This window comes from Pseudomonas sp. B20(2017) (assembly GCF_002113125.1).
Lineage (GTDB): Bacteria > Pseudomonadota > Gammaproteobacteria > Pseudomonadales > Pseudomonadaceae > Aquipseudomonas.
The window spans coordinates 57672-173014 of sequence record NZ_NEJP01000014.1; the positions used below are offsets into that span (position 1 = coordinate 57672).

Annotated in this window: 106 protein-coding genes, 2 tRNA genes and 1 pseudogene (2 of these 109 cut by a window edge); 60 read left to right on the top strand and 49 right to left on the bottom strand. The window is 59.4% G+C overall.

Annotated features, from left to right (window positions below; all coding sequences use genetic code 11):
- The 4 genes in view from CAF63_RS20315 to CAF63_RS20330 are tightly spaced (at most 15 nt apart) and all read left to right on the top strand, a layout consistent with a single transcriptional unit that may run on beyond the window.
- On the top strand, positions 1 to 465 hold the 3' portion of the coding sequence (locus CAF63_RS20315) for a non-ribosomal peptide synthetase (RefSeq protein ID WP_085688166.1). It extends 8634 nt beyond the left edge of the window; 465 of the gene's 9099 nt are visible here — the last part of the coding sequence; its start codon lies off the left edge, out of view; its stop codon occupies positions 463 to 465.
- Positions 462 to 1151, top strand: coding sequence for a hypothetical protein (locus CAF63_RS20320; RefSeq protein WP_085688168.1), 690 nt, complete (start codon positions 462 to 464; stop codon positions 1149 to 1151). Before CAF63_RS20315 ends, CAF63_RS20320 begins: the two co-directional genes overlap by 4 nt.
- Complete coding sequence (locus tag CAF63_RS20325; protein ID WP_011333696.1) at positions 1144 to 1350, top strand: MbtH family NRPS accessory protein; 207 nt, start codon at positions 1144 to 1146, stop codon at positions 1348 to 1350. The genes CAF63_RS20320 and CAF63_RS20325 overlap by 8 nt, the downstream gene beginning before the upstream one ends.
- A 15-nt stretch (positions 1351 to 1365) precedes the next feature.
- The gene (locus CAF63_RS20330) at positions 1366 to 2235 is read left to right on the top strand and encodes a TauD/TfdA family dioxygenase (protein WP_085688171.1); all 870 of its coding nucleotides are present in this window, start codon (positions 1366 to 1368) and stop codon (positions 2233 to 2235) included.
- Positions 2236 to 2280: 45 nt separating this feature from the next.
- Here the strand turns inward: CAF63_RS20330 and CAF63_RS20335 are convergent, their stop codons facing one another.
- The 6 genes from CAF63_RS20335 to CAF63_RS20360 form a co-directional block, all read right to left on the bottom strand.
- Positions 2281 to 2970 (bottom strand): hypothetical protein, encoded by a 690-nt coding sequence (locus CAF63_RS20335; RefSeq protein WP_256574537.1) that lies wholly within the window; start codon positions 2968 to 2970, stop codon positions 2281 to 2283.
- Complete coding sequence (locus tag CAF63_RS20340; protein ID WP_085688173.1) at positions 2939 to 3979, bottom strand: GSCFA domain-containing protein; 1041 nt, start codon at positions 3977 to 3979, stop codon at positions 2939 to 2941. Before CAF63_RS20340 ends, CAF63_RS20335 begins: the two co-directional genes overlap by 32 nt.
- 37 nt (positions 3980 to 4016) lie before the next feature.
- Positions 4017 to 4532 carry a GNAT family N-acetyltransferase gene (locus CAF63_RS20345; RefSeq protein WP_085688175.1) on the bottom strand — a complete coding sequence of 172 codons (516 nt, stop codon included), beginning with the start codon at positions 4530 to 4532 and terminating at the stop codon, positions 4017 to 4019.
- 236 nt (positions 4533 to 4768) lie between these two features.
- Positions 4769 to 5818, bottom strand: coding sequence for an NAD(P)-dependent alcohol dehydrogenase (locus CAF63_RS20350; protein WP_085688177.1), 1050 nt, complete (start codon positions 5816 to 5818; stop codon positions 4769 to 4771).
- Positions 5819 to 5969: 151 nt separating this feature from the next.
- Positions 5970 to 6839, bottom strand: a complete 870-nt coding sequence (locus tag CAF63_RS20355; RefSeq protein ID WP_085688180.1) for a GyrI-like domain-containing protein — start codon at positions 6837 to 6839, stop codon at positions 5970 to 5972.
- 147 nt (positions 6840 to 6986) lie between these two features.
- The gene (locus tag CAF63_RS20360) at positions 6987 to 8954 is read right to left on the bottom strand and encodes an alkyl/aryl-sulfatase (RefSeq protein ID WP_085688182.1); all 1968 of its coding nucleotides are present in this window, start codon (positions 8952 to 8954) and stop codon (positions 6987 to 6989) included.
- 105 nt (positions 8955 to 9059) lie between these two features.
- On the opposite strand from CAF63_RS20360, the gene CAF63_RS20365 reads away from it, so the two are divergent.
- The 9 genes and pseudogenes from CAF63_RS20365 to CAF63_RS20410 all read left to right on the top strand — a co-directional run bounded on the left by CAF63_RS20365 (position 9060) and on the right by CAF63_RS20410 (position 19352).
- Entirely contained in the window at positions 9060 to 9983 is a 924-nt protein-coding gene (locus tag CAF63_RS20365) for a LysR family transcriptional regulator (protein WP_085688184.1), read from the top strand.
- A gap of 91 nt (positions 9984 to 10074) precedes the next feature.
- A complete protein-coding gene (locus CAF63_RS20370; RefSeq protein ID WP_085688186.1) occupies positions 10075 to 11286 on the top strand; it encodes a colicin E3/pyocin S6 family cytotoxin in 1212 nt (403 codons plus the stop codon).
- Positions 11283 to 11513, top strand: coding sequence for a hypothetical protein (locus CAF63_RS20375; protein WP_085688188.1), 231 nt, complete (start codon positions 11283 to 11285; stop codon positions 11511 to 11513). Before CAF63_RS20370 ends, CAF63_RS20375 begins: the two co-directional genes overlap by 4 nt.
- 71 nt (positions 11514 to 11584) lie before the next feature.
- Positions 11585 to 11836 carry a pyocin S6 family toxin immunity protein gene (locus tag CAF63_RS20380; protein WP_085688190.1) on the top strand — a complete coding sequence of 84 codons (252 nt, stop codon included), beginning with the start codon at positions 11585 to 11587 and terminating at the stop codon, positions 11834 to 11836.
- Positions 11837 to 11905: 69 nt separating this feature from the next.
- On the top strand, positions 11906 to 12151 hold the full coding sequence (locus CAF63_RS20385) for a colicin E3-like toxin immunity protein (protein WP_085688192.1): 246 nt from the start codon (positions 11906 to 11908) through the stop codon (positions 12149 to 12151).
- Between the two features lie 140 nt (positions 12152 to 12291).
- Positions 12292 to 13472 (top strand): annotated as a pseudogene (gene solA / locus CAF63_RS20390) (N-methyl-L-tryptophan oxidase).
- Between the two features lie 510 nt (positions 13473 to 13982).
- Positions 13983 to 14900 (top strand): radical SAM protein, encoded by a 918-nt coding sequence (locus CAF63_RS20400; RefSeq protein ID WP_085688196.1) that lies wholly within the window; start codon positions 13983 to 13985, stop codon positions 14898 to 14900.
- The gene (locus CAF63_RS20405) at positions 14897 to 15304 is read left to right on the top strand and encodes a DUF6375 family protein (protein ID WP_085688198.1); all 408 of its coding nucleotides are present in this window, start codon (positions 14897 to 14899) and stop codon (positions 15302 to 15304) included. The genes CAF63_RS20400 and CAF63_RS20405 overlap by 4 nt, the downstream gene beginning before the upstream one ends.
- 13 nt (positions 15305 to 15317) lie before the next feature.
- The gene (locus CAF63_RS20410; RefSeq protein WP_085688200.1) at positions 15318 to 19352 is read left to right on the top strand and encodes a hypothetical protein; all 4035 of its coding nucleotides are present in this window, start codon (positions 15318 to 15320) and stop codon (positions 19350 to 19352) included.
- Between the two features lie 305 nt (positions 19353 to 19657).
- Here the strand turns inward: CAF63_RS20410 and CAF63_RS20415 are convergent, their stop codons facing one another.
- Positions 19658 to 20020 carry a DUF6124 family protein gene (locus CAF63_RS20415; protein ID WP_074690741.1) on the bottom strand — a complete coding sequence of 121 codons (363 nt, stop codon included), beginning with the start codon at positions 20018 to 20020 and terminating at the stop codon, positions 19658 to 19660.
- Between the two features lie 572 nt (positions 20021 to 20592).
- On the opposite strand from CAF63_RS20415, the gene CAF63_RS20420 reads away from it, so the two are divergent.
- Positions 20593 to 21807, top strand: coding sequence for an aldose 1-epimerase family protein (locus CAF63_RS20420; RefSeq protein WP_085688202.1), 1215 nt, complete (start codon positions 20593 to 20595; stop codon positions 21805 to 21807).
- A gap of 13 nt (positions 21808 to 21820) precedes the next feature.
- On the opposite strand, the gene alaE is transcribed toward CAF63_RS20420, so the two are convergent.
- Positions 21821 to 22282 (bottom strand): L-alanine exporter AlaE, encoded by a 462-nt coding sequence (gene alaE, locus CAF63_RS20425; RefSeq protein ID WP_085688204.1) that lies wholly within the window; start codon positions 22280 to 22282, stop codon positions 21821 to 21823.
- A gap of 20 nt (positions 22283 to 22302) precedes the next feature.
- Positions 22303 to 23226, bottom strand: coding sequence for a LysR family transcriptional regulator (locus tag CAF63_RS20430; RefSeq protein ID WP_085688206.1), 924 nt, complete (start codon positions 23224 to 23226; stop codon positions 22303 to 22305).
- A 177-nt stretch (positions 23227 to 23403) separates the two neighbouring features.
- On the opposite strand from CAF63_RS20430, the gene CAF63_RS20435 reads away from it, so the two are divergent.
- From CAF63_RS20435 to CAF63_RS20445, 3 genes are all read left to right on the top strand, one after another.
- Positions 23404 to 24051, top strand: a complete 648-nt coding sequence (locus tag CAF63_RS20435) for a hydrolase (protein WP_085688208.1) — start codon at positions 23404 to 23406, stop codon at positions 24049 to 24051.
- Between the two features lie 315 nt (positions 24052 to 24366).
- Positions 24367 to 25773 (top strand): GABA permease, encoded by a 1407-nt coding sequence (gene gabP / locus CAF63_RS20440; protein ID WP_085688210.1) that lies wholly within the window; start codon positions 24367 to 24369, stop codon positions 25771 to 25773.
- A 65-nt stretch (positions 25774 to 25838) separates the two neighbouring features.
- Positions 25839 to 26285 carry a GNAT family N-acetyltransferase gene (locus CAF63_RS20445; protein ID WP_085688212.1) on the top strand — a complete coding sequence of 149 codons (447 nt, stop codon included), beginning with the start codon at positions 25839 to 25841 and terminating at the stop codon, positions 26283 to 26285.
- 45 nt (positions 26286 to 26330) lie between these two features.
- Here CAF63_RS20445 and msrA read toward each other — a convergent pair whose 3' ends face one another.
- The 3 genes from msrA to CAF63_RS20460 all read right to left on the bottom strand — a co-directional run bounded on the left by msrA (position 26331) and on the right by CAF63_RS20460 (position 29366).
- Positions 26331 to 26837: a peptide-methionine (S)-S-oxide reductase MsrA gene (msrA, locus tag CAF63_RS20450; protein WP_085688214.1), complete on the bottom strand. Its 507-nt coding sequence runs from the start codon at positions 26835 to 26837 to the stop codon at positions 26331 to 26333.
- Between the two features lie 204 nt (positions 26838 to 27041).
- Positions 27042 to 27377 (bottom strand): hypothetical protein, encoded by a 336-nt coding sequence (locus CAF63_RS28765; protein ID WP_158090789.1) that lies wholly within the window; start codon positions 27375 to 27377, stop codon positions 27042 to 27044.
- 387 nt (positions 27378 to 27764) lie between these two features.
- A complete protein-coding gene (locus CAF63_RS20460; RefSeq protein ID WP_085688218.1) occupies positions 27765 to 29366 on the bottom strand; it encodes a sensor domain-containing diguanylate cyclase in 1602 nt (533 codons plus the stop codon).
- Between the two features lie 226 nt (positions 29367 to 29592).
- Here CAF63_RS20460 and ycaC point away from each other — a divergent pair, with 226 nt between their 5' ends.
- A complete protein-coding gene (ycaC, locus tag CAF63_RS20465; RefSeq protein ID WP_007958138.1) occupies positions 29593 to 30225 on the top strand; it encodes an isochorismate family cysteine hydrolase YcaC in 633 nt (210 codons plus the stop codon).
- 162 nt (positions 30226 to 30387) lie between these two features.
- Here the strand turns inward: ycaC and CAF63_RS20470 are convergent, their stop codons facing one another.
- From CAF63_RS20470 to CAF63_RS20495, 6 genes are all read right to left on the bottom strand, one after another.
- Entirely contained in the window at positions 30388 to 31590 is a 1203-nt protein-coding gene (locus CAF63_RS20470; protein WP_085688220.1) for an NAD(P)/FAD-dependent oxidoreductase, read from the bottom strand.
- Positions 31591 to 31743: 153 nt separating this feature from the next.
- Positions 31744 to 32109 carry a response regulator transcription factor gene (locus tag CAF63_RS20475; RefSeq protein ID WP_085688222.1) on the bottom strand — a complete coding sequence of 122 codons (366 nt, stop codon included), beginning with the start codon at positions 32107 to 32109 and terminating at the stop codon, positions 31744 to 31746.
- A gap of 115 nt (positions 32110 to 32224) precedes the next feature.
- Complete coding sequence (locus CAF63_RS20480; protein ID WP_085688224.1) at positions 32225 to 32842, bottom strand: response regulator transcription factor; 618 nt, start codon at positions 32840 to 32842, stop codon at positions 32225 to 32227.
- Positions 32839 to 34368: an ATP-binding protein gene (locus tag CAF63_RS20485; RefSeq protein WP_256574538.1), complete on the bottom strand. Its 1530-nt coding sequence runs from the start codon at positions 34366 to 34368 to the stop codon at positions 32839 to 32841. Before CAF63_RS20485 ends, CAF63_RS20480 begins: the two co-directional genes overlap by 4 nt.
- 154 nt (positions 34369 to 34522) lie before the next feature.
- Positions 34523 to 35440: an MBL fold metallo-hydrolase gene (locus tag CAF63_RS20490; RefSeq protein ID WP_371807420.1), complete on the bottom strand. Its 918-nt coding sequence runs from the start codon at positions 35438 to 35440 to the stop codon at positions 34523 to 34525.
- 280 nt (positions 35441 to 35720) lie between these two features.
- On the bottom strand, positions 35721 to 36710 hold the full coding sequence (locus tag CAF63_RS20495; protein WP_085688230.1) for a zinc-dependent alcohol dehydrogenase family protein: 990 nt from the start codon (positions 36708 to 36710) through the stop codon (positions 35721 to 35723).
- Positions 36711 to 36836: 126 nt separating this feature from the next.
- Here CAF63_RS20495 and CAF63_RS20500 point away from each other — a divergent pair, with 126 nt between their 5' ends.
- The 3 genes from CAF63_RS20500 (at position 36837) to CAF63_RS20510 (ending at position 40201) form a co-directional block, all read left to right on the top strand.
- A complete protein-coding gene (locus CAF63_RS20500; RefSeq protein WP_085688232.1) occupies positions 36837 to 37730 on the top strand; it encodes a LysR family transcriptional regulator in 894 nt (297 codons plus the stop codon).
- Positions 37731 to 37825: 95 nt separating this feature from the next.
- A tRNA-Arg gene (locus tag CAF63_RS20505) sits at positions 37826 to 37900 on the top strand.
- A gap of 24 nt (positions 37901 to 37924) precedes the next feature.
- Positions 37925 to 40201 carry a hypothetical protein gene (locus CAF63_RS20510; RefSeq protein ID WP_085688234.1) on the top strand — a complete coding sequence of 759 codons (2277 nt, stop codon included), beginning with the start codon at positions 37925 to 37927 and terminating at the stop codon, positions 40199 to 40201.
- 77 nt (positions 40202 to 40278) lie between these two features.
- Here CAF63_RS20510 and CAF63_RS20515 read toward each other — a convergent pair whose 3' ends face one another.
- The 4 genes from CAF63_RS20515 to xylA form a co-directional block, all read right to left on the bottom strand.
- On the bottom strand, positions 40279 to 41415 hold the full coding sequence (locus CAF63_RS20515) for a sugar ABC transporter permease (protein ID WP_085688236.1): 1137 nt from the start codon (positions 41413 to 41415) through the stop codon (positions 40279 to 40281).
- Positions 41416 to 42972: a D-xylose ABC transporter ATP-binding protein gene (gene xylG, locus CAF63_RS20520; protein WP_085688414.1), complete on the bottom strand. Its 1557-nt coding sequence runs from the start codon at positions 42970 to 42972 to the stop codon at positions 41416 to 41418.
- A 166-nt stretch (positions 42973 to 43138) separates the two neighbouring features.
- Positions 43139 to 44140, bottom strand: a complete 1002-nt coding sequence (gene xylF / locus CAF63_RS20525) for a D-xylose ABC transporter substrate-binding protein (protein ID WP_085688238.1) — start codon at positions 44138 to 44140, stop codon at positions 43139 to 43141.
- Positions 44141 to 44282: 142 nt separating this feature from the next.
- On the bottom strand, positions 44283 to 45599 hold the full coding sequence (xylA, locus tag CAF63_RS20530; RefSeq protein WP_085688240.1) for a xylose isomerase: 1317 nt from the start codon (positions 45597 to 45599) through the stop codon (positions 44283 to 44285).
- A gap of 188 nt (positions 45600 to 45787) precedes the next feature.
- Between xylA and CAF63_RS20535 the strand changes: the two genes are divergently transcribed.
- Positions 45788 to 46963: a XylR family transcriptional regulator gene (locus CAF63_RS20535; protein WP_085688242.1), complete on the top strand. Its 1176-nt coding sequence runs from the start codon at positions 45788 to 45790 to the stop codon at positions 46961 to 46963.
- A 52-nt stretch (positions 46964 to 47015) separates the two neighbouring features.
- On the opposite strand, the gene CAF63_RS20540 is transcribed toward CAF63_RS20535, so the two are convergent.
- The 7 genes from CAF63_RS20540 to CAF63_RS20570 all read right to left on the bottom strand — a co-directional run bounded on the left by CAF63_RS20540 (position 47016) and on the right by CAF63_RS20570 (position 55597).
- Complete coding sequence (locus tag CAF63_RS20540) at positions 47016 to 47939, bottom strand: putative phage abortive infection protein (protein ID WP_143492477.1); 924 nt, start codon at positions 47937 to 47939, stop codon at positions 47016 to 47018.
- Between the two features lie 241 nt (positions 47940 to 48180).
- Positions 48181 to 48867 (bottom strand): EcsC family protein, encoded by a 687-nt coding sequence (locus CAF63_RS20545; protein ID WP_085688246.1) that lies wholly within the window; start codon positions 48865 to 48867, stop codon positions 48181 to 48183.
- Positions 48868 to 49088: 221 nt separating this feature from the next.
- Positions 49089 to 50351: an FAD-binding oxidoreductase gene (locus tag CAF63_RS20550; protein WP_085688249.1), complete on the bottom strand. Its 1263-nt coding sequence runs from the start codon at positions 50349 to 50351 to the stop codon at positions 49089 to 49091.
- Positions 50341 to 51933, bottom strand: a complete 1593-nt coding sequence (locus tag CAF63_RS20555; RefSeq protein ID WP_085688251.1) for an aldehyde dehydrogenase (NADP(+)) — start codon at positions 51931 to 51933, stop codon at positions 50341 to 50343. Before CAF63_RS20555 ends, CAF63_RS20550 begins: the two co-directional genes overlap by 11 nt.
- Positions 51934 to 52013: 80 nt before the next feature.
- On the bottom strand, positions 52014 to 52961 hold the full coding sequence (locus CAF63_RS20560; RefSeq protein WP_085688253.1) for a dihydrodipicolinate synthase family protein: 948 nt from the start codon (positions 52959 to 52961) through the stop codon (positions 52014 to 52016).
- A gap of 55 nt (positions 52962 to 53016) precedes the next feature.
- Positions 53017 to 53943 carry a 4-hydroxyproline epimerase gene (locus CAF63_RS20565; protein WP_085688255.1) on the bottom strand — a complete coding sequence of 309 codons (927 nt, stop codon included), beginning with the start codon at positions 53941 to 53943 and terminating at the stop codon, positions 53017 to 53019.
- Positions 53944 to 53965: 22 nt separating this feature from the next.
- Positions 53966 to 55597 (bottom strand): APC family permease, encoded by a 1632-nt coding sequence (locus CAF63_RS20570; RefSeq protein ID WP_085688257.1) that lies wholly within the window; start codon positions 55595 to 55597, stop codon positions 53966 to 53968.
- Between the two features lie 240 nt (positions 55598 to 55837).
- Between CAF63_RS20570 and CAF63_RS20575 the strand changes: the two genes are divergently transcribed.
- Positions 55838 to 56608 (top strand): AraC family transcriptional regulator, encoded by a 771-nt coding sequence (locus CAF63_RS20575; RefSeq protein ID WP_085688259.1) that lies wholly within the window; start codon positions 55838 to 55840, stop codon positions 56606 to 56608.
- Positions 56609 to 56667: 59 nt separating this feature from the next.
- Positions 56668 to 56949, top strand: coding sequence for a hypothetical protein (locus CAF63_RS20580; RefSeq protein WP_085688261.1), 282 nt, complete (start codon positions 56668 to 56670; stop codon positions 56947 to 56949).
- Positions 56950 to 57004: 55 nt separating this feature from the next.
- Here the strand turns inward: CAF63_RS20580 and CAF63_RS20585 are convergent, their stop codons facing one another.
- On the bottom strand, positions 57005 to 57433 hold the full coding sequence (locus CAF63_RS20585) for a hypothetical protein (RefSeq protein ID WP_085688263.1): 429 nt from the start codon (positions 57431 to 57433) through the stop codon (positions 57005 to 57007).
- A gap of 144 nt (positions 57434 to 57577) precedes the next feature.
- Between CAF63_RS20585 and CAF63_RS20590 the strand changes: the two genes are divergently transcribed.
- From CAF63_RS20590 to CAF63_RS20710, 25 genes are all read left to right on the top strand, one after another.
- The gene (locus CAF63_RS20590; RefSeq protein ID WP_085688265.1) at positions 57578 to 59704 is read left to right on the top strand and encodes a TonB-dependent receptor domain-containing protein; all 2127 of its coding nucleotides are present in this window, start codon (positions 57578 to 57580) and stop codon (positions 59702 to 59704) included.
- A gap of 350 nt (positions 59705 to 60054) precedes the next feature.
- Positions 60055 to 61995 (top strand): ATP-dependent endonuclease, encoded by a 1941-nt coding sequence (locus CAF63_RS20595; protein ID WP_085688267.1) that lies wholly within the window; start codon positions 60055 to 60057, stop codon positions 61993 to 61995.
- Positions 61996 to 62184: 189 nt separating this feature from the next.
- A complete protein-coding gene (locus tag CAF63_RS20600; RefSeq protein ID WP_085688269.1) occupies positions 62185 to 63141 on the top strand; it encodes an AraC family transcriptional regulator in 957 nt (318 codons plus the stop codon).
- Between the two features lie 141 nt (positions 63142 to 63282).
- A complete protein-coding gene (gene benA / locus CAF63_RS20605) occupies positions 63283 to 64638 on the top strand; it encodes a benzoate 1,2-dioxygenase large subunit (protein WP_085688271.1) in 1356 nt (451 codons plus the stop codon).
- On the top strand, positions 64638 to 65126 hold the full coding sequence (gene benB / locus CAF63_RS20610) for a benzoate 1,2-dioxygenase small subunit (RefSeq protein WP_011333747.1): 489 nt from the start codon (positions 64638 to 64640) through the stop codon (positions 65124 to 65126). Before benA ends, benB begins: the two co-directional genes overlap by 1 nt.
- A gap of 46 nt (positions 65127 to 65172) precedes the next feature.
- Positions 65173 to 66180, top strand: coding sequence for a benzoate 1,2-dioxygenase electron transfer component BenC (gene benC, locus CAF63_RS20615; RefSeq protein WP_085688273.1), 1008 nt, complete (start codon positions 65173 to 65175; stop codon positions 66178 to 66180).
- Between the two features lie 27 nt (positions 66181 to 66207).
- Positions 66208 to 66969, top strand: coding sequence for a 1,6-dihydroxycyclohexa-2,4-diene-1-carboxylate dehydrogenase (locus CAF63_RS20620; RefSeq protein ID WP_085688275.1), 762 nt, complete (start codon positions 66208 to 66210; stop codon positions 66967 to 66969).
- A 22-nt stretch (positions 66970 to 66991) separates the two neighbouring features.
- Positions 66992 to 68113: a muconate cycloisomerase family protein gene (locus CAF63_RS20625; protein WP_085688277.1), complete on the top strand. Its 1122-nt coding sequence runs from the start codon at positions 66992 to 66994 to the stop codon at positions 68111 to 68113.
- Between the two features lie 18 nt (positions 68114 to 68131).
- A complete protein-coding gene (gene catC / locus CAF63_RS20630; protein ID WP_085688279.1) occupies positions 68132 to 68422 on the top strand; it encodes a muconolactone Delta-isomerase in 291 nt (96 codons plus the stop codon).
- Between the two features lie 40 nt (positions 68423 to 68462).
- On the top strand, positions 68463 to 69377 hold the full coding sequence (gene catA / locus CAF63_RS20635) for a catechol 1,2-dioxygenase (protein WP_085688281.1): 915 nt from the start codon (positions 68463 to 68465) through the stop codon (positions 69375 to 69377).
- A 321-nt stretch (positions 69378 to 69698) separates the two neighbouring features.
- A complete protein-coding gene (locus CAF63_RS20640) occupies positions 69699 to 70214 on the top strand; it encodes an Hcp family type VI secretion system effector (protein ID WP_011333753.1) in 516 nt (171 codons plus the stop codon).
- A 128-nt stretch (positions 70215 to 70342) separates the two neighbouring features.
- Positions 70343 to 73249: a type VI secretion system tip protein VgrG gene (locus tag CAF63_RS20645; protein WP_085688283.1), complete on the top strand. Its 2907-nt coding sequence runs from the start codon at positions 70343 to 70345 to the stop codon at positions 73247 to 73249.
- Positions 73246 to 77970 carry an RHS repeat-associated core domain-containing protein gene (locus CAF63_RS20650; RefSeq protein ID WP_085688285.1) on the top strand — a complete coding sequence of 1575 codons (4725 nt, stop codon included), beginning with the start codon at positions 73246 to 73248 and terminating at the stop codon, positions 77968 to 77970. The genes CAF63_RS20645 and CAF63_RS20650 overlap by 4 nt, the downstream gene beginning before the upstream one ends.
- A gap of 5 nt (positions 77971 to 77975) precedes the next feature.
- Positions 77976 to 78383, top strand: a complete 408-nt coding sequence (locus CAF63_RS20655; protein WP_085688287.1) for an Imm1 family immunity protein — start codon at positions 77976 to 77978, stop codon at positions 78381 to 78383.
- A gap of 121 nt (positions 78384 to 78504) precedes the next feature.
- The gene (locus tag CAF63_RS20660) at positions 78505 to 78768 is read left to right on the top strand and encodes a PAAR domain-containing protein (protein ID WP_085688289.1); all 264 of its coding nucleotides are present in this window, start codon (positions 78505 to 78507) and stop codon (positions 78766 to 78768) included.
- A 182-nt stretch (positions 78769 to 78950) separates the two neighbouring features.
- The gene (locus CAF63_RS20665; RefSeq protein WP_085688291.1) at positions 78951 to 80003 is read left to right on the top strand and encodes an isopenicillin N synthase family oxygenase; all 1053 of its coding nucleotides are present in this window, start codon (positions 78951 to 78953) and stop codon (positions 80001 to 80003) included.
- A 26-nt stretch (positions 80004 to 80029) separates the two neighbouring features.
- Positions 80030 to 80839: a MetQ/NlpA family ABC transporter substrate-binding protein gene (locus CAF63_RS20670; RefSeq protein ID WP_085688293.1), complete on the top strand. Its 810-nt coding sequence runs from the start codon at positions 80030 to 80032 to the stop codon at positions 80837 to 80839.
- Positions 80836 to 81636, top strand: a complete 801-nt coding sequence (locus tag CAF63_RS20675) for a methionine ABC transporter ATP-binding protein (RefSeq protein ID WP_085688295.1) — start codon at positions 80836 to 80838, stop codon at positions 81634 to 81636. The genes CAF63_RS20670 and CAF63_RS20675 overlap by 4 nt, the downstream gene beginning before the upstream one ends.
- The gene (locus CAF63_RS20680) at positions 81633 to 82304 is read left to right on the top strand and encodes a methionine ABC transporter permease (protein ID WP_085688297.1); all 672 of its coding nucleotides are present in this window, start codon (positions 81633 to 81635) and stop codon (positions 82302 to 82304) included. Before CAF63_RS20675 ends, CAF63_RS20680 begins: the two co-directional genes overlap by 4 nt.
- A gap of 8 nt (positions 82305 to 82312) precedes the next feature.
- A complete protein-coding gene (locus CAF63_RS20685) occupies positions 82313 to 83869 on the top strand; it encodes a sugar ABC transporter ATP-binding protein (RefSeq protein ID WP_085688299.1) in 1557 nt (518 codons plus the stop codon).
- On the top strand, positions 83862 to 84887 hold the full coding sequence (locus CAF63_RS20690) for an ABC transporter permease (protein ID WP_085688301.1): 1026 nt from the start codon (positions 83862 to 83864) through the stop codon (positions 84885 to 84887). The genes CAF63_RS20685 and CAF63_RS20690 overlap by 8 nt, the downstream gene beginning before the upstream one ends.
- 23 nt (positions 84888 to 84910) lie before the next feature.
- Positions 84911 to 85966: a substrate-binding domain-containing protein gene (locus CAF63_RS20695; protein ID WP_085688303.1), complete on the top strand. Its 1056-nt coding sequence runs from the start codon at positions 84911 to 84913 to the stop codon at positions 85964 to 85966.
- Between the two features lie 143 nt (positions 85967 to 86109).
- The gene (locus CAF63_RS20700) at positions 86110 to 86775 is read left to right on the top strand and encodes a sulfite oxidase-like oxidoreductase (RefSeq protein ID WP_085688305.1); all 666 of its coding nucleotides are present in this window, start codon (positions 86110 to 86112) and stop codon (positions 86773 to 86775) included.
- Between the two features lie 387 nt (positions 86776 to 87162).
- Positions 87163 to 89550: a TonB-dependent siderophore receptor gene (locus CAF63_RS20705; protein ID WP_085688307.1), complete on the top strand. Its 2388-nt coding sequence runs from the start codon at positions 87163 to 87165 to the stop codon at positions 89548 to 89550.
- Positions 89551 to 89591: 41 nt separating this feature from the next.
- Positions 89592 to 90956, top strand: coding sequence for an APC family permease (locus CAF63_RS20710; protein ID WP_085688309.1), 1365 nt, complete (start codon positions 89592 to 89594; stop codon positions 90954 to 90956).
- On the opposite strand, the gene CAF63_RS20715 is transcribed toward CAF63_RS20710, so the two are convergent.
- The gene (locus tag CAF63_RS20715) at positions 90953 to 91414 is read right to left on the bottom strand and encodes a DUF3574 domain-containing protein (RefSeq protein ID WP_085688311.1); all 462 of its coding nucleotides are present in this window, start codon (positions 91412 to 91414) and stop codon (positions 90953 to 90955) included. The genes CAF63_RS20710 and CAF63_RS20715 overlap by 4 nt on opposite strands.
- A 390-nt stretch (positions 91415 to 91804) precedes the next feature.
- Here CAF63_RS20715 and CAF63_RS29055 point away from each other — a divergent pair, with 390 nt between their 5' ends.
- Complete coding sequence (locus CAF63_RS29055) at positions 91805 to 92314, top strand: hypothetical protein (RefSeq protein WP_007955499.1); 510 nt, start codon at positions 91805 to 91807, stop codon at positions 92312 to 92314.
- Between the two features lie 65 nt (positions 92315 to 92379).
- On the opposite strand, the gene CAF63_RS20725 is transcribed toward CAF63_RS29055, so the two are convergent.
- The 8 genes from CAF63_RS20725 to CAF63_RS20755 all read right to left on the bottom strand — a co-directional run bounded on the left by CAF63_RS20725 (position 92380) and on the right by CAF63_RS20755 (position 98438).
- Positions 92380 to 92970, bottom strand: coding sequence for a helix-turn-helix domain-containing protein (locus CAF63_RS20725; RefSeq protein WP_178081312.1), 591 nt, complete (start codon positions 92968 to 92970; stop codon positions 92380 to 92382).
- Positions 92971 to 93023: 53 nt separating this feature from the next.
- Positions 93024 to 93185: a hypothetical protein gene (locus CAF63_RS28865; RefSeq protein WP_178081311.1), complete on the bottom strand. Its 162-nt coding sequence runs from the start codon at positions 93183 to 93185 to the stop codon at positions 93024 to 93026.
- A gap of 223 nt (positions 93186 to 93408) precedes the next feature.
- On the bottom strand, positions 93409 to 93996 hold the full coding sequence (locus CAF63_RS20730; protein ID WP_085688315.1) for a hypothetical protein: 588 nt from the start codon (positions 93994 to 93996) through the stop codon (positions 93409 to 93411).
- On the bottom strand, positions 93986 to 94681 hold the full coding sequence (locus CAF63_RS20735; protein WP_085688317.1) for a hypothetical protein: 696 nt from the start codon (positions 94679 to 94681) through the stop codon (positions 93986 to 93988). Before CAF63_RS20735 ends, CAF63_RS20730 begins: the two co-directional genes overlap by 11 nt.
- A gap of 94 nt (positions 94682 to 94775) precedes the next feature.
- Positions 94776 to 95663 carry a LysR family transcriptional regulator gene (locus CAF63_RS20740; RefSeq protein ID WP_085688320.1) on the bottom strand — a complete coding sequence of 296 codons (888 nt, stop codon included), beginning with the start codon at positions 95661 to 95663 and terminating at the stop codon, positions 94776 to 94778.
- Positions 95664 to 95767: 104 nt separating this feature from the next.
- Positions 95768 to 96955 carry an MFS transporter gene (locus CAF63_RS20745; protein WP_085688322.1) on the bottom strand — a complete coding sequence of 396 codons (1188 nt, stop codon included), beginning with the start codon at positions 96953 to 96955 and terminating at the stop codon, positions 95768 to 95770.
- A gap of 154 nt (positions 96956 to 97109) precedes the next feature.
- Positions 97110 to 98141 carry an NAD(P)-dependent alcohol dehydrogenase gene (locus CAF63_RS20750; protein ID WP_085688324.1) on the bottom strand — a complete coding sequence of 344 codons (1032 nt, stop codon included), beginning with the start codon at positions 98139 to 98141 and terminating at the stop codon, positions 97110 to 97112.
- Positions 98142 to 98192: 51 nt separating this feature from the next.
- Positions 98193 to 98438 carry a hypothetical protein gene (locus tag CAF63_RS20755; protein ID WP_085688326.1) on the bottom strand — a complete coding sequence of 82 codons (246 nt, stop codon included), beginning with the start codon at positions 98436 to 98438 and terminating at the stop codon, positions 98193 to 98195.
- A gap of 163 nt (positions 98439 to 98601) precedes the next feature.
- On the opposite strand from CAF63_RS20755, the gene CAF63_RS20760 reads away from it, so the two are divergent.
- The 3 genes from CAF63_RS20760 (at position 98602) to CAF63_RS20770 (ending at position 100217) form a co-directional block, all read left to right on the top strand.
- Positions 98602 to 99249 (top strand): ATPase, encoded by a 648-nt coding sequence (locus tag CAF63_RS20760; RefSeq protein WP_085688328.1) that lies wholly within the window; start codon positions 98602 to 98604, stop codon positions 99247 to 99249.
- 86 nt (positions 99250 to 99335) lie between these two features.
- Positions 99336 to 99677, top strand: coding sequence for a hypothetical protein (locus tag CAF63_RS20765; protein ID WP_085688330.1), 342 nt, complete (start codon positions 99336 to 99338; stop codon positions 99675 to 99677).
- Between the two features lie 147 nt (positions 99678 to 99824).
- Positions 99825 to 100217 (top strand): DUF1801 domain-containing protein, encoded by a 393-nt coding sequence (locus CAF63_RS20770; RefSeq protein WP_085688332.1) that lies wholly within the window; start codon positions 99825 to 99827, stop codon positions 100215 to 100217.
- 51 nt (positions 100218 to 100268) lie between these two features.
- On the opposite strand, the gene CAF63_RS20775 is transcribed toward CAF63_RS20770, so the two are convergent.
- The 6 genes from CAF63_RS20775 to CAF63_RS20800 form a co-directional block, all read right to left on the bottom strand.
- A tRNA-Gln gene (locus CAF63_RS20775) sits at positions 100269 to 100343 on the bottom strand.
- A gap of 229 nt (positions 100344 to 100572) precedes the next feature.
- The gene (locus CAF63_RS20780) at positions 100573 to 100779 is read right to left on the bottom strand and encodes a hypothetical protein (RefSeq protein WP_085688334.1); all 207 of its coding nucleotides are present in this window, start codon (positions 100777 to 100779) and stop codon (positions 100573 to 100575) included.
- 96 nt (positions 100780 to 100875) lie between these two features.
- Positions 100876 to 102339, bottom strand: coding sequence for a GDL motif peptide-associated radical SAM/SPASM maturase (locus CAF63_RS20785; RefSeq protein ID WP_085688336.1), 1464 nt, complete (start codon positions 102337 to 102339; stop codon positions 100876 to 100878).
- Positions 102340 to 102442: 103 nt separating this feature from the next.
- The gene (locus CAF63_RS20790) at positions 102443 to 103021 is read right to left on the bottom strand and encodes a DUF1842 domain-containing protein (RefSeq protein WP_085688338.1); all 579 of its coding nucleotides are present in this window, start codon (positions 103019 to 103021) and stop codon (positions 102443 to 102445) included.
- A 40-nt stretch (positions 103022 to 103061) separates the two neighbouring features.
- The gene (locus CAF63_RS20795; RefSeq protein ID WP_085688340.1) at positions 103062 to 103688 is read right to left on the bottom strand and encodes a DUF1842 domain-containing protein; all 627 of its coding nucleotides are present in this window, start codon (positions 103686 to 103688) and stop codon (positions 103062 to 103064) included.
- Between the two features lie 34 nt (positions 103689 to 103722).
- The gene (locus CAF63_RS20800; RefSeq protein WP_085688342.1) at positions 103723 to 103908 is read right to left on the bottom strand and encodes a DUF1843 domain-containing protein; all 186 of its coding nucleotides are present in this window, start codon (positions 103906 to 103908) and stop codon (positions 103723 to 103725) included.
- Between the two features lie 698 nt (positions 103909 to 104606).
- Here CAF63_RS20800 and CAF63_RS20805 point away from each other — a divergent pair.
- Together CAF63_RS20805 and CAF63_RS20810 are read left to right on the top strand one after the other, a co-directional pair.
- The gene (locus tag CAF63_RS20805; protein ID WP_085688344.1) at positions 104607 to 105314 is read left to right on the top strand and encodes a TetR/AcrR family transcriptional regulator; all 708 of its coding nucleotides are present in this window, start codon (positions 104607 to 104609) and stop codon (positions 105312 to 105314) included.
- Positions 105304 to 106080, top strand: a complete 777-nt coding sequence (locus CAF63_RS20810) for a pyrroline-5-carboxylate reductase (RefSeq protein ID WP_085688346.1) — start codon at positions 105304 to 105306, stop codon at positions 106078 to 106080. The genes CAF63_RS20805 and CAF63_RS20810 overlap by 11 nt, the downstream gene beginning before the upstream one ends.
- A 48-nt stretch (positions 106081 to 106128) precedes the next feature.
- On the opposite strand, the gene CAF63_RS20815 is transcribed toward CAF63_RS20810, so the two are convergent.
- Complete coding sequence (locus tag CAF63_RS20815; RefSeq protein ID WP_085688348.1) at positions 106129 to 108165, bottom strand: NADH:flavin oxidoreductase; 2037 nt, start codon at positions 108163 to 108165, stop codon at positions 106129 to 106131.
- Between the two features lie 206 nt (positions 108166 to 108371).
- On the opposite strand from CAF63_RS20815, the gene CAF63_RS20820 reads away from it, so the two are divergent.
- The 3 genes from CAF63_RS20820 to CAF63_RS20830 all read left to right on the top strand — a co-directional run bounded on the left by CAF63_RS20820 (position 108372) and on the right by CAF63_RS20830 (position 110652).
- Complete coding sequence (locus CAF63_RS20820; RefSeq protein WP_085688350.1) at positions 108372 to 109268, top strand: glycine betaine ABC transporter substrate-binding protein; 897 nt, start codon at positions 108372 to 108374, stop codon at positions 109266 to 109268.
- Positions 109269 to 109377: 109 nt separating this feature from the next.
- On the top strand, positions 109378 to 109716 hold the full coding sequence (locus CAF63_RS20825; RefSeq protein WP_085688416.1) for a VOC family protein: 339 nt from the start codon (positions 109378 to 109380) through the stop codon (positions 109714 to 109716).
- A gap of 24 nt (positions 109717 to 109740) precedes the next feature.
- A complete protein-coding gene (locus CAF63_RS20830; RefSeq protein WP_085688352.1) occupies positions 109741 to 110652 on the top strand; it encodes a LysR substrate-binding domain-containing protein in 912 nt (303 codons plus the stop codon).
- A gap of 38 nt (positions 110653 to 110690) precedes the next feature.
- On the opposite strand, the gene leuD is transcribed toward CAF63_RS20830, so the two are convergent.
- From leuD to CAF63_RS20845, 3 genes are all read right to left on the bottom strand, one after another.
- Positions 110691 to 111299 carry a 3-isopropylmalate dehydratase small subunit gene (gene leuD, locus CAF63_RS20835; protein ID WP_085688354.1) on the bottom strand — a complete coding sequence of 203 codons (609 nt, stop codon included), beginning with the start codon at positions 111297 to 111299 and terminating at the stop codon, positions 110691 to 110693.
- Positions 111300 to 111302: 3 nt separating this feature from the next.
- Positions 111303 to 112724, bottom strand: a complete 1422-nt coding sequence (gene leuC / locus CAF63_RS20840; RefSeq protein ID WP_085688356.1) for a 3-isopropylmalate dehydratase large subunit — start codon at positions 112722 to 112724, stop codon at positions 111303 to 111305.
- A 116-nt stretch (positions 112725 to 112840) separates the two neighbouring features.
- Complete coding sequence (locus CAF63_RS20845; RefSeq protein ID WP_085688358.1) at positions 112841 to 113770, bottom strand: LysR substrate-binding domain-containing protein; 930 nt, start codon at positions 113768 to 113770, stop codon at positions 112841 to 112843.
- Between the two features lie 150 nt (positions 113771 to 113920).
- Here CAF63_RS20845 and CAF63_RS20850 point away from each other — a divergent pair, with 150 nt between their 5' ends.
- Positions 113921 to 114844, top strand: a complete 924-nt coding sequence (locus CAF63_RS20850) for a LysR family transcriptional regulator (protein WP_085688360.1) — start codon at positions 113921 to 113923, stop codon at positions 114842 to 114844.
- Positions 114845 to 114959: 115 nt separating this feature from the next.
- Positions 114960 to 115343 carry the beginning of a GMC family oxidoreductase gene (locus CAF63_RS20855; protein ID WP_085688362.1) on the top strand. 1146 nt of this gene lie beyond the right edge of the window, so only the first 384 of its 1530 coding nucleotides appear in the window; the start codon lies at positions 114960 to 114962; its stop codon lies beyond the right edge, outside the window.

Consider the following 115343-nt stretch of genomic DNA (forward strand, 5'->3'; position numbering starts at 1 on the left):
GCCCAGGCTGATGGTTTCAGGCAACCGTTGTTGTACCTGATCGATCCGCCCGCGCCAGATGCCGGCGCGGAACTGGCCGGCATCGACGAGCAGACCATCGAGCAGGTGTTCCAGCGTGAGTTTGCCCAGCGCTGGCCGGCGATCGAAGGGCAGGGCATGGCCGAGGAGCGCCAGGCGTATCTGCAACGGTTGACGGTGTGCTGTCGCAATAACATGACCAGCATGATCGCCTTTCAGCCGCCGGCGCTGGCGACCACGGCGGTGCGGCTTTTCAGCGCCGGGCATGCCAATCCTTACGGGCTGGGCAGCGACTGGAATCCGGATGACCTGCAACGCAACTGGCAGGCCTTGCTGCCGCAGTTACGCAGCTGGCAAACCCTGGACACCGATCACTACGGCATCGTGGCGGGCCGCTGGGCGCGGTTGTTGGCCGAAGTTATCGGTACGGATGAGCCAGCGCCATGAACGAACCGACCTTGATGCCGCAATGGTGGCTGGCCCTGACCAAGGTGCTGTGTGAAGTCGAACCGGACGAGGCCTTGCGTCTGCGCTTGAGCCGAGTCCGGGGACAGGTGCCGTTTCAGCTGTTTCATCTCTGGCAGGCCAACGTGGTCATGCCGATGCTCGGCGAAGCCTTGCCGGAGCATCAGCAGGCGCTGCTCGCGTTGCAAAGCCTGCATCAGCGGGCGGCGCTCGGCGTGATCGGGCGTCAGGGCGAGTGGCGGGCCACGCTCAAACCGGTGTTGCTGACGCTGTATCGCAAGGCCTACGACTACGACGCCGCTTACGCCAAGGCCCACGCCAGTGCGCTGACTTACGGCCTCGCACCGGCCAACACTGCCATGATTGCCGAGCACTTCGGCGATGCCGAGGCGTTCGCCGAGTACTACGCGCAACTGAATACCGAGGCCGCCGCCATGGCGTTTGCCCAGGCCCATGCCAGCGCCAATGCGGAGGTGTCGGCTCGGGCCTTCGCGGACGACGACGCAGACACTTGCGCGGAGATTTGCGGGGCATCCGTGCGGGTTTACGTCGGGGCTTGCGCGCAAACCGATGAACAGCGAAATGCCGTATTGCATCAACTCGCCGCCGGGCTCGAGCAAAGCCTGGCCACGCTGCAACCCCGTTCAACAGGAGAACGACATGAATGACGCACAACTGCAATTCGATGTGGTGATCAACGCCCAGGGTCAGTATTCCCTGTGGCCGGCGGGCAAGCCGATGGCCAGCGGCTGGAGCGAAGCGGGGATGCGCGGTGAGCGCCAGGTCTGCCTGGATTACATCAACGAACACTGGATCGACATGCGCCCGCGTTCGCTGCGCGAGCAGTCATCGGTGTCGTTCCAATAAAAAAGGTGAGGGAACATGGATCAGTTGGCACTCAAGGCAATCGAGCGCATCGCCGCAGAACGGCGCGCGCCGTATCAGCACATCACGGTCGAGCGGATCACGCCGATCATCGGCGCCGAGATCGGCGGCGTCGATCTCTCGCAACCGCTGAGCGACGAGCAGTTCGCGGAAATCCGCCGGGCCTTTCTGGAAAACCACGTGGTGGTGTTCCGCGATCAGCACCTGACGGTGGACGAGCACAAGGCGTTTGGCCGGCTGTTCGGTGAACTGCGGGCGCTGCCGGTGGAAGACATCGACGGCGATGATCCGGAACTGGTGGTGATCCGCGCCAATGCGCAATCGCGCTACGTGGCCGGCGAAACCTGGCACACCGACGGCACCGCCGATCTGGCGCCGTCCATGGGTTCGATGCTGTACGTCAAGGAAACCCCGGCCATCGGCACGGGCGGCGATACGCTGTTCGCCAACATGCACCTGGCGCTGGAAATGCTCTCGCCGACGATGCAGCAGTTTCTCGGCGAACTGACCGCGATCCACGACGGCGCGATTCCGTGGAAGGGTTATGAGGCGCCGGCCAACCTGCCGAAAACCGAACACCCGGTGGTGGTTCGCCACCCGGAAACCGGGCGCAAAACGCTGTTCGTCAATTCCGGGTTCACGTCGCACATCGTCCAGTTGTCCGGCGGTGAAAGTCAGGTGCTGTTGAACATGTTGTTCGATCTGGTGGCGCGGGAGCCGGTCCTCAGCTGCCGCGTGCGCTGGGCGCCGAATACGCTGGTGTTCTGGGACAACCGTTGCACCCAGCACCATGCGGTCTGGGATTACTTCCCGTATTCGCGGTATGGCGAGCGGGTGACGATTCTGGGGGCGCAGCCGAAGGCGTGATGACCCCCTGTGGGAGCGAGCTTGCTCGCTCCCACAGGTCCGGGTCTAAATTCCTTGTTTGAGCAGTTGCTCGACGATCAACTCGCCGAACGCCAGATTCCCGTGCAGCGGATCATCCACTTCGCAGTACGCCGAACGCTGAAAACCCTGCTCATCGTTCGCCGCCTCGCGTACGTCTATCAGCTCGATACCGAGCCCTTGCAGTCGCTCGATCAGCAGCGCCTGCGTCGCCATGAATACTCGTGAGTCGGACAGTTCCGGCACCCGCTGCGGCGGCAGTACGGCGAACACCTTGAGGTTCATCGCCCGGGCCTGTTCATAGAACGCCAGCGCAGGTCGGGACAGGGTGTCGACGATGGATTCGAACAGGGGACCTGCGAGAAAACCTTCGTCGAACTCGCCGTCCGGCGTCTGGTAGCACGTCCAGTTTGGCGCGGTGGCGAGATAGTGCAGGCTCAGGCCAAGGGTACTCACCAGCGGCACCCCGACCTTCGCCAGTTGCGGCACTTCGAACGGCTCCAGGGCCTGGCGATACAGGCGCTCGATCTCTGCCTCCCGAAACACCACGTCATGGCGGGTCAGGCTGAAAAAATCCACCGCGAAATCCCGGCCGGTGCCCAGCGGACCGCCGCTGAACGGCAGCTCGCGGGCCTGCGCCGCCTTGCCGATGACCCCGGCATGGGAGTCGCCCAGCAGCAGAAACCTAGGCGTAGTAATCGAGCACGGCGTCTTCACAGACAAGCTCCTCGCTGGACACGCAGGTGGAGGGCACGCTGGCCGGCATCTGCACCGGTTGAACGGCATTGAGTCCGGCGAAAAACTGCTGCATGACGAACGCAACGCCGTCGGACGTGACTTCCCGTTGATTGGGTTGGTAGAACGCGCCCTTGAACGGTGCGCCGGTGATGATTTCGTAGGACGGAAAATAGTCGACGTCGTACAGGTCTTCGCACAGCTGCCCGGCGACGGCGCGCAGGACCGATTTGGAATAGGTGGTGGCGCTCAGCACATGCTCGCCCGTGGCGGTCGCCGTCAGGGGCACCGGTGACACGGTGAGCAGAAGGCGCAGTTGCGGGTTGATCGAGCGCATCAACTCCAGCGCCCGGACCATGTCGCCATAGGTGTCCATGAAGCCGAAGTTACAGAAGCGGTGCAGCTGCGGATCGAAGGTGCCGCGCACGGTGCCGGGGCATACGGGATACACCAGTCCGGTCTGACGGTTTTGCCAGGCTTCGGTCAGGCCGAGGGTGAACACAAACACTTTGGCCCGACGCAGGGCGGTGCGAATGGCGTCGAGGGTGGCTTCGCGCGATGCGAACAGCGCGTCCTCGCTGGCAAAGCCGTCGGGCTCCACGGCAGGGCGGAACGGATCAAAGAAACGTCCGTCATGGGCCCAGGTTTCGTCGGGCGGAAGGCTCATGCCCAGCGCCCATTCGAGCCATTGGCACAGCATCGCCGGGGTGTACAGATTGCCGGTACGAAACGAGAACACCCCATAGTTGTGGGCCTTCCAGTCAGTTTTGGGCAATTCGGACGGGGCCGGTTCCGCGTCCAGCCAGTTCATGCCGCGCTCGACCAGCGCGCGGCCGATGTGCTGGGCGAAACACGAGCCGGCGGTGACGATGGCGTCCTTGTTGCCGATCTCGAACTGCGGCGTCCACAGTTGATCGATGTGCAGCGCGGGCTTGTCAGCCACGGCGGTGCGCCAGAAAGCGCGGGGTGGCAGGCATTGATAAGGATTCACGACGAGGGCCTCCTTGGCGGTCGCTGATAAAACGGGTTCAGCTGATTTGATAGCGGTAGATCAGGTCGTCAAACCATTGATCTCCAATCTGATAGGCCTGCGGCACGCGGCGCTCGAATACAAAACCGCATTTCTCCAATACCTTGCAGGACGCGATATTACCGTCGGTCACGGTCGACTCCAACGAGTCAAGGCCGATGGCGGCGGCATAGTCGATGATCGCCTGCCGCGACTCGGTGCCAAAGCCTTTGCCCTGATGCTCGGGCAACAGCAGACAACCCACCTCGGCATGCCCCGGCGACAGGATACGGAAACCGGTCACACCCAGTTCCTGCCCGCTGGCCCTGTCGGTCACCACCAGACACAACCAGTGATCCGACTGCGGCCCCCAGGCCGGAAGCCGATGCTCGAAGCCTTTGCGCACCTGATCCTCGGCGATTTCACCGAACACGTACTGCATGGTTTGCGGCTCGGAATGCAGCCTGAGGAACAGCGGCCAGTCGGATTCGACCATCGTGCGCAGGTCCAGGCGTTGCGTGGTGAGCTCGAGCATCCGCTGCTCCTTGCGAAGGTGAAAAAGAGAGAGGGTTTTTTACTTGGTGCGCGGGGAAAGATCAATGACCGTATCGGGCGATTGCCATAGGGTGCGAGGGTTGCTCTTCCTGAGTGGGTGAGTGTCCTTACTCACCCGGAGTTCTGCGATGCATGGGGATGTGTATGAAAAAGCGTTCAATCAGCGTGTTGCATGAGCCGCAAAGGGCTGCGCACTGATTTCTCCAGACAACCCTTTCAGCCGGCCAGCGTCGCGTTATCGATCACGAACCGATATTTCACGTCGCCCTGCAGCATCCTTTCATAGGAAGCATTGATCTGATCCGCGCGAATCAGCTCGATGTCTGAAACGATGCCGTGTTCGGCACAGAAATCCAGCATCTCCTGAGTCTCCGGAATGCCGCCGATCATCGATCCGGCGATGGTTCGGCGCTTCATGATCAGGTTGAACACGTTCGGTGACTGATGCGGCGAGGCGGGGGCACCGACCAGCGTCAGGGCACCATCGCGCTTGAGCAGCACCAGAAACGCGTCGAGATCGTGAGGCGCGGCGACGGTGTTGAGGATGAAGTCGAAGCTCTTGGTGTGCGCGGCCATTTCCTCGGCGTTGCGCGACACCACAACCTCATCCGCGCCCAGTGCCTTGGCGGCTTCGCGCTTGGACTCGGAGGTGGTGAACGCCACGACATGCGCGCCCATCGCATGGGCCAGTTTGATGCCCATGTGGCCCAGGCCACCGATACCGACCACGCCAACCTTTTTGCCCGGCCCGGCGTTCCACTGGCGCAGTGGGGAGTACGTAGTGATGCCCGCACACAGCAGCGGCGCGACGGCGGCCAGTTGAGCTTCAGGGTGACGGATGCGCAGCACGTAGCGCTCATGCACCACGATGTTTTGCGAGTAGCCGCCGAGGGTCCAGCCGGGTGCGTCCGGGGTCGGGAAGTTGTAGGTGCCGATCATGCCGTCGCAGTAGTTTTCCAGACCGGTTTCGCAGTCGTCGCAGTGTTTGCAGCTGTCGACGATGCAGCCGACACCTACCAAATCGCCAACCTTGTACTCGGAAACGTGCGCGCCGACCGCCGAAACGCGGCCGACAATCTCGTGCCCGGGTACGCAGGGGAATTGGGTACCGGCCCATTCGGCGCGTACCTGGTGCAGGTCGGAGTGGCAGATGCCGCAGAAGGCGATGTCGATCTGCACATCATGGGCCGCCGGCGCGCGGCGATTGATTTGCATGGGCTCAAGGGGTTTGTCGCCCGCGTGGGCACCGTAGGCGTGTACAAGCATGGGAACGTCCTCGAAGGATCAGTCGGACAGTCATCTTCACGTTCGGTGTCCCCGTTCTGTTAGCGCATTTCTCTGGATTGCTTGCCCGATTCTGCTCGCAGTCGTGCGCATTGGCCCGACCTGCTGCAAGAGCAGGTCGGGCCTGAGCAGGCTAGCGCAGCGGCACGTAGATATCCGTTTGCCACTGATCTTTCGGGGTCTCGGGACTGATGCTCAAGTATTCGAAAAACAGAGGGTGATCACGCAGTTCTTCGCCGCTGGCCGGTAACCAGTCGCGGTAGATCGGGTAGATGGTTTCGCCGATGTGATCGGTGGAGCCCACATGCCGGACGACAGCGCAGCGACCGGCGGGAATGATCAGTTCGCCGACATTGAATGCATTGGGTGCCACGGTGTCGTGAATCTCGCCGCAAATCGCGAAATGAAAGTCTTGCGGTGGTGTCGTGTCGGGATTGCCATAGGGAATCCCGAACGTGCGGCTCGATGCCACCGGTGACTGGCCACTTTGCTGGCGCCACTGGATGAACGTTTGCACGCTTTGATTGAGAAGCCCCGGGGGGCCGCGGTGTTCAAGTGCGGCGACGCGAACTTCGGGGAAGTCGACAGTTCGTACCTGCATGGCAATGCTCCTTGAGAAATGAGGAATGGCAAAGACCGAATGCCAGACCTTCCAGTCCGGTGCCTTGCGAAAAGTCCCAGGCGAGAGACCAAGGGCTCGCTTGAATGCCCTCGAAAACGCCTCGGGACTATCGAAGCCCGTATCCAGCGCGGCGTCCATCACCGAGAGGTCAGGCAGGGCGACCAAACGGTGTGCCGCACGACGCAGGCGCATCAACTGCACATAACGAGAAACGGGCACGCCGACGAATACCGTAAATTGCCTGTGAAAGTGGAACTCGGAAAAGTTCGCAACCTGACTTAACGCCTTCACCGACAGGTCGCCATCAAGGTTGGCGTCGATGTAGGCGAGTACCGCTGTGAAGCGTCTCGCGTAGGCAATTTGAGTCGGAGTGTCGGGCACGGTGTGAAAGTCCTGGAAATTCGGTCGGCCTTAGAATCGACGATAGCGGCCTGTATGCGCCTAGCCGTATTTGCTCAAGGCAGAAAGTCGGTGCTGACACCCTGCACCGACTGGCCGAATCATTACACTCGCACGGTGCGTTGTGAATCAGTCGCGCGTCTGGGCAACAATCGCGAAATTCCCCGGCGCCTTTTCCAGCAACCCCAGAAACCTCACGAGATCGACCTTGCTGCCTTCCACCTTCAGATCATCAGAGGTGAGCGTTTCCTTCAGGCCGGCGGTGCCGCCCAGCAGCTGGACGAACAGGTCCTTGGTGACGGTCAGCGTTGCGTTGGCATTCGCCGCCGTCGGGCCTTTTCGATAGTGCAGCACGGCGTTCTCGATCCACAGCACGAACGATTCATTCGTATCGGTCAGCACCAGATTGAACGTCCAGTTCTTGCCATCCGCCGCCGGCCCGTCGAGGCTCGCGGCCATGGCTTCGAGGAAGCGTTCGGTGGGTGTCTGCTTCATCAGTTCGATCAGATCCGAGCGTTTGACGCCCTTGGCCGGCGGGCCGTTGCGCAGCTCCATGGCAGCGGTCAGGTAGCTGTTGCGCCAGGTCGCCGACTCCGCCTGATAGCCCATCTGTTCGTACGCGCGAGCCAGCAGTTCCTTGCCGGCCGTGTCGTCGGGTTTGGCGAGCACGGCCTGATCCAGCAGCTCGGCGACCCAGCGGTATTCACCCTTGTCATAGGCCACGCGGGCGGCTTCGACCACCTTGGCGTTGCCTCCCATCAATTCGACGTAGCGCTTGGCGGATTCTTTGGGCACCAGAGGATTCAAGTGTGCGGGGTTGCCATCGTAGGCGCCCAGGTACATCTGGTAGATCGCCTTGACGTTGTGGCGCAGGTCGCCGTAATAGCCACGGGTGCCGAAGTACGAGGCCAGCGAATCCGGCAGCTGGATCTTGTCGGCGATCTCGTTGGGGGTGTAGCCGGCGTTCATCAGGCGCACGGTCTGGTCGTGCAGGTATTTGTAGACGTCGCGGTGCTTGGTGATGAATTCGCGGATCCGCTCGTTGCCCCAGATCGGCCAGTTGTGCTGACCGAAATAGACCTCGGTGTCGCCCAACTCATCGAGGGCGATTTGCGTGTAGTCGGACCAGCGCAGTGCATCGCGCACCTTCGCGCCACGGATCGGCAGCAGGTTGTGCATGGTCTGCGCCAGCAGCTCCGCACCGCCGTAGGCCTTGAGCGCAGGGATAGAAAAGGTCAGCTCGGCCGGGGCTTCCGCGCCGGGCATGTTGTGAAAGACGAAGTTGACGCCGTCGAGCACCAGCGGCTGGATCGGCTGGTCGATGATCTGCGTCGGCGGCAGGATGCCCATGCTGCCGTAAGCGACGTTTTTGCCCAGCCCGGTGTCGACGATGCCGGTGACGCCCGGCGTCAGGTTCTTGCCGAACTGATACATCGAACGCCGCGCCATCGCCGGGCCTGCGAGAATGTTTTCGCTGGTGGCTTCTTCCATGAAGCCGGCCGGCGCGACGATGGGAATGTTGCGTTGGGCCACTTCGCTGGCCGAAGTGATGCCCAGCACACCGCCGAAATGGTCGGCATGGTCGTGGGTGAAAATGATCGCGGTGACGGGCTTGTTGCCCAGATGCTCGCGGGCGAAGGCCAGCGCTGCGGCGGCGGATTCACGGGAGGTCAGCGGGTCAACCACGATCCAGCCGGTTTGCCCATCGATCAGCGTCATGTTGGCGATGTCGAAACCGCGCAACTGGTAAATCCCATCGCGGACCTTGAACAGACCGATCTGCGCGTTGAGCATCGCGTGTCGCCACAGGCTAGGATTGACGGTGGCTGGCGCCTGGCCTTCGACGAAACGGTACGCATCGAAATCGATCAGGACATTGCCGTCAGCGCCGAGGATCTTGCCGGTGGGGCGAGCGATGAAACCGCGCCGGGCATCTTCCATGTCGCGGTTGTCGCTGAGGTCGAGGCCCTTGATCGACGCCTGGATCATCGCTGCCGTGGCGGGCGTGGCGTCGCCGGCTGCGACGCCGGGCTTGTTGTCGCAGCCGCCGAGGGACACCAGCGTCAGGGCGAGGATCGTGCAGAGGGTCGGTTTCATTCTTGTTGTTCTCCGAGGGTCGAATGCGCTCCAGCCTAGAGGCAGGGCGGTGATGTATCCAATGCATTGTTTACATCCGGATAATGCGTCGCTAGCATCGGGCGAATGGACCTTAAACGACTGTCACACCTTCTCGCGCTGGCCGATGAACGCCATTTCGGTCGCGCGGCCGAGCGCATGCACCTCAGCCAGCCGGCCCTGAGTCGCAGCATTCAGGCGCTGGAGAGTGAAACGGGGCAGCGCCTGTTCGACCGCGACACCGGCGACGTCCGCCCGACGCCGGCGGGAGAGTTTCTGATCGAGCGGGCGCGGCGACTGCTGTTCGATGCCCGCTCGCTGGAGCGGGACATGGCGCTCTATAGCGATCGCCAACTGGGTAGCCTCGCCTTTGGCGTCGGGCCTTTCCCGGCTGCGATGTTGATGCATCAAGTGGTGCCGCGACTGCGTCAGGATCACCCGGCGGTTACGCTGCGGGTGGAAGTGAACAACTGGCAGATTCTCGAAGCGCGGTTGCGCGCTGAAGCGATCGAATTTTTTGTGGCCGATATCCGCAACTTCACGGCGGAATCCGACCTGCTGATCCGTTCGCTGGGCCAGGTCTCGGCAGGCTTTTTCGTACGACCGGAGCACCCGCTGGCAGGGCGTAAAGTGCAGATGGGCGAACTGGAAGGTTACGGCATCGCCACGACGCGCCTGCCGGAAGTGGTGAAGCTTGAAACCGCCGGAACCCTCGGCATCTCCACCCGCCAGACGCTGCCCATCGTGCTGGAGTGTGATGATGTGGCGTTGCTCAAGACCGTCGCTGGTTCAACCGACACCATCCTTGGCGTCATCCATGGCGCCGTGGCTGAAGATATTCGGGTGGGGCGTTTGATCGAGCTTCATGTTGTCGACAGGCCGGGATTTCATTCTGAAATTGGTGTGGTGAGTTTGCAGGGTAGAAGCTTGTCGCCGACCGCGCTGTGTGTGATCGAGGCGGTCGTTGCCGAGATGCAATCCGTTCACGTCGAACAATCCCCACGTCTTTAGAGACGCGTCCTACAGCCACGATTTTCCTGCTTCGTTAACGTCGTGCAGCCTCTTGCGAGGGGCTGTCGATGCATGAACGAAAGGACAATCAGTGGCTGGTCAAAAGGACATTCCCCGGGTTCCCAACCCACCGGCGGGCGACGGGCATCACGTTACCTACCGCTATATGACGGCCACCGAACTGGCTGATCAGAACGACCGACAAAACAAGTACGACGCCATGCTGGCGCGGCAAGACGCCTTCGAACGCAGCCGTGAGATGGCGGCGAACAAGCCAGAGCCAGCGCGCGCCGGTTGCGTGTTTGCCAAGTCGTGCAAGCTGCCGGACGCGATTATCGATTACTCCAATCCTTCGGGGATGGTGCCGACTGACAGCCTGAAGGACTACGGCGAGCTGATTTTGCTGGGTGGCCGGGAAGCCGATGACAGCGGTGGGGTTGAACTCAAGAAAATCAGCGGCACCGCCATTCCTGCGGGGTTGGGCACTTTTGCCCTTGCCGGTGAGGCGTTCAAGGCATTGCCCGCGATGGCCTCTGCTGCCGTCATAACCCCGCTGGTCGGGCTGGTGGCGATGTTCATGCCCTCTAACCTGGGCGACAGCGCCCTCTACACGGAAGACCAGTTGCTCGCCCTCAAGCAGGCCCGAACCCGCGTGCGCCTGCGTGTTGAACAGCTGGCCGATGGCAGCCTGAAGGGATATGGCTTCTATACCGGCAAGAATCGCGATTGGGAGATGGTTGATGTCGTGCAGTTTGCTGCACGCGGTAGCCGGTTTGTTGCAGACCTTGGTGAAGGTGTTGAGCTGGTCTGGACGCCTGCGGTGGATGGTTCCGACATCCTCGGTATCCCGGCACTGGAGGCTGCTCCGCAGGCGCCGCATATCTGGGTATATCCGCCGACGAAAGCGGCGGACGGGATTCTGGTGAATCCGGTTTATCCGCCGGAGTATCGGGATTTTATTCTGGTTTTTCCGGCAGAGTCGGGGCTTAAGCCGCTTTACATTGTTGTCAGCACCCACGCGGGGGACCACGAGTACCATCCGGCTCCCGACATGCTCCCAGCCTTTCCTGATGCAAGAATCGTAGGCCGTAAAACGTCTGTACAAGGTGGTGGGGCGAAACGCAAAAGATGGAAAACTGCAAAGGGTTTGATTCTTGAATGGGACTCTATGCACGGTACAGTCGAAAAATATGATGCTAGAGGTAAACACCTTGGAGAGTTCGATCCGAACACAGGCGAGCCGACATCTACAAAAAAGAATAAAAAATCTAAAAAAGGTAAGAAAAGGAGCATTGAACCTTGAGATTTTTAGTAGAAGCTTTTGACATCGAGACAGACTTCCAGGCTTTCGTTATCGAATTGCCACAGGGATGTGATGAGCAAATCAAAGCCATCATGGGTTGGAAAGAAGAACCGCAGGGGTGGGAAGGCTATGATTTGAGCCAGCCACAAATGCAAGCAATCGAAGAGCTTGTCGGTAGGTCGATTGAGGATCGAAATTTCTATTTCCAACTGACATGCAATGTATAGACAGAAAAAGTAAAGGGGGCGGATCTATTCACGAGAATATATCCGGCCCTTTTTTCATGAAGGAACAAGCGATGCTCTTCCTTTCAATAACCGGCTTTTACCCCGATGACGCCCAAGACGGCACTCTGCAGTTTGAGCTGGATATCGACGGTAGCGAAATGAATGAAAAAGTTGCACAGCTCATTGAGTCCAAGCCCCTGAGCGAACTGGAACCAGGTGAGTTGTTACTGCGCGAGGATCAGGTAGCGGCACTGGGAGCCCTGCTGGATGTCAGCTTCCCGAGCGGTCTGGAGTATTTCATGGGCACCTGTGCGAAGTACTGATACTGCGGAGAGCAAAGGGTACCGGTCCACCGTCCCTTTTTTCGTCAAAAAGATATCTGTGGGGAGGAGATGGGACTGGAGCTGAGACTGGAGTGGTACGACACAGCAACCTTGGAACTCCAGGGTGAGGAGACGTCAAAAGATCTGGGGGATGATGAATCAGTATTGAATGACTTGGGCATTCCAGTAGAGGGCAACATTAATAATGGTAGCTTCAACGTCGTCGAGAAGTGGGTCGCGACTATTCAGCTGTACTTTCAACATCAGATCGCTCTGAGTACCAACGACTATCAAATCTCATTTGACTACAGCTAGCACCGCAAGACGGCTGATTGACAGTAAATGGCACGCCTATTAGCTCGCTTCCCGCGTTTTTGCCTGCGCTCGGCTTTCAGCGGATTGTTTTCCATCGCCTGATCCGCTTCACTGTGGCTCTTTTGCCTGAGCGGAAACCAATCATGGAACGATGCGAAGCACTGGTTATCGGCCTCGGCGCCATGGGCGCGGCCACGGTGTATCAACTCGCGAAGGCCGGGGTCAACGTGGTCGGCATCGACCGCCACCATCCACCGCACACATTCGGCTCCAGTCACGGCGACACCCGCATCACCCGGCTGTCCGTGGGCGAGGGCGCGCAATACGTGCCCATCGTGCGCAACTCCCACCGCATCTGGCGCGAACTGGAAGCGCTGTCGGGCGAGTCCCTGTTCGAACAGACCGGCCTGCTGGTGCTGACCTCCAGCCCGACTTCGATCCCGCCGACGAAACCGACTTCACCCTGCGCACCATCGCCCTGGCACAGACCTACGGCATCGAACACGAAGTCCTCAACGCTGCCCAGATCCGCCAGCGCTTCCCGCAGTTTGCCCAGGTGCGCGACGACGCCATTGGCTACTTCGAGCCCGAAGGCGGTTTTGTACGGCCCGAACGCTGCATCGACGTGCAACTCAGACTGGCCGAACAACACGGCGCCACGCTGTACAAGGGCGAGACCGTGACCCACATCAGCTCGGACGAACAGGGCGTCACCGTCACCACCGACCAGCGCACCGTGCGGGCGAACAAACTGGTGGTCACCGCCGGCAACTGGGCGGGCGGCTTGCTCGGCGCGCCGTTCGACAGACTGCTCAGCGTCTATCGGCGAAAACTGTTCTGGTTCGAAACCGAGCCAGACGCAGGACTGGTTGGCCATTCACCCACGTTCATCTTCACTCACGGCCCGGACGACGATTTCTATGGCTTTCCCGCGTTGCCGGGGGAGGGCAGTTTGAAAGTGGCGACGGCGCAGTATCACAGCGCATCCACGCCCGAGACTCTGGATCGCACAGTCTCGGCCGAGGAAGAACGCGAGATGTACGAGCAGCAGGTGCATGGGCGGATTGCCGGGCTGACGGATCGGGTCGTGAAGTCAGCGGTTTGCGCCTACACCGTCACGCCGGATCGGCATTTCATCATTGATGAGCATCCACGGTTGCAGCACACGTTGGTGGTGTCGGCGTGCTCCGGGCATGGGTTCAAACACTCGGCGGCGCTGGGGGAGGCTTTTGCGCAGTGGTGTTTGCGGGGGGAGAGTGAGCTGGATCTTTCGTTGTTTTCGGTGGGGCGGTTTGAGTGGGGTGACAGCGCTTTCGGGTGACTGCTTTCGGCTAATAGTGGTCTTTCACAATATCAAGCTATCACTCGCAGGGAGCCACGCCGTATCAAGGCGTATCTATCTAGACAGCATTAGTGGCACTGAGCTACCTTTCTACTCGACGGATGCCACGTCTCACTCTTTGTCGTAGGGAAACAGACATGATTGATGAGCTTCAGGCCAGCAAATTCTGCTACTTCTATTGCAAAAAAATTCCGATCACGACGACCTCAATCGCGGCTTTGTTCCGTGCCATCAGAGGGGGCAAACGTCCCCCTCAAACGACCTTTTCTCTTCCATACGACGACTCCGTAGGGCGCCAAATCTGGTCTGCTTTGTGCTTTCAATTCGACAAGACACCCGCGTTCCTACCCAATTCTGATGATGTGATCGTCCGGTAGCCGGTTATTTACTGATAGTCGAGTATCCTGATTATGTCGCTATTTAAAGTAAGAAGAAAAATGCTCATGTGTTATCAGAAGGGACTCTGGTTTCATTCAGTGTCAACGCATTATGAAATCTAGAATTAGCCCAAACGGGATCCATCTTTTTGATCGACTTTCTGGCCTCAATATCCTCGTAGACGAATTGCGTCCGAAAGAAGCGATTTGGTCGACGTCCCCCCGTCAGGTATCCGTTGCTCTCACTAATCTCTGCGACCTCCACTGCGCATACTGCTACGCACCGAAGCACAAGGCCTCGCTGCATATCGACCAGGTGTTCGGCTGGTTGAAAGAATTGGATAGTGAGGGGGGCCTTGGCGTCGGTTTTGGCGGCGGCGAGCCTACGCTGCATCCTGACTTCGTCGAAATATGCAAACGGGTTGCGGGTGAAACTCAGCTCGCGGTCACATTCACGACTCATGGTCATCGCCTGACGTCAAAGCTGGTAGAGCGCCTCAAGGGCTCGATCCACTTCGCACGTATTAGCGTCGACGGGGTCGGTCGTACCTATGAAGATCAGCGCGGCAAGCAGTTTTCCAGTCTACTTCGAGGCCTAGAGTCGATTGCGACCTTGTCGCCCTTTGGGCTCAACGTCGTCGTCAACGAACATACGGTTGCAGAACTTGACGCGATGAGTGAGCTAGCGCAAAAGGCTGGAGCTAGCGAACTGCTGTTGCTCCCTCAGCAAGCAACTGCCGCTGTCGCAAGCATGGATGGAGTGGTCGGCCTTGCGCTTCAGGACTGGGTCTCCAACTACAGAGGTAAGGTTCGTCTTGCGGTGAGTGAGGTGGGGGCGTCAGGATTGCCTACCTGCGACCCACTCCCTGATGAACGAGGTCTTCGGGCCTATGCGCACATTGATGCAACCGGCATGCTTCGCGCGAGTTCTTACTCGCATGTCGGCGCCAAGATTGGAGACGCAGGCGTTCTGTCAGCGCTTAAGCGACTCAGAAATACCTTCGAAATCCAAGGAGAGACGCAGCCATGAAGATTTGGAGCGGATACGGGTCTGAGCATTCGATGAACCTAGTTCTCATTGGGAAGTTTAAGCGAGCGCAAGATGCCGAGAAGGTCGAGAAGGATATTGACAAGCTCAGCGCTCAGGCATCTAAAGACGACAGCGACTCCATCCCTTTTGCTAAACCTGAAAATCAGAGATTTTCAGAAGACATGCTCTCATTACTGTGCAGCCTAAACGTCCATTCCTTGGCTCCGAGTGAACTCGGACAGCTGATATCTGACTTTGACCTCAAGCGTGAAGACGGTCGAATCACTGTAACGACTGACGAGTCGGACGTATCCGCGTTCGTGAAGCTCTTCATTGAGTCTGGGGCTAAGGTCGAAATCTTCTCGGTGCACGACTATCCCTCTGATTTCGTCGACGCCAGCTGACGGAGAAACGCTGATGCCTAAAGCAAATTGGAATGTATTCAGCGAGCTTCCCGGCGCTGCGGATGAAAACTTCGAGAGGTTGTGCCGCTCTTTGGTGCGCCGCCATTACGGGCGCTTTGGCCATTTCAAGCAACTTGCAAACCAGCCTGGCGTAGAGTTCCATCTTCAGTTGACGGCGTCTTGTGATCTTGGGGCGCCGCCACGCTGGATTGGCTGGCAATGCAAATGGTACGAGCTGGCAAATGGGCAAGACTTGGGAGCCGCGCGAAAAAAAAAGATCGTCGAGGGCATAGAAAAGACGCGCGAGCATGTTCCGGGTGTAACCGATTGGAAGCTTTGGACACACCATACACTGACCAAGGGAGATCAAGAGTGGTTCTTCGCACTTGAAAAAGACCGCTTCCCCCAATTGAAATTGGAGCTACTGACGGCAACGGATATCGAAGACCTTTTGGTAGGGCCAGGAGCATTACTTCGAGAAACCTACTTCGGTGAGCTCGTTCTGACTCCTGAGCTACTTGCTGAGCAGCATAGGCTCGCTGCAGCTCCTTTCAAGCGCCGATTCCAACAGGAAGTTCATGTTGTCGTTGGAGCCGAAGAGAAAGTACTCAGGCATCTAGGTGGTCAGAATGCATGGGACACACTGAAGAAGCTCTCAAGTGCCCTCAATACGAACTGCACCGGCATCGCGGCGCTTACGAAGCAAATCAAAGCCGAACTCAAGGCCGAAGTCGACTTGCTTCTGGATCGAGCCGCCGGATTAGCTAATTTGCTAGATGACCTGCTCACAGTACTCGGCAGGGGCGATTTTGATTCTGTACAGCAAATGCTGGCGGCGAATCTGCCGCAAACGGTGCGCTATGACAGGCTTCTCGCGAAGCTGCGTGGGGCGCGTTCAGGTGGAGCTCCGCTTGCTGCAAATCTGGTCGCGGATATCCACGCCGTTTCGTCAGCGCTGCTCAGTCTCGAGGGGGCGATCGGTGTTCGAGCTGTGGCCGTGCTTGCAGCTGCAGGCGAAGGAAAGTCGGAGCTTGCCGTAAAGGTGACGCAGCCAGACGGAGACTTCCCTGGTGGTGTCTTGCTGCTGGGCAAGAATCTTCATGCAGGCCGGGGACTTGACGATCTCGTTTCTGCCTTCAAGATTTCTGGCAGACCTGCAGATAGCTTTGACCGGCTGGTTGAGGCTGTTGATGCAGCGGGTCAGCGCGCGGGCAAGCGCATTCCCATCGTCATTGACGGTCTGAATGAGGCAGAAGACCCCAGAAACTGGAGGGATGAACTCGCACGAGCGAAAGAGCTTCTAGAGGACTTTCCGTACGTTCTGCTAGTTGTCACTCTGCGTAATGAGTTCGCGCAAATGTGCCTACCAGAGGACTTTCTTCAAGTTGAGCACAACGGATTCCAAGAGTCCCCGCAGACGGCCATCGACAAGTATTTTGAGTACTACAAGATCGACGCCACCGATGCGGATCTTCCAATCGAGTTCTTGCAGCACCCATTGACGCTGAGAATCTTCTGCGAGGTGGCGAACCCTAGGCGTCAGCACCTTGTCGGGGTGGAGGCGCTGCCCAGTTCGCTTACAAGCCTGTTCGAAGCGCACTTCGACAGGGTCGCAGCACGAATTGCCGAGCTTTCACCAACTGCGCATCGTATCTACCAGGAGGAGGTACAAGATGCGCTGCTGATGATCGCGGGGCTTTTTTGGGAGAGCAATGCGAGAAACGTGGAGTTTCAAGTTGCACGAGCCGCAGTTGGAGATGGGGGCCACTGGGACGCCAGCATCATTCGCGCTTTGGAGTCCGAAGGCATACTCGTTCGAACTACCTCTGGAGAAGGCGGCCAAGGAATCGCGTTTTCATACGACCTGATGGCCGGACATATCATGTCGCGCCATCTGCTCACTAACCCTGGCTTGGCGCAGTGGCTGCAAAGTAGCGAGGGACTCGCGCTCTTTCAATTCCGTGAGTCTGGAGCGCATACCTTTGCATATGACGTATTCCGAGCTCTGGCTGGGCTATATCCGCAATACCGTGACCGCCGCCAACTTTGGCAAGACTTGTTGGACGAGAGTCTTGTCATGAACGCCCTGTTGTTGACGGCACAGTCAGACCCACGACACATCAGCCGTGAAACGGTGGAGCGTTTTGCGTGCGCAATGCAGGAATCGAAACCGTTTGCACGATTAGCCTTCAAGAGACTTCGGAGTACCAGGGCAGCACGAGCGCATCCATTTGACATGGACTTCTTGCATGGCGTGCTCTTGGCCATGCCCAATACGCAGCGAGATCTTTTCTGGTCAGAGTGGGTTAGAGAGCGATCAGAGGAAATTGAAGACGACTTAAAATTCCTGTCGTCCAGATGGAAATCGAGTGATCTGGACGAGCGAGAGATTCGGCGGGCGCGCTGGGTGATGTGGACGCTGACGTCAACGATTAGAAGTCTGCGCGACGCGGCTACCAAGACTTTGTATGAATTCGCAGTCAAGCGGCCAAGGGAGTTTTTCCGTCTGGCTATAGAGTCAATTGTCGTTTCAGACCCATATGTCCCAGAGCGAATGTTCGCCGCAGCCTACGGTGCGGCGCTCTCCACCTGGTCGGATATCAATGCCGTAGAAATGCGTGAGGCACTGCCTCAAGTTGCTCGTGATATTTATGAAGCGATGTTCGCACCTGTCGCGTCGCATCCAACTTGGCATGCCCTGTATCAGCAGTACTGTCTGGGCACTATTAGCATTGCAAGGATGGTTGATTCGGCTTGTTTGTCTGAGGACGAGGCAGCATACCTACTACCACCTTTCAGCCATCTGCCCAGTCCGTTTGACGGTTTGCCGCAATACGAATCGGCGGTTATCGAACATGCAAAGGATGCAGCGATTAGAATGGACTTCGGCAATTACACAATAGGGAGGCTGATTCCAGGTCGCTGGAACTACGACGACAGCAACCCTCAATACCAGCAAGTGCTGCCGGCAATCGTCTCGCGTATGCTGGTGCTTGGATATGACCCCGAGCAGTTCGACGCAGCTGACCGGCAAATGCACTCCGGCCCTCGCATGGGGGGTGACAAGCAAAAGATCGACCGATACGGTAAGAAGTACGGCTGGATCGCTTACTTCGAGATGTGGGGTGTCCGGTATGCAAAGGGTTTACTTGCCGAGGAACGCAACGCTCGCCCATCAGATGCTGATATAGACCCGACGTTTCCACTTGAGGCTGCGAGCTTTGACCTGCCACTACCAGACGTGTTCAGCGGCCAGCCTACAGGTAATGGCGACTGGCTGGTGCATGGCCCGCAACCAGACTACAGCGGCATTCTCGAGATCGCAGAGACTGATGGCCAGATGGGGCCGTGGGTCTTACTGGACGGTTTCCTCGAACAAAATGCTCCCGCTGATGACAGACAGATATTCACCTTCCTCCGAGGCGTACTCGTAGACGAAGGAGAAGTCGACCGATTGTGCACGTTGTTCAAATGTCTCGAATATCCTGGCAATGACGCTATTCCGGAGGAGCCAGGTTATTACTACACCTATGCGGGTGAGATGCCTTTCTACTTGATTCCAGGACGGCCTGTCTCTGACGAGCAAGAGAGCGACCGCGCCGAGTACAGGGTGTCCGCTGATCGGTGGGCAGGCAATGGCGTCGCAGTCGACATCCCAGTGCAGAAGTACAACTGGGAGAGTTACCACAGCGTCATGAACCAAAACAGCGGTGTAAGCCTGCCCTCTAAACTGCTCTGTGAAGCCTTGAGTCTCAGGTACCGCGCTAACATTTGGGACTTACACGATGCTTCAGGTGTGGCGTCCTTGTACCGCGAAGTCGGTGAGTATGGATCGCAGGTCAGTGGCTCTCTCAGCTATCTGCGTCGTGACCTTCTTGATAGCTATTTGACTCAGTCAGGCAAGGTGCTGGTATGGCTCATGTGGGGAGAGCGTGGTTTTCATCACCGGTCAGCCGTGGCGCACAATCTGCACGAGTACTACGCAGACCACCAGCATATTCACAAGTGTGCTCACGTATATCAGCCTGTTTCGAGCATTCAATCGTAGGCTATCAAGAGAGTGGATTCCGTTACTTTTGGGGGCGGAAGATGTCATGTAGAGAAAAGAGCTGCGGAGAGTTCACTATTCGGTATGGTTTTGCTGCTCGGAAGCCTGACGGTGCCGAACCCGCCGCGCTAATTGCTTAGGGCAAAAGGTTAAAAGTACAGCGCAGTCAGAATTACAGCTCTTGGCCGAATGCAGCCAATTGCGAACGACCGGTTGAATCCACAGCCGATAGCTGCCATTCACTATGGCAGCTTCGGTTATTTGCTCAGATGTCCTACCAATCAGTAGTGAAAGAGGGCAAAGGTTTAGCTCTTCACCTCAACATGGTCCAACGCCTGATTCACCGCCAACTCACTCAACATCACCAACTGCGCAATCCCGATTGCGGTTTTGCGATGAGCAGGCTCCAGCGTGGCCGCAAAGTTGTTGAGCATTTCGCTGGCCGAGCCTAGTGATTCGCTGGCGTTGGCCAGGAGGGATTCAGTGTTGTAGGCCGGGTTGGCCATGTACATGGGGTCGTGTTTGTGGTGGCTGCCCATGATGCGTTGTTGCGGGGTGAGGTAATGGTCGAGCGCGCGTTCGGCCGCTTCGTTCAGGGTTCTTGAATCGGGGAATTTGTAGGGAGAAACCGGATCGGTTTCCGGTGGGTTTGGTGTTGGCTTGAACATAGATGCAACTCCAGGGTGAGAAAGTGGAGCCATCAGCCTCGCTACCAAACGAGGGTGGTGGCCATACGGAGGTTGGTAGACCGGTCACCTGGATACCCGGCGCGTCCGAAGACGCCCTACGCATGGCCACCATAAAACAGAGGGCGAAAGAGTCCCTGCAATCTGGTGTTGCGATGCGACAGGTAATCCGGGCTACCAAACCCGATCACTGTTTTTCAGTGACCCGGAAACGATAAAACCCGCACCCCAGACGCACAAGCCGGCGGATTCTGGCGTAGTCGTAGGCAATGACGCAAGACGCTGTAGCCGTGGGGAAGTAATGCCGGGCGTTTCTAAACACCATTCATAAAACGCTTAAACACGCTGCCTTCGCCATGTCGAAATCAGACGCCCATGCCGCTCCTGAAAAAAGCGGACTCCAGTCTGCGGGCTAACACGTTCATATCGATTTCAATTTTCCTGTCCATACCCATCCTTTCCTGGCACCTACCAGCGCACGTCACTTTTTAAGCTTGATGAAACGTTTCAGCAGGTTTATAAAAAAGGAACAACTCCAAGAAAAGGCTGCTCCCATGACCCCGCTCAAACTCGTTGTTGCCCTCAGCGCACTGTCCGCTGCCTCTCACGCCATGGCCTGGGATTACGTTCTGCTCGACACCGACAAAGCCGCTCAGAACTGGCAGATCACCAGCCAGCAACTCGGCCTGAAGACCGACAAACCTTTCAGCGTCAGCCTGCGCACTTTGCACGGCGGGCGGCAGGAAGGCGTCAGCATTGTCGACATCGATAACGGCACGATGAAACTCTCGGTGGTGCCGACGCGGGGCATGAACGTCTTGCAGGCCTCGGTCGGCAATGTGCGCATGGGCTGGGATTCGCCGGTCAAGGAAGTGGTCAATCCTTCCTTCATCGAACTCAATGGCCGCGGTGGTCTGGGCTGGCTGGAGGGTTTCAATGAGCTGGTGACCCGCTGCGGATACGAATGGGTCGGCCACCCCGGTGTCGACAACGGCGAGCTGCTGACCCTGCACGGTCGGGCCGCCAACATTCCTGCGAACAAAGTCACCCTGCACATCGATGAAACGCCACCGTACGCCATCACCCTGCGCGGTGAGCTGAAAGAGCAGGCGTTCAAGAAAGTCGACTTCTCCGTCGCCACCGAACTGGTCACCGAGCCCGGCAGCGTAGTTTTCGCGCTTAACGACACCCTGACCAACAACGGTGACTATCCGAAGGAATACCAGGCGCTGTACCACAGTAACTTCAGCACCCCATTCCTGGAGCAGGGCGCTCGTTTCGCCGCGCCGGTGAAACAGGTGTCGCCGTTCAACGACAAGGCCAAGGGCGATTTGGCTGAATGGCAAACCTATCGCGCACCGACCAAGGACTACGACGAAACGGTTTACAACGTCGTGCCGTATGCCGATGCCAAGGGCGATACGTTGACCGTGTTGCATAACAAGGCCGGCAGCCTGGGCGTTTCGGTTGGCTTCAATACGCAGACATTGCCGGTGTTTTCACTGTGGAAGAACACCGATACCCAAGGTCAGGGTTATGTCACCGGGCTGGAGCCGGGAACGAGTTTTTCCTACAACCGCCGTTATCAGCGCCCACTGAACCTGGTGCCCACCATCGGGCCGAAGGAACACAAACAGTTCCGCATCAGCTACAGCTTGTTGGCGGATAAGGCGGCCGTGGATAAGGCCTTGAAGCAGGTGAGCGACATTCAGGGCGGGCGGGAGACCGAGGTGCGGCAGGCACCGTTGGTTGATCTGACCAAGGGGTGAAGCCGGCGGTCGCTCAACTGTTCAGCGACATCGGCTTGTCGCCTCCCGGAGGCAAGCCGAACACCTTGCGCACACCATTAAGAAATGCCCCATAAGGTCGCCCCAGCGCCAGCATCATCAACGCCGCACCGAGCGTGCCGCGCATCAGCTCACCTCCCGACGCGCCGGTGGAGGCAATGATTGCTGCATAGATCGGTACCTGAAAACTGACAAGGGCGAAGCTGTCCCACAGCAATCTGGAAACCCGACGTTGACTGGCGCGCTTCATCACCCAGTCCCGCCACAGGCCGTAAGGTCTCGCGACGGGCACCATCAATACGGCGCCGAGAAGGCGCGCATGAAGAACCTGATCCCACGTCATGCCGGCAATGAATCGTTCATTGATGATGCCGGTGGTTGTGAAAAACAGGATCAGCGCCGTTGTGTCTGCGAAAAACGCAGTCCGACGCATTGACTGTTGCGAGTGTTGAAGCAAATCACATCTCCTGTCCTGGTTCAGGTATTAGCGAGCGCATCCTCCTGGTGTGACAGCGGCTGCACCGCCAGGTGCGGAGATTCGCCGAAGAACTCGATCAGCAGTTCAGTGAGCACGCGTATTTTCCGGGCGGGATGCGGACCCGGCGGGCGGAGGAGGTAGGCACCGGCCGGAGGTGGGGGATGATTGGTCATGATCTGCACCAGTGCGCCCGATGCCAGGTGCTCATGGGTGAGGCAGTCGGGCAGGTAGGCGACGCCGAGGCCTGCGACTGCGGCAGCGGCGAGAGCGGTGCCGTTGTCGGCCTTGAAGCGTCCTTGCGGACGAACCGTGATGATCTTGTCGCCGTCCATGAATTGCCAGGCTTCCGTGGCCTGCATGAGCGCCTGATGGTTGACCAGGTCGTCCGGTTTCTCAGGGCTGCCGTGCGCCTTTATGTAGTCCGGGCTCGCGACGAGCTTGGTGTAGACCGGGCCGATACGCCTTGCGATCAGGTTGGAGTCCTTCAGATAACCCACCCGAATGGCGCAATCGTAGCCCTCGGTGATGAGGTCAACGAAGCGATCGCTGTAGCAAGTCTGCATCTGCAACTGAGGGTGACGGCGCGCCATTTCCGCCAGTACCGGTGCGAAGTGAGTCGGGCCGAACGACAGCGGGACGGCCACGCGCAGGCGGCCGCGAAGGGCGCCGGTGGGCAGGATCGTTTCCTTGGCGACGTTGATTTCGGTGCAGACCCTGGCGGCGTAGTCGCGGAATATCGCACCGGCCTCCGTGAGTGCCGATCCGCGCGTCGAGCGTGCCAGCAGTTGCACGCCCAGTTCGGTTTCAAGCCGGGCCAGGCGACGACTGACGATCGACTTCGATACGCCAAGACGCAGTGCCGCCTGCGAAATACCCTCAGCATCAGCCACTTCCACGAAGGTCTGTAGTTCTTCGATATCCACGCTTGCGTTCCCCTTTGTGCGACACAGCACGTCGCGCAATGCTACTACTGCCTCGAACATGGGAACAGCACAATGGATTTCCGGGCACAACAGGCTTCTTGCGTGTCCTGGAATCGATTGTCCGCACGGGCTTCGGCCCTTTCACAAACGTGCGTCACCCATAAAAAGGATTTGCCCATGGCAAGCGAAACGCTCCGCAACGCCCACACCGATCAGTTGCTGACCCCGGAAAACTCGGCGCTGATCATCATCGATTATCAGCCTGTTCAGGTTTCCTCGATCCGCTCGATGCCGCGTGACGAACTCGTCTTCAACATCACCAGCGTCGCCAAGGCGGCGCTCAACTACGACCTTCCGATCATCCATTCGACCGTCAATGTCGCGACCGGCCGCAACAAGCCGCCGATTCAGGCGCTGCAACAGGTGCTCGGTCACCTGCCGACTTATGACCGCACCTCAATCAACAGCTGGGAGGACACGGAATTCAAACAAGCGGTCAAGGCGCTTGGCCGCAAGAAACTCATCATGACTGCGCTCTGGACCGAAGCCTGTCTGACCTTCCCGGTGCTCGACGCCATCCAGGAAGGTTATGAAGTGTATGTGCCGGTCGATGCGGTGGGCGGCACATCGCTCGCCGCACACGAAGCGGCGTTGCGCCGAATGGAACAGGCGGGCGCGAAGCTCATCAGTCGCGTGCAGATGTACTGCGAACTTCAGCGCGACTGGGCGCGGGAAGTGACCGTCCCGGGCTTTATGGGCGTGTTCGAGAACTTCGACGGGTTCAACGCTGAAAAGGCTATGGAGGAGGCTGGCAAAAAGGCCTGATGAGCGGCAATTGATGAAGGCAGCACTCGCGAAAACGGGTGCTGCCTTTGCTTTTTGCGCGAGGTAGATTTCTGTCGAACACCGCCCACCATGTCGAAATCAGACGCCCCCATGCCGTTCCCAGGCTATTTGCGATCAACTCCAGGCACGTAAGGTGACGCATCATTTCATCGCCCTGCGTCGTCGTCCGACCGATTTGTAACGCTGCAGCGCTTGAGGTGCGCCGCTCTGGAGCAGGGCAACAGGAAGAAATGATGATCGCCTGACACGTCGTCAGTACGCCCAAACGTCGATCACCAGAGAACAACAAAAACAATGAATAGCCTGAACTCGAAGGACTCGAACGGTCAGTTGGCGCAGGGTTTCAAGCCGCGTCATGTCACCATGCTTTCCATTGCCGGCATCATCGGTGCGGGGCTGTTTGTCGGCTCCGGCCACGCCATTGCCGCCGCCGGCCCGGCCGTCTTGCTTGCTTATCTCTTCTCCGGTCTGCTGGTCGTGCTGGTCATGCGCATGCTCGGTGAAATGGCCGTGGCCCATCCGGACACGGGATCGTTTTCCACCTATGCCGATCAGGCCATCGGGCGCTGGGCGGGGTTCACTATTGGTTGGTTGTATTGGTGGTTCTGGGTGCTGGTGATTCCGATTGAAGCGCTGGCCGCCGGGCATGTCTTGAATCAGTGGTTTCCTCAGATCGACGCGTGGTTGTTCGCGTTGCTGTCGATCATTTTGCTGGTGGTGACCAACTTGTTCAGCGTGTCCAAGTACGGCGAGTTCGAGTTCTGGTTCGCGATGGCCAAAGTTGTGGCGATCATCGGATTCATCGGGCTGGGTTTTGCGGTGTTGATGGGCTGGATTCCGGAGCGTGAGGCAAGCGGTTTAAGCCGCTTGATGGAAGAGCACGGCGGGTTCGCGCCGAATGGTTTGTCAGCGGTGGTCGGGGCTTTCATCACCATCATGTTCAGCTTTATCGGGACGGAAGCGGTGACCATCGCGGCCGCCGAATCGAGCAACCCGGCGCAGAACATCGCCAAGGCCACGCGTTCGGTGATCTGGCGCATCGGCGTGTTTTATCTGCTGTCGATTTTCGTGGTGATTTCCGTGGTGCCCTGGAACGATCCGCTGCTGGCGTCGGTCGGCTCTTACCAGCGCGCGCTGGAGCTGATGAACGTTCCCAACGCCAAGTTTCTGGTCGATGTGGTCGTGCTGATCGCGGTGGCCAGTTGCATGAATTCCTCGATCTACATTTCTTCGCGGATGCTGTTCTCGCTGGGTCGTCGTGGCGATGCTCCGCAGCCGCTGAAGGTGACCTCTGCGGCGGGCGTGCCGAGGGCGGCGGTGATTGCCAGCACCGTGATTGGCGCAGGGGTGACGCTGTTCAGCTATTTCATGCCGGCTGGGCTGTTCCAGTTTCTGCTCGCCAGCTCCGGCGCGATTGCGTTGCTGGTGTATCTGGTGATCGCGGTTTCGCAATTGCGCATGCGCCGGATGCTGCGCCGGCAGAACGTCGAGCTGACGTTTCGCATGTGGCTGTTTCCATGGCTGACGTGGCTGGTGATCGCGTTCATCTGCGCCGCGCTGGCGGTGATGATGGTGACGCCCGAGCATCGTCTGGAAGTGACGTCGACCATTGGCCTGGCGCTGGCGATTTCCTTTATCGGACTGGTGACCACGCGGCAGCATGGGCAGGCGAGGGCGGCGGTTACGGCGGGCGAGGCCTAGGTGTGTTGGGGCCTTGAACTGTGGGACTATCGCCGGCATGCCTGACATTCGACCGGAGCCCCATCGTGCAGACCATTCGCCGCGCTCAACCCCAGGATGTCGAGTGCATCACCGCACTCGTCACCGAGGCCTACACCCCGTACATCGCCAGAATCGGCAAAAAACCTGCGCCGATGCTGGAGGACTATCGGCAGGTGCTGCAGGACAATGAGACGTTTGTCCTGACCGACAACGGCGAGGTTGTCGGCGTGCTGGTGATGAACCCTGAAGAGACCGAGCTGCTGCTGGTCAACGTAGCCGTTTCAGCTCGGCACAAGGGCAAGGGTCTCGGAAAGGTGTTGATGGCGTTCTGTGAAGAACACGCACGTGCCAAAGGACTGGCGGCAGTGCGGTTGTACACCCACGAACGCATGATCGAAAACATCGAGATCTACAAAAAACTCGGCTATCTCGAAACCCGGCGCGCCACGGAAGACGGGTTTGCCCGCGTGTTTATGCGCAAGGCGCTTTGATCAAAAAAGAGGCCGTTGCGGATTACGCAACGGCCTCTTTTGGTTTTAACCGCGTTTCGGAAGCTTCCAGTTCGGGCGAATGAAATGGCAGGTGTAGCCATTCGGAATGCGCTCGAGGTAATCCTGATGCTCCGGTTCCGCTTCCCAGAACGGTCCCGCCGGTTCGATTTCGGTGACCACCCGGCCTGGCCACAGGCCCGATGCATCAACATCGGCGGCGGTGTCTTCGGCGATATCGCGTTGCTGCTCGTTCAGGTAATAGATCGCCGAACGATAGCTCGGACCGAGGTCGTTGCCCTGACGGTTGGGTGTGCTCGGGTCGTGGATCTGGAAGAAGAATTCGAGAATCTGCCGATAGCTGATCACGGCGGGGTCGAAGACGATTTCGATGGCTTCGGCGTGGTTGCCATGGTTGCGGTATGTAGCGTTCGGCACATCACCACCGGTGTAGCCGACCCGCGTATGCAGCACGCCGGGATAGCGCCGCAGCAAATCCTGCATGCCCCAGAAGCAGCCGCCGGCGAGAATGGCGGTTTCGGTTTGACTGGTCATGGCTTGTCCTTCCTCTCGAATGGGTCGCAGATGTTCCTTGATATGAGGGAGTGTGGGCCGATTCCAAGTTGAATCGGTAAATAAATCGTGGATCGGGGCTTACGGAGTTGCCCTGCTTTTTCTCCACGTCACTGCGCCCTGCGGGGGCAAGCCAATATCGAAGCGAAAAAAACCGCCAATCAGGCGGTTTTTTCAAAACGGGATTCAGGTTCTGCCACCAGCGAGCCAACCATCAGGCTCCATTTCTTTGCCACATGTTGCGGCTACTTTCAAAAAATGCCGCTGACTGGCGGAAACCCTGATGGGCAAACCGGGTTCTTCGGCACGAAGTCTGGAAGCAAGCGCTGGTTGGGCTTTTGGCTTCTTGTGTTTCATGGACACCTCTCGTGCCTGGTTGCTGGATTCGATCTTATGGGTGGTCCAGTGGAAAGACAAGGCGGTCAGTCGCGTCAAAATAAAATCCAAGCGTTTGATAGTAAGACATAGCACCTGAATCAGGTTCTTGTACTTCGATTTCGGTACAACCCAGCTTTCGGGCATAGAACTCTGTTGTCAGTAGTGCCATTGGTGCGATCCACTGATGATATGAATTGATTGCCAGGGTCGTGATCGGGTCGATCCTGAGCAAGTGAGCATTAATCCCGGCTGCCAGAGCGCCTGGATCCATGGAAAGTGTTTTAAGCGCAAGTTTGCGGGCTTCTGATTTGAACGTCTGGTTTCGGAGTTCGGTACCTTTGCCTTTTCTTCGCATCGTCTGTGTTCTGTATGGATCAGACAGCAGACAGTATCGAAGGCGAGGGTGCCCACGTAATCAGGCGTGAGGGACAGTTGCTGTAGGACGCTACTTATGTGCGTGAAGGACGCTGGAATGGGTTTGGGTTGAATGATCGATGCCAGATACGACGGGGGCTTTCCCGATAGATGCACTCAGCGATCCGTGCGCGGCATGGCATCGGCGAACTGGACTTGCTCGGATTTATCAGCCGAACACCAGCGATTCCTGCCTTGCTGTTTCGCCTGATAGAGACAAGTGTCGGCCGCTTTCAGCAGCGCGGCCGGCGTCACTGACTCGTCAACCGGGTAGCCTGTCGTGATCCCCGCACTGGCGGTTACGTATCCGAGCGGGTGCCCGGCATGATCCAGTTTCAGTGAACGAATGGTCTGCAGAATGTCTTCGGCCACCTGAATCGCCCCGGCGCTGTCGGTGTCGGGCAGCAACACGGTGAATTCCTCGCCGCCGTAGCGCACGGCCAGGTCCGAGGGCCGCTTGACCGCTTTGCGGATACCGTCGCCGACCGCGATCAGGCAGTCATCGCCGGCGGCGTGACCGTATTGGTCGTTGTAGCGCTTGAAGTAGTCGACATCGAGCATGATCAGCGACAGTGGGGTGCCCTGACGTCGGGCGAGGCGAATCTCGTCGGCGAGTGACGCATCCAGGCGCCGACGGTTGCCCAGACCGGTGAGGCTGTCCGTGAGCGCCATGTCACGCATGGTCTTGTGGGCCGAGCGAATCTCTCGCTCCATTGCCATGCGCTGGCGCAACTGGCTCAGCACGATCAGCCCGAAACAGGTCATCAGCAGAATCAGGAACACCAGCACGAAACCGTTTTTCAGCAGGTCCTGGCGCCAGGGCGCGATGATCGAATCCCGGGACAAACCGGCTTCCACGACCAACGGGTAGGTGCTCAGCGCGCGGTAGCCGTACAGACGCTCGGTGTCGTCGACCACGGCCCTGACTTGAGCGACGCCTTCGCTGGCGTTGGGCAGATAAGTCTTGAAGATCTCGCTGTTGGCCAGGCTCTTGCCGACCACTGCTGCAATGAACGGCCTTCGTACCAGGATCGTGCCGTCGCGCATGGCCAGCACCAGCGCGCCTTTGTCATCGATCCGGAAGTCACCGTAATAGTCGACGAAATAGCTGACCTTGACCGTGCCCAGCAGCACGCCGGCGAACGAGCCATCGGGATTGTTCAGGCGGCGGGAGATAGGAATGATCAGGTCGTGAGTGGAGCGGCTTTCCACCACCTGGCCGATGCGCACGTGACGATCATCATGGTCGCGGTGGTACTGGAAGTAATCGCGGTCGGCGTTATTGGCCGTCTCGGGCGTGACCTCTTTGTCGGTCACGATCCAGTGTCCGTCAGGGCCGTAGATGAACAGGCCATGCAACTGCGGCATGATTTTCGATTGTTGCACCAGCAATTTGTGAATGCGTGGTACGTCGAGATTTTGCAGGCCATCGCCTTCGACCCGTTCAGCCAGCCCTGCCGTGACGACATCGACCTGGCGAATGGTGTCTTCGGCATGCTGCGCGGTCGCACGGGCGAGATTGGTCACTGAATCGTGTGCGGACGAAAACACCGAACGGTAGTCGCGCCACGTGCGCCAGCTCTCGACCGCCAGAAACGCCACCACCACCATCAGCATGAAGCTCACGGTCAGCCGGAACGTCGAACCGGCCCTCACCGCTTTGATGGAAGGGCGCGTCGGCTCGTCTGTGGCAAGTGTTTGTGGAGAGCGTCCGGGCATCGACTGTTCCTTGAAAGCGTTGTGAATCTTTAGCTGGCGAACAGTATGACAAGGATCGGCAGCTAATCGGGGCCAGCACTGTCATCGATAGATTGGTTCTGGCCGATTGTCCTTTTCTGGTTGACGGTGAAACGCTTTTCAGACGGTTTATCGCTTTCGGGCGACTCAGTAATCTGTGCCCATCTTGAACGCAAACGAACTCACACAACTAAAAAGGGATTCACACATGAGCACTCCAACCTACAACCGCCTGAACAAAGACGACGCCGTGGTTCTGCTGGTCGACCACCAGACCGGTCTGATTTCTCTGGTTCAGGACTTCTCGCCAAACGAGTTCAAGAACAACGTGCTGGCGCTGGCCGATCTGGCCAAATTCTTCGAGTTGCCGACCATCCTCACCACCAGTTTCGAACAAGGCCCGAACGGCCCGCTGGTGCCGGAACTCAAGGAAATGTTCCCGGACGCGCCATACATCGCCCGCCCCGGCCAGATCAACGCCTGGGACAACGAAGACTTCGTCAAGGCAATCAAGGCCACCGGCCGCAAGCAGATCATCATCGCCGGTGTCGTGACCGACGTGTGCGTAGCGTTCCCGACCCTGTCGGCGCTGGCGGAAGGATTTGACGTGTTCGTGGTGACCGACGCCTCCGGCACCTTCAACACCACCGTGCAGCAAGCCGCGTGGAACCGCATGACCCAGGCCGGCGCACAAATGATGAACTGGTTCTCGGTGGCCTGCGAACTGCACCGTGACTGGCGCAACGACATCGAAGGCCTGGGCAATCTGCTGTCGCAGCGCATCCCCAACTATCGCAACCTGATGAATGGCTACGCGGCACTCACGGCTCATCAGAAATAATCTGACGCGTAAAAACGAAAGCCTGCCCTGAAAAGCAGGCTTTTGTTGTTTGCAGAAAACAAAAAAAACGCCCACCAAAATATCAAGGTGGGCGTCTGGGAAGATCCGGCGCAACAAGGAGGAGTTGGCCGGGCAGGGTATCGGAGCAGCGGTTTTGCGCTATCAGGCCACCGGGATCAGCGGGTCGGCCGCTGCCAGGGCGGTGGCGCGGTCAGCCGCAGGCGGGTAGATCCAGACGGAGTTGATCTGCTGTTTCAGTTCCTTGGCTTCCTGGCCCACCAGTTTCAACTGGCGATCCCAGCCTTCGGTGTACACCGCGCCCCAGGCGCCGAGATCCAGGCAGGTCACGTATTTGGGTTGGCTGTAGGTCATCGGCTCGACCCCGATCAGATCCGCTGCCACGTTGTTGCCGGCGTAACGGCCCAATGCGATAGCGTGCTGGCAGGACATCGCGGCGAAGTTGCCCAGATCGTCGGTGGCGGCATAGGCCACATCGCCCGTGGCGTAGATTCCGCTGCTGCCGAGCACTTTCAGATGGCCATCGACCGACAGGCGCCCCTGACGATCCCGGCTGCCGCTGATTTGCTCGGTCAGGGGGCTTGCCTTGAAGCCTACGGTCCAGATCACAGTGCTGGATTCGATGCGCTGGCCGCCGGCCAGGGTCACGCCGCCGGCATCGACCGAGGCGACGCTTGCGTCCACCACCCACTCAATGCCCAGATGCTCGGACGCTTCGATGATGGACGGACGAATGCCGTCGCCCATGGTCGCGGCAATGTCCTTGCTGCGATCCACCACGATCACCCGGATGTCGGCGTCGTCGCCCAGCACGGCACGCAGGCGGGCCGGCATTTCGGTGGCGGTTTCGATCCCGGTGAAGCCGCCGCCGGCCACCACAACGGTATTGCGCGCCGGGCTGTCCGGCAGATCCTTGAGAGAACGGATATGCGCTTCGAGGCGTGTAGCCGACTCGATTTCATCGACATCGAAGGCATGCTCGGCGAAACCGGGCATATCAGAACGCACCAGGCGACTGCCGGCCGCGAGCACCAGACGGTCGTAGTTGAGTGTGCCCTGAGTGCCCGACAGATCGTTGTAGATCACTTGCTGTTTGCCCGACTCGATACTCTCGGCCACGCCTTGCACGAACTTCACGCCGACCGCCGCAAACAGGTCGCCCAGCGGCGCCTTCATGGTGTGCACATCCGGTTCGTAGAAACGTGGGCGAATGCGCAGTTCAGCCTGCGGCGCCAGTACAGTGATCTGAACGTCATTGCGATCATGCTGGTCCAGCAGGCGGGCAGCGCTCAGTGCGCTCCAGACACCCGCGAACCCGGCGCCGATGATGAGAATTTGCTGTTTCATGAGTGTTCTCCAGCCTGCAGGAATGAATGGGTGGGTTGTAACAGGGCGAGGTTTGCGTCGCTGGAGAGGATGTTAATGAGGGCGAGGGGAGCGAACCATTCAACATGGGGTTAGTCTGGGCACCCATGGGTTTTAGAAAACTATACCGAAGTATTAAGAGCGGTCGCCGAGAAGGCGTTCGATGCACTTCAGCAATTCGCCGCAATGAAAGGGTTTCGGAAAAACGATCAGGGACCCGGCATCAGGACGATGGGGAATATTCGGGTTGCCCGTGATGAAAATGGTCGGGATTTTCGTGCCCGTTTCCAGCAGGAATTTGTGCAGTTGAATGCCCGACATCCCCGGCATCTGGATATCGGAAATCAGGCAGGACGCAACGTCCGGTCCATCGGACGCAAGGAATGCTTCGGCACTGGCGTAAGTGCGCACTGCATAACCGCTCGACCGCAACAGACCATCGAGAGCAGTGCGCACGGATTCATCGTCATCGACAATCGTAATGACAGCGGTAGAGGACATTTCAATACCTGCGTATTCGCACGGGGCAGGAATGAAGTCAGCCCCAGGTTGCAAAATACGCTGTAGAGAATCGCCGCACACCATACATGGGTATTAAGCCGTACTCATCGCCGGTTCATTTCAACGCCGCGTCCATTCGCACCAGATCGGCGAACGTTCGTGCTGCCATCTTGCGCATGGCCTGGCCACGATGAATCTTCACGGTGATCTCGCTCAAGCCGATTTCTGCCGCGATCTGTTTGTTCATCAGCCCCGACACGGCCAGCGACATGACGGTCTGCTCTCGAGGCGTCAGCGTTGCAAAGCGGTTACGCAAGTGTTCGTTGTCGCGCTCGGATTCGCGACGCGTCCTGTCCCGTGCATGGGCCATGGACACCGCATCGATCAGATCCTGCTCGCGAAACGGTTTGGCGAGAAAGTCCACGGCGCCGGACTTCATGGCCCGGACCGTCATGGCGATGTCGCCGTACCCGGTCATGAAAATGATCGGCAGGCTGACATTGGCCGCCACCAGTTCATTCTGAAAATCCAGTCCGCTGGTGCCTTGCAATCGCACGTCCAGTACCAGGCAGGACGGCAGGTCGGGACGCGGGTACTGCATGAATTCGGCGACCGAGCCGAACAGCGCCACCTGCAATCCGATCGAGCGCAACAGGCTGCCCAGCGCTTCGCGCAGCGGTGCGTCGTCATCGACGATGAATACGAATGGCTGGTTATTGATGATTTTGCTCATGACGTGGCGTCCTGCAACGGCAGCGCGAAGCGCAGTGAAGCACCCTGGCCGACGGTGTTGGTTGCCCAGATCCGCCCGCCATGAAAATCGATGATCGAGCGGCAGATCGATAGTCCCATGCCCAGTCCTTTTTCCTTGGTTGTGAAGAATGGATTGAATAACGACGGCAATACTTCGGCGCTGATGCCGGGTCCCTGATCCGCAACCTCCAGCACCACTTCATCGGCGCCGATCCAGGAGCGGACATGCAGAATTCGCTGGCCCACTTCAACGACCTCCATCGCATGGCAGGCATTGATGATCAGGTTGATGATCACCTGCTGCAGTTGAACCCGATCCACATTGACCAGCCCCGCGCCAGCAGCCAGTTCAACCTTGGGACTGATGCCGTGATGGCTGATTTCCTGCCTCACCAGACACAGCGATTCGCTGACGATGTCATCCAGCGACTGACGCTGACGCAAAGGATCGCACTTGCGGGACATTGTCCTGATCCGGCTGATGATGTCGCTGGCGCGACAGGCGCTCGCGATGATTCGATCGAGTGAGTCGAGCGCCTCCTTGAGATCCGGTTGCGGGCGCTCCAGCCAGCGGCGGCAGGCTTCGCCGCTGCTGGTGATGGCCGTCAGCGGCTGGTTGACTTCGTGGGCAATCGAGGCGGCCAGTTCACCCAGTGAGGTGACGCGGGTGACATGGGCCAGTTGCGTGCGGGCATGAAACAGCGCTTCTTCGGCCTGCTTGCTGGCTGTGACATCCATGAGTGCGCCGAGGTACTCGGTTCGCCCCTGATGCGAGGAGAGCGCCGTCGCAATCATGTGAATGTGTTTGATGCGTTCGTCCGGCATGCGCAGGCGCAGTTTGATTTCGATTTGCGGCTGATGGCGTGCTGCCTGGGCAAATACTGCGCGTGCCATGAACTGGTCATCGGGATGGATCCGGGCAAGGACCAGACTCACCGTTGGCGTTACGTGCAGCGGATACTCGAAGATCCTTGCCGACTCGTCAGACCAGGTCATCGCCTCGCTATCACCGTGAAAACCGACACTGCCGGTCTGGCTCAAACGTTGCGCGCCCAGCAGATACGCCTCGTTCTGCCGCAGACAGTCGGCCGCATGCTTGCTGCGTACAGCGAGAAAGGTGATGGCCGACAATGCCGTCAGACAACGGAAATAGCCGGTGGTCGAACTCCATTGGTGGTAGCCGCCGTTGTAGACATAAAGCGCGGTCAGCAGGCCGATACAGAACACGGCAACGGTGATCACTACGCTGATCGAAAACAGGTTGGCGGCCATCAGAAGGAGGGTGATGTAGAGGATGGTCGGCGCCCAGTCGGTGTGGGTCTCCGAGTTGATGACGAAGATGCCACACGCCACGATCACGCCCACGACCCAGCCCAGTGAGGTGAACACGGGGTTCTGGTGTGTACCGGGCGCAAATGTATTCGGCCGCAGGTGTTTGAAGAACAGCCTGCCGACGCCGAGCTGAAGACGCAGACGCCAGTTGTCCGTGTTGGCAGACCTGTTCATGTTCATGTCGGCCATGCCCTTCTTGTTTTTTCGGGTTCGAGACGATGCCGACCCACTCTAAAAACAATCGAGGCTGCCCGATAGGACAAATATCCCTGAAATCCTGCCAGACAGCCTGCGCCCGAAACAGACGCAGGCCGTTTTTAACGGGCTCTCAATAGTCCCAGAACGCAGCAATCCAGCGGAATGCATCACCGTTCAGCGCAACCCGGCCAACGGAGGGGAAGGGCAAATGCGTCGCGACGAACAGCTCACCGCTCGCGGCCGCTTCCTGCATCAGGCGGACCCGCACGCGCACCGATTCTTCGGGATCGTGTTCGAAACCGTTGTGCCAGTCCGGATGGTCGAAGGCGACCGGGAACAGGGCATCCCCGGCGAAGGTCAGTTTTTCGCCGTTGGAGGTCACGTAAACCACACTGTGCCCCGGCGTATGGCCACCGGTCATTTTGGCCACCACACCCGGCGCCACTTCATATTCGTCGTCGAAGGTCCGCACCCGGTCGCGGTAGTGCTCGATGAATTGTTGGGCCGTGACCCGCAGAACGTCTGGCACTGGCGAAGGCATGGCGGTGTGGGAGAAGTCCGGCGATGTCCAGAAATCGACTTCGGTCTTCGCCACATGGATGCGCACATCCGGGCGCAGACGGTTTTTCACTTCATCGACCAGCAGGCCGCCGACATGGTCCATGTGCATGTGGGTGATGATGATATCGGTCACCGACTCAAGGCTGATCCCGGCGGCGTCCAGGCGTTTGGGAAACTGACCGGCGCGGGGGAAACCGGGGAACTGGCCGCCCAGCCCGGCGTCGACCAGAATCACCTGCTCAGCGCTGCGCACCACCAGCACGTTGAGCGCCCAGTCGAACGCGTCCGGCCCTAGGTACATGTCCTTGAACCAGGCCGCGCGTGCCGCCGGGTCGGCATTGGTGGACATGGTTTCGGTCGGCAGCGGCAGCACACCATCGCTGACCACCAGCACGTCGATTTCACCGACACGCACCGCATAGCGCGACGGCACCAGATCCTCGGGTGCCGACTTGAGCGAGCCGGTGTTCGAGGAGTGCTGGCCCATCCATTGCTGGCCGGTTTCATCATTCTGGCTGAGAGCGTTCAGCTGCGTTGTCATGGTTGTTCTCCGAAAGCCTGGCGTAGAAATCACGGTTGAAAGGCGCATTCCCGGCAATAGGGAATGGGCGTTTCTGCCGGATCAGTGTCCATCGCAAGGCGTTCGCGAACCACCATACATGGGTATCCACGGGCATACTCAGGTATAGGGCAGGGCCAATGGAGCCGCGGTTTTTATCCATGAAGCAGCCAATGCCCGAAGCGTTGCTGGGCATTGTGCGGTCATCTCAGACTGTCACCACAACCTTGCCGACCTGCTGATTGGCTTCAAGAAAACGGTGCGCATCCTGGATGTCATCCAGGGCGAATGTCCGGGCAATGATCGGTTGCAAAGCACCGGATGCCAGCCCCTCGACAATGAACGTTTTGGCGCGTGCAAGGGTGGCCGCGTCCGCGACGATTTCGGCGTAGAGATAGCCTTTGAGCGTCAGGCTTTTACCCAGCACGGTGAACAACGGAAACGGTGTGGGTTCAGGACTCAGCGCGCCGTACTCGAGCAAGATGCCGCCTCGGGCCATGCTTTGGGTCAGCGGCTCGAACGAGGGGCCACCCACCGGATCGAACACCACTCGCACACCTTTGCCATCGGTCAATTTCATGACCGCAGCCACCATGTCCTCCTCGTCGCTGACGATCACATGCGCCGCACCGGCGTCCAGCAAGGCCTGTTTCTTGGCGCGGGTACGGGTCACGGCAATCGCGGTGGCGCCGACCATCCGGGCGATCTGAAACGCAGCCAGGCCGACACTGCTGGAGGCGGCGGTGACAAGCACGAAATCGCCTTTTTGCAGTTTCGCCTGTTCAACCAGAGCCCCCCATGCGGTGACGTACTGCATCCAGGACGCTGCCGCTTGTTCGAACGACAGGTTCTGCGGATGTTTGACGGTCAGGTGGGCGGGCACATTCGCCAGCTCGCCGTAGGTGCCCCAGCGCGCGATGTCCAGCGGCGGAATGACGCTGACGACATCGCCGACGTTGAATTGGCTGACGTTGGCGCCGACCGCGACCACCACACCGGCAGCTTCGTAGCCGAGACGGCTGGGAAATTCCGCTTCCTGTAGATAAGCGTGGTTGCGGAACATCACTTCGGCGCGATTCAGGCCAAAGGCTTTGACCTCGATCTGCACTTCGTCCGCAGCGGGCGCCGGGACGTCGACGTTTTCCAGTTTCAGGACGCTCGCGTCACCGTATTCATGAATCCTGACAATGCGTGCCATGTTTGCCTCCTCGCTTATCAATGAAATCCCACTTTGGTGGTTCAGTGGAGTGGGCTCCAATTTAGGCTTTGGCCGTGGTCGGATAAAGACCTAGGATGGCGCAACACTAGAAACAACGAGTTTCCAATGGATCGCCTTACACTGATGTCCACTTTCGTCAAAGCCGTGGAGCTGGGCTCCTTCAGCGCCGTGGCGGATGAACTCAACCTGTCCCCGCAGATGGTCGGCAAACAGGTGAAAATGCTCGAGCAACACCTGGGTGTTTCGCTGCTCAACCGCACCACCCGCAAGCAAAGCCTTACCGATTTCGGCCGCACGTTCTATCAACGGGCGAAGCTGATTCTGGCCGACATGGACGCCGCCGAAGAAATGGCTGCCGTGACCCGAGGCGTGCCCAGCGGCCGGCTGCGGATCAATGCGCCCGTCACCTTCGGCGTCAGCACGCTGTCGCCCCGGCTGCTGGAGTACATGGTCCGGTATCCGCAGGTGTCCGTGGACCTGACGCTGTCCAATGAACTGGTCGATCTGCTGGACGGCGGTTACGACGTGGTCTTTCGCATCGGCGAACTCGCGGACAGCAGTCTGAGGGCCTTGCCGCTGACGCCGTATCACATGGTGCTGTGCGCGGCGCCGTCCTATCTCGCACGTCGCCCACCCATCACCACCCCTTGGGATCTTCAGGAGCATGAATGCCTGGCATTCGCTTATTCGGACGGACGCTCACACCTGCGCTTCGAAGGCCCGGACGGTGTTATCGATGTGCCGATTACAAGCCGTTTGACGATTAATCAGGGCGATCCGTTGCTGTCCGGGGCCGTGGCAGGGCTGGGGGTGGTGATGTTGCCGCTGGAACTGGTCAAGGATGCGCTGCGAAGCGGCACACTGGTCAGTCTGCTGCCGCAGTACAAGGTGCCGGTTTCACCGATGAACCTTCTGTACGCGCCGGATCGGCGGCTGACGCCGAAGGTGCGGAGTTTTATTGATTTTGTGCGGACAGCGTTTGGACAAGAGCTGCGTTGAGTGATGAAGGCTGAACGATCAGAGATCTGTCGCAACAAATTCCCCGAATCCGGGCTTCACATACTTTCGCCACTCATCGACAATGCGCGCTCTGTTCCGGGGTAGTTCAGCGGTAGAACACTCGGCTCCTAACCGGGTGGGCGCTGGTTCGAATCCAGCCCCCGGACCCACTACATAGTAGGTCACAAGGAAGTATGTCCAGGCTTGAGGGTGAATCGGATGCGCTCGTCGGAATAAACGCCGGTTATGCGCACTTTCAACTGTCGCGCGCGCTCACTGCACGCGACAACGACGCCAGTCCGAAAGCACTTGCCCGGGTCGAACGCTGGCAAAAGGTTCTCGAAAACCTGATACATGGCCGTGCACTGTATGGCTCGCGGACTCCGTTTGCCGACCTGCCAGAATGGATCACGCTGGAAGTGGCCACTGGCGGCTTTGCAACGGGCAACCTTCTGGCCGGTGGGGAGTTGACCGCTCATGAGCGCCTGTTGGCGTCATCGATTCCCGGCATTCGAGCGGGTTACGAACGACTCGATTTGAATAGGTGGCATCTTTCAGACGAAGGCGTCAGAACGCTGCAAGAGCGATTGACGAACGAAGACTATCGGATCGATGTACCGGAAGAGGCCGCGTTGCTGACAGTGGCCTGGTTTCTGGGGCAGCAGCGCGTCGAAGAAGCCAGGACGTTGATCGAGCGGATCGCGCCTTTCTTCGAGCGAGTGCGTTTCTTTCCCGCGGCAGCCAACGAGCGCCCGCTCTCGATGGCTGAAGTTGAAGTTTTCAATGCTGGTCAAATCAGCCTGCGGCTGTCCGTCCTCTTACCCCAGCCTCGTCTTACCGTTCAAAAGCATGTTGTTGAACGCAGGTTGCCTCTCTACGACACGGCGGTCTCGCTGTTCCTGCTGACGTACAACGATGGTTGGCCTTGCAGGTATTACCCTGAAGGCTGGTTCGAGCGCGCTTCGGCGCTCGGTAAAGAATTTGATATCGCCACTGAGGCTGATCCCCGCCGCGCGGGTAACTCCAGTGATCGGGCGGCGGAGTTGCTGGCATTGCTCAAGCAATGCTCTATCGATTCTGCATCGCTAACGGGGCGCCAGGTTGGGCGGATTCGCAGAATCGTCGACGACTTTGTAGCCAAGCATGGACACCCTGAGTCCGAAGAACATTCCAGCAAGCGCGCACAGCAGCGTCATCACGTATCAGCCTCGGCACACTATCTGATTGCCAAGGCTGCTTCCGCGCGACTGGCAAGATATCCAGCCTCGGAAGGCATCTCCGATTTCGCGCCGTTACTGACGCCCATCACCAACGAAGAGGCGAAGGTTTATTCATTGAAGGAGGGGGAGACCATTCCTCCTTCGATTCGTCGACGCCTCGAACGCTGCCGAAAGGGAACGGTTGCAGAGTTGATTGAACATGGGGTCATTACCTCCGCAGATACAGTGGCGAAAGTGCTGCCGGCGATGACGGCGCAAATCTGTAGCGCCGGATATCGAGACGTAGCATTGCGGGCACTGTCTGTCGCTACCTATCGTGCGTTCAGGCGTCGACGCTCTCTATTGCTGCTGAATATGCAGCGTCAGGTGAAAATCGATGACTTGCCTTGGGTGAGAGCCCTGGAAACCGAATACGAGGCGGGTGCTCTTGCGGTTGAAGGTGCCAGGCAGGCTTTGGTCGAAGCGTCCGCATTGACCCTTGTTGCATTTCCTCAGGCCATTCTGCCAAACAAGTTGCTTCAGGAATTTTCCTCGCTTGCCGAATCGGCCAAGCTGGATCTTCCCTTCGTAGAGGAGATCGCGGCTGACATTTTCATGGGCGCTTTCTCTGGCAAGTTCGTGAAGGCTGCCAAGCGTTCAGTCCGGTTGATGGGCGGATCTCTTTACGAACGTTATTACGATATCGACATGGATCAGTTGGCTGCACTGCCCAAACAGCGGAAAACTCGAAGCAACAGCGGTGTGCTGGCTGATTTGTGCGCGCGGCGGGCGAATGCCGATATCGGTAGATGGAGTCCAGCGAACAACGGCACGATCATCGAACAGCAACAGATATTGACCACGCAAAACCTGGCGATTCTGTTTGATGATTTGGACCTGAAGACGCTGTTACATGATCGCCTGGGTTCAATGGCCGAGGCATGTTTCAAATGGATATGCAGTCGGCAGCAGATGCAGATCAAGTTCTACCATGCACGTCTGGTCATGTTGAAGAACACAGCGTATGCGTGGCGCCAGATGATGTTTTACCTGTCGATGCTGGATCAGTCCCGGTTGGAGAGCGTGCTTGGAAACATTGAAGTGCATTTTGCGGCTCAATCCAGCGCATTTCAGGGGCGATTTCTTCCCGCCATGATCGGGTTGCGCATGGCGGTGTCTGGGTGTCGGTTGACTTCTGCTCACCAAGAGCGTGAGGGATGTAAGGTTTTTCTCGGGTGGACCACTGAACGGCACTGGCTAATGCCTTCCTAGATATCGGAAAGCTCCAGGCGTAACGAAAAGCCTGCTTTCAAAAGCAGGCTTTTCGCATTTTCAGAGATGCCTTCATTTCACCGCCGCCCGGTCCGCGTACTCACATCCACCCAAACAGCCAGCACCAGAATGCTGCCCTTGACGATCATCTGCCAGTAACTGTCGACGTCGAGCATCGACATGCCGTTGTCCAGGCTGGTGATGACCAGCGCGCCGAGCAACGCGCCATAGACGGTGCCGGATCCGCCGCGCATTGAGGTGCCGCCGATGAAGCAGGCCGCGATGGCGTCAAGTTCGCCCATGCTGCCGGCCGAGGGCGAGCCGGCGGCCAGGCGGGCGGTGTTGACCACCCCGGCGAAGGCGCACATCACGCCCATGATCCCGAAAATCCACAGCTTCACGGCCTGCACATTGATACCGGACAGGCGCGTCGCTTCCATGTTGCTGCCCACGGAATAGACGCGTCGGCCGAACACGGTCTGGCTGGTCACGTAGCTGAATCCGCCCAGCAGGATCAGCAGAAGCAGGACCGGCACCGGAATGCCGTCATAGCTGTTGAGGGTCTGGACGAAGGCGGCCAGCACCGCGCCGATCAACAACACGCGTGCCACGTCGCGCACCAGCGAGTGCGCCGCGAGGCCGTGAAGGGCGCGATTGCGCCGTTGTTTCCAGGTCAGGAACAGCGTCAGTGCGAACAGCAGGACGCCCAGACCCGCGCCGACCGCATGTGGCAGATAACCCTGGCCAATGTAGACGAGTTCCGGTGACACCGGAGCAATGGTCGTCCCGCCCGTGATCCCCAGCAAAATCCCCCGGAAAGCCAACATTCCCCCCAGCCCCACGATGAACGAAGGAATGCGCAGGTACGCCGCCATGTAACCGTTGGCAAGGCCGATCAGCAGTCCGCACACCACGACAAGGCTCAGGTTCGCCAGCAGCGGTACGTGGTAGACAACATCGAGAATGGCTGCCACGCCACCGAGCAGCCCCAGCAAAGAGCCGACTGACAAATCGATCTCGCCGCTGATGATGACCAGTACCATGCCGCAGGCGAGAATCCCGGTGATGGACATCTGGCGCAGCAGGTTGGAGAGGTTGCGTGGTGTCAGGAATCCGCCCTCGGTCTGCCAGCTGAAGAACAGCCAGATAACCGCCACGGCAAACACCAGCGCGAGCATCTTGTAACGGGTGAAGAGTTGTTTGACCTGGTTCATTTACGCGGATTTCCGATCTTTATTGTTATGGTTTTCAGACTGGCTGAGTGCCGCAGCGAGCACCTGCTCCTGGGTCAGTTCATGGTTGATGAAGTCACCGCGCAACCGGCCTTCACCGATCACCAGTACGCGGTCGGAAACGCCGAGCACTTCGGCCAGTTCCGACGACACCATGATGATCGACACGCCTTCGGCAGCCAGCATTCCCATCAGCTTGTAGATCTCGTACTTGGCGCCGACATCTACCCCTCGGGTCGGCTCGTCGAGAATCAGGACGCGGGGTCTGGCCAGCAGCATCTTGGCCAGCACCGCTTTCTGTTGATTGCCGCCGGACAGGCTGGTGATCGGCAGGAACGGGCTCGCGGTCTTGAGGTGCAGGCGCGAGATTTCCCGATCGATGCTGCCCAGCTCGGCTTCGGCGTCGATGCGGGTCAGTTTCGAGAAACTGTCCAGCACGGCCAGGGTGATGTTCTGGCCGACACCCAGGTCGGGAATGATGCCCTGACGCTTGCGGTCTTCGGGCACCAGACACAAGCCTGCACGGATTGATTTGAGCGGCGTGCGGGTGTCGACGAGTTGACCGTCCAGCCACACTTCACCTTCATGACGACCGGGGTAGGCGCCGTATAACGCGGTCACCAGCTCGGTGCGGCCTGCACCGACCAGCCCGGCGATGCCGAGGATTTCCCCGCGTTTGAGGGTGAACGAAATATCGTCGACCCGTTTACGCGCGGGATTGTCGACGTCGTAGCAGGTGATGTGACGCGCCTCGAAAATTACCTCGCCGATGTCGTGTGGTTCGGTGGGGTAGAGATTGCTCATTTCCCGACCGACCATCTGGGTGATGATCTGGGGAATATCCATGTTTTCCATGGCGGTCGTTGCGATGTGTCTGCCGTCACGGATCACCGAAATGGTGTCACACACGGCGGCCACTTCATCGAGTTTGTGGGAGATGTAGACGCAGGCCACTCCCTTGGCCTTGAGGTCGCGGATGATGTCCAGCAATACCTCGATTTCCGAACGGGTCAGGGCTGATGACGGCTCGTCGAGGATCAGCAGGCGCGCGCGTTTGTTCAGGGCCTTGGCGATTTCCACCAGTTGCTGATAACCACCGCCGTATTGCGAAACCGGCAGTGACACGTTCATGTCCGGCACTTTCAGTTCGCGCATCAGGGCTTCGGCGCGATGGATCATCGCCGGGTAATTCATCCGCCCGCCCGGCAGTGTCAGTTCATGGCCCATGAAAATGTTTTCGGCCACCGACAGGTCGGGCACCAGCGTCAGTTCCTGGTGAATGATGACGATGCCGGCGGCTTCCGTTTCGCTGATCGATTGCGCCTTGAGCGGTTGACCGTCCCAGAGGATTTCACCGTCCCAGGTGCCATGGGGATAGACCGCAGACAGGATTTTCATCAGCGTGGACTTGCCGGCGCCATTCTCGCCGCACAGCCCGACGCACTCACCCGGCCGGACCTTGAGGTCGATGCCGTTGAGCGCTTTGACACCGCCGAAGGTTTTGACGATGCCGTTCATTTGCAGCAGGTAGTCGGACATGGACAGGGCTCGCATAACAAAGACTCACATGGCACTGATCTTTGTGGGAGCGAGCCTGCTCGCGAAGGCGTCAGCACATTCAATCGTGATGCAAGCTGAACCACCGTCTTCGCGAGCAGGCTCGCTCCCACAAGAGGTATCGCATAACCAGGGATTGATGCCTTGGTTACTGCCCGGCGATCTGCGCCTTGGTATAGAAGCCGTCCTGTTCCAGCAGGTCGATGTTGTCCTTGGTCAACGGAGTCGGGGTGAGCAGGATGGTGTCGACTTTTTTGCTGCCGTTGTCGTACTGCGAGCTGTAGGCGGGTTTCTCGTTGCGCGCCAGTTGTACCGAAAGTTTGGCGGCTTCGGAGGCGATCAGTTTCAGCGGCTTGTACACGGTCATGGTTTGCGTGCCGGCGATTACCCGTTTGACCGCTGCCAGGTCTGCGTCCTGCCCGGAGATCGGCACCTTGCCGGCCAGTTGCTGAGCTGCCAGGGCCTGAATGGCACCGCCGGCCGTGGCGTCGTTGGAGGCGACGATGCCGTCGATTTTGTTGTCGTTACGGGTCAAGGCGTTTTCAACAATGCTCAGCGCCTCGGTCGGGTTCCATTCCTTCACCCATTGCTGGCCGACGATCTTGATATCGCCCTTGTCGATGGCCGGTTGCAGCACTTTCATCTGACCTTCGCGCAGGACTTTCGCGTTGTTGTCGGTGGGCGCGCCACCCAGCAGGAAGTAATTGCCCTTGGGCGCTGCGTGCAGCACGCCGCTTGCCTGCATTTCGCCGACCTTTTCGTTATCGAAGGAGATGTAGGCGTCGATATCGGCGTTGAGTATCAGGCGGTCATAGGACACGACCTTGATCCCGGCTTTCTTCGCTTCGGCCACCGCATTGGTCAGCACGGTAGCGTTGAACGGCACGATGACGATGACATCGACGCCACGGGAAATGAGGTTTTCGATTTGCGAAATCTGCTTTTGCTCGTTGGCATCGGCCGACTGCACGAAGACCTTGGCGTCCATTTTTTCCGCCGCGGCAACGAAGTAATCCCGGTCACGGGACCAGCGTTCCAGGCGCAGATCATCAATGGAGAAGCCGATTTTCGGGTGGGCAGCGTCGGCCATAACCGGCAGCGAAAGCAACGCCAGGGCGCCGGCAAACAGCGTGCGTTTTACGTTCTTCATGGTGGTGCGTCCTTTTATTTTTGTTTGAAAGACACGGCCTGACGATGAATATCGGGCTGGTAGAACTGTAGAGAATCAGCAGACGCAACGGACTACAGATTTGTCGCGCAAATGTCACAGCGCCCGCTGTCCTCGTTGGCGATCAGCGATGGATGAAACGGTTGACGACGTTTTCGAGCATTTCCTGCCGGCCGCTGACGGCTTGCGGATTCAGTTCGTTGGCGAAGGCGTGCTCGGCCAGTGACTGAAGATTGAACTCGCCTTTCAGGACCGCCTGGCCGAACGGCTGCTGCCAGCCGGCGTAGCGTTGATCCTTGAGTCGCTGAAGCTGATCGTTCTGGACCATGGCGGCGGCCCGCTCTAGCGACAGGGCGAGGACGTCCATGGCGCCGACGTGACCATGAAACAGATCGATCTCGTCGAGGCTCTGGCGGCGTACCTTGGAGTCGAAGTTGAACCCGCCATTGCCGAAACCGCCGGCCTTGAGGATTTCATAGGTGACCAAGGTCATTTCCTCGACGCTGTTGGGGAATTGATCGGTGTCCCAGCCGTTTTGCGGATCGCCCCGGTTGGCGTCGATGCTGCCGAAAATCCCCAGCGAGACGGCCGTCGCCACCTCGTGATGAAAACTGTGACCGGCCAGGGTCGCGTGGTTGGCCTCGATGTTGACCTTGATTTCCTTTTCCAGACCGAACTGCTGGAGAAAACCGAACACCGTGGCGCTGTCGTAATCGTATTGGTGCTTGGTTGGCTCCTGCGGTTTGGGCTCGATCAGCAGGTCACCTTTGAAGCCGATCTTGTACTTGTGCTCGACCACCATGCGCATGAAGCGACCCAGCTGTTCGCGCTCGCGTTTCAAGTCGGTGTTGAGCAGGGTTTCGTAGCCCTCGCGACCGCCCCACAACACGTAGTTGGAGCCCTTGAGGCGTTGAGTCGCGTTCATGGCGCTGAAGACCTGGGCAGCGGCGCAGGCGAACACCTTAGGATCCGGGTTGCTGGCGGCACCGGCGGCAAAGCGCGGATTGCTGAAGCAGTTGGCGGTGCCCCACAGCAGCTTGATTCCGCTTTCTTCCTGATGGCGTTCCAGGTGATCGACCATTTGCGCGAAGTGGTTGCGGTACTCCTTCAGCGAATTGCCCTCGGGGGCGACATCCGTGTCATGAAAGCAGTAGTAATCGATACCCAGCTTGGTGAAAAACTCGAACGCGGCCTCAGCCTTGCCAATGGCCATTTCCATCGGGTCACCGGCGTGTTGCCACGGGCGCTTGAATGTCCCTGCACCGAACACGTCGGAGCCCGGCCAGACAAAGGTGTGCCAATAGCAGGCAGCCATGCGCAGGTGTTCGCGCATGGGCTTGCCGAGGATGATTTTGTCGGCGTCGTAATGACGGAAGGCGAGGGGCGAATCGCTGGCAGGACCTTCGTAGCGAATCCGGTCGACATCGGGGAAGTACGGCATTGGCAATGTCCTTGTTGTTCTTGGTTGTTGTTCTTGGGCGTATCCCGATACTAGCAACGGCCCCATGCCTGCCGATTACGAAAATCACCAACACGCAGTGCGATTTTGCGTATTGAGATTCGCCCTCTGCGCGCCTAGTCTGTGCAGACCGCCTCTACGGCAAGGGGCCCGGAACAAGCATAAAAACAATGAAAACCGTACCGCCTGTTCACCGCATCGCCCTGTTATTCAACGGGAGCAAGATCTATGACCGCGGCATCATCAGCGGCATCGGCAACTACCTGAGCAGCACGCGCGCGTCCTGGGATCTGTTCCTGGAAGAGGACTTTCTCTGCCGCTTGAAAGGCATCGAGCGCTGGCAGGGTGACGGGATCATTGCCGACTTCGACGATCCTCTGATTGGCGAGGCGCTGGCCGACATCAAGTTGCCCGTGGTGGCGGTGGGTGGTTCTTACCAGGATGAGCGCGCCTATCCCCAAGGGATCCCGTACGTCGCGACCGACAATAACGCGCTGATCACCATGGCTTATGAGCATTTGATCGAGGCCGGACTGCAACGGTTCGCCTGCTTCAGCCTGCCTGAGGCGCAGGCCAATCGATGGGCCCAGGAGCGCGAAAAGGCTTTTCTGCGATTGATGCAGCGGGACAGCTTGCACGCCGAGGTCTATCGCGGCATGGGCACCAGCGCGCCGCTCTGGGACAGCGCCGTCGAACAGCTGATTGCCTGGCTCCAGAGCCTGCCCAAGCCCATTGGCATCATCGCCGTCAGTGACGCCCGCGCCCGGCAGTTGCTGCAAGCCTGCCTGACCGCCGGAATCGCCGTTCCGGAGCAAGTGGCGTTGATCGGCATCGACAACGACCCGCTGACCCGCAGCCTGACCCGGGTCCCGCTGAGTTCAGTGATCCAGGGCACCGAAACCATGGGCCGTACCGCCGCGCAACTGCTGCACCAGATGCTCCACGGTAAGCCGTCAACGGGCGAGCATGTCCTGATCCCGCCTGAAGCGATCAACGTGCAGGTGTCGAGCTTGCACCAGCCCTTGGGCAACCCGTACGTCATGCAAGCCCTGCTGTTCATCCGCCAATATGCTTGTCAGGGCATCAAGACCGCGCAAGTGGCGGCTTATGTCGGCGTGTCGCGCTCATCGCTGGAGTCGCACTTTCGCACGGTGCGTGGTTGCAGCGTGCATGACGAGATTCTGCGTTTCAAACTGGCGGCGGCCACTCGCGGGCTGGAAAAAACCGACACCGCGATTGCGGACGTTGCCCGCACGTGCGGTTTCAAGTCCGCTCAATACCTGCACACGGTGTTTCGCCGAGAGTTCGGGTGTACGCCCCGTGAATATCAGCAGGGCGCCAGATAGCGACGCGAGTTCCTCAAATTTTCTTCCGGTTTTTTTTCAACTGAATGATTGCTTAATCAGCCTCTTTGGCGTCCAGCACGCTCTTGAATTGGCTTTTGTCGAAGGCGGAAAGTTCGTAAAAATGTTGAGTGTCCAAGAGTAGTTTGTTGCTGTGGTTGTCAATTTCAAAAGGCATGTGCTCTAGAAAGGCATACCGCTCTATCAAGAGCTTGAATTTCCAATATGTATCTGTTGGGCTGCAATAACAATATATAGCGAGAAGTTGAGTGGTGTCGTAGTTCAGGAATGATCTAACAATGTTGCTGTACATTTTTTCGCTTGCTGACAGTGCGCTTTCTTTAATGGTGTGTTCGTTGAAGTTTGTTCCGATGGTGCTGTCAGGTACGTTGGTTGCGATGAATTTCAGTATTTGGTATAGACTTCTGAAGTAATGCCCACACAGGCCGTTTTTGCTTTCCAGGTTGTTCTTCGCGTCCACAAGATTTGTGGCGAAGTTATAAAAAACAGCTTGCCTTACAATATCTATGTCTGATCTCCCGTTCGTCCACTTTCCCGTTGGGGTTGAGATCTTGTCCAGTGTTTTATTGTGTTGATCCAGTAGCGAAAAAAAAGTCCCTTCGAACTGTTGCTTGATTTGTGTTCTTGCCTGTTCGTTCAATGCTGCTTCTGATTTCTGCTGTGCTGACGTGGAGCGCTCTAACTCCTTTCTGGTCGACTCGAGTTCTTTGCTTTGCAAAACGATTGTCAACAGGAGGGCAATCAAACCCAGGAAACTGAGTAAGGGGTTCAGGGTTCCTCCTATGAAATCTCCGAATGTTCCCCAGTCAGAATGTTTGCTACTGAATTTCCCATTAAATTCCATAAAATAGAATGTGAAAACCACTACGACGACTGCTGTGGCGAAGGCAAGTATCCATGCCAGCCATTTGAATAGAACTGCGGGGGTGAGGTTCTCAAATTTCTGTTCTAGATTCATATATGTCATGAAACCTTTCAGGCTGGCGTTTAATGCTGGCGTGATAGTTGCTGAAGTTGGAGGTCGTGGTCAGGTGAGACATCTAGGTGTACAGGTACTTCGAATTAACAAGTTTTCGCTATCCTGCGCGTTTTGTTAATTGTGTGGCGACCCATAAACCGATCCTGCAGAAAATCGGTTGATGGGTCGCTGATGACTCTTGAAGAGGGGCATTAGCAACGACGGCGGCTCATTGGGTTGCCTACGATTGCTCCGTGGTCATCTCTTCTTTCAGGTGCAGTCGGAAAGTGTCGCGAGCAGTTTTGCCTACATAAGCAGTGAGCGCGTAATTAGCGCTGCCACCGATGATTACCCCTATACCAAAGGGGATAACTTTAGCGGCAGCTTTTTGAGTGAACGAAATTCCGATTTTCGCAAAAAGCTCCTTGATTAGCTGAAGCGTTGGACCTTTCAAATACTGGTGAACCATGCGTACGCCAGCCTTGCTGGCGATCTTGGTGGCACCAGAAGAGCCCAACTGTTCCAAGGATCCACACAACGCGATGATGTACGACATGTGCTTCGCATCTTCGTTGGACATCTTGCCGTTAATGGCGATTGCCAAGCACATAGTCATGTCGATCTGCAGCTTCATGCAGACTGATATATCCGCTAGTCCGCCTCCCACAGCGCTTACCGCGGTACCGATGCCAGGAATGACACCCGGAAGAGCGGTAGCGGCGCCAGACGTTGCGGCCAGTTTGGAATAGCGACTTATGATCTTGTCAACGATGATTTCCTGGATTTTCTCATCCGTCGCGGAGGGCATCGAACTGCGTGCCTGATCCTTGTATTGTTGAACGAGCTCACGCGCGTCGTGAGGGCTGATGGCAATGGCTTCTACCATTTTCATCAAGGAAGAGCTGTTTTCGTCTTTTTCTGTGGTCATTCTAGATTCCATTCGATGAATTTTTATCAGAGGCTTTGAGGCGGAGTGCTGACTAAAAGAGTGACACAAATGATATCAAAATAACATTGCACTCCGTGATTTGCTTCGCTGGTCGAGAGAGAACTCGAACGAAAAGACTCCAGAGGACTTACAGGCATCCCTACGACCGACTTCTTGATTCGATGCCAATCTGCAGCCATTCGCGATGACGGGGTATGCCCTCAGAAGCGGTCTAGTCGGTAAGCCTGAATCACTGATTCTCTTCGAATGGGACTCGTTGCATCCTGCAACACCATCCCCCCAACCATCTCCGCCGTCACCGCCGCCTGCGTCAGCCCCAGATGCTGATGCCCAAACGCAAGCAACACCCTCCCGTCACACACCCGATCAATCACCGGCAACGAATCAGGCAGCGACGGCCGAAACCCCATCCACGGTGTGGCTGCCTCGACATTCAGATCCTTGCGAAACAACCCCTTGCTCAACCGATGCAACTGCCATGCACGACCCATGGTCGGCGGGGCTTCGAGGCCGGCGAATTCGACGGTGCCGGCCAGGCGCAGCCCTTCGGACATCGGGGTCATGATGAATTTGCGTTCCAGCGAGGTGACGGGGAAGGGCAGTCGGTTGTGTTCGTGAGGCAGCATCAGGTGATAGCCGCGCTCGGTGTCCAGCGGGACGTTTTTGCCGGTCAGTGCGGCGGTGAGTTTTGCCGAGTGGGCGCCGCAGGCGATCAGCACCTGGCGAGCGGACAGTGTGCCGGTGCCGGTCATCAGGTTGACACCATGCGCGTGCAGTTGTCCGCCCTGAACCGCCTGTTTCAGAAACTGCACGCCGCTGGCTTTCGCCGCTTCCACCAACTCACGCACAACGCGGTAGGGATCGATGAAGTGCCCGGTGTTCGGGAAAAACAGTCCGCCCTGAATCTGGTCGCTGAGTTGCGGCGCGGTCTCGCGTACCGCACCGGCCTGCCACCAATCGACCGGCACCTGTTGCTGTTGCATGCGTCGCTGTAACGCTTCGAGGACCGGACGCGAGTCGGGTCGTTCGAACACCAGCAGCGAACCTTCCATCTTCAGCAGTTCGGGGCGCTGAATGTCGTTGAGCAAGCGGTGCCAGGCGTCGAGCGAGCTTTCATTGAGCGCCCGCAACCCGGCAACGGTGCGCTGGAACGGCGCCGAGCGCAGGTTCAGCAACAGCCGCGCAAACCAGGGCAGGGCGCGGGGCAGGTATTTCCAGTCCAGGCGCAGCGGGCCCATCGGGTCTATGAGCATGGCCGGCAGGCGCTTGAGGATCGAGCGGTCGGCAATCGGAAACACCTGCTCGGTCGCCAGGTGCCCGGCGTTGCCGAACGAGGCGCCGTGGCCCGGTTCCTGCGGGTCGATCACCACCACCCGCAAACCCTGACGGGCCAGGCGCAGGGCGCTCGCGACGCCGATGATACCGGCGCCGACCACGGCCATGTCGTGCGGGTTATTCGGCATTTTTCGCGGTTTCCCTTTGGCCATCGAGCAAGCGACACAGCGACAGTGGATTGGCGTGTTTGAGCGCGGTCGGCAGCAGGCTGTCGGGGAAATCCTGATAGCAGACCGGGCGCAGGAAACGCAGGATCGCAGCGGTGCCTACCGACGTGGTGCGCGAATCGGAAGTCGCCGGGAAGGGCCCGCCATGCACCATCGCATCGCAGACTTCGACCCCGGTCGGCCAGCCGTTGACCAGCAGGCGTCCGGCCTTTCGCTCCAGGGTTGGCAGCAATGCGCGGGCCTGTTCCAGATCCTCGTCATCGACATGCAACGTGGCGGTCAGTTGGCCTTCCAGCTGTTCGAGCACTTGGCGGATTTCAGCGTCGCTGGCGCATTGCACGATCAAGGACGCGGCGCCGAAGGCTTCGGCCTGCAACGAATGATCGGCGAGGAAGTCGGCGGCGCCGGTGACGAACACATGGGCCTGGCTCTGATTCGGTTCCGTCGCTAGCTGGCCGACGGCGGCAATACGCGCCCGGGCATTTTCCGCGAGGGCATTCACGCTGGATTCGTAGGCGTTGAAGATCCCTGGCGTCAGCATGGTCTGAGCGGGGCTGCGCTGGATCAGTTCGGTGGTGGCGCCAATGAAGGCGTCCAGCGCCGGCCCCTTGCGGGCGATGACCAGACCGGGATTGGTACAAAACTGACCGGCGCCCAGTGTCAGCGAAGCCACGAAGCCTTGGGCCAACGCTTCGGCGCGATTTTGCAGCGCTGCCGCAAACAGCAACACCGGGTTGATCGAACTCATTTCCGCATACACCGGAATTGGCTCGGGCCGGGCTTGAGCCGCTTTGATCAACGCGAGACCGCCACTGCGCGAACCGGTGAAGCCGACAGCCTTGATCCGTGGATCGCTGACCAGCGCAATCCCCACTTCACGACCGGAGCCGTACAACAACGAGAACACACCATCCGGCAAACCAGAGGCCTTGACCGCCCGCGCTACGGCGCGACCCACCAGTTCGCTGATGCCGGGATGGGCGCCGTGGGCCTTGACGATCACCGGGCAACCGGCGGCCAGGGCCGAAGCGGTATCGCCACCGGCCACCGAGAACGCCAGTGGAAAGTTGCTCGCGCCAAACACGGCCACCGGGCCCAGTGGAATCTGCCGCTGACGCAGATCCGAACGCGGCATTGGCTGGCGTTGCGGTTGCGCGGTGTCGACTCGCACATCCAGCCATTCACCGGCCCGCACGGTGCGGGCAAACAGACGCAGTTGCTGGCAGGTGCGACCCCGTTCACCCAGCAGGCGCGGGCGCGGCAGGCCGGTCTCAGCCATGGCGCGGTCGATCAGTTCGTCGCCGAGCGCTTCGATTTCGCCCGCGATGGTTTCAATGAATTCGGCTCGTGCCTCGAGCGATGTCTCGCGATAACGGTCGAGCGCCGCCCAGGCCAGTGCGCAAGCCTGCTCGACATGCTCGGCAGAGCCGCCGGCATAGGCCGGTTCCAAAGGCGAGTTGGTGGCGGGATTGATTCCGTGGATGACGTCGCGGTCGCCGGTGAGGGTTTGCTGACCGATCAGCAGTTGGCCCGTCAGAGTCATGGCGCATTCCTTATCAATAAAGCAGGTCACGAATAAGGCCCGCCGCCGTGGTTGGCGGCGGGCTTGAGCACAGCGGCAGGTCAGGCGAAGTTCTGTTCCGCCGACCAGTTTTCGTACCAGTGACGGAACAGCGCGTACTGGGCTTCTGCGTAACGACGCTGGGAGTCGCTGAGGGCGTCGGTTTCGTTGAAATGCAGGGTGTATTCCTTGTCGCCGTTAAGCACCATCAGGTGTTTGTAATACAGCACCAGATCCGTGCCTTCGTCGAAGGACGACAGTACCGCGAGCGCTGATTCCAGCTCGCGGGCCTGACGTCGGGCCTTGGCGTCACCCTTGGCCGCCTGCTTGCTCAGGGCCACCAGTTGCAGCACTTCGCGGGGCAGGGCGTTGCCGATGCCGGTGATGGCGCCGGTGGCGTTGCAGTTGACGAAGCCGTGCACCACTTGAGTGTCGACACCGACCATCAAGGTCACGGCATCGTCCTTGGAGGTGATGTTCTCGGCGGCGTAGCGCAGGTCGGCGCCACCGCCGAACTCCTTGAAGCCGATCAGGTTCGGGTATTCACGGCGTAGTTCGAAGAACAGATCGGCGCGGGTGGCAAAGCCGTAGTAAGGGCTGTTGTAGATCACTGCCGGCAGGTTCGGTGCGGCTTGCAGAATCGCCGCGAAGTGGGCTTTTTGCGCTGCCGCCGAAGCGCCACGGGACAGCACTCGAGGAATCACCATCAAGCCCTGCGCGCCGACTTTCGCCGCATGGGCGGCGTGGGACACCGCTTCACGGGTGTTGACCGCGCCGGTGCCGACGATGGTCGGAATCCCGGCCGCCACCAGCCGCGCCACGCCTTCCTGACGCTCGGCTTCGGTGAGCAGCGGCCAGTCGCCCATGGAACCGCAGTACACGACCGCACTCATGCCGATGTCGATCAGCTCGCGACCCTTGGCCACCAGCGCATCGAAGTCCGGTTTGCGCGCGGCGGTGCACGGGGTCATCAGGGCGGGCATGCAGCCGGTGAAGATGTTGTCGCTCATTATTGTTCTCCTTGGAACGGTCATTCAGATGGGTTTGAAAATGCGGCGCAGCGGCTCAGATGCCCCACGCGAACGGATCTGTTTCGTCGATCAGCAGCGTGCTGTCGGCGGTCATGTAGGCGCGGCCGGTGATGTAGGGGCGGACGCGCTCGCCTTCCCATTCAAAGCGACCTTCGAACTGGCTGCCGGTGATGCTTGCCTGCACCCAGCGCTCGCCCGGCGCGAGTTTTTCGTCGGCGGCCAGACACGCCAGTTTGGCGCTGGTGCCGGTACCGCAGGGGGATCGGTCGTAGGCTTTGCCGGGGCACATGACGAAGTTGCGGCTGTCGGCCTCGGCGTCATCGGCGAACAGTTCGATGTGGTCGATGATTACGCCGTCCTCGCCATGGATGCCTTGGTCCTCAAGGGCTTTGAGCATTTTCCAGGTGAAGTCGGTCAGGGTTTCGACGTTGTCCATCGTTAGCGTCTGGCCGTGTTCGGAGACCAGGAAAAACCAGTTGCCGCCATAGGCGACGTCACCGAGGAAGCGGCCATACCCCGGCACTTCCACCGCCACCTGCTTACGGAATCGATAAGCCGGCACGTTGCCCAGTGTCACGGCACCGTCTTCATGCAGCGTTGCGCTGACCGGGCCGACCGGGGTGTCGATCTTGTGCACGCCCGGCGCGATCAGCCCCAGGTGTTGCAACGATGCAACGAGGCCGATGGTGCCGTGGCCGCACATGCCGAGGTAACCGGCGTTGTTGAAGAAAATCACGCCGCAGGTGGCGTCCGGTGACACCGGCTCGCAATACAGCGCGCCCACCAGCACATCGTTGCCGCGCGGTTCCAGCAGGCAGGCGCGGCGCCACTGGTCATTCTGGTTGCGCAGGGCATCGCGCTTCTCGGCCATGGTGCGGCCGGGCAGCTCGGGAAAACCCTTCATCACCAGGCGCGTGGGTTCGCCGCCGGTGTGGGAATCAATGACGTGTACTCGTTTCATGGAAAGATTCCGTTAAGTGATTTCAGTAAGCGCCGGCAGTGCGCGGATTGGCGGCAGAGGCAGGGGACGTCGAAGCGACTTCGCTTTCATCCTCTTCGGATTCCAGACGCACCAGATGCGCAGGTACGCCGGTGGCCGCGCCCCAGTAATAGATCCCCATCGCGCAAGCCGCGACGACCAGGGTGTCGAATGGATGGGTGAGGATGCCCAGGCCACCGAAGGTGCCGAGTTTCGACAGGACGATGGTCACGGCGTAGAACGCGATCAGCCACGCGGAGGAACGCACCTGCTGGCGAAGATTCAGATGAGCCGTCGGCACAAAGCGACCGCAGAGCAGGTACACGACAAACATCAGGATTTGCAGGCCGAGCAGCCAGGACACAGTGCTCCAGCCCGACCAGTAGACAATCAACGCAGCGATGATGAACGACACCGGCCCCAGCACGCCCATGCACTTGACCCGGAACGGGCGCGGCATGTCGGGTGCATTGCGACGCAGCGCGGCGACGGTCACTGGAGCAACGGCGTAGCTCAGCACCAGCGCGGCGGACACCACGTTGATCAGCGCTTCCCACGACGGGAACGGCAGGGTCCAGAACACCGACAGGGCGAAGGTCAGCCACAGCGCCGGACGCGGGATGCCGGACTTTGCGTCGATGTGGGTGAAGACCTTGAAAAACGTGCCGGTCTGCGCCCAGCCGTAGATCACCCGAGGCGTGGCGTTCATGTAGATGTTGCCGCAGCCGCTGGGGGAGATTACCGCGTCCGCCACTACCAGATACGCCAGCCAGCCCACGCCCAGCGCCAGGGCGATGTCGCGGTACGGCAGGGCGAATTCCTTGGAAACCCCGGCCCAGCCATTGGCGAGCAATTCGGTCGGGATGCCGCCGAGGAAGGCGGTTTGCAGCAACACGTAGATCGCAGTGGAAAGCAGCACCGACAGGATCAGCGCAATCGGGATTGTGCGCTGGGGATTTTTCACTTCGCTGGCCACCGAGATGATCGGGGTCAGGCCGAGGTAGGCGAAGATCACGCCGCCGGCGGAGACGGCCATCTCGATGCCCGAAAGCCCGAAAGGCGCGAAGCCTTGAACCTGAAAGTTTTCTGGTTTGAAGAAAGTGAACAGCACGCCGATCACCAGCAGCGGCACGATGAACTTGAACACGCTGACCAGATTGTTGGCCTTGGCGAAGGTCTTCACGCTGCGGTAGTTGAGCAGGAAAAACACGCAGAGCAGGCCGAACTGCACCAGCCAGCCGAGCAGGGTCGGGTCACCGCTACCGGCCTTGGTCAGGCCGGGAAACCACGCTGCGGCGTATTGGCGCGAAGCGACGACTTCGATGGCTACCAGACTGGAAAACGCGATCAGCGTAATGAAGCCCATCAGGTAACCGAGCAGCGGCCCGTGGCTATAAACCGGGTAACGCACCACACCGCCGGCCCTTGGCAATGCCGCGCCCAGTTCGCAGTAGACGATGCCCAGCAGCAACACGGCGAACCCGCCCAGCAACCAGGAGAAAATCCCCGCAGGCCCGGCAATCGCCGACACGTGGCTGGCTGCGAACAACCAGCCGGAACCGAAGATCGCCCCCAACCCGATAAAGGTGAGGTCGATCAATGAAAGTTGTTTTTTGAACTTGCCTTGGCCTGACATGGCATCGCCTTCTTGTGAGTTATTGGATAGGCAGGTGTGAAGTCACTGGAACGGCTAAACAGTGAACTCATCAGGCGTCGGGCGATTGATGTTTTGCGCAGCTGCGGATGACGAAATCGGCACAGTTGCGAAGAAAGACAGCGGCGCTCGACACGCCGCAAACGTTGCTGCAATCTGCACGCGAACGCCTCAGGGCGGGCACCTTTTCAGGCCGATCCACTCACCGGGGAAGACCTTCACATGCAGAACGCGTTTGCGATCCTCTGCCAGGGCGACGAGCGCCATCGGCCGCATACCCTCGAGGCGCTGCTGGCCGGCGTGGCACCGCTGTTGCCGATGCTGGACGTGATTCCGAACGCGGCGATCTTCATCAAGGATGTGCAGGCGCGCTACGTTCTGGCCAATCGCACACTGGTGCAGCGCTGTGGCCTGAAGGACCTGAAACCGCTGCTGGGGAAAACCAGTGCGCAGGTGTTTCCGGCACAACTTGGGCCGGGTTACACCGAGCAGGATCGGCGGGTGCTGGAAGAGGGATTTTTGCTGGAGGATCAGCTGGAACTGCACCTGTACGGCAGTCGCGAACCGGGCTGGTGCCTGACGCACAAACGTCCGCTGTACAACCGCGACGGCGAGATCATCGGCCTCGCGGGGATTTCGGTGGATCTGCAATCGGCCAGCGAAACCCACCCGGCGTTTCAGCGCCTGGCGGCGGTCGACGAACACATCCGCGCGCATTTCAATCGTCGGGTGACGCTGGGCGAGCTGACCCGGATCGCCGGCATTTCGGTGGCGCAACTGGAACGCTACTGCAAACGGGTGTTCCACCTGACGCCGAGGCAGATGATCCAGAAAGTGCGGCTGGAACATGCCCATCGCTTGTTGCATACCGAGCTGCCAATCACCGAAGTGGCGCTGCAATGCGGCTACACCGATCACAGCGCCTTCACTCGCCAGTTCAAGGCGTCGACCGGTTTCACACCGCGTCAGTATCGGCAGGCGACCGCCCAGTGAATACGGACGCAGCGACTAGACTCAATGGATCGCGGTCGTCTTTCGAGGGGGGGAACGGGATGAGCAGAACAATCGCGCTTCACTGCTCGGCGTGGCTCTTGATCGCCTTCAGCGTGATACTGACTTCGGGATGCTCGAACAGAACGCATTACCCGACATCAGGCGTTGGCGACAGCTGTTACGCCAAGGCGTTGCCGACGGTCGGGGAGGGCGGTCTGGCCTGGGGCTCCAGCCTGAACATGGCCCGGCAAAAATCCATGGCCAATTGCATGCGTTACGCCGGGCGCTCCGGGGGAACGCCGGATACCTGTCAGGTGGTGTTGGCCAATTGCAAGAATTGACTGAGGATTGAGTCGCCACCTCAAGAACCGGTGGCGATGTTGTCTTGCGACAGAACTACCGCGCGCGTCTCAATGATTGCGAAAGAGCCTGCCTGGCGATCAGCGAGGCAACGTCCTTGGCACCGTAGCAGCGGAATTTGACACTGTAGGCGTCTGTGTCGAGACGGACGATCTTCGTCACGAAACCGCTTTCGACGGTGACCTTGCGGATCGCCGGCATCGGTATCTCGACATCCAGTGTCCCGTCCTGAACCATGCGGTTCATGGCATTGGCATTCAAGTAAACAGCGTTTTCGGTGACGGTGACTCTGCCGCCCACCCACAATCCGCCATAGTGATTTTTGAATCCCTCAAGCACCCCGGCCAGTACGCCGACATTGCCGCTTCCCACGACCTCGTAGAATTCGCCCACATCGTCGTAGTTCACTTCAGCGTCGGTCACCAGAAAATTGGCCATCTTCGACTTCAATACTGCTTCGGCCATCCCTGCATCTCCCTTGTTCAAATCAATGCCCCGAATTTCAGGCGCCTGTTTACCTGACAAAAAACCAAATCGCCATGTGTTTCCTTCGTTCTTTCATGCGTCGCAGTTGTCACTGTCCGTTCCCGCCTGTCTGGAGTTCACCCGATGCCTTCGCTCAAAACCCTGCCCGCTGCCTTGTTGGGGCTGGCTCTTGTCTGTCCGGTCAAGGCGCAATCCCAGGGGCTGGAACTGGGGCAAGTGCTGATCGGGGCCGAGGATCAGAGCGGTGAAGATGCGTCGGTGGAAGAGGCAAAGGCTCGTCTGGCCGAGGTGCCGGGTGGCAGCAATGTGGTCGATATGCGCCAGCCATTGCAGGGCAGGGTCGCCAGCAATCAGGACGTGCTGGCGTATCAGCCCGGTGTCTATGCCCAGTCGGCGGGCAACGAAGGGACGAAAATCTCGATCCGTGGTTCGGGCATCAACCGTGCCCCCGGCGCCCACGCCTCGGGGCTGTACACGATGCTCGACGGTCTGCCGCTGACCGGCCCCGGCGGTACGCCTTATGAATTACTGGAGCCGCTGTGGCTCGACCATGTAGAAGTGCTGCGCGGTGCCAACGGCTTTGATCGAGGTGCCCTGGCCCTCGGTGGCGCCGTCGATTACGTCAGCCACACGGGTTACAACGCGCCGCTGCTGAATGTGCGCTACGTCATGGGCAGCCACGGTTATGCCCAGCGGCAAATCAGCTCCGGTCAGGTTGTGGGCGACTTCGATTACTACCTGTCGATGACCGACGCGCATTCCGACGGTTATCAGGATCACACCGCCAGCAAGAGCCAGGGCGTGATCGCCAACTTCGGATATCGCTTCAATCCGAATCTGGAAACCCGCTTCTACATCCGTCACCGCGAGACCGACAACGACCTCGCCGGGCGGGTGACCAAGCACTCTATCGAACACGATCCGCGCGCGGCCAACCCGGCCTACGTGACGCGCAACGACAGCCGCGATCAGCCCGGCAGCACCTTCATCGGTAACAAGACCACGTTCTACATCGACGACGATTCGAGCATCCAGACCGGTCTGGTTTATCACGATTACCCGATGGATCTGCGTGAAGGCCCGAACCGCTTGAAGGTCGCGTACACCGATGTCAGCGGCACGTTCGACTACAAGCGCCGCGACACGCTCTGGGGCATGGAGAGCAACAGCACCGTGGGCCTGCGGGTGACCAAACACCTGCCCAACGACGGTGCCAGCGAACTTGTACGAATTCCCACCGGCAACACCGCCAGCTATGCGCCGGGCACTCACATGCGCAACTTCACTTATCAGGGTTCGGATTCTGTCCTGCACGTGGGCAACGACCTGGAAATCGCCGACGACCTGTGGCTGACCACCGGCCTCGCCGCGATCTACACCCGACGCGAAAGCGCCGTGACCTATCCCGAAGGTGGCGGCAAGACCAGCCTCGGTGACTGGGACTACGCGCCCCGTCTGGGCCTGCGCTATCAGGTGACGCCGGACCTGCAACTGTTCGGCAACCTCAGCCGCTCGGTCGAAGCGCCGCATCCGTGGTCGCTGATCTACAGCTCCAACGTGCGGTTCCCGGCCGGCAGCGGTGCCGCCACCGGCACCCAACGCGACCCCATCAAACTGCAGAACCAGACTGCGACCACTCTGGAACTCGGCGGCCGCGGCGACAGCGCGCTCGGCGAATGGAGCCTGGCGTGGTACTACGCCCAAGTACGCCACGAATTGCTTTCGGTGTTGCCGGACGCCAACGCCACCACGCCTTACGAACTCAACGCCAGCCCGACCGTGCACCAAGGTATTGAGGCCAGCCTGAACAGCAACCTGTGGTCAGCGAACGATGGCGGCAAGTTGACCTTGCGTCAGGCCTATACCTTCAGCGACTTCCATTACCGCGACGACGATCGCTTCGGCGACAACCGCCTGCCGGGCTTGCCGATGCATTACTACCAGGGCGAACTGCGCTACGACTTCCCGCAGGGCTTCTTCGCGGCCGTCAACACGCAACTGGTCTCGAAAACCGCAGTGGATTACGCCAACAGTTACTACGCCGATCCTTACGCCACCTTCGGCGCGACGCTGGGCTACAACGCACCCAAGGGGGACTGGCAGACCTGGCTGGACATGCGCAACCTGACCGACAAGCACTACGCCGCTACCGTTACGCCGGGTTATGACGATAAAGGCCTGGACGCCGCACGCTCCACGCCGGGTGAGGGCATGGCGATGTATGTCGGGGTGTCGTGGAGTTTGCTCTGAGGTGTTCATGTTACGGCCAGTTTTTTGAAGTCGTATATTTAGAGCATGATTGAAAGTGTCTGAATGTTAGTTTGATAGGAATTGCCTGCTATAGGTTTTTTGGCATTAAGATTTTGGCGATTCTTGAGTGGTTTGAGCGCTGGCTGCATGTCGGAAATGTTGGGCTGAAAAGGTGGGTTATTCATTCTGTTTTGTCCGTATGATATTGGTCTGTTTTTAATGGTTGTAGTGCTTGATGAGTGTTGATGTCTGTGTCGGATGTTATTGTTATCTGGGTGATGGATTTGTTTTCCCAGATGGTGCAGGCTATTATGGATTAGTTTCCTGGATTGTAGGGTGTGGGTCTGTATATGGATGTTAAATTTGTCGGATATAAAGCGTTTAAAGGTTTTGAACTTAAAGAGGCGTTTTCAATAAAGACGCCTGTGTCGGTTTTGATTGGGAAAAATGGATGTGGTAAAACCAGACTTTTTGAAAGTATAAAGAGTGGTGATGTGGAGGTTGTTTCTGATCCTGACATTTCCAGAGATGAGATTTTTTTTGTTTCGCATGGGGCATTAGTCCCAAAGCTTGAATCTCGGTATGTTTTGTCGGAGGTGTCTGCTCGCAAGAAGTCACTCCTTGACAGATTTAGGTTAAATAAGCCTGAGTTTGATCGGGAGCTTGATACGTATCGTATAGAAACGCCTAGTTTAAGGTTTGGCGCTAATGATATAGGATACAAGGAAGCGCATCGCATAATTCGTAGTATTGCCGAAAAGCTTTCAAAAAAACCAAGTCAGCTTAGTGATGATGAAATTTCAAATCATTATGACGGTTATGAAGTTCAATTGTTTGGTTCGAAAAATATTACCGCCATATTTACCAGGTATATTGAAAGGCTTCATGATAATGAATATGCAATGTGGCTTTCGGATGTTAGGGGTAAGGTAACGTACCATGTAAGCGATGACGAGTTTGAGGCTGTCTATGGTCGTCAACCTTGGGTTGTACTAAATGAAATATTGGATAAAACGTTTAACGGGAAGGTAACAGTTGGAATTCCAGGAGCGTCTGAAGCGGGAGATGAGTACATTGCCTGCTTCTACGAGGGGGAAACGGGAGCACCAATTAAGGAGAGTGATCTTTCGTCTGGGGAGCAAGCTCTGCTTTGGCTCGCCTTGGTGACATTTGCTACGCAGTTTTCAGCCACTAACTCTGATGCCGTGCCAAAAATTTTGTTGATGGATGAGCCAGACGCTTTTTTACATCCATCTATGGTCGTTCAGTTAATCAGCTTTCTGGACTCGTTTAGTCGTGAGTTCTCCGCGAAAATATTAATAACGACGCATTCTCCTACTACAGTTGCACTTTCTCCAGATGACTCTTTATATGCTCTTTCTGATGGTGTTGTTTCCGCTGTTGATAAGGATTTGGCGATTTCAACTTTGCTTGAGGGCGTAACGCAGATATCCGTGAATCCGTTCAATAGGCGGCTGGTGCTGGTTGAGAGCTTTTATGATGCTGAAATTTATCAGTCCGTCTACCGTGCAATTCCCCATGGCTCTAGCTTTTTAGATTCAAGAATCGCTCTGACATTCGTCAGTTCTGGTCCAAAAATGCCCCCTCAGCAGATTTCTGACAAACTTAATCAGGTTTTTGGAAAGGCGATTCAAAAAGACAAGATTGATGAGTTTTTGAATCTGGTAAATGGAATGGGTAACTGCGAACAAGTGAAAGGGATGGTGGAGGCATTATCTTCTGAGGGCGATAGAACAGTTCGGGGGCTTATTGATTGGGACAGAAAGAACACTGCCGGAAAGAATGTTGTGGTTTTGGGTGAGGGTAGCGCCTATTCTCTGGAAAATATCGCATTGGATCCTATTTGTATAATGTTGTTGTTGCATCTTGAGTGTATAGGTAAATACCCGATTTCTGAGTACTGCGGTGCAGATGTCGGGTGGGGCGAATGGTTGCGTACTCCTGAGCATCTGCAAGAATCCATGAATTGGTTTGTTTGCAAGTTATTTAAAAGGCCGAGCGCAAATGATGTCCAGGTTGAGTATATTTCAGGTGTTAGCCTGAAGGGTGATAAAGAATATTTGCAGATGAGAGGGCATGATCTGGCAGAGTTGATAATTTCGGAGTTTGATGAATTGCGCGGCCTGATAAAAAACAAGGTGGAGAGACTGATGGGCTTGATTGTCAATAAATCCATGCTGAAATTGAGTGAGGGGAAATTTATTCCTAATTTTTTTTGCGATGCATTTAGAAAGCTTCAAGTCCAAATCGAGAGTGGCGCTTTGGACTGATGTTCTTGGCGCGGCGCTGGTCCGGATTCAGTCGTGCCGTATGTTTGCCGGCACGATTTCATGAAATCGTTCGATCACCGGACAGCCAAACCTTCGTCCAATTGCCCGATCCTGCACGCCGGCGTACTGTGACCGGTGATGGCGTAAACCGTGACCATCACCATAACGACAAGATCGAGTGCCTTGCCCATGGACAGCCGCCTGCTGAGCGACCGCAGCAGCGTATTTCGCCACGCTGACCCGTATGCCGTCTCCGAATATGTGAACCAGCATGTCGGCCAGCATTTCATCGGCCTGTCCAAAACCACCCACCCGCAAGCCAGCCTCAACCACCGCAAACTCGCCGATCTCGATCTGTGCCGCATCAGCTATGGCGGCAGCGTTCGCGTGACGTCGCTGGCGCTGGAAACCGTGTATCACCTGCAAGTCCTGCTGCAAGGCAATTGCCTGTGGCGTGGGCACCAGCGTGAGCATCATCTGGTGCCGGGCGAATTGCTGTTGATCAACCCGGACGATCCGGTCGACCTGACTTATTCCGACGATTGCGAGAAATTCATCCTCAAGGTGCCGGTCAGCGTGCTGGAGTCGGTGTGCGACGAGCAGCGCTGGCTGCATCCTGCCGGCGGCATCCGGTTTCTGCGCAATCATTACCGGCTCGACGAGCTGGAAGGGTTTACCAACCTGCTGGGCATGATCTGCCAGGAAGCCGAGGCCAGCGACCCGTTGCTGCGGGTGCAGGAGCATTACGCGCAGATCGTCGGCAGCAAACTGATTTCGCTGATGAACACCAACGTCAGCCGTGAATGCCTGAGTTCGCCGAGCGTCAGTTTCGAGCGGATCCTCGACTACATCGAACGCAACCTGAAGCGAGATCTGCCCGCCGAACACCTGGCGGCCCAGGCGAACATGAGCCCGCGCTCCCTGTACGCGCTGTTCGAACGCCAGCTCGGCGTGACCCCGATGCAATACATCCGCCAGCGCAAGCTGGAACGCATTCATGCTTGCCTCAGCGACCCGAGCTGTCCGGTGCGCAACCTCACCGAACTGGCGCTGGACTACGGCTTCCTGCACCTCGGCCGGTTCTCCGAAAGCTATCGCCAGCAGTTCGGCGAGTTGCCGTCCGTGACCTTCAAACGCCGCCACTGAATCCCCGCCCCGAAACAATCTGAAGCACCTGCCGCGCCGTCCTGCACAAAACGGATAGCGCTCTGCAGGATTCGGATATTGCCGCCCGCGTTGCCTCCCTAATCTGGCCTGGCCTGAACAATAACAATGGAGGCCCCGGCCATGTCCCTGGGAATCGACTACCTCAATGCCATGCTTGAAGAGGACCCCGAAAAGGGGGCCTACCGCTGCAAGCGGGAGATGTTCACCGATCCACGGCTGTTCGAACTGGAGATGGCGCACATCTTCGAAGGCAACTGGATTTACCTCGCCCACGAAAGCCAGATCCCCAACGCCAACGATTTTCTGACCCTCACCATGGGTCGCCAGCCCGTGTTTATCGCCCGCAACAAGGCCGGTGAACTCAATGCCTTTCTCAATGCGTGCAGCCATCGCGGCGCCATGCTCTGCCGCCACAAGTCCGGCAACCGTTCCAGCTATACCTGCCCGTTCCACGGCTGGACGTTCAACAACAGCGGCAAACTGCTCAAGGTCAAGGACCCAAGCGAAGCCGGCTACCCCGAAGGCTTCAACTGCGAAGGCTCCCACGACCTGACCAAAGTCGCGCGTTTCGAATCCTATCGAGGCTTTCTGTTCGGCAGCCTGAACGCCGATGTGAAATCCCTTGCCGAGCACTTGGGCGAGTCAGCCAAGATCATCGACATGATCGTCGATCAGTCCCCCGAAGGGCTGGAAGTGCTGCGCGGTTCCAGCTCCTACATCTATGAAGGCAACTGGAAACTCACTGCCGAAAATGGCGCCGACGGTTATCACGTCAGCTCCGTGCACTGGAACTACGCCGCCACCCAAAACCAGCGTCAGCAGCGCGATGCCGGCGAAGAAATCAAGACCATGAGCGCCGGCAGCTGGGCGAAGAAGGGCGGCGGATTCTACTCGTTCGACCACGGCCATCTGCTGCTCTGGACCCGCTGGGCCAACCCCGAAGATCGCCCGGCCTACGAGCGTCGTGATGAACTGGCGCGGGACTTCGGCCAGGCCCGTGCCGACTGGATGATCGAGAACTCGCGCAACCTGTGCCTGTACCCCAACGTGTACCTGATGGATCAGTTCAGCTCACAGATCCGCATCGCCCGGCCGATTTCCGTCGACAAGACCGAGATCACCATCTACTGCATCGCGCCCAAAGGCGAAAGCGCGGAGGCCCGGGCCAAACGCATCCGCCAATACGAGGATTTCTTCAACGTCAGCGGCATGGCCACCCCGGATGATCTCGAAGAATTCCGTTCGTGCCAGACCGGCTACGGCGCCGGGCGCGGCTGGAACGACATGTCCCGTGGCGCGACCCATTGGGTCGAAGGCGCGGACGCGGCGGCCGAGGAAATCGACCTCAAACCCTTGTTGTCCGGCATGCGCACCGAGGACGAAGGCCTGTTCGTGCTGCAACACAAGTACTGGCAGGAAACCATGCTCAAGGCTGCCGCCAGCGATAAAAACCTGATCCCCGTGGAGGCTGTGTGATGAGCAACCTCTACGACACCGTGCGCGATTTCCTCTACCGCGAAGCGCGCTATCTCGACGACGGCCAGTGGGATCAGTGGCTGGAACTCTACGCCGCCGACGCCAGTTTCTGGATGCCGGCCTGGGACGACCACGACACCCTGACCGAAGACCCGCAAAGCGAAATCTCGCTGATCTGGTACGGCAACCGTGGCGGGCTCGAAGACCGGGTGTTCCGGATCAAGACCGAGCGCTCCAGCGCAACCATTCCCGACACCCGCACCTCGCACAACCTGAGCAACATCGAGATCGTCGAACAGGGCGAAGGGCAATGCCAGGTGCGCTTCAACTGGCACACCCTGAGCTTTCGCTATCAGGTCACCGACAGTTATTTCGGCACTAGCTTCTACACCCTCGACCTGCGCGGCGAACAGCCGTTGATCAAGGCCAAGAAAGTCGTGCTGAAGAACGATTACGTCCGTCAGGTCATCGACATCTACCACATCTGATCGAGACGGCGGCGAGCCGGGCTCGACGCTGTGAGCGAGGTGCACCATGAGTTTCCAGATCGCACTGAATTTCGAAGACGGGGTCACCCGTTTCATTGAGGCCTCGGGCCACGAAACCGTTGCCGACGCGGCCTACCGCCAGGGCATCAACATCCCGCTGGACTGCCGCGACGGCGCCTGCGGCACTTGCAAGTGTTTCGCCGAGGCCGGGCGTTACGACATGGGCGACAACTTCATCGAAGACGCCCTGAGTGAAGACGAACTGGCCCAGGGTTACGTTCTGACCTGCCAGATGCGCGCCGAAAGCGATTGCGTGGTGCGGGTGCCGGTGGGTTCGCAGGTGTGCAAGACCGAACAGGCGAGTTATCAGGCGTCGATCAGCGATGTTCGTCAGCTTTCCGAAAGCACCATCGCGCTGTCGCTCAAGGGTGAATCCCTGAGCAAACTGGCGTTTCTGCCGGGGCAGTACGTCAATCTGCAAGTGCCGGGCAGCGAGCAATCCCGTGCCTATTCCTTCAGCTCGTTGCAGAAGAACGGCGAGGTCAGTTTCCTTATCCGCAATGTCCCCGGCGGCCTGATGAGCAGCTTTCTCACCGGGCTGGCCAAGGCCGGCGACAGCCTGAATCTGGCCGGGCCGCTGGGCAGTTTTTACCTGCGCGAAATCAAGCGTCCACTGCTGTTGTTGGCCGGCGGCACCGGGCTGGCGCCGTTCACGGCGATGTTGGAGAAAATCGCCGAGCAGGGCAGCGAGCACCCGGTTCACCTGATCTACGGCGTGACCAACGATTTAGATCTGGTGGAACTCGACCGCCTCGAAGCCTTCGCCGCGCGCATCCCGAATTTCAGCTTCGGTGCCTGCGTGGCCAATCCGCAGAGCCAGCACCCGCTCAAGGGCTACGTCACTCAGCACATCGAGCCGCGCCACCTCAACGAAGGCGATGTCGACGTGTACCTGTGCGGTCCGCCGCCGATGGTCGAGGCGGTCAGTCAGTACATCCGCGAGCAGGGCATCACGCCGGCGAACTTTTACTACGAGAAATTCGCGGCGGCCTGAGTCTTCTTTCTGAATTGCGAGGTTGTCATGAACAACAGATTCGCCAACAAGGTCGCGCTGGTCACCGGCGCGGCGCAGGGCATCGGTCGCCGGGTGTGCGAGCGATTGCTGGAGGAGGGCGCGCAGGTCATTGCTGTCGACCGCTCCGAACTGGTTCACGAACTGCAGGGCGAGGGCGTGCTGTCGCTGACCGCCGACCTTGAGCAATACGCCGATTGCGCCCGGGTGATGAACGCTGCCGTCGATGCGTTCGGGCGTCTGGATGTGCTGGTCAACAACGTCGGCGGCACCCTCTGGGCCAAGCCGTTCGAGCACTATGAGGTCGAGCAGATCGAGGCCGAAATGCGCCGTTCGCTGTTCCCGACGCTGTGGTGCTGCCACGCAGCCTTGCCGTACATGCTCAAGCAGGGGCGCGGCGCGATCGTCAATGTGTCGTCGATTGCGACCCGCAGCCTGAACCGCGTTCCCTACGGCGCGGCCAAGGGCGGAGTCAATGCACTGACTGCCTGCCTGGCATTCGAAAATGCCGAGCGCGGAATCCGGGTCAACGCCACCGCGCCCGGCGGCACCGAAGCGCCGCCTCGGCGCATCCCGCGCAACACGGCCGAACAGTCGGCGCAGGAGCATACCTGGTATCAGGAAATCGTCGCGCAAACCCTCGATAGCAGCCTGATGAAACGCTACGGAACCATTGATGAACAGGTCGGCGCGATCCTGTTTCTCGCCTCGGACGACGCCTCCTACATCACCGGCGTGACCCTGCCGGTCGGTGGCGGTGACCTCGGTTGATCACGCATGAATGGACACTCAAATGAACCGGATCCTGATTGAAAACCTGTCGGCGATCATCGTCGACCTGCCGACCATCCGCCCGCACAAACTGGCGATGCACACGATGCAGAACCAGACGCTGGTGATCCTGCGCCTGCGTTGCAGCGACGGTATCGAAGGCGTCGGCGAAGCCACCACCATCGGCGGTCTGGCCTACGGCTACGAAAGCCCGGAAAGCATCAAGGCCAACCTCGACGCGCACCTGGCGCCGGCGCTGATCGGCCTGGACGCGGACAACATCAACGCCGCCATGCAGAAGCTCGACAAGATCGCCAAAGGCAACACCTTCGCCAAGTCCGGCATCGAGAGCGCATTGCTGGATGCCCAAGGCAAACGCCTCGGCCTGCCGGTGAGCGAACTGCTCGGCGGTCGGGTTCGCGACAGCCTCGAAGTGGCCTGGACCCTGGCCAGCGGCGACACTGCCCGCGACATTGCCGAGGCCGAACAAATGCTGGAAGCGCGGCGGCACCGGATCTTCAAATTGAAGATCGGCGCCAACCCGCTGGAGCAGGATCTCAAACACGTCGTGGCGATCAAAAAAGCCCTGGGCGAGCGCGCCAGTGTGCGGGTCGACGTCAACCAGTACTGGGACGAGTCGCAGGCGATTCGTGGCTGTCAGGTGCTCGGCGACAACGGCATCGACCTGATCGAACAGCCGATCTCGCGGGTCAACCGCTCCGGGCAGATTCGCCTGAACCAGCGCAGCCCGGCGCCGATCATGGCCGATGAATCCATTGAAAGCGTCGAGGATGCGTTCGGCCTCGCCGCCGACGGCGCCGCCAGCGTATTCGCCCTGAAGATCGCCAAGAACGGTGGCCCGCGCGCCGTGTTGCGCACCGCGCAAATCGCCGAAGCCGCCGGCATCGCTTTGTATGGCGGCACCATGCTCGAAGGCTCCGTCGGCACCCTGGCCTCGGCCCATGCGTTTCTCACACTCAGGCAATTGACCTGGGACACCGAGCTGTTCGGTCCGCTGTTGCTGACCGAAGACATCGTCACCGAGCGCCCGCAGTACCGCGACTTTCACCTGCACATTCCACGCACCCCGGGTCTGGGTCTGACGCTGGATGAAGAGCGTCTGGCGCGTTTTCGCCGGCACTGATTTCCCAAGGAGAACGCCATGCTGTTCCACGTAAAAATGACCGTGAAATTGCCCGCCGACATGGACCCGGCCGTTGCCACAAGGCTCAAGGCCGACGAGAAGGAACTCGCCCAGCGCCTGCAACGCGAAGGCCAGTGGCGCCACCTCTGGCGCATCGCCGGGCACTACGCCAATTACAGCGTGTTCGACGTGCCCAGCGTCGAGGCGCTGCACGACACCCTGATGCTGCTGCCGCTGTTTCCCTACATGGAGATCGAGATCGACGGCCTCTGCCGCCATCCCTCGTCGATTCACACCGACGACCGCTGAGCCGGACTCGCCCCCACAACAACAAGATGAGGTGAACACCATGACCGTGAAGATTGCCCACACTGCCGAACTGCAGAAGTTTTTCGAAGAAGCCGCCGGTTTTACCAACGATGGCGGCAACTCGCGCTTGAAAACCATCGTCCTGCGGGTGTTGCAGGACACTGCCCGGATCATCGAAGACCTTGAGATCAGCGAAGACGAATTCTGGAAAGCCGTCGATTACCTCAACCGCCTGGGCGGCCGTTCGGAGGCCGGGTTGCTGGTGGCCGGCCTCGGCCTCGAACATTTCCTCGACCTGCTGCAGGACGCCAAGGATGCGCAAATCGGCTTGACCGGCGGCACGCCGCGCACCATCGAAGGCCCGTTATACGTGGCCGGCGCGCCGCTGTACGAAGGTGAATGCCGGATGGACGACGGCAGCGAGGAGGGCGTCGCCACCGTGATGTTTCTTGAAGGCCAGGTGTTCGACCCGCAGGGCCAACCACTCGCCGGCGCCACGGTCGACCTGTGGCACGCCAACACCAAGGGCACGTACTCGTTCTTCGACCAGAGCCAGTCCGAGTACAACTTGCGCCGCCGGATCATCACCGACGCCGAAGGCCGCTACCGAGCCCGCAGCATCGTGCCCTCCGGTTATGGCTGCGACCCGCAAGGCCCGACCCAGGAATGCCTCGACCTGCTCGGCCGCCACGGCCAGCGCCCGGCTCATATTCATTTCTTCATTTCCGCACCGGGACACCGGCACCTTACGACGCAGATCAATCTGTCCGGGGACAAGTATCTGTGGGATGACTTTGCGTATGCGACCCGTGAAGGGTTGGTCGGGGAGGTCGAATTTCTGGAGGATGCAGAAGGGCGTCGTGCTGAATTGAAGTTCGACTTCCAGTTGCAGCAGGCGCCGGATGCGGCGGCGCAGCAACGCAGTCAACGGCCACGGGCGTTGCAGAATGCCTGAGTCAACAGGTCTGATCGGATTGGCGGAACTGCGCAAAAAGTTGCGCAGTTGCCCGTAATAAAATCGCGGTAAAAACCGCTACAGGCCACGCCGATCAAAGCCTCCAGCCAAGTGCGCAAGAAGTTGCACAGTACTGCGCAACTTCTTGCGCACTTTTTTGCTGTTTCCTACAGAAAAAACCGAAAACTTCCCACGTCAATTTCATAAACCTTTGATCGGTAACGACCATGCAATTGCTGGCACGAGTTTTGTTAACTCCTTTGCCACCTGGACAGGCAATCACGCCGTCCGGTCCTGTCTTTTGAGCAAGGAGCACACCCCATGGCAACACCAGCGTACATGTCGGTTACCGGCGAAAAACAAGGCCTGATCACTGCCGGCGCTTTCACCGCCGACTCCGTTGGCAACACCTACCAGGAAGGCCACGAAGACCAGGTCATGGTTCAGGCTTTCACCCACGACGTGATCATCCCGCGTGACCCACAGTCCGGCCAGCCAACCGGTCAGCGCGTGCACAAGCCAGTTGTGATCACCAAGGTCTACGACAAGGCTTCGCCTCTGCTGCAAGCCGCTCTGACCTCCGGCGAGCGCATGAGCGAAATCGTTATCCAGTGGTACCGCACTTCGGCGCAAGGCACCCAAGAGCACTACTACACCACCAAACTGGAAGACGCGATCATCGTCGCCATCAACAACAAAATGCACAACTGCCAGGACCCGGCAAACGCCCACTTCACTCATCTGGAAGAGGTGCATTTCACCTACCGCAAAATCACCTGGACCCACGAAGTCTCCGGTACTTCGGGTTCCGATGACTGGCGTGCTCCGGTCGTTTAATCACGGCTGATGGTTGTACCGCCTCGGCCGTTTTGCCGGTCGAGGCATCTTCACTACTCAAGGATTTTTTTGCCGTCCGATCCTTGGCGATCTGGCGTACATCGCAGCACAGCACGAGGGACAAGGGAATGTTCTCACCGGCCAACCAACCCCATTTCAATCTGACCATTGATGGCGCGGACAGCGATTTCCAGGTGCTGTCGTTCACCGGTCGGGAAACCCTCAACACTCCCTTCGAATTCGAGCTGGAACTGGTCAGCGAAAAAGCTTCGATCAACCTCGAAAGCCTGCTGCACAAATTGGCGTTTCTTCAGCTGTCGCCAAGCGGAACCGGGATCCACGGGCTGATCTACAGCATCGCCCAGGGCGAGGCGGGCAAACGCCTTACCCGCTACAAGATCTCGTTGCGCCCGCAGCTTTCGTACCTTGCGCACCGCTTCAACCAGCGCATCTTTCAGCAGATGACCGTGCAGCAGATCATCAGCCAGGTGCTGGAAGAACACGGCATTCTGGCCAGCGATTACCACTTCCAGCTGAGCGCGATCTATCCCGAGCGGATTTACTGCACGCAGTACGATGAAAGTGACCTGCACTTCGTCCAGCGCCTGTGCGAAGAAGAAGGCATTCACTATCACTTCCAGCACACCGCCAGCGGCCACAAACTGATCTTTGGCGATGACCAGACAGTGTTCCCAAAACTGGCGCCGGTGGCCTATCAGCAGGACTCCGGGCTGGTGGCGGACAAACCGGTGGTCAAGCGTTTCGGCCTGCGCCTGGCCACCCGCACCAGCCGCACCACACGACGCGATTACGACTTCGTCAAACCGAAGATCGAGCTGGAAAGCGACGCCAAAAGCAGCGCCCAGCCGGATCTGGAAGATTACGACTACCCGGGCCGCTTCGTGGACCGCGAGCGTGGCAAGCACCTGGCCAACCGCAACCTCGAACGCCACCGCAGCGACTATCGTCTGGCCGAGGGCAACAGCGACCAGCCGATTCTGGTCACCGGGCATTTTCTGGCCCTGACCGATCACACCAACCCGACGTGGAACGACCTGTGGCTGCTCACTGAAATCTTCCATGAAGGCAAGCAGCCGCAAGTGCTGGAAGAGTCGGTGACCAGCGACACCACCGACGACAAGGACGATTTCCATCAGGGCTATCGCAACCGCTTCAACGCGATCCCGTGGGACGTGCCGTACCGTCCGCCACTGGACCACCCGAAACCCAAAGTCCTCGGTTCGCAAAGCGCCGTGGTCACAGGTCCCGAAGGCGAAGAAATCTTCTGCGACCAGTACGGCCGGGTGAAGGTGCAGTTTTTCTGGGACCGTGAGGGTCAGCACGACGACAAGACCACCTGCTGGATGCGCGTGGCTTCCAGTTGGGCTGCTGAAACCTTTGGTTCGATCAATATTCCGCGGGTCGGCATGGAAGTGCTGATCACCTTCCTCGAAGGCGATCCCGACCAGCCGCTGATCACCGGTTGCCTGTACCACGGCGCCAACCTGCCACCGTACAAACTGCCGGACTTCAAGACCCTCGCCACGGTCAAGAGCAAGGAATACAAGGGCAGTCGCGCCAACGAACTGCGCATCGACGACACCACCAGTGAAATCAGCATTGCGCTGCGCAGTGATCATGGTGCGAGTGCGATCAACCTCGGTTACCTGACCCATCCACGTCCTTCAGGTGGGCAGCCACGCGGCGAAGGTTTTGAGTTAAGAACCGACCGCCACGGCGCCGTGCGTGCCGGAGCCGGTTTGTTGATTACCACCGAGCCGCGCCCGAACGAATCCAAGCACCACAAGGATCTGCCGGAAACCGCCGAACGTCTGGCCACCGCCAGCGATCAGCAAGATAGTTTCGCCACACAGGCCAGGGAGCTTCAGGCTCAAGAGGCCGGCGATCAGGACGACGTGGCCAAGGCCTTGCACGCCCAGCATCAAGGCGTGCTCGGCTCTGGACCGGCAAATCTCACCGCCAACGAATTCCCCGAGTTCACCGAGCCGCATCTGGTGCTCGCCAGTCCTGCCGGCATCGCCCTGACCACTCCGCGTTCCAGCCATATCGCCACCGGCGAACACCTGGCGCTGAGCAGCACCGGTCACACCAGTTTTTCCATCGGCAAACGCCTGCTGGCCAGCGCCAGTCGCGGCATGCGCCTGTTCGTGCAGAGCATGGGCTGGCGCCTGGTGGCGGCGTCCGGCGACATCGACGTCAAGGCGCTCAAGGACAGCATCAACCTGCTGGCCAAACTCAACATCACCGCCAATGCCGACCGCATCACCATCACCGCCAAGACCGAACTGGTGATCCAGGGCGGCGGCAGCGCCACGACCTACAACGCCGGCGGCATCACCCACGCCACCAGCGGCCCGTACACCGCCCACGCGGCGAACTTTGCTTACACCGGTGCCAAGAGTCTCGCGGGCGTGTTCCCGGAACCGCCAAAACCGGGCAAGGGCAATCTGGAGCTGTTCAACCAGTACGCCGGGAGACAGGGCATCAAGGACGGCGATTACGAAGTCATCGATGCCTTGGGCAAAAGCATCAAGGGCAAGCTCGACGCCAAGGGCTTCGCCAGCGTTGCCGGTGCCGCACCGGGCCCGGCGCGGGTGCTGTTCGGCCAGGATCCGGCGGACACCTGGAGCGACGGCAGCTACATCGGCAAACCGCAATGGCCGTTGAGTCCGCCGGGTGCCGAAGACATTCCGAGCCAGGTGCAGGCCATGGTCGCGCAGGCGCTGCCGAGCAAGAACTGGGACATGTTGGAGAAGGGCAAGGAATTGGCACAGACAGGGATGGGTGCAATGCAGACCGCGCAAGGTGCGATGCAAACGGCGCAGCAGGTGAAGGGTGTGGTGCAGGGCGGCGTGGCGGGGCTGCCGAAACTGGCGAGTGCGGCAATGCCGAGTGCGTCGGGGATCCTCGGTGCGGCGAGCAAGGCGGGCAAGCTTCCTGGCCTGCCGGCGCCGACGCTTCCAAAACCTTCTTTGAAAACTCCGCAATTGCTGGCGGGTGAGGTGCTGTCATGACAACTGGGGGCGGTGGTGCGAAACAGCGTGAGCCGCAAGTCGCGGTGGTACCACTCAACACGATCGATATTCAGGATGTCGGACGCGGCGCTGCCAAATTCGATGCCTGGTTGCAGTCCATCAGCGGCGGTGTCGTCACACTTGATCGAGTCAAGAACGTCGCGGGTGCTCTTCCTGTCGTGGGCAACATCATGGCGTTGGTTGATGCCCTCGGAGACATCGTCACCTTGGCCAAAAGCAAACAGCGTCAAGTGCTGGATTGGGTCAGCCTGGGTATCAACCTGATTGGTGTATTGCCTGCGCCGCCGACCATGGCTTCTGCGCGCATGACACTACGCCCGACCCTGGGACTGGTGCGTCAGGAACTGCGTAACAGCGCCAAGATGCTGCTTGGGGACTCTCTGATTGAAGTGTTGATCGGGCATTTGAACGCCACCATCGTCGGCACCATCGATGACTTCGTCAAACAGGCACAACCCAAGCTGGCGGGCATTCTCGACGACGCTGGAAAACTGGGTCAAAGCGCGGTGAACGAGATTGCCAAGGGCCTGGAAACGGTGGTCAACGGCAAGCTTGACGCCAAAGGCGATCTCAACGCGGCAGGTTCAAGGCTCACCGCGGCACGGGGTCAGTTACTGCATGATCCCAAGGCGGCCATCAGCAATATCTTTGGCGCTGCATTCAGCGCCTACAAGGCGGCAGGAAAAGGGGTGGCCAATAGTGCAGCGAAAAATCTGCTGCCGGAAAAAGCCAGGGCCTTGGTACTGGGTAATACATCCATGCTGCGTAATCTGGGTATAGAACTGCGAACCCAGCTGAAAAAACTTGCCGATCCAGGTGTGCAGCACTCTATCGGCTGGTTGTTGCAGATGCTGGCGGGGGCGGTGGTGACCTGGCGCAAACGCAGGTCCCATGGCCAGAGCGCAACGGTCAAACCCGGCGGAACGAGTAAAGCCCAACGCAGGGCCGGGGACGGACAGCTGGAGATGCAGTCAAAGCAGTCAGGCGCGAAAGCCGACGCCAATTGCCGCAAGAACGGTGTGTGTCCCATCACCGCTCATAGCATCAGCTTTGCCATGGGTTCGGAGACTTTCAATCACACCGACTTCAGCCTGCCCGGCCCGTTTCCGGTCACCTGGACTCGCACCTATTACTCACGTCTGGATGCCTACGACAAGGGCGTCTGCGGTGCTCGCTGGATTACCGAGTTCACCACCCGATTTGATCGCGTCGATGACGGATTGGTGTACCACGCTGCCGATGGTCGCAGCCACAACTACCCTCTGCCCAAAGTGGGTGAAGCTCACTACGACCCGATCGAGAGCCTCACGCTGGTACGCGTCGACGAGAACCAATTGGTGCTGTGTAGCGGTGTCGAGCGCAAGGAAACTTATGTGCGTCGAGGTCAGCGCTACCTGCTGAGTGGAATCGTACTGCGCAGCGGTGCGGGAATCATGCTGCACTACGAACATCGCCATAACGATGAAGTCGTGTTGTCGGATCTGATCACCTACCAAGGAGACGTTTCCAAGGTTCATTTGCAACTCGGTACATTGATCGACGATCAGGGGCGCTTGATCGGCCTCTGGGAGATTCGCGATGGTTCCCCTTGGCGTCAGCTGTGTGCCTATGTTTATGACGACGCCGGGGACTTGATACAGGCTCAGGACGAAAATGCGGCGGTGTGGAGCTACCAGTATCAGCATCACCTCATCACCCGATACACCGATCGCACCGGACGCGGTATGAATCTGCAATGGCAGGGACAGGGCGCCGATGCGCGGGCTATACGCGAATGGGCCGATGACGGCAGCTACGATACCCGGCTGGAGTGGGATGAAAATATTCGCCTGACTTACGTCACCGATGCCCATGGCAATGAGACCTGGCACTACTACGACATCCTTGGCTACACCTATCGCATCCGTCATCCCGACGAACGCTCGGAATGGCTGTTTCGCGATGACGCAAAAAACATCGTGCGCCATGTTCATACCGACGGCTGCATCGATCGATTCAGCTATGACGACCGCGGGAACGTGCTCGAACATATCCGGGCCGACGATACGGTCCTGCACTTTGCCTACGACGACCAGGATCAACTGATCAAGATCAGCGACGCGGAGGGTGGTCTGTGGCTTCGCGATTACGATTCACAGGGCAATCTGGTAGAAGCCGTCGACCCATTGGGTAACAAGACCGAATACACCTACACCCCGGCCGGTCTGCTCACGGCCATCAAGGATGCCAACGGCGCCGAGAAGAAACTTGAGTACAACGACGCTGGCCAGTTGACGAAGTACACCGATTGCTCCGGAAAAAGCAGCACCTGGGAATATGACAGTCGAGGGCAGACGATCTGTTTCACCGATGCAGCCGGGCAAAGTACCGAGTACGAATATCAGGCGGGTCAACTGGTACTGATCAAACATCCGGACAAATCCGAAGAGCGATTCACGCGCGATGCCGAAGGTCGATTACTGGTCCACATCGATGGCCTTGGTCGCTGCACCTCCTGGAGTTACACCGCTGCCGGTCTGGTGGCGGAGCGGGTGGACGCTGCCGAGCAGACATTGCGCTATCGCTGGGATCGGCTCGGGCGCTTGTCGGCCCTGGAAAACGAAAATGAACAGCGAGCGCAGTTCGAGTACGACCCGGTAGGGCGGCTGCTTCACGAAACCGGCTTCGACGGTCGGAGCAAGCACTACCAATACGATCCTGATACCGGGCGTCTAGCCTCGACGAGGGATGGGGAGCGCGTTACTGAATTGCGCTTCGATCCGATGAATCGCCTGATCTCTCGTCTTGCAAGACTTGGCGGTGAGTCGCAGGAAGAAACCTTTGCCTACGATGGAAACGGCAACCTGGTGCTCGCCAGCAATGATAAGAGCCGCTTGCAGTGGTTCCATGACCCGGCAGGTAACCTGTTGCGCGAGCATCAGCATTATTCTGTACTGGAAAAACCAACGGTTGCGGTCTGGCAGCACGAATACGATGCGCTGAATCAGCGAGTGGCCACTGTGCGGCCGGATGGACATCGAGTCAGTTGGCTGACCTACGGCAGTGGCCACTTGTTAGGCATGCGGCTGGATGAGCACGACCTGATCGGTTACGAGCGTGATGATCTGCATCGTGAAGTCGCCCGACATCAGGGCAATCGTCTTATCCAGACTCAGAAATGGGACCCTGCCGGTCGCTTGCAGCAACAATTGCTGGGGCAGAGTGATGACAAACGCATCCTGCTCAAGCGCGAGTATCAATATGACGCGGCCGGCCAATTGAATGGTATCCATGACACTCGCCGTGGGCCGATCGGCTATCAATACGACCCGGTAGGTCGCCTGCTCAACGCCACCAGTCGTCTGGGTGTGGAAACCTTCGCGTTCGATCCCGCCGGCAATTTGATGGATGCCAAGGCTGAACTGGTTCGGCGACCGTTGGACCAGTATCCGCCCCGGAGCAAGCTTCTCGACAACTTGTTGCGTGAGTACGCTGGCAGCCATTACGACTATGACGACCGTGGCAACCTGATTCAGCGCTGGCACAACGCAAGTATCAGCCGGATGCGCTGGGACCTGTTCGATCGCCTGGTGCATTTCGATGATGCTCGTCTGGAAATCGACTTCGCCTACGATGCGCTGGGTCGGCGGCTGTACAAGCATTCACGTGCGCACTTCAAGCAACACCCCGAAGCCGGGTCGCAGTGGAACCAGAACGAACTGTTACGTCGGCAAAGAGAACTGGGTTGTGGTTTCACGCTGTATGGCTGGGACGGCGATAACCTGGCCTGGGAAAGCAATCTTTCACAGGCCGACGGGGATCCGGGGCGGACGGTGCACTACATCTATGAGCCCGGCACGTTTGTTCCCGTGGCCCAGGCTTTACGGCACCAATCGATCAACCTGTTTGCCGAGCCTCATTACAGCGATGACTATCGTCTGGCCGATGATCCGTTATGGAGCATTGTGCCCAAAGCACCACCGATCGATGTCTTGAGCTGGTATCAGTGTGACCACTTGGGCACACCACAGGAACTGACCAACCAGAACGGGGAGATCGTCTGGAGTGCACAGTACAAGGCATGGGGTACTGCCATTGAAAAACGTTCGGAGTGGGCACTGCAGCAAGGGCTGGCAAACCCGATCCGTTTCCAGGGGCAATACCACGATCATGAGACAGGGCTGCATTACAACCGGTACCGATATTACGATCCTGACGTTGGCCGTTTCATCAGCAAGGATCCGATCAGTTATGCAGGCGGCCTGAATCTATATGCCTATGCGCCTAACCCGACAGGCTGGGTTGACCCACTGGGTCTTGAGGGCTGTGATCCAAGGCAACAACTGGCCGATCGAAGAAAGGCATTGGGCCTTCCGGTTGCAGGTTCTGCCGAAGACACATCGACACTGGCGATTTTGAAGGTCAACGGCCAGAGTTTCGAGGGTATAAACTCAAGCGCTCAGAACCCCAAAACGCCTATTACACTTGAGCGGGTAAACGCGCAGACCAAAACCCACGCAGAAGCCGAAGCGGTGCAGCATGCGGTCAATGCGGGAATGGCAGGCAAGGCCGAAAGCGCGGAAATGTGGGTGGATCGAGACCCTTGCAAGGCTTGCGGACTTCCGGGAGCCGGGGGGATTCGATCACTGGCTCGAAACCTGGGATGCAATATCACCGTACACTCGCCAAGTGGCAGTCAAACTTACACACCAACGAAGTAGTGATTATGAAGCTGGATAAAATCCTGGAAGATGAAACCCAAGGCAATCGTTCGGTAACTCATGAGGTTTTGGAACCCGATCAAAGGGAATTGCTCTCAGCGCTGAATCGAATGGATGGAAAAACATTCAGTTCAACGATGTTTTTTCTCGATGATGAAAACTTCATGAGCATTGGTGGCGGGGCGCAAAATCGTTATGTGGTTTTTATCGCACTGGATGTGGACCAGAAGCTTTTCACTCTGATCGACCCCGACGCATCCAGCGAGGAAAGTCTTGATGTCGTTGTGGGGGGGCAGTCCGGCAGCTACCCACAGAATCAGTGCGTCGATAAAGAAATCGCCCGACAGGCGCTGATGTATTTTTCTGCGCACGGGACAGCCGATCCAGGTCTGACGTGGGATGTCGAAGGTTAATGAGACTGCATTCGGACCGGCAGGCAGGGTTTCTGTCTGCCCATCGGGTGAAGTTCATCATCGATCTCAAGGGTACGAAGACGTCTGGATGGATGAGTAAGCCGGTCAATGGAGTGACAACATGAAAGACGCAATCCGCCTCGGAGATTCCACCACGCACGGTGGCAAGGTCCTCGAAGCCTTTTCCCGGACCGACCTTAACGGCAAGCCGATTGCCGGGGTTGGTCACAAGGTCAGTTGCCCATTGTGCAAGGGGATTTTCCCGATTGCCGAGGGCAGCAGCGCCTATACCGTCGATGGAGTGCCCATCGCGCTGGACGGCATGAAAACTGCGTGTGGGGCGGCGCTTATTGCCAGCGGCCCGAAGGGCGCGGTGGTCAGCTGAGTCCTGTAGTCAGACAGACCTAAGCTAATGCAAAAAAGATATTTGTCCGGTGTTTTTAATATCGTTTAGTTTTGTTTCATAGACGAATCAAAGCATCAAACCGATAGACCTCCCGATTGCCATGACGGCACACGCTGAATCGATCACAGGCTCTTCAGGTTTGATTCACACGGGAGTGAATCATGCCGCACACCTCAAAGATCACCGCATTACCCATCCTAGACCTGTCCCTGCTCGACGGTACGCCGTCGCAACGCCAGGCCTTTCTCGATGACTTGCGCCATGCCGCCCGCGATGTGGGTTTTTTCTACCTGACCGGCCATGGCATCGACGCCAGCCTGCTCAAACAAGTGCAGAATTACGCGCGCCAGTTCTTCGCCTTGCCCGACAGCGAGAAAACCGCCGTCGGCATGATCAATTCGCCGCACTTTCGTGGCTACAACCGCGCCGCATCCGAGATCACCCGTGGCCAGCCCGATCAGCGTGAGCAATTCGATCTGGGCGCCGAGCGTGAGGTCTTGCCGTTGAACGCCGACAGCCCGTTGTGGGCGCGGCTGCAAGGGCCGAATCAATGGCCCGAGGCGTTGCCGCAACTCAAGCCGCTGCTGCTCGACTGGCAGCAGGCGATGACCCAAATGTCGCTGCGTCTGCTGCGCGCATTCGCTCAGGCACTGTCGCTGCCGGAAGACGCTTTTGACCGGTTGTACGGCGACAAACCCAACGAACACATCAAGCTGATGCGCTATCCGGGGCAAGCCTCGACGGCGAGCAATCAGGGCGTTGGCGCGCACAAGGATTCGGGTTTTCTCAGCTTCCTGTTGCAAGACCGGCAGGCCGGTCTGCAAGTGGAGATCGAAGAGGGGCGCTGGATCGATGCACTGCCTCGAGACAATACGCTGGTGGTGAATATCGGCGAGCTGCTGGAGCTGGCCACCAACGGTTATCTGCGCGCCACGGTGCATCGCGTGGTCTCGCCACCGGTGGGCAGCGAGCGCTTGTCCATCGCGTTTTTCCTCGGCGCGCAACTGGATGCAGTGGTGCCGCTTTATCCCTTGCCGACGGCGTTGCTACGTGAGGCGCGGGGCCCGGCCAGCGATCCGCTCAATCCGTTGTTCCGCGATGTCGGCTGGAATTATCTGAAGGGCCGACTGCGCTCCCATCCCGATGTCGCGCAGCGCTTTTATGCCGATGCGTCGAGTGTCGAAACCCCGTTTCGCCGAACCGCCAACGCCTGACCCACAACTCGTTCAAGGACTTTGCCATGTTGAAAAAAGCAGCTTTGACCCTGGCCGTTTTCGGCGCACTGGTGACTTCGTTCAGTGCTCAGGCACTTGAGCCATTGCGTGTCGCAGCCGATCCTGTGCCCCACGCGCGGATTCTGGCGTACATCCAGAAGCTCGATCCACAGCTCAACCTCAAGGTGATCGAAATCCCGCAAGGCGTGAACTCCAACGAGCTGCTGGTGCACGGCGATGTGGACGCCAACTACTTCCAGCATCTGCCGTACCTGCAATCCCAGGAAAAGGCCCTTGGCGAAAAACTCGCGGTGGCCGCCACGGTGCACATCGAACCGCTGGGGATCTATTCCCATCGCCACAAATCCTTCGCCCAGGTGCCGGACAAAAGCACGGTCGCCGTACCGAACAACGTCACTAACCTGAGCCGCGCGCTGTACCTGTTGCAGGACAACGGCCTGATCAAACTCAAGCCTGGCTTCAATGACCCGGCAGCCGATCAGGCGACGCCCAAGGACATCGCGGAAAACCCGAAACACCTGAAGATCCTCGAAATCGAATCGCCGCAACTACCCCGCGCGCTGGACGACGTGGACCTGGCGGTGATCAACGGCAACTACGCGCTGGAAGCCGGGCTGGTGCCGGCCAAGGATGCGCTCGGTCTGGAGAAGGCCGAACACAACCCGTACGCCAACATTCTGGTGACCACGCCGAAACTGGAAAACGATCCGCGCATCCAGCAACTGGCCAAAGACCTGACTTCGCCGCAAGTCGCCAAGTACATCGCCGAGAACTTCAAGGGTTCGGTGATCCCGGTGGCGGATGCCAAGCCATGATCGTCGTCGAGCAGTTGAGCAAGACCTATCCGTCAGCGTCGGCTCCGGCGCTGGATCAGGTGTCGCTGAGCATTCCCGATGGCGCGATCTACGGGATTCTCGGGCGCAGCGGCGCGGGTAAATCGACGCTGCTGCGTTGCCTCAATCTGCTCGAACGCCCGGATGCCGGGCGGATTCTGCTGGACGGCGAAGAGCTCACGGCGTTGTCCGATAGCGAACTGCGCCGCCAGCGTCAGCGCATCGGCATGATCTTTCAGGGCTTCAACCTGCTGCATTCGCGCAACGTGTTCGACAACGTCGCGGTGCCGCTGGAAATCGCCAAGGTCGCCAAACCGCAGCGCCACGAACGGGTTCGGGAACTGCTGGACCTGGTGGGCCTCAGCGACAAGGCCGAAGCCTTTCCATCGCAACTGTCCGGCGGGCAGAAGCAGCGGGTGGGCATTGCGCGTGCCTTGGCGGCACGGCCGGCGTACCTGCTGTCGGACGAAGCCACCAGCGCCCTCGACCCGGAAACCACCGCATCGATTCTGGAGCTGTTGCGTGACATCAACCGCCAGCTCGGTTTGACCATCGTCCTGATCACCCACGAGCTGGACGTGGTCAAGTCGATCTGCGATCACGCCGCGTCCATGGCCAATGGAAAACTGGTGGAGGCGGAGCCGGTCGCTCGATTGCTCGCCGATCCGCAGTCCGCCCTCGGCGCTTCACTGCGACCCAATTGCGGCTTGCCGCTGGGGCACGACGCGCCCGGTTTGAGCTTTCTGCGGCAATACGGCGTACGGGCGGCCCACTCATGAACCGCGTGATCGACTGGAATGAAATCCTGCAACTGGTGCTCAACGCCACCGGCGAAACCCTGTACATGGTGCTGCTTGCCGGGCTGTTCACGCTGCTGATCGGTTTGCCGCTGGGGGTGTTGCTGTTCATCAGCCGTCGTCAGGGGCTGTACCCGCTGCCGAGGCTTAATCAGGCGCTGGGCGCGGTGATCAATCTGGGGCGTTCGCTGCCGTTCGTGGTGATGCTTATTGCCCTGATCCCGCTGACCCGGCTGGTGCTTGGCACCACCCTGGGCAGCACCGCCGCCGTGGTGCCGATCACCATCGGCGCCTTTCCTTTTTTTGCGCGGATCGTCGAGAACGCCCTGGATGAAGTAGAGAAGGGCCGGATCGAAGCGATCCTGGCCATGGGCGGTGATATCCGCCACGTGATTTTCAAAGTGTTGTTGCCCGAAGCGCTGCCGGCCTTGCTGGCGGGCATCACCCTGACGCTGGTGATGCTGATCGGTTTTTCTTCCATGGCCGGGGTCATCGGCGGTGGCGGGCTGGGCGATCTGGCGATCCGCTACGGTTATCAACGGTTCAACAATGAAGTGATGGTCGCCACCGTCGTGGTGTTGGTCATCCTCGTCCAGGGCGTGCAAAGCCTGGGCGATCGACTGGTGCGTTCGCTGGCTCATCGACGTTAAGGAATTTTATGGGTGCGCCTGTCGCTGTGGTCTCCGAACCACTGATTCGTGTACGTGAACTGAGCAAGACCTTTGGCTCGAACCGGGCGCTGGACCGGGTCAGCCTGGATATTTTTCCCGCCGAAGTGGTGGCGCTGCTTGGCGCCAACGGTGCGGGCAAATCAACATTGGTGAAAATCCTCGCCGGCAGCCAGACCCACGAGGGCGGCGAGATCTGGATCGATGGCCAGCCCCGGCATTTCAGTTCGCCGCTGTCGGCGCGCCGGTTTGGCATCGTCGCGGTTCATCAGCAGATCAACGAGGGCATCGCGCCCGGCTTGAGCGTGGCGGAAAACCTGCTGCTCGATGAACTGTGCCGCCCGGACGGCAATTTCTGGCTCAACCGCAAACGCCTGCTGGAGCGCGCCGCGAGCATCGCCGCCGGGCTCGGTCTGGTGCTGCCGCTGGAGCAACCGATCGAGCACCTCGGCCAGGCCGAGCGGCAACTGGTGGTGCTGGCCCGCGCCTTCGCCCTGCAACCGCGACTGCTGATTCTCGACGAGCCGACAGCAGCTCTGTCGGATGCCGAAGCGCAGCGCCTGTTCGGGCTGATCGACACCTTGCGCAGTCGTGGCGTGGCGATTCTGTACATCTCTCATCGACTGTCCGATCTGCAACGGGTGGCCGACCGCGCCGTGGTGTTGCGTGACGGGCAAATGGCCGGTGAGTTCAGTGCCGGGCAATTGCCCGAGGCGTTGGAGGCGATGCTTGGTCAGGCGCTGGAAGCTCACGTCTACACACCGCGAGCGGCGGGGCGCGAAGTGCTGAAACTGCGCAACGTGAAAGTCCTGCCGCGCACCCGTGCCTTTGATTTGTCCTTGCACGAAAACGAAGTGGTGGTGCTGACCGGATTGCTCGGCGCCGGCAAAAGCGAAATCGCCGAAGTGCTGTTCGGGCTGCGCAAACCGTTGTCCGGCTCTCTGCAACTGGATGGCATCGAGTGGCAACCGGGCTCGCCACGCCAGGTAATCCAGAATGGCGTGTTCTTCGCCGCCGAAGATCGCGCGAGCCAATCGCTGGTGCCGGATTTTTCATTGCGACGCACCCTGACCTTGCCGTTTCTCGAACGCTTCACCCGGGGCGGTTTCATCCGCAACCGTGCCGAAGCGGCGGCGGTCGAGGCGCAAGTCTCGGCGCTGGGAATCAAGACCAGCGGCATCGATGTGCCGATGAGCGCGTTGTCCGGCGGCAATCAGCAAAAAGTCGTGCTCGGTCGCTGGCTGCTCGGCGAGGGCCGGGTGTTGATCCTCGACGAGCCTTTTCAGGGGGTCGATGTGCGTGCCCGGCGCGAGATCGGCCAGTTGCTGCGCGACAGCGCCGCGGGCCGCGCCACGTTGGTGATCTGCTCGGACGTCGATGAAGCGCTGGAGATCGCCGACCGGATTCTGCTGGTGCGTGATCACGCGGTGGTGGCCGTGTACCCGCGTGCCGGGCTGGATCGCGCCACCCTGGTCGCGGCGCTGGCCGGCAGCGATCCGCAAAATTCTGTTGTTCAAGCCGCGCCAAGGAGTAGAGCGAGTGCCTGATTCGAGTTCCCTGTTGTCATCCGCCCCGGCGCCGTCCGAGCGCTTCGTGCATGCGCTGATCCGCTACGGCCTGCTGTGGGTGCTGGCATTGATCGTGGTGTTTTTCAGTGTGGCGGAACCGGCGTTCCTGCGGGTCGGCAATCTGTTCAGCATTCTGCAGTCGGTGTCGATTGTCGCGCTGCTGGCGTTGGGCGTGACGCTGACCATGGCCGTGGGCGGGCTGGATTTGTCGATCGGCGCGGTGGCGGCCATGAGCCTGATGATCGCCAGTTACGTGATGGTGGTGCTCAGTTGGGGCGCAGTGCCGGCAGTGCTGATCAGTCTCGCGGGTGGCGCGCTGGTCGGGCTGCTAAACGGCTGGCTGATCGTGAAGATGCGCGTGCCGGACATTCTCGCCACGCTCGGCAGCATGTTCCTGGTGATCGGCGTGCAACTGATTCCCACGGGCGGTCGTTCGATTGCGGTGGGCATGACCCTGCCCAACGGCGATGAAGCCGAGGGTTCGTTCAGTGCGGTGTTTCTGGCGTTGGGCCGCGGACGGCTGTGGGACGTCGTGCCGGTTCCGGTGCTGATCACGGCGGTGGTCGCGGTGGCGGTGTGGCTGTTTCTCGAACGCACGCGCATCGGCCGGTTGTTCTATGCGATTGGCGGCAACGAGCAGGCGGCGCGTCTGGCCGGTGCGCCGGTGCAGCGCTTCAAGTTGCTGGCTTATGTGCTGTCGGCGCTGTTGGCCTCGCTCGGCGGATTGTTGCTGGCAGCGCGGTTGGGGCGCGGGGATGTGAGCTCTGGCAATGGCTTGGTGCTCGATGCGCTGGGCGCTGCGCTGATCGGTTTTGCGGTGCTTGGAGCGAAAAAGCCCAATGCGTTCGGCACGCTGGTCGGTGCGCTGCTGGTGGCTTCGTTGCTCAACGGCCTGACCATGCTCAACGCGCCGTATTACGCGCAGGATTTCGTCAAGGGACTGGTGTTGGTGCTGGCCCTGATGTTCACCTTCGGCCTCGCGCATCGGGCGCGCTGAGCCTTTTGTCCAAGGAAAGCGGTATGCACGGTTCAATCAAGCAGTTCGCACGTCATTGCCTCGCCGGGGCGTTGCTTTCGGCGCTGGCCCTCAATGCGCAGGCCAAGGCCTTGCCCGGCGCACCGGCGCCGTTCGATAAAGGTCAGGTACAGATCGCGCTGGTGGGCTATCTGTTTTCCGGGGATTTCCCCGAAGCCTACCTGCGTGGCGTCGAGAAACAGACCGAAGCGCTGGGCGCCAACCTGCGGGTGTTCGACGCGCGGCAACAGGCGGCGAGCCAGGGCGAGATGATTGACCAGGCCGCCGATCTCGGTGTCGACGGCATCATCGTGCAATTGGGGCTGGCGGAAACCCTCAAAGGGCCGATTGAGCGGGCGCTGGCCAAAGGCATCAAGGTTGTGGCGTTCGACGTTGATCTGAACACGCCGCAAGTGACTCAGGTCGAGCAGGATCACCACGCGCTGGCGCGTCTGGCACTCGATCAAGCGGTCAAGGACAACGGCACCCGCTTCGATGCCGGGTATGTCTACATCGGCGGCTTCACGCCGATGGAGCGTCGCGACGAGATCTGGAGCCAGGTCAAGGCCAGCAATCCGGGGATTGTCGAGAAGGCGCGCTTCGGCACGCTCAATCCGCCGATTGCCAACTCGGTGGCCGATCAGGCCAGCGCCGTACTGCGGGCCAATCCGGGGATCAGCGTGATCTTCGCGCCGTTCGACGAGTTTGCCAAAGGCGCGAAGATCGCGGTGGACGAGGCCGGTCTGAGCCGCAAGGTGAAGATCTACAGCGCCGACATTTCCACCGCCGACATCCAGATCATGAAAGAGCCGGACAGCGCCTGGGCCGCCACCGCTGCGGTCAATCCGCAAGTGGCCGGCGCGATCAGCGTGCGCAGTCTGGCAATGCTGATTGCCGGGGAAAATCCGGGGCACAAGGTGCTGGTGCCGCCGACTCTGATCACCCGTCAGCAACTACTGGATCTGGACGTGAAAAACGTACGGGACCTGGGGCAGAAACTGCCGGCCTTCGGTGACACCGCCAATGTCGCACGGGCACCGTGGATTCCCGTGGCGAACTGAAATTCAAAGACTGTGGGAGCGAGCTTGCTCGCGAAGGGGCCGTCCAATCCAGCATCTTCGCTGGCTGTCCCACCGCTTTCGTCGGATCGCCGCCCGGAGCAAGCTCGCTCCCACAGAGTCATTGTTCAATTTGAGGGGTAACGATGCACGACAAGGCTGCGCGCCTGCGCAAGAGTCGTTCGCCGAAAGCCGATGTGGCGTTGGGCGAACGGCTGCCGCCGGGGCAGATGCTGACGGAGCGTTTCCCGATCCTGCACGAAGGCGAGGTGCCGGCGTATGACCTGGCGACGTGGTCGCTGCGCCTGTTCGGCACTTTGGCCAGCCCGGTCGAGCTGACCTACGCCGACCTGCAAGCGCTGCCGCAACGCTCGTTGCAATGCGACATTCATTGCGTGACACGCTGGTCGAAGTTCGACACCCGCTGGAGCGGCGTGCACCTGCAAGACCTGTTGCAGGCCCTGGACATCCGGCCGACGTCGTCTTTCGTCATGGCCCACGCCGATCACGATTACCAGACCAACCTGCATCTCGATGACCTGCTGCATCCGGACAGCCTGCTGGCCACCCATTACGACGGTCAGCCGCTGACCGCGCAACATGGCTGGCCGCTGCGTCTGGTGGTGGCGGGGCGGTATTTCTGGAAGAGCGCGAAATGGCTGCGCGGGCTCGAATTCACCGATCAGGAACAAGCGGGCTTTTGGGAGCGCAACGGCTTTCACTTGCACGCCGATCCGTTCATTGAGCAGCGTTTCAGCGGCGATGTGCTGGACATTGCCGAAGATGCCTGGCGGGAAAAGGACTTCGACTGACGGCATCTAACTTCGCACCGAAAAAACACAGATTAATAACGCTCTCTACAACAACGTGGCGTGCGTTTTTGTGCGTGATTAGTTGTGGGTTAGTTGGGTGTTCATGTTTTTGCGCAAACACAAGTGTTGCTCAGGCAACACTCCGTTAGTCGGGCATAACCTAAGCGTTATTGGTTCTTTTGCGGCAGAGGATCGCTCGTCTAGCATCGGTAATCAGGGGGTTCTACTAACTTTGGGGTTCTTGCGCTCTAACAGTCGATAGTTGTTCAAAACACTTCGCTGCCTTTCTGAATATCAAAACTACAGCAGAAATTGCCGTGCACTGATTGCCGACACTTCATGATTCGGCAGCGGCCGGTTATTAACTGCGATTCAAGGAGCTGTCGCATGATTCACCGTTCGCGTTCATTACTCGCCATCGCTGTTGTCAGTGCCATCTGGCAACTTCCTGCGCAAGCCGAAGAGACTTCCGCGCACGCCGACGATGACACACGGCTGGGCACCGTGCTGGTCACCGGCACCCGGGGCACCGCTCGCACGGTGCTGGATTCGCCGGTGCCGGTGGATGTGTTGACCGCCGAGGACCTGAAGACCGCCGGCGCCAGTGGCGGCGAGCTGGGCCAGGCGTTGCAGACGCTGTTGCCGTCGTTCAGTTTTCCGCGCCAGTCCAACTCCGGCGGCGCCGACCACGTGCGCGCCGCGCAGCTGCGCGGCATGAGTCCGGATCAGGTGCTGGTGCTGGTCAACGGCAAGCGTCGGCACACCTCGGCGGTGGTCAACGACTCGTCGAAAATCGGGCGCGGCACGGCGCCGGTGGATTTCAACTCGATCCCGATCAGCGCGATCAAACGCATCGAAGTGCTGCGTGACGGTGCTGGCGCGCAGTATGGCTCCGACGCGATTGCCGGGGTGATTAACATCATCCTCGACGACGCCCCCGAAGGCGGCGAAGTGTCCACCAGCTACGGCGCCTATCACACCCACCAGGACGCCATCGGCAAAACCACCACCGACGGCCAGAACAGCGTGACCACCGCCAAGATCGGTACGCGGCTGGGCGAGGAGGGCGGCTTCATTCGCGGCGGCACCGAGTACAAGGATCGCAACCCGACCAACCGCGCCGGCTACGACGGTTTCGCCGACACCCCGGGCCAGCGCAACTACGTAATGGGCGACGGTGTGGCGCGGGACGTCAACGCCTGGTTCAACGGCGAATTGCCGCTGGCCGGCGGCAAGGCCTACAGCTTCGGCACCTACAATGAGCGCCACACCACCGGCGCCGAGTTCTATCGTTACCCGTCCGAGCAGCCGCAGTTCTACCCCAACGGCTACCTGCCGCAATCGCTGGGCGACAACACCGACATCTCCGCCACCGCCGGCTACAAAGGCCTGATTGGCGACGACTGGGATTTCGACAGCAGCGTCACCCATGGTCGCAACCGTTTTGAATCGGCGACCCGTCGCACCCTCAACGTCAGCCTCGGCGCAGACTCGCCGACCCGCTTCGATACTGGCGATTATGAGTTGCGCCAGACCACCACCAACCTGGATTTCAGCCGCGAATTGCGCCTCGGCGGGCGCTCGTTCGTGCTGGCGGTGGGCGGTGAATATCGCTACGAAAACTACCTGACCTTTGCCGGGGATGAAGCCTCCTACATCGGCTCCGGGGCCGATGGCGCAAACGGCCTGCGCCCGAGTGAAGAGTCGGATCTGGATCGCAACGTGTTCGGCACCTACGCCGAATTGTCCGGTGATCTCACCGACCGCTTCTTCGTCGACGCCGCCACGCGCTGGGAACATTACGACGACGCCGGCAGCAAACTCACCGGCAAGCTCAGCGGTCGCTACAAGTTGACCGATCAATGGGCGTTGCGCGGTGCGGTGTCGAACAACTTCCGCGCGCCGTCGCTGGCCCAGAGCGGCTTTCAGAACACCACCAGTAACTTCGGCGACGGCGGCACGCTCACTGACATCCGCGTGCTGTCGGTCAACGATCCGATTGCCCGTGCCCTGGGTGCAGAAAAACTCGATCCGGAAACCTCGAAGAACTTCAGCCTCGGCCTGACGTTCCAGTTGAACGATCGCTTCGATGCGTCGTTCGACGTGTTCCGCATCGACGTCAAAGACCGCATCACCCTGTCGCAGCGAATCGGCAGCGACGCGCTGGAAAGCTACATCAATGACAACTTCGGTGTTGCGGGCGTCCATGACGTCAACTTCTTCACCAACGCCGCTGATACCAGCACCGACGGCGCGGAACTGGTGCTCAACTACCATCAGCCGTTCTACGAAGGGCAACTGGGGCTGACCACCGCGTACACCTACAACCACACCAAGGTCACCAGCACCAAGGGCACGCCGTCGCAGCTGACCGCCTTAGGCATCGGCAATGACGCGCTGGTCGGCGTCGAGGAACGCAACACCCTGACCGACGCCGCGCCCAAGGATCGCTTCGTGTTTTCCGCCAACTGGACCAGCGAACATTGGGGCCTGCTCGGGCGTCTGACCCGCCAGGGCGAAACCACTCGGGTGTTCGATTTCGGCGACTCGCAGCCGGAGCAAACCTACGGCGCGGTGTGGCAACTGGACGCCGAGGTGACCTACAAATTCACCCCGAAATTCAGCATCGCCCTGGGCGGCAACAACCTGACCGACAACTACCCGGAGCGCTCCGGCTCGGCCATCAACTACGGCGGCAACCTGCCGTACGACGTGCTGTCGCCGATCGGCACCAACGGCGCTTATTACTACGCCACCGCCACTTACGGCTTCTGAGTTTTGCCGCCATGGATGGCGGATCCTCTTCGGGACGAACCATGAGCAAAACCAACGGCCCCCAACGCCATCTGCCGGTGTTTCAGGCGTTGCTGATCACGCTGGGCATGGTCATCACCACCGACATTCTCAAAACCGCGCCGACCGTTGCCTTGAACGTCGGGCCGGAACATTTCTATTGGGTCTGGGTGCTCGGCGGACTGGCGTCGATGGCCGGGGCCCTGTGCTTTGCCGAGATGGCCACCGCGTTCCCGCATCCGGGCGGTGACTATCATTTTTTACGCACCGCTTATGGCGAGCGCATGGGCTTCCTGTTTGCCTGGTCGCGGTTCTCGGTGATGCACACCGGGTGGATTGCGTTGTCGGCGTTCATGTTTGCCGACTACTTCAACGCGGTCGTGCCGTTGGGGCATTACGGGTCGGGGGTGTTTGCCGGTGCGATCATTGCTGCGTTGGTGCTGCTGAATCTGACGGGCAAGCACATTGGTTTCATTACTCAGACTGTGCTGGTCGGGTTGCTTGCTGTCGGGTTCCTGAGCATTGCCAGCGCCGGAGTCCGGCTGGCGTGGCAAGGGATCGAACCAGCGCTGTCCAGCGATCCGGTCGTGCCCGAACACACCGGCGCGGCAGGGTTCTCTGCGGCGATGATCTTCGTGTTTCTGGCCTTCGGCGGCTGGAGCGATGCAGCGACATTGTCCGCCGAAGTGCGCGATGGTCGACGCGGTATTTTCATCGCCATGCTCGGTGCGCTGACAGTGCTGATGGCGATCTATCTGGCGCTGAACTGGGCGTTCGTTCAAGGGCTGGGATTTGAAGGCCTGGCCGCGAGCAACGCGCCGGCGGTGGAACTGTTGAACCGCGCCTTCGGAGCTCCCGGCGTGCTGCTGATCCTGTTGATGGTCGGCATTGCGGCCATCGCCACCATCAACTCGACGTTGCTGGTCGGCGCTCGCACCACCTACGCCGCCGCCCGCGATGTTCCGCAATTGCGCCGCTTCGGTGAATGGGACGAGCGCGACGGCGTACCGCGCAAGGCGCTGCTGGCGGAGGGCGCGGTGGCGTTGTTGTTGGTGTTGTTTGGCAGTTTTACCCAGAGCGGTTTCAACACCATGGTCGAGTACCTGACGCCGGTGTACTGGTTGTTTCTGAGCTTGAGCAGCCTCGCGCTGATCATTCTGCGGCGGCGTTTCCCCGAGGTGCCCCGGCCGGTCAGGGTGCCGCTTTATCCGGTTTTGCCGCTGCTGTTTTTCGGGTTGTGCGTGTACATGCTGTATTCCAGCGTGACGGTGGTGGGGTTGGGGGCATTTTTGGGGATCGGGGTGTTGGTGGTTGGCGCGTTGTTGTTGGCCGGCTTGAGCCGCCTGGTGTCGACACCTCGGCAGGCTCTGCAACGGAGCGTAGATTAGAAGGACACCACCGCCGGCTGAGACAAACGAAGCACCGACAGATCCCCCGTAATCCGCTTGTACGCCAAACGAATCGCCTCAATGTCACTTTCACGTTTCGCGCTGCTTTCGTGCAGGATCACAATCACCTTGGTCGCCAGTCGCTCGGGCACTTTCGCGTCATGGTCTTTCCACTGCCCATACGCATCGAACACGCTGAACCCGTCCGGGAACCGCGTCGTTACTTCCTGATCGAGAAACTCGCGCCAGCGCGCCGGGCTCACCACACCTTCCTCGCCTTCCAGCGGCCCTACCGAGAAATACAACTCGGTGCGCACCCACTGCGCCTGCGCCGGCCGCGTGGCATCGCCTTGCAGGGTCGAACTGACGGGATCTTTGGTATGCACGGAAACCGGAGGAGGGCTGGCACACCCGGCGACCGCCAGGAACAGTGCTGCCAGTAGAAAACGTTGCGGCATGGAACTTCCTTATTGTTAAGAACTGTCCCGAATTATAGAGGGGACGGTTAATAGCAATAAAAGATTAAAAAGTGGATTAGTACTGAATTAATGGAATAAGCAGGCAGGATAAAAATAATGTGCGCTGGTTAGAACGATTATTTCTTTAAGTTATTTGCTTGGTGTTGGATCGCATATCCATGACATTTAAAAACCTGCTACCGCATTTGCCGGATCTGTCATTGCGTCCACTCTGCTGCTGCAACGGTTCAAGTCGCACGGAACGCGGCACTTGAAGCGTTTGAACAGCAGTTTTTGCTGCTCGATGGACAGCTTGTTGCGGATTTTCCAATCCTTAGAATCCGCTCCATCAACTTCTCATCCAGTTCTTAATCCTCAGGGAGCTACACCATGATGAACGCCATGCAGATGCAAATGCCGATGAACGCTAACATGCCGATGATGCCGATGACGGGCATGCCGATGATGATGGCGACCATGAGCTGCGACATGATGGACGACGGCATGATGTGCAAGATGATGCCAGCCGCTGGCATGGACATGGCCATGTTCAAGAACAGCGCTGAAATGATGCAGATGATGATGGACTGCGGCATGCCGATGATGATGCATTGCGGCAACATGAGCATGATGTGCATGTCCCCGGCGGCCATGGCCATGCCGATGATGAACATGATGATGCCAATGCCGATGATGGGCATGCCGATGCCATCGATGAAGTGCGTGATGGAATGCACCATGATGGCCGACTGCATGATGTGCAAAATCATGCCGATGCCGGGCATGAACATGGACATGATGAAGAACTGCTGCGCCCTGATGATGAAAATGATGAACGACTGCAGCATGCCGATGATGATGAGCTGCAACGGCATGCCGATGATGTGCTGCACCTGCTGATTTCCGCCAGCGCATGAAAAAGCCCGACCGGGAAATTCCCGGTCGGGCTTTTTGTTGTCTGTTTGTCAGTCCAGGCGTTCGGGGTAGGTCACCACCAGATACGCCACCGCTTCACTGTCGGCAGGGTTGCGATACCGGTGGGGCTGGTCGGCGTAGAACAGGATCGAGTCGCCCGTCGACAGCAGATAGCGCTCGTCGTTGACGCTGACCTCCAGCACGCCTTGGGCCACCACCAGGTTTTCCTGCACGCCTGGGCCATGCCCTTCGGAGTGATCCTCGCCCAGCGGGCTCAGGCGCAGTTCATAGAATTCCGACTGGCGCGCCACATCAAACGGAAACAACGCGCGGCTGACAAAGGCACCGCTGGCGCTGACCAGTCGCTTGCTCTGGCTCGCCGACAACACGGCAACGCCTTCAAACGCGCGATGTTCGAGAAACGCCGCTACCGACACCTTCAAACCCTTGGCGATTTTGCACAGCACCTTGATCGACGGCACGCTGCGCCCGGACTCGATCTGCGCCAGCATTGCCCGGCTCACGCCGCACTGGCGGGCGAGGGCATCGAGCGACAGATGCCGCTTGCCGCGCAGGCGTTGCAGGTTCTGCGCGACGCGTTCACAGATCGGGTCTTCTTCCAGGGAGTCGAGGTTGTTCAGGTCCAGCACAGGTTCATCGGCGCTCGCCAGAAAGCGTGAGGGTTCACGGGCGTTCACGCTTGACGCGTCTCGCCGGAACGAGCGGCTTGCACCCACTGGTAAGCCTGATAGCCGGCATTGCGCGCATACATTTCCCACATCACCCGCGCTCGTTCCTGGGCTTGGCGGCGTTTGCGGTAGGCGGCGAAGTCGATCAGGTTGTCAGTCGGTTTCATGGCGCACTTCACTGTGTTCAATGGCGGGATGAGGTGAGAGTACGCCGAGATTTTTATAACTATAAATACTGATTTTTTATTTATTAATGCTTTCTGGTTATTTATGTTTTGGACGCTTCTTTCCTGCCTCATCCAGCAAAGTGCCAAGGAACGTGCCCTAAATGTACTGAGCCAATGTGGTACGAGTGTCGAACCTCGGCTTGGCTTGAAGCGTTCTGCTCAGCTACTTGCTCCAGATCAACCTGTAAGTGATATCGCCCTTACCCCAGACATTCAAGGGATCACGTTCGTCCGTTCTGACGCAGGGTTCGGCATGGCCGTCCAGAGTGCATGTCGTGACCTGAAGCAATGCCCCCTTACTCTTGAGTACCTTGATACTGGATTCCAGAGTTGACAGTTCCTGGCGTCTGGCTTCGATTTCCAATCGTGACGGAATCAGAAAATACAGCGCAACTGAAATGACGCCGAAAGTCAGCAGTAGGCAGAGTGCGGCATATCCGAACATTTTCACCCCGACACGCTTTGCCGCTTCTAGATAACGTTTTTCGGCAGCCAATGCAGCTGCATCGGCTTTTTCGAAGTTTTCAGCGAGCAACTGTCCGGCTTTTTCAGCCGAACCAACGGCGACGGCGTTTAGAGACTGATGGATTTTTGTGTTGAAACCCTCCAGCGTCAGCTTGAGCTCGGCATCTAGCGTAGCCAAGGCATCAGTGGCTGTACTGACTGTTTTTCTATCATCTATGGTCGATTCAAGGATTCCTCGAACGACATCCAGTTGCTTTTGGATTTGTGCAGAAACATTACCGTCCATAAGTCATGCCCTTTGACTGCTTCATTTTCATGTCCATTTGCAATTCGTGAGCAAGTTGCTGCCTGGAGTGCTCGTGCTCTTGGGAAAGCCAAAGTTCGTGGGTAAGACTCAGGTCCATCAGATCCCGCATGGGTAGATAGCGCAGGGTACCGTTCTGGTCGGCGACCAGCAGCAAACCACCCGAGCCGATTCTGCCGCTCCCTTGGGTCATGCGCAGCCAATGCAGATACTCTGCGACTTGCTCGTTTGTGTAGAGGTTCTTCGGATTTACAACTTCATCGGCAAGCTCCTGAATAAAGCTCGACATCGATTGTGTGTAGTCGTCTGAGTCGAACGCTTCCAGATAGGGAACAATCCGGCTATTCAGTGATTCTTCGGTAGCACCGGCTTCGAGATACCAATGCACTTCGCGTGAAATTCTGGCGAGGTCCGCAGATGCCACGGCTTTGGACAAAAGGCTGTGCTTTGCCAGTTCCTTGGTCATGTCGGCGCCTTCTCGTTTGAACTCGATCAAACGGACGACCCCTTTAAACCCCACCATGAGATCGCCCAGCAACTTGTCGGCAGGGGTTTGCTGAAGCATGTTGATTGCGCAGCCTATTGAGCCTGAAGGGTTTTTCGCATTGAGCGCCCAACCCAGGCCAAACAGGAAATTACCGATGATGATATTTTCGTAAATCTTCATTGGGTGGCTCATTGCTATCAAGGAGCCGGATCATATCTGGAGAGTAGCCGAGGTGTCATTGGAGGTTTTCAAATCAGCGAAAGCTGCGCGGCGACTAAGATCGGGGCGAGAAGGCATTCAACAGAATATCCCGCACATACACCCGGCTCGGGCTCTGCAATGCGCTCTTGGGCCACACTAGATACAGCACGTTGACTGGTGCTTCACCGGGCACGGTCGGGGAAATCAGGCGGCCATCGGCAATCGCATCGGCGCACTGATAATCCGGCAGAACCGTCCAGCCGTGGCCACCGATGGCGAGGTCCTTGATGATCCGCAGGTCCGGAATGGTCAGCGACGCTTGTAGTTGCGGGGCGATCTGAAACATCGACGACCACAGCGGGCGCACCAGGGCGAGGTCTTCGTCGAAGGCAATCAGCGGGACCTGGGTCAGTTGCTCCTGAGTCGGGAGTTTGTCCAAGCGATCAAGCAGGCTTGGCGCGTAGACCAGCAGCATGCGTTCTGTCAGTAGATGGGCGAAACCATGGGTCTGCTCGTCGGGCAGGGAAGCGGTGATCGCGAAATCGATCTGCTTTGATCCGAGCATCTCGTAGATGCGCTTTTTCGTGCCGGTGTGAAAACGCAGCAAGAATCCTTCATCCATCAGCGGTGCGAGGCGGGCGGCGACTTGCGAGTGGATGAAGTCCGAAGGACCGACCAGATGAATCGTACCGCCCTTGAGCAGGCCAGGGCGCAGCGAAGCGATCTTGCTTTCCAGACCGTCCAGGTAAGGCGCGACCGAGCGGGCCAGCTCATCGGCAGCCTCCGTCGGTTCAACGCCTCGCGGCAGTCGATGGAACAGCGGTTTGCCCACCAGCGCTTCCACAGCCTGGACATGCATCGAAGCCGCCGGCTGGGTGATGCCCAGATGCTCGGCAGCCTTGGAAAACGACCTGGCGCGGTAGGCTTCGAGGAAGGTTCGCAGGTGAGTGAGGTGGCTCATGGGGTGGCGACGTCCGGGGGCTGAATCTGGTTTTTACCATGGCGGGCGGCAGGCGTGCTTGCCTCGGGAAAACGCCGTTGCAGCATTTCCCGAAGCGAGCCTTATCAGGCGTTATCGGCCGGGCGATAACGCGGTGCGGAGCTCGCGGTCATCTGCCCGGGAATCAGCAGCAGACCCAGTGCCGAAACCACGGCGCCGGTGAGGCCGACATAGCTCAGGCCAATCTGGCTGATGGTCACGCCACCCGCCACCGAACCGAGGGCAATCCCGGAGTTGAACCCGGCAATGTTCAGGCCCGCGGCGACGCCATGGGCGTGAGGCGCATGCTGTTCAGCAATCCCGATCAGTCTCGCCTGCAAGGCCGGCACGGCTGCGAAGCTGAACATTCCGAGCAACGCCACCAGCACGCCCATCATCACGGACGAACCGGAGAACGCCCACATGCCCGTGGTGACCAACGCGATGCCGGCAATCAGCGTAGCACTGGCGCGGTCGACGCCCCAGGCATCGGTGAGTTTGCCGCCGAGCACGTTGCCGATGGCAGCCATCACGCCGTACAACAGCATGAACACGCCAACGGTGGCGGCAGTGGTGCCGGTAATATCCGTCAGCACCGGAGCGATGTAGGTGTAGGCCACAAACGAGCCGGCGTAACCGAGCACCGTGACCAGCGCACCGGCCAACAGTTTGCGGTTCAACAATGCCTTGAGGCTGTCGAGGGCCGAACCGCTGTCCGTGGCGGTCGGCAGTGGATCGCGCATGCCGAACAGCAGTCCAAAGAAACCGATCGCACCGAACAGCGCGATGGCGGCCAACACCAGACGCCACGACATTACGCCTCCCAGATAGGTGCTGATCGGCACGCCGATCGCCATTGCCAGCGTAAAACCACCAAACACCACGGCGACGGCGCTGCCTGCCCGGCCGGGACCCGCCAGTCGCGCGGCGGTACTGGACGCCACGGCCAAGAACAGACCATGCCCCATGCCGGCGATGAAGCGGGCGATCAGCATCAGCGTCAGGGTGCTGGAAAACGCTGCGGCCAGACTGCCGGCACTGAACACCAGCGCCGTCGCCAGCATCACGTTTTTGCGTGACCAACTGGCCGTAAGTGCACTGAAGATCGGTGCAGCAACGGTGGCGCCCAAGGCATAGGCAGTGATAGTTGCGCCGGTGGCTTCGACGTTGACGCCGAGACTTTGCGCCATGACCTCGGTCAGGCCGATCGGCACGAATTCAGCAAGCCCGAGGGCGAAGGCGCTGAGGGTGAAGATGTAAATGACAATTGGCATGGGAGCCTCTCGCAAGTGGAAGATAGCGAGAGGCTAGGGGGGGCGTATCTATAAAAGAAATTATATTTTCGGCGTGCAGGTATAAAAATATTGATTGATCTTCAACAAGCGCAAAAAAAAGGCGCGTGAGTTTTTGACTCACGCGCCTCTGGGTTCATTTGCTGGCGTTCAACACAATCCGGTACCGCGCCTTGCCGCTGCGCAGGTGGTCGACGGCTTCATTGACCTTGCTCATCGGAAACTCCTCGACCTGCGGCAGGATCTGATGCCGCGCGCAGAACTCAAGCATGGTCGCCGCCGTGGCGGGCGAGCCGACCGGGGAGGCTGACAGGGATTTCTGTTGCGGGATGAGGTTGAACACGTGCACCGGAATCGCGTCGGGCACGATGCCGACGAAGTGCAGCCGACCCTTGCCGCGCAGGGTGGCGAGCATGGCCGTCCAGTCGAGATTGGCGTTGGCGGTGATCAGCAGGAAGTCGAGGGTGCCGGCAATCGCTTTCAGCGCCTCGCTGTCGGTCGAGGCAACGACCTTGTGGGCGCCGAGGCGTTTGGCTTCGTCCTGTTTGCTCAGGGAAGAGGTGAAGGCCGTGACGTCGCAACCCCAGGCATTGAGAAACCGCAGCGCCAGGTGCCCGAGGCCGCCGATGCCCACCACGCCGACCCGGTCGGTCGGCTTGATGTCGAACTCCACCAGCGGATTGAAGACTGTGGAGCCGGCGCAGAACAACGGGCCGGCAAGGGCAGGGTCGAGGTTGTCCGGCAGTTTCAGTGCCCAGGCCCAATGGGTGCGCAGCCGATCGGCGAATCCGCCGTGACTGCCAATGATCGTTGGTTTGGCGGTGGCGCACAGGTGATGGGAGCCACCGATGCAGGACGAGCAATGCATGCAGCTGCCCTTGTACCAGCCGATCCCCACGCGCTGGCCAACTTCCAGACCGCGCACCTGCGGGCCTGTGCGCACGATGCGGCCGATCACTTCATGGCCGGGGATGAACGGGTATTGGCTGATGCCCCAATCGTTATCGATCAGCGATTGGTCGGAGTGGCAGACGCCGCAGTACTCCACGGCAACTTCGACTTCTTCATCTCCCAGCGGGCCGGGGTCGTAGCTGTAGCGCTCCAGTGGCGCGCCGGCCGAGGTCGCGGCCCAGCCGGTGAATGTCGTGGGTTCGGTGTTATTGCTCATGGGACACCTCCAGGTCTGGCGCTGCGGGCGCAGCCTGAAGAGTCTAGCGTGTCATCGGGCGGGCGCTAGCCAGGTGTCCAGCACGCGCCGATCCAGTTCTTCCCAGTCCGCCATGCCCAGCACTCGCGTGGTATTGAGGCCGCGCAGATAACCGCGCAACTGATTGGCCACGGCCCGCACCGACTCTGAATCGTTCGCTGACTGGCCCAGCACGGTTTCGTATTCGACAAGGTATTCGGCCACCCGGTCGCGGAATTCGGGCAGGACGGCATCGCGGATCAGGTCAAAGGTTCGCACGGGTAATCCTCATCTGTTTTCGTTGTGATTGAGTGTGGCGCAGTCTGCACGCGGTTCAACTATTGCTTCAAGTAATAGTGACCATCAAGAAACGCAAGTTCTGCTTTGGCGCCGATGGGCGGAAAATCGCCTCCATCGAACACGCCGCTGAAGGAATTGCGCGATGAAGACTTTGACCCGACTGGCTGTAGTCGCCCTGCTGATGGGCGGGGTGGCCGCCACCGTAGCCCCGGCTTACGCAGACGACGCCAAATCGTGCCATTTTCTGCCCGTCGCCGGCAGCAGCGCCTCGCTGCAGCACTCGCAAACCGTCGGTGTGTTGTACAGCGAGAACACCCTGGACAACTTGCAATACCTCGAGCGGTACCACGATGTGGCGGTGAACGGTGCCAAGGATGCGCTCGATGCGCGGATTCGTGACGCCTTCGTCGACAGCTCCGATCCGGAACTGGCCATCGACTGGCTGATGAGCTCGCTGCAACAGCAGTTTCTCTCGGTGACTGTTTACGAAAGCCTCGACGCTCTGATGCAGGCGCATCCGGATGTGGTGGTGATGCTCGACACCCATAACCAGTTGCTGACCCAGCACAACAGCCAGGTCGAAGCGCGGTTCGCCGCACGTTTCTACGACGCCAACCTGCAATACATCGGCAAGGCCGAAGGCGCGGTGGAGAAGCAACTGCCGTCGGTGTGGGTACACAACAAGGCAGCGCCCGAAATCGCCGCCGGGATCGAACAGCAGCGCGACCTGCAACTGAGTGCCTTGAAGCAGTTCGACGACTCGCTCAAAGCCTTGGTGAGTGCAGGCTGAACACCCTAATCAAAAACGGCAACGGCAGTGCCCGTGACACTGAACGTTGCCGAAGAACCGAACCTTTTATTTTCAGGATTTTTTCCATGCGTGCTTTTTTTATCCCTGTCATGGCTTCTGCCACTTTGTTGCTGACCGCTTGCGCCTCCGCGCCGAACGACCCGACGCTGACCTTGCAGACGCACAAGACGCCCGCCCAGTACGCCGAATGCGTGGTGCCGAAACTGCAAGGCAGTGCGTTGAACCCGACCGTGTCGCAGACCCAGCGCAGCTACCGGATCGTGGTGCCGAGCAAGGTGGCGGCGGACAACGTCCTGGAAGCCTACAAGGCACAGGACGGCGGCAAGGTGTTTTTGTATGAGCGCCACTTGCTGGCTTCAAGTTTCATGCCCTCGAGTTTTGAACGTGCTGCCCAGGAATGCCTGTAATCGCTGAACGCTTTTGAAGATGCTCCTTTGGTTGGCCGCAACCAACCAATTCTTTGCCCCGCACCTTGCGGGGCTTTTTTTTGCCCGGCGTTTGGCGCAGTCGGCGCTACGCTGGATAGCGGAAATGCTTTTCGGGAGAACAAAGATATGAAGAAGGACGGCAGCGGCGCGGCGACTGAGAATGCCTCTGTGCTGATCGATGCAAGAATCAAGGAGCTGGATGACTGGCGCGGCCAGAAGCTGGCCGAGATCCGCGCGATCATTCACGAGGCTGACCCTGAGGTCGTCGAGGAGTGGAAGTGGCGGGGTGTTCCTGTCTGGTCACACAGCGGCATCATCTGCACCGGGGAAACCTACAAGGCTGTGGTGAAAATGACCTTCGCCAAAGGCGCGGCGCTGGAGGATCCGTCAGGACTGTTCAATGCCAGCCTGGAGGGCAATACCCGGCGGGCGATCGATGTTCACGAAGACGACACGATCGATGCCAAGGCTCTGAAAGCACTGGTGCGTTCGGCGATTACGTTGAATTCAAAGAAATGATTTGCCGTTGAGGCAGAGGTGAAGCGCAGGAGGGTGAAACGAGGAAGAGAATGGCAGGGGCGGCTGGATTCGAACCAACGCATGGCAGGATCAAAACCTGCTGCCTTACCGCTTGGCGACGCCCCTGTAGCTATTGGTTTCAGTCCCGGGAGAACCTCTGCAACAGTGGGCGGCACTTTACCAGCGCTCTTTCGATCTGTGAACCCCTGAAACAAATAAATTTCATGGAAAACAGCTACTTATTTCCCGGACGGTATCGCCGGTCAGGTTTTTCGGGCTTTTCAGCGAACGCCATGAAAACCGGCGCGGCCGCTGTAGCCCGAAAACCTGGCAAAGACCTGCCTCGACGAACAGATCAGTTGCCGTCCGCCACCTTGCGTTCGATTTCGTCGACCTTGCGTTGCAACTCTTCAGCGTCCTGCTCCCTGGTGCGGGTCGACGAGGGCGTGATGACCTCATCCACGCCGCGGGTGTCGTCGTCCGGGTCCTCAAGATCGCGTTTCACCACATTGACCGGTTTGCCGGACGTATCAGTGGGTGGAGCTTTGCTGTTGTTGTTCATGGCGCTGACCTCCGTTGGCTTAAACGTTGGATGCAGCGTTTTGGCGCGAGTTCGAGATTTTTAACGGCAACCGGGTGGACGGCAGCCGCCACCGTCTCAGCTTAACGAACCCGGCACCCCCGCCAGCAAACCGGTCAGCGTCTTCATGATCGCCTGCTGCCGGGCCCGGTCGGTCAGGTGCCGGGCCTCGGCGGCGGCGACGTCGGCGTGGCAGTGCGGGCAGATCGATTCGTGCGGGTGGATGTATTGCAGGCAGTCGCGGCACAGGGCCAGTTGCGTCGGCAGGCGTCCTTCCTCGGGGGAAGACTGGCCCTGATTGATCCAGGCCAGTTTTATTACTTGTCCGCTGTCGCTCACGCTGCTGACTTTTTCGCCGGTGTCGATGCGTTCGGTGATCAGGTCAAAACGTCCGACCGCAAACGAGCGCTGGGCGGCGTCTTCGACTTTGACGATGCGCTCGCGCAAACCCTGTTTTTGCAGTTCCAGGGTTCGGTAGTGGCAGTAGGGGTTGTTGCCGGGTTTGCCCAGCAGCGAATGCGACGTCCAGGTGCAGCCGCCCCGGCAGACGTCGTTGTAATAACAGCTTCGGCAGTAGCCCCACAGGTCATCGACCGAGCGCAGGCGGCCGAAGTGCATGCCTTCGCTGTAATGCCAGATATCGTGCAGGCTCATGTTGCGCACGTTGCCGCCGGAAAAACCGACGGTCGCCAGTGACGGGCAACCTTTCACCGTGCCGTCGGCTTCCAGCGCCAGCACGGTCTGGCCGGCCGCGCAGCCGCTCCAGTGCACGCGCTCGTCACCGAAGCCGCGCCACAGATGCTCGTAAGGGCCGTAGTAACCGATGTTGTTGCCGACGTTCATCAGCAATCCGCGATCCACTCCTTCGCGGTACAACCGGGCGAGCAGTGGCATCACCTCCAGCAGCTTATAAGGCTGGAGCAACAGTTCCGGATGGTCGACGGCGTTGCCCATGGCCACCGTGATCTGGATCTGCCAATGGGTGGCGCCGAGCTCGATGATGGTGTCCATCAGCTCCGGCAAGTCGGGCAATGTGGCTGCGCCGATCTGGGTGTTGACGCTCACCGCCAGCCCCGACGCCTTGGCCCGGCGCAGGGTGTCGACGGCCTTGTCGAACGAACCGGGCACGTTGCGCACCTTGTCGTGCAGCGGCGCGAGTCCGTCCAGGGAAATGCCGACCCCGTTGAGCCCGGCTTCGACCGCAGCCTGCATTTTCGCCGGGGTCAGATTGCGCCCGCCGGTCTGGATCGCACAGTACATGCCGTGGTCGTGGATGGCGCGGATCAGTTGCGTCCAGTCCTTGCGCAAATAGGCTTCGCCGCCGATCAGGGTGATCTCGCGGGTGCCGAGGGCAGCGAGGGAATCGATCACGTCGAGGCATTCGCGGGTGTTGAGTTCATCGGGGCGCCGATGCCCCGCGCGGGAGCCGCAATGCAGGCACTTGAGGTCGCAGGCGAGGGTGATTTCCCAGACCACGTGCACCGGCACGTAGCGTTTGAGATCGGTGTCGCTGAGGTAGCGGGCAGGGCGGTTGTCTGTCATGGGAGATCCTTGCGCACGGGCCTGTGCGCGGCACGAGTGGACTGACCTCGATTGGCTGGAAGACCGGGCGCGGTCACCCATGACCGCGCCCGGGCCGTACCGCTTAGCGCGCTTCCAGTCGCGCGATTTCCGCATTCAGCTGCGCAAGGGCACTGCGCAAGGCGTCCTCGTGGGCCAGCTGTTGTTCGCCTTGCTGCACGGCGACTTTCAACTGCGCCAGATCACCGCTTTCCTTCGCCGTTTGCACGGCCACGGCGTACAGCGGCTGGACATGATGCTCGGGCGGTAGAGGCTCGACACTCGGCGCCTGATGCACGGCGACGTGCCGCACGTCTTGCCACTGGCCGCCTTCGTTGTAGCGGTAATCGACAAAACCGCTGGTCCAGTCGTTCAGAATGCCCTTGAGGTGGAAGGTCTGGGCGATCTGACTCAGCGGGCCGCTCGGGCTGCCGTCGAGGGTGAGAATGAGGTAGGTCTCGGCCGAAGGCGTCAGCCTGGCCTCGGAATAATCGCCCCAGACCCGGGCATGGAAATTCACCGGTGGCCAGGTGCTCTGAAACACGCTCGCGGTTCCGCTGACTTTTTTGCGGACGGTATCGACCACGATATCGAGGGTCAGAACCGGTGCGCCCAGCAGTGAGTTACTGGCGATGAGGCGGGTGTGAAAAAGTCCGATCGACATGATGCTGCTCCCTTGTGAAAGTTATGGTTCCAATTGCCGATCAGCGACTTTGCACGCGGCTGATTTCTTTGTTGGCGTCGTCCACGGCTTTGCGCAACAGCGGCAGTTGCTCCAGCTGCTGTCTGGCCTGCGCGGACAGGCTTTTCATCTGAGCCAGATCACCGCTGGCGATGGCGCCCTGAATCGGCGCGGCATACAGCGGCAGGACCGGCTTGTGCGGCTCGATCACCGGGCCGGGGTTGAACGGCTGAAGGACATTCGAAGGCACCTCCACCAGATGCGCCGGCACGTTGTTCAGTTCGTGCCAGCGCTGGCCGTCGAAGTACTCATAGTTGGCTACGCCTTCGCGCCAGTCAGTGCCGACCACCAGATGGATCTTGAAGTTGATGATCGAGTTGGAACCGGGGCCGCCATGGTTGCCTTGGGCGGTGATCAGGATCTTGCTGACACCGGGCTTCATCACCGTCATGTAGGTGTACTCGCCCCAGACGTCCGAGTCGACGTCGAGCGGCGGATTGGTTGCCTGAGTCACCGCGGCGTTGCCGGTGACATGCTGCTGCGGCGTTGACACCAGCAGGTTCAGCGCAAGATTCTGCGCCCCTGGCTGGCCCGTACCGATCCGGTAGCTCACCGGGAACAAGCCGACATTTTGCTGAGTTGCTGACATGTTGATTGCCTCCATTGCAATGTGGGAAATGGCCTTAGGGTTTTTCCAGTCTGGAAACTTCTTTGGCCAGGTTTTCGTACGCGGTTTGTAGCTCCTTCGCTTCCGGCTTCGTTGAATCGCGCTGCTTCAACAAAGTCTTCATCTGCTGCAGATCGCCGCCGGTGATCGCGCTCTGGATGGCGACGCCGTAGGGCGGGATGTTGTGATTTGAACCAGTCATATCGAGGCTTTCCTCGTGGGTGTTTGCCGCTCGACCCCTTGCGCAGAAGGGGCGCCTTTCCTGACAGGCAGGCGAACGACATCAGCCAGAATTCCGGCAACCGGGATTCACGGCGACGTGTCAGCCTGATCCACCGGGATCTGATCAATCCAAAAATTGGGTTCGCGCAGGGGCGACGCCGCGGCGCCGGCTCACGCGCAAGCGTCGTCAGCCAAAACCGTCGGGCTTGGCCTTGGGCGTCAATGAAGGGGGTTGCCGCTGGGGCAAACGGGGGAATCTCGCCTGTACGTTGGTCATCTTTCTATCCTTGAGAGAAAGCAACGAAACACAGGGAATGGTTGTTCACTCATCAAGAGTGCAGAAACCCGAAAGCACAAAACCATCCCTGATTTATCTTCCAGTGCTGCTGGTGGCAGGCGACAGACGAGCTGCTTGCCACATGGCCAGCATTTCGCCAGCCACGCAACCCTAGATCTGATTTTGCCAAACTGCCAGAAAAAGCGCCGAACGGTCATGTCTGACCCATGCAGGGATTTTGGCGCACGCTCGGTCGTCCTTCAGGCAGCGTTTTTAACCGATTGAATCAAGATCGCCATGGGCGCCGAAGAGCGTTCGAAAATGAAAAATGTACGCCGATGTACATTGTGTGTACGCCAAGTGTAAAGTCCGGTCAAAGTCTCAAAGACAGGTGCATTGCAATGACGCAGGCAGGACGGACAAAAAACAAGGCTCAGGATTCAGGATGGCGTGGCTCCGTGGACGTCTGGCTGGACGCCGCGTATGAGGCTTTGAAGGAATCCGGGGTTGATGCGGTCAGGGTGATGCCGCTGGCCAAGCGCCTGAACCTGTCGCGCACCAGCTTCTACTGGTTCTACGAAGATCGGGAGCAACTGCTCGCGGCGCTGCTGACGCGCTGGCGGGACAAGAACACCGGTGGTCTGGTGGGGCAGTGCGAGCGGTATGCCGAAAGCGTGTCCGAGGCGATCCTCAATGTTTTCGAATGCTGGCTGAACCCGGAGTTATTCGATTCGCAGTTTGAATTCGCGGTGCGCAGTTGGGCGTTGCAATCGGCTGAAGTCGCCGGGCAAATTGCGCTGGCTGACGATGCGCGGATCAATGCGCTCGCCTCTATGTTTCGCCGTTTCGGTTACGAGCCGGGGGCGGCCGACGCCCGGGCCCGGACGATCTATCTCACGCAGATCGGCTACATCTCGATGAAAACCACCGAGGATGTGATCGTGCGGTTCCGGCGCATTCCGCAGTACGTCACGGTGTTTACCGGCAAGTCTCCCAAGCGGCGCGAGCTGGACCGGTTTTTCGGCCAGTTCGGTTATGCCGAGACGGAGCCGGGGGTGTTTGTTCCATTGACGGAAACCTTCGAAGGGGCGCTGCCCGATGACCAATAGAACGCTGGGAATAATCGGCGGCACGGGCTGGCTGGGAAAGGCGATTGCCGAGTCGTTGCTGGACCTGGGCTTCATCAGGCCGAGTGATCTGCTGATCTCGAACCGCTCGGGTTGTGCTGATGTTGCCCCAGGAGTGCGTGTGTTGAGTGACAACCAGTCGCTGGTCGAAAGCAGCGATATCGTCGTGCTCTCGGTCCGGCCCGAGCAGTTCCGTGAATTACAGATTGATGCCCGAGGCAAAGTGCTGGTTTCCCTTATGGCCGGAATTTCAGCGTCCACTCTGAGTGCCGCGACAGGCGCGCTCGTAGTCGTGCGGGCCATGCCGAACGCGGCGGTAGACATCCGCCAATCCTATACGCCGTGGTTCGTGGCCGGCAGCCTGAGCGGTGAAGAGCGCGACTGGCTGCAGCGATTGTTCGAGTGCGTGGGCACCGCGGATGAGGTGCCCGATGAAGACTGCATCGATTATCTGAGCGCGTTGTCCGGCACCGGGCCGGCGTTTCCGGCGCTGCTTTGCGCTGCGCTCGCCAGTCAGGCCGAAGCGGCCGGCATTTCCGCACGGATTGCGCAGCGGGCGGCACGGGCGGTGGTGGTGGGCGGCGGTCAGCTGCTGGCCGGGCGGGAACCGAAAGCCCTGCTGGATGCGTTGATGGAATATCGCGGAGTCACGGCGGCAGCGTTGCAGTCGATGACCGAACAAAATATCGAGGAGATCGTGGGTCGGGCCGTACAGGCCGGCGCCCAGGTTGCCCGGCGCGGCCTGTAGTTGGCAGCTAAAACGACTTCCCTCCCGAAACAGGAGGGAATTTTACACTCAGAGGTCTTTCACCAGTCGCAACGCATCGTAAATGGCCGCATGGGTGTTGCGTGCGGCCACGGCGTCACCAATCCTGAACAGCTGAAAGCGCCCTTGCGGGTGGGTGACAATGTCCTGCGCCTTGCCGGCAATCAGGTTGTGTTGTTCCACCGCGCCGCCATTGCTCGAATACGCGCGCAGGTCGAAATACAGGTCATCCAGCGGGATCGTGCCGTGATTGACCACCACCTGATCCACCACCCGTTGCTTGTGCACCTTGCCGTAATCACTGCCGAGCGTTGCAACCAGTCGCCCGTCGCGGCGCTCGACCGAGTCGACGCGATAGGTGACGGTAAAGGTGACATCCAGATCTTGCAGGCTGCGCATGTACGGCACCAGATTCATCGCCATGACTTCCGGAGCAAAACTGCGATCGGGGGTGACAATTTCAACACTCGCACCGCTGGCGGCGACGACCTCCGCAGCCTGTAGCGCGGCGTGGTCGCCGGCATCGTCATAGATCAACACATGCCGGCCCGGTTTGATGTCGCCGGAAATGATGTCCCAGGTCGAAACCACCAGTTCGTTGCCTGCATTGAGTACGTCCGTGTGGGGCAGGCCGCCGGTGGCGACAATCACCACGTCCGGTTCGTGCTTCAGCACCGTGTCGGCTTCGGCCCAAGTGTTGAAGTGAAACTTCACGCCCAGACGTTCGCACTGCGCCATGCGCCAGTCGATGATGCTGATCATCTCCCGCCGACGCTCGCTGAGGGCGGTCAGACGAATCTGCCCGCCGGGGCGATCCGCCGCTTCCAGCACCGTCACGTCATGACCGCGTTCGCCCGCTACTCGTGCTGCCTCAAGTCCCGCAGGACCGGTGCCGATCACCAGCACTTTGCGTTGGCGCGCCGCTTTGGGAATTTCATGGGGCATGGTGGTTTCCCGGCCGGTCGCCGGGTTGTGGATGCAGTAGGCGGCGCCGCCCTGGTAGATGCGGTCCAGACAATAGTTGGCGCCGACGCAGGGGCGGATGTCTTCCTCACGTTTTTCGATGATCTTGCGCACGATATGCGGGTCGGTCATGTGCGCCCGGGTCATGCCGACCATGTCGACCTTGCCTGAGGCGATGGCATGGCGAGCGGTGGCGACGTCAGGGATTTTGGCCGCATGGAAGGTCGGAAAACCGGTGGCTGCACGGATTTCACCGGCGAAATCCAGATGCGGCGAATTGCGCATGCCCTGGATCGGAATGACATCGGTCAGCCCCGCATCGGTGTCGATGTGGCCGCGTACGACATTGAGGAAATCCACCAGCCCGCTGTCTTTCAACAGGTGGGAAATCTGCATGCCTTCGCTGGCATCGAAGCCACCGGGCAAGCCTTCATCGCCGGTGTAGCGCACGCCCAGCAGGAAGTCCTCGCCGACCCGCTGGCGAATCCCGCGCAGGATGTCGAAGGTGAAGCGCATGCGGTTTTCCAGCGAACCGCCATAGGGCCCGTCGAGTTCGTTGGTCAACGGTGACCAGAACTGGTCCATCAAGTGCCCGTAGGCCTGCAACTCCAGACCGTCCATGCCGGCGGCGTGCATTCGCTCGGCGGCGTCCACATAGTCCTTGATGATGCGCTGGATATCCCAGTCTTCCATTTTCTTCGGGAACGAGCGGTGCGCCGCTTCGCGATGGTGTGAAGGCGACACCACGGGCAGCCAGTCGGCCTTGTCCCATCGGGTGCGGCGACCCAGATGCGTCAACTGGATCATCACCGCCGCGCCATGCTCGTGGCATTCGTCGGTCAGGTCCTTGAGCCATTTCACTACCTCATCCTGGTAGGCGAGCACGTTGTTGAACACCGGCGGGCTGTCTCGGGAAACCGCAGCGGAACCGGCCGTCATGGTCAGCGCGACGCCGGCTTTGGCGCGTTCGACGTGGTAGGCGCGATACAAATCCTTGGGCATGCCGTCAACCGGGTAGGCCGGTTCGTGAGCGGTGGTAATGATCCGGTTTCTGAGCGTCAGGTTCTTGATTTTGTAAGGCTGCAATAGGGGATCGCTGGACATGGTGGTGCGCTCCGGGGTGGGCTTCATCAGGCTCGGCGACTTGAAATTAGGTCAACTGTACAGTCGTGTCAATCATCGCTGACACAGGTGTACATTTTTCTTGCGCGGTGCTTCGGCCAGGCATAGGATTGCGCCAGACGCCTCAACCGCAAGGCCGTCCAGATTGAGACATACCTGCCGATCCCACCTTCACAGGAAGACGCTTGATGAACGCTCATTCGCCTTATCGAAATACGCTTTACGCCCTGATTCTGGCCACGTTCGCTGCACAGGCCCAAGCCGCCGAACCTGCACCCGTGCGCATTGGCTGGGTCAACTGGTCGGACACCGAAATCACCGTCAAACTCGCCAGCGCCGCACTGCAGGATCACCTCAAACAACCGGTGAAACTGGTGATGGCCGATATCGGCATCCAGTTCCAGGCTCTGGCCAACGGCAATATCGACCTGATCCCGATGGTCTGGCTGCCGAGTACGCACAAGGCGTTCTACGACAAATACAAGGATCGGCTCGAAGACCTCGGCGTGCTGTATGAAGGGCGGATCGGCATGGCCGTCCCGACATCGGTGCCGATCAGTGAAGTGGCCAGTGTCGAGGACCTGAACAAGCCGCAAGTGAAGGAAAAACTCGAAGGCAAGATCCTCACCTCGGAGGTGGGCAACGGTCAGTACAAACTCACGGTCAAGGCGATCGAGGAATACAAACTTGACGGCTACAAACTGGTGGCCTCTTCGGAAAGCGGCATGCTCAATGAGCTGGATCGCAACCTGAAACGGGACAAGTGGTCACTGGTCAATGCCTGGAGCCCGCACTGGATGTTCTCCAAATGGTCGCTGCGCTATCTGGATGATCCGAAGCAGATTTTCGGTGGCGCCGAGCAGATCCATGCGATGGCGCGCAAGGGATTCAGTGCCGAGTATCCGCAGGTGGCGTACTTCTTCGCCCACTACTCGATCCCGCAGGCAGATCTGGAAGCCTTGATGATGCAGGCGCGCCAGACTTCATCGGATCAGGCGGTCGCGGCGTATTACGCGGCCAACAAATCGCGGTTCGAGGCGATGTTCGAACCGGGTACGCAAACCGCGAGCAGTCGACAGCCCTGATCACGGCGCCGGGGTTCCAATCAGCGTCAGCCCCGGCGGTGTCCATTGCCGCGAGGAGCAAAGTGCGGTCATCATGCGCGGGTTGCACAGCACAGCCCCCGAGGTCGACATGTCCTTAACCTTGCTCCTTCGTTGCAGTGATCTGGCCAGTACCCGAGACCATTACCGTGATGTCCTCGGATTCAGCGTGACGGACTCCTTCGAAACCACCGTCACCGTCGAGTTCGAGGGCAGTCGCCTGATCTTCACTGAACAGGATCTCTGGAGGCAGCCGGTTTCCTGCTCCGGTACCTTCTACTTTTTGGTCAGCGATATCGAAGGCTATTACGCATCGATCAAGGGGCAGGCGGACATCGCCTGGCCGTTGCAGGACATGCCGTACGGCTCAAGAGACTTTGGCGTGCGTGACTGCAACGGCTACCATCTCGCTTTCTCACAGATTGCCTGAGCCACGGACGGACCCTTATCCCGTATGAGCCTCAACCCGTTTCCCTTGCCCGAAGACCTCAAGGTTTTCCTCACCGTCATCCGCAAGAACAGCTTTGCCAGTGCCGCCGATGAGCTGGGTTTTTCACCGGCCTACGTCAGCAAACGCATCTCCGTGCTGGAAACCACGCTGGCGACCAAGCTGTTGCACCGCACCACCCGGCGTATCGCGTTGACCGACGATGGCGAGCGGGTGCGGATCTGGGCGGAAAAACTGCTGGGGGATTTCGATCAGTTTCTTGGCGAGATTTCCCAGGCACGGCACCAGCCGGCGGGCTCGCTGCACATCTGCAGCAGCTTCGGTTTCGGTCGTAATCATGTGGCGCCGGCGATCTGCGAACTGTCCCGGGAATGCCCCAAACTCGACATTCGTCTGGACGTCTTCGACCGCGTGGTGGATCTGGTGGGCGAGGGCTTCGATCTGGAAATTCTGGTCGGGGACGACGTGCCGGGTCAGCACATCGCCCGCAAACTGGTCAGCAACCGGCGCGTGCTGTGCGCCACGCCGGAGTATCTGGAACGCCGGGGCACGCCGCAGTCGCTTGAAGACCTCAAAAACCATGATTGTCTGGTGCTAAAGGAACGCAACAATGCCTTCGGTATCTGGAACCTGACCAAGGACGGGCAGGAAGAATCGGTGCGAGTCAGCGGCCCGCTGTCCTCCAACAGCGGCGAGATTGTGCTGGAGTGGGCCTTGAGCGGCGGCGGGATTCTGCTGCGCTCGATGTGGGACGTCAAACCGATGCTCGAGCAAGGGCGGCTGGTGCAGGTGCTGGAGGAGTACACCCAAAGCGCCAACGTCTGGGCGGTCTATCCGGTGCGGCTCAGTGAGTCGGCGAAACTGCGGGTGTGCGTGGAATTTCTGGAAGAGTACTTCCGCGATTTGTCTGTGGAGTGAAAACGGGCGGTTCAATGAACCGCCCGTTTTTTTTGCCATCAACCCAGCCAGGGATTGTCCGCCAGATGCCGCGCTTCAAAGGCTCGGATCTGCTCGGTGCGTCGCAGCGTAGTGCCGATGGCGTCCAGTCCCAGCAGCAGCGATTGTTTGCGCAACTGATCGATCTCGAATCCGATCTGCGTGCCGTCCGCCAGCTCGATGGTCTGCTGCGCCAGGTTCACGCTGATCCGCGCGGTCTCCGGGACGCTGATTGCCTCGGCTACGCGCCTGAACTGCGCGTCGTCCAGTTGAATCGCCAACACGCCGTTGCGCTGGCAGTTGTCGTAGAAAATCCCGGCGAACGTTGTGCCGATCAAGGCCCGGATCCCCACTTGCTTCAAGCCCCACACCGCGTGCTCGCGGCTCGAACCGCAGCCAAAATTGGGGCCGGTCACCAGAAACGCTGCGTCCTGCCAGGCCGGCTGGTTGAGCACGAATTCCGGGTCGGGTTCGCCGGACGCGAGAAAGCGCAAATCGAAGAACAATCCCTTGTCCAGTCCCTGACGATCGATGCCCTTGAGAAACTGCTTGGGCATGATCACATCAGTGTCGATGTTCGAGGCCAGAAACGGCGCGGCGCTGCCGCTGACAGTGTCGAAAGGTTGCATGGTTCAAGCCTCCAGCGCGAAGTTGCGCACGTCAGTCAAATGTCCTGTGATCGCAGCGGCAGCCACCATCGCCGGGCTCATCAGGTGGGTGCGCGCACCGGCGCCCTGACGGCCTTCGAAGTTGCGATTGGTGCTGGACGCACAGCGATCACCCGGCGCGAGCACGTCGTCGTTCATTGCCAGGCACATTGAGCAGCCGGATTGTCGCCATTCGAAACCAGCGTCGAGAAAAATCTGCGCCAGGCCTTCTTCCTCGGCCTGATTGCGCACCAGCGTCGAGCCAGGAACGATCATCGCCCGCACGTGGGCCGCCACACGCTTGCCGCGCACCACGCGGGCGACATCGCGCAAGTCTTCGATCCGCGCATTGGTGCAGGAACCGATGAAGGCATGGCTGATCACCACATCGCTCAGCGGCATGCCGGGCTTCAGGCCCATGTAATCCAGCGCCCGTTGCAGGCCCTGACGCAGGATCGGGTCGGGCTGGCGGGCCGGATCCGGCACGTGTCCGCTGACTGGCGAGGCCTGATCGGGGCTGGTGCCCCAGGTCACCATCGGCTCCAGCGCGGCGACATCGAGGCTGACTTCGCGATCGAACACCGCGCCATGGTCGCTGTGCAGGGTTTTCCATCTCTCGATGGCCTGCTCCCAGGTCTTGCCCTTGGGCGCACGCGGCTTCAGTTGCAGGTAAGCGAACACCTTGTCGTCCGGCGCCATGAACGCACCCCGGGCGCCGGCTTCGACGGCCATGTTGCAGATGGTCATGCGCGCCTCAACGCTGAGGGCGCTGATGACCGGGCCGGTGAATTCGATGGCGTAGCCGGTGGCGCCGGACGCGCCGATCTTCTCGATCAGCGCCATGATGATGTCCTTGGACGTGACGCCGGCGCCCAGCTCGCCGTTGACGGTCACCCGCAGGGTTTTCAAGCGTTTGTAGACCAGTGTCTGCGTCGCCAGGAGGTGCTCGATTTCCGAAGTACCGATGCCGAAACCGAAGGCACCCAGTGCGCCGTAAGTAGTGGTGTGGCTGTCACCGGCCGCGACCACCATGCCCGGCAAAATGAAGCCTTGTTCCGGCGCCACGACGTGTTCGATGCCCTGGCGCTTGTCCAGCACATCGAACAGTTCGATGCCGAAGTCGCGGCAGTTTTCTTCGAAGTACGACACCTGTCGCGCCCCCCCGGCGTCAGGCATGGTCGCGATGCGTTTCGGTGCGGTGGGGTTCACATGATCGACCACCGCCAGCGTCGCCGCAGGCCGCCAGACATCGCGTCCGGATTCGCGCAGACCGCTGAAGGCTTGCGGGCTGGTGTATTCGTTGGCGACCTGGCGGTCGATGTAAAGGAGCACATGGCCCTGATCGTCGAGGGTGCAGACGGTGTGGCTGTCGATGTGCTTCTGGTACAAGGTTCTGGGGCTGGGCATGGCTTGCGCTCTTTTCTGTCCGGGGCAAAAACAACATGGGGACAGAATATTGATCGCAGAAATGCCATCAAGAGTGCTTTGGTGAAGCAGTTAAACACGAACCGTGAGCAATGGCCTCAGCCCTTTGCGCGCATTCCGCGCAGCGGATCGTCCAGTAATTCGAACTGCTCGGCCATGAAATCGATCAGCATCCGCAGCGACGGCAGCATGCCCTGACGGCTGGCGAACACCGCGTAGATCATCTCCGTGCGCGGCGCCCAGTCGGGCAGCACCACCGCCAATTGGCCGCGCTCGATGAAGTCATGTACCAGCGACATCGGCATCTGCGCAACGCCCACGCTGTCGATGGCCGCGCAGCGCAGCATCGGCAGGCCTTTGGTGATCAACTGCGGGCGATGCTGCAGGGTGAATTCGGAACCGTCCTGATGAAACAGCGTCCAGCTGTAAACCTGCTGCGGGCTGCCGTGGTGAGCGCTGGGGAAGCGCGACAGGTCTTCCGGCTCACGGGGTTCGCCCAGCCGGCTCAAGAGTGCAGGGCTGGCGACCAGGCATTGCGGTCGCTGCGACAACACCCGGCTGACCAGCTCGGAATCCTGCAAGGGCGGCGGCCGCACCCGCAACGCCAGATCGACGCCTTCGGCCACCACGTCGACTTGCCGGTCGCTGGCCTCCAGATGCACTTCGACGCGCGGGTGCATGGCCATGAAACGCGTGATGATCCCGCCGACGCATTCTTCCAGCAGCGTCGTCGGACAAGTCACGCGCAACACGCCGCCCGGCTCGGCGCGGGTCATGGCAATCGCAGCTTCGGCGGCCTCGGCCTGTTTCAGCATCGCCCGGCAATGGTCGTAGTAGGTCTGGCCCAGCTCCGTCACCGAGAAGTGCCGGGTGTTGCGGATGATCAGGCGCACGCCCAGACGCTCTTCGAGCAAGGCAATGCGCCGGCTCAGGTTGGACTTGGGAATCCCCAGCGCCCGCGCCGTCGGCGCAAAGCCACCGTGGTCCACCACCATCACGAAGTAGTGCAAGTCATTGAGGTCTAGCACGGGGCGAGATTCGCTTGAAAAGGGACGCCAACTATACAAGCCCGATTGTCCATTGTGTGGGAAGCAGCGGCCCGTTTTCGGTACTGGTGGCCGATGTCGGGTGAACCGTAGATTGCGCCGTCTGAGCCTTGCACACACTGGATGTAGAACTTGAACAAACTTTGCGAGATGCAATCGTTCGTCATGGTGGTCGACACCGGCAGTATCACCGAGGCAGCCCGGCAACTGGGCACCGCCAAATCCATGGTCAGCCAGCGGATTGCGCAACTGGAAAAACGCCTCGGCAGCATCGTCCTCGAACGTGGGCGGCAGGCTCGGCTGACCGAGGCCGGGGAGGTGTTTTATCGTTATTGCGTGCGGATTCTGTCGGAGGTCGAAGAGGCCGAAGACGCGGTGCTGGCCTTTCAATCGAGCCTGCGCGGCAGCCTGCGACTGGCGGCGCCGATGGCGTTCAGCATTCGTTACCTGACACCGATCCTGTCGTCGTTCGCGGTGCGCTATCCCGAGCTGCGGCTGGACATCGAATTCGACGACCGCCACGTCAACCTGCACGAAGAACGCTACGACGCGGCGATCCGCATCGGTGAGTTACCGGACTCCTCGCTGGTGGCGAAAACCATTACCGCCAATCGCCACATCATCTGCGCCAGTCCCGATTACCTGGCCGCCCATGGCACGCCGCAAACCCCGCAGGAACTGTCCGAGCATTTCGCCATGCTCTACGTGAACCGCGAACCCCACGGCATGTGGACGTTGCCGGTGAACAATGCGCTGGAATCGTTTCGCGTGCGCTGCCGGATGCGCACCAATAACGGTCATCAACTGATGGAAGCGGCGAAGGCCGGCATGGGGCTGGCGATTCTGCCGACGTTTCTGGCGGCGCAAGCTATCGTGGACGGTGAGCTTCAGGAGGTGCTGGCGCCTTACGCGCCCCGGGGCGGGAATATTTCAGCGGTGTATCGGCGCTCCCAGCGGGCTTCGCCGAAGTTGCAGGCGCTGACCGATTTTCTTTGCGAACAGATCGGCAGTCCGCCGGTGTGGGAGCAATTGCTCGCGGCCCATTCGGCCGGTTGAGCCGTTCGGGAAAAGCGAAATCGCGATTCGTTTTTCCCCGGCTTATGAGCCCTCGAACCCTTCAATAAGCTCTTCCTCAACAGGCGCGCTTTGACGCCTGACAGGGAAGAAACCGATGAACGATACCCTTGTAAATTCTACCCGGCGTGCCCCGGTCGATGTAATCGTGGTCGGCGGCGGCTCCGCCGGCGCGGTGCTGGCCCGTCGTTTGAGTGAAAACGTCCGGCGCCGGGTGCTGTTGCTGGAGGCGGGCCAGAGTTTTGCCCCGGGCAAGTACCCCGAAATCGTCGCCAGTAGTGATGTGGTCGGCGCCAATGGCAATCGCCAGTTCGAGTGGGGTTACACCTCTCGGCCGGGCTACGTCGAACACCCGATTGGCGCGTTGCGCGGCAAAGTGCTGGGCGGCAGTTCGGCCATCAACGGCGCGGTGGCGATCCGCGCCCGAGCCACGGACTTTCAGCGCTGGAATCTGCCGGGCTGGAGCTACGAAGAGTTACTG

Bases quoted from the DNA above. Each gene is read 5' to 3' on its own strand.
- CAF63_RS20385 (WP_085688192.1), top strand. From the start codon at position 11,906: ATGGGACTGGAGCTGAGACTGGAGTGGTACGACACAGCAACCTTGGAA.
- CAF63_RS20565 (WP_085688255.1), bottom strand. From the start codon at position 53,943: ATGAAACGAGTACACGTCATTGATTCCCACACCGGCGGCGAACCCACG.
- xylF (WP_085688238.1), bottom strand. From the start codon at position 44,140: ATGAAGAACGTAAAACGCACGCTGTTTGCCGGCGCCCTGGCGTTGCTT.
- CAF63_RS20415 (WP_074690741.1), bottom strand. From the start codon at position 20,020: ATGTTCAAGCCAACACCAAACCCACCGGAAACCGATCCGGTTTCTCCC.
- CAF63_RS20475 (WP_085688222.1), bottom strand. From the start codon at position 32,109: ATGTCCTCTACCGCTGTCATTACGATTGTCGATGACGATGAATCCGTG.
- CAF63_RS20790 (WP_085688338.1), bottom strand. From the start codon at position 103,021: ATGTCGATCGGACTTTTTCACACCCGCCTCATCGCCAGTAACTCACTG.
- CAF63_RS20550 (WP_085688249.1), bottom strand. From the start codon at position 50,351: ATGCCGAATAACCCGCACGACATGGCCGTGGTCGGCGCCGGTATCATC.
- CAF63_RS20330 (WP_085688171.1), top strand. From the start codon at position 1,366: ATGGATCAGTTGGCACTCAAGGCAATCGAGCGCATCGCCGCAGAACGG.
- CAF63_RS20620 (WP_085688275.1), top strand. From the start codon at position 66,208: ATGAACAACAGATTCGCCAACAAGGTCGCGCTGGTCACCGGCGCGGCG.
- CAF63_RS20435 (WP_085688208.1), top strand. From the start codon at position 23,404: ATGGCAAGCGAAACGCTCCGCAACGCCCACACCGATCAGTTGCTGACC.
- xylA (WP_085688240.1), bottom strand. From the start codon at position 45,599: ATGCCGTACTTCCCCGATGTCGACCGGATTCGCTACGAAGGTCCTGCC.
- CAF63_RS20740 (WP_085688320.1), bottom strand. From the start codon at position 95,663: ATGAGCCACCTCACTCACCTGCGAACCTTCCTCGAAGCCTACCGCGCC.
- CAF63_RS20655 (WP_085688287.1), top strand. From the start codon at position 77,976: ATGAAGCTGGATAAAATCCTGGAAGATGAAACCCAAGGCAATCGTTCG.
- CAF63_RS20535 (WP_085688242.1), top strand. From the start codon at position 45,788: ATGAAAACCGTACCGCCTGTTCACCGCATCGCCCTGTTATTCAACGGG.
- CAF63_RS20380 (WP_085688190.1), top strand. From the start codon at position 11,585: ATGCTCTTCCTTTCAATAACCGGCTTTTACCCCGATGACGCCCAAGAC.
- CAF63_RS20545 (WP_085688246.1), bottom strand. From the start codon at position 48,867: ATGACCACAGAAAAAGACGAAAACAGCTCTTCCTTGATGAAAATGGTA.
- benC (WP_085688273.1), top strand. From the start codon at position 65,173: ATGAGTTTCCAGATCGCACTGAATTTCGAAGACGGGGTCACCCGTTTC.
- CAF63_RS20495 (WP_085688230.1), bottom strand. From the start codon at position 36,710: ATGGCACGCATTGTCAGGATTCATGAATACGGTGACGCGAGCGTCCTG.
- CAF63_RS20705 (WP_085688307.1), top strand. From the start codon at position 87,163: ATGATTCACCGTTCGCGTTCATTACTCGCCATCGCTGTTGTCAGTGCC.
- CAF63_RS20700 (WP_085688305.1), top strand. From the start codon at position 86,110: ATGCACGACAAGGCTGCGCGCCTGCGCAAGAGTCGTTCGCCGAAAGCC.
- CAF63_RS20350 (WP_085688177.1), bottom strand. From the start codon at position 5,818: ATGCTTGTACACGCCTACGGTGCCCACGCGGGCGACAAACCCCTTGAG.
- CAF63_RS29055 (WP_007955499.1), top strand. From the start codon at position 91,805: ATGATGAACGCCATGCAGATGCAAATGCCGATGAACGCTAACATGCCG.
- CAF63_RS20420 (WP_085688202.1), top strand. From the start codon at position 20,593: ATGACCCCGCTCAAACTCGTTGTTGCCCTCAGCGCACTGTCCGCTGCC.
- CAF63_RS20595 (WP_085688267.1), top strand. From the start codon at position 60,055: ATGGATGTTAAATTTGTCGGATATAAAGCGTTTAAAGGTTTTGAACTT.
- CAF63_RS20410 (WP_085688200.1), top strand. From the start codon at position 15,318: ATGCCTAAAGCAAATTGGAATGTATTCAGCGAGCTTCCCGGCGCTGCG.
- CAF63_RS20405 (WP_085688198.1), top strand. From the start codon at position 14,897: ATGAAGATTTGGAGCGGATACGGGTCTGAGCATTCGATGAACCTAGTT.
- CAF63_RS20365 (WP_085688184.1), top strand. From the start codon at position 9,060: ATGGACCTTAAACGACTGTCACACCTTCTCGCGCTGGCCGATGAACGC.
- CAF63_RS20795 (WP_085688340.1), bottom strand. From the start codon at position 103,688: ATGTCAGCAACTCAGCAAAATGTCGGCTTGTTCCCGGTGAGCTACCGG.
- CAF63_RS20320 (WP_085688168.1), top strand. From the start codon at position 462: ATGAACGAACCGACCTTGATGCCGCAATGGTGGCTGGCCCTGACCAAG.
- CAF63_RS20470 (WP_085688220.1), bottom strand. From the start codon at position 31,590: ATGAAACAGCAAATTCTCATCATCGGCGCCGGGTTCGCGGGTGTCTGG.
- CAF63_RS20400 (WP_085688196.1), top strand. From the start codon at position 13,983: ATGAAATCTAGAATTAGCCCAAACGGGATCCATCTTTTTGATCGACTT.
- gabP (WP_085688210.1), top strand. From the start codon at position 24,367: ATGAATAGCCTGAACTCGAAGGACTCGAACGGTCAGTTGGCGCAGGGT.
- CAF63_RS20515 (WP_085688236.1), bottom strand. From the start codon at position 41,415: ATGAACCAGGTCAAACAACTCTTCACCCGTTACAAGATGCTCGCGCTG.
- CAF63_RS20830 (WP_085688352.1), top strand. From the start codon at position 109,741: ATGAGCCTCAACCCGTTTCCCTTGCCCGAAGACCTCAAGGTTTTCCTC.
- CAF63_RS20750 (WP_085688324.1), bottom strand. From the start codon at position 98,141: ATGAGCAATAACACCGAACCCACGACATTCACCGGCTGGGCCGCGACC.
- CAF63_RS20730 (WP_085688315.1), bottom strand. From the start codon at position 93,996: ATGGACGGTAATGTTTCTGCACAAATCCAAAAGCAACTGGATGTCGTT.
- CAF63_RS28865 (WP_178081311.1), bottom strand. From the start codon at position 93,185: ATGAAACCGACTGACAACCTGATCGACTTCGCCGCCTACCGCAAACGC.
- CAF63_RS20820 (WP_085688350.1), top strand. From the start codon at position 108,372: ATGAACGCTCATTCGCCTTATCGAAATACGCTTTACGCCCTGATTCTG.
- CAF63_RS20560 (WP_085688253.1), bottom strand. From the start codon at position 52,961: ATGAGCGACAACATCTTCACCGGCTGCATGCCCGCCCTGATGACCCCG.
- CAF63_RS20800 (WP_085688342.1), bottom strand. From the start codon at position 103,908: ATGACTGGTTCAAATCACAACATCCCGCCCTACGGCGTCGCCATCCAG.
- CAF63_RS20765 (WP_085688330.1), top strand. From the start codon at position 99,336: ATGCGTGCTTTTTTTATCCCTGTCATGGCTTCTGCCACTTTGTTGCTG.
- CAF63_RS20810 (WP_085688346.1), top strand. From the start codon at position 105,304: ATGACCAATAGAACGCTGGGAATAATCGGCGGCACGGGCTGGCTGGGA.
- CAF63_RS20600 (WP_085688269.1), top strand. From the start codon at position 62,185: ATGGACAGCCGCCTGCTGAGCGACCGCAGCAGCGTATTTCGCCACGCT.
- CAF63_RS20745 (WP_085688322.1), bottom strand. From the start codon at position 96,955: ATGCCAATTGTCATTTACATCTTCACCCTCAGCGCCTTCGCCCTCGGG.
- CAF63_RS20670 (WP_085688293.1), top strand. From the start codon at position 80,030: ATGTTGAAAAAAGCAGCTTTGACCCTGGCCGTTTTCGGCGCACTGGTG.
- CAF63_RS20805 (WP_085688344.1), top strand. From the start codon at position 104,607: ATGACGCAGGCAGGACGGACAAAAAACAAGGCTCAGGATTCAGGATGG.
- CAF63_RS20510 (WP_085688234.1), top strand. From the start codon at position 37,925: ATGTCCAGGCTTGAGGGTGAATCGGATGCGCTCGTCGGAATAAACGCC.
- CAF63_RS20780 (WP_085688334.1), bottom strand. From the start codon at position 100,779: ATGAACAACAACAGCAAAGCTCCACCCACTGATACGTCCGGCAAACCG.
- CAF63_RS20490 (WP_371807420.1), bottom strand. From the start codon at position 35,440: ATGGGCCAGCACTCCTCGAACACCGGCTCGCTCAAGTCGGCACCCGAG.
- CAF63_RS20645 (WP_085688283.1), top strand. From the start codon at position 70,343: ATGTTCTCACCGGCCAACCAACCCCATTTCAATCTGACCATTGATGGC.
- CAF63_RS20715 (WP_085688311.1), bottom strand. From the start codon at position 91,414: ATGCCGCAACGTTTTCTACTGGCAGCACTGTTCCTGGCGGTCGCCGGG.
- CAF63_RS20590 (WP_085688265.1), top strand. From the start codon at position 57,578: ATGCCTTCGCTCAAAACCCTGCCCGCTGCCTTGTTGGGGCTGGCTCTT.
- CAF63_RS20675 (WP_085688295.1), top strand. From the start codon at position 80,836: ATGATCGTCGTCGAGCAGTTGAGCAAGACCTATCCGTCAGCGTCGGCT.
- CAF63_RS20650 (WP_085688285.1), top strand. From the start codon at position 73,246: ATGACAACTGGGGGCGGTGGTGCGAAACAGCGTGAGCCGCAAGTCGCG.
- CAF63_RS20360 (WP_085688182.1), bottom strand. From the start codon at position 8,954: ATGAAACCGACCCTCTGCACGATCCTCGCCCTGACGCTGGTGTCCCTC.
- CAF63_RS20640 (WP_011333753.1), top strand. From the start codon at position 69,699: ATGGCAACACCAGCGTACATGTCGGTTACCGGCGAAAAACAAGGCCTG.
- ycaC (WP_007958138.1), top strand. From the start codon at position 29,593: ATGAGCACTCCAACCTACAACCGCCTGAACAAAGACGACGCCGTGGTT.
- CAF63_RS20695 (WP_085688303.1), top strand. From the start codon at position 84,911: ATGCACGGTTCAATCAAGCAGTTCGCACGTCATTGCCTCGCCGGGGCG.
- catA (WP_085688281.1), top strand. From the start codon at position 68,463: ATGACCGTGAAGATTGCCCACACTGCCGAACTGCAGAAGTTTTTCGAA.
- CAF63_RS20625 (WP_085688277.1), top strand. From the start codon at position 66,992: ATGAACCGGATCCTGATTGAAAACCTGTCGGCGATCATCGTCGACCTG.
- CAF63_RS20500 (WP_085688232.1), top strand. From the start codon at position 36,837: ATGGATCGCCTTACACTGATGTCCACTTTCGTCAAAGCCGTGGAGCTG.
- CAF63_RS20555 (WP_085688251.1), bottom strand. From the start codon at position 51,933: ATGACTCTGACGGGCCAACTGCTGATCGGTCAGCAAACCCTCACCGGC.
- CAF63_RS20480 (WP_085688224.1), bottom strand. From the start codon at position 32,842: ATGAGCAAAATCATCAATAACCAGCCATTCGTATTCATCGTCGATGAC.
- CAF63_RS20665 (WP_085688291.1), top strand. From the start codon at position 78,951: ATGCCGCACACCTCAAAGATCACCGCATTACCCATCCTAGACCTGTCC.
- CAF63_RS28765 (WP_158090789.1), bottom strand. From the start codon at position 27,377: ATGCCCGAAAGCTGGGTTGTACCGAAATCGAAGTACAAGAACCTGATT.
- CAF63_RS20575 (WP_085688259.1), top strand. From the start codon at position 55,838: ATGCAGAACGCGTTTGCGATCCTCTGCCAGGGCGACGAGCGCCATCGG.
- CAF63_RS20540 (WP_143492477.1), bottom strand. From the start codon at position 47,939: ATGAATCTAGAACAGAAATTTGAGAACCTCACCCCCGCAGTTCTATTC.
- CAF63_RS20485 (WP_256574538.1), bottom strand. From the start codon at position 34,368: ATGAACAGGTCTGCCAACACGGACAACTGGCGTCTGCGTCTTCAGCTC.
- CAF63_RS20345 (WP_085688175.1), bottom strand. From the start codon at position 4,532: ATGCTCGAGCTCACCACGCAACGCCTGGACCTGCGCACGATGGTCGAA.
- leuD (WP_085688354.1), bottom strand. From the start codon at position 111,299: ATGCAACCTTTCGACACTGTCAGCGGCAGCGCCGCGCCGTTTCTGGCC.
- catC (WP_085688279.1), top strand. From the start codon at position 68,132: ATGCTGTTCCACGTAAAAATGACCGTGAAATTGCCCGCCGACATGGAC.
- CAF63_RS20570 (WP_085688257.1), bottom strand. From the start codon at position 55,597: ATGTCAGGCCAAGGCAAGTTCAAAAAACAACTTTCATTGATCGACCTC.
- CAF63_RS20585 (WP_085688263.1), bottom strand. From the start codon at position 57,433: ATGGCCGAAGCAGTATTGAAGTCGAAGATGGCCAATTTTCTGGTGACC.
- CAF63_RS20710 (WP_085688309.1), top strand. From the start codon at position 89,592: ATGAGCAAAACCAACGGCCCCCAACGCCATCTGCCGGTGTTTCAGGCG.
- xylG (WP_085688414.1), bottom strand. From the start codon at position 42,972: ATGTCCGACTACCTGCTGCAAATGAACGGCATCGTCAAAACCTTCGGC.
- CAF63_RS20685 (WP_085688299.1), top strand. From the start codon at position 82,313: ATGGGTGCGCCTGTCGCTGTGGTCTCCGAACCACTGATTCGTGTACGT.
- CAF63_RS20460 (WP_085688218.1), bottom strand. From the start codon at position 29,366: ATGCCCGGACGCTCTCCACAAACACTTGCCACAGACGAGCCGACGCGC.
- CAF63_RS20325 (WP_011333696.1), top strand. From the start codon at position 1,144: ATGAATGACGCACAACTGCAATTCGATGTGGTGATCAACGCCCAGGGT.
- benB (WP_011333747.1), top strand. From the start codon at position 64,638: ATGAGCAACCTCTACGACACCGTGCGCGATTTCCTCTACCGCGAAGCG.
- msrA (WP_085688214.1), bottom strand. From the start codon at position 26,837: ATGACCAGTCAAACCGAAACCGCCATTCTCGCCGGCGGCTGCTTCTGG.
- benA (WP_085688271.1), top strand. From the start codon at position 63,283: ATGTCCCTGGGAATCGACTACCTCAATGCCATGCTTGAAGAGGACCCC.
- CAF63_RS20660 (WP_085688289.1), top strand. From the start codon at position 78,505: ATGAAAGACGCAATCCGCCTCGGAGATTCCACCACGCACGGTGGCAAG.
- leuC (WP_085688356.1), bottom strand. From the start codon at position 112,724: ATGCCCAGCCCCAGAACCTTGTACCAGAAGCACATCGACAGCCACACC.
- CAF63_RS20680 (WP_085688297.1), top strand. From the start codon at position 81,633: ATGAACCGCGTGATCGACTGGAATGAAATCCTGCAACTGGTGCTCAAC.
- CAF63_RS20825 (WP_085688416.1), top strand. From the start codon at position 109,378: ATGTCCTTAACCTTGCTCCTTCGTTGCAGTGATCTGGCCAGTACCCGA.
- CAF63_RS20770 (WP_085688332.1), top strand. From the start codon at position 99,825: ATGAAGAAGGACGGCAGCGGCGCGGCGACTGAGAATGCCTCTGTGCTG.
- CAF63_RS20735 (WP_085688317.1), bottom strand. From the start codon at position 94,681: ATGAAGATTTACGAAAATATCATCATCGGTAATTTCCTGTTTGGCCTG.
- CAF63_RS20760 (WP_085688328.1), top strand. From the start codon at position 98,602: ATGAAGACTTTGACCCGACTGGCTGTAGTCGCCCTGCTGATGGGCGGG.
- CAF63_RS20785 (WP_085688336.1), bottom strand. From the start codon at position 102,339: ATGACAGACAACCGCCCTGCCCGCTACCTCAGCGACACCGATCTCAAA.
- CAF63_RS20815 (WP_085688348.1), bottom strand. From the start codon at position 108,165: ATGTCCAGCGATCCCCTATTGCAGCCTTACAAAATCAAGAACCTGACG.
- CAF63_RS20580 (WP_085688261.1), top strand. From the start codon at position 56,668: ATGAGCAGAACAATCGCGCTTCACTGCTCGGCGTGGCTCTTGATCGCC.